Raw genomic sequence first — 111,543 nt, forward strand, 5'->3', positions numbered from 1 at the left:
GAGGAACATTGCAGAGATCGGTGTGCGGGAGCATCCCGCCACAAAGGCACCCATGCCGGCGAACACATAGGTGGTGGGTGCATAGCCGGTGAGTGCTTCCATCCAGCCTCCACAGGCCAGACCGATCGATCCTCCAAGGGTGAGCATCGGCATGAACAGTCCACCCGGAGCGCCTGAGGCCGCTGCCAGACCAGTGCTGAAGAACAGCACCACGAAGCTGGTCATCGCTAGGGAGATATCAGCTGCGCCATCGGCAATCTGATGTTCAAGTTCTGAGGGGTTGTGAAAAGTGTTCGGCAGCGCGGCATACACGCAGCCGAGCACAAGACCGCACAGAGTCATGCGCAGGATCAGTCGGTCTCCGAACCAACGGTTGGCTTGCCGTTGCATTGTCAACACATAACGGCAGTAGAGCTCAGCCAGCAATCCGATCACAGCACCGAGCACGACCAAATAGATGACATCAACGGGTAGGAACCTGATCAGAGGTGTGTATTCCCGCTCCAGCTGGAAACCAAGGGTGCTGCTGAGGCCACCGGCGCTTGATCCCAATCCAAGGAAGCCAATGACATCTGCCCAGGTGTCTGCAGAAAACGTGGTGATGAGGACGAGCAGCAGCACCACCGGCCTTGCCGAATGCAGCAGCTCTTCAATCGCATAGATAAAACCGCCGATCGGTGCGCTGAACACCGCAGCGATACCGGCGCCGCCGCCCGCGGCAACGATCACACGGCGGAAGGCCACAGGTGCCCGCAACCAGCGGGACATCTTCCAGGCTACGGACCCCCCCATTTGGACTGAAGGTCCCTCTGGACCAAGCGGAAATCCGCAACCGATGGCAATGATGCCGGCGACCAGTTTCACCAGTCCAACCCGTAATCCCATCGGCACGGACCGGTGCCGCAGAAAACCCATGATGTGGGTGATACCGGCACCGCCGGCGGCTGGAGCCAGGTTGGTGACCAGCCAGCCGGAGACCAGCCCTCCAAAGGCTCCAAGAGCGGGGAGAACGACCCAGGCCGGTAGGTCTTTGAGGAGGTCGAGTCGCCAATCCCGCAGCAGATTCATTCCGCTTTTGAACAGCAGCCCCGTGATCGCTGCACCCAGGCCCGTGAGAGCAAGGGCCAGAACCACCACCAGCCATTTCCGTTCCAGCAGCTTGCGAATGCTTCGGCTGGAGCCGAGGTGGTGACGACGTTGCTTGGGTTCGCTCAGAGAGGGCACGGTTTCGACTGAATGGCCTTTGGTCAGACTTCGGCGAGGACTTCGGCCTCTTGCTCCTCACTCACCACCCGGCCCTGGTCTTCAAATCCATCGATCTGATCAAAGTTGAGATAGCGATACAGCTCGCTGGAAAGGGGGTCGATTTTCTCGGCGGCGATGGATCGGTAATCCTCTGGTGTGGGGATGCGACCGAGCAGAGCGCAGACCGCGGCCAGTTCCGCACTCCCCAGGTACACCTGGGCACCTTTGCCGAGGCGGTTGTTGAAATTACGGGTGCTGGTGGAAAACACGGTTGTGTCGTCGTCAACTCTGGCCTGATTACCCATGCAAAGGGAACAACCCGGCATCTCCATGCGGGAACCGGCCGCTTCGAAGGTGGAGTAGTACCCCTCATTCTTCAGCGTTTCCTCGTCCATGCGCGTGGGCGGGCAAACCCAGAGGCGTGCTTTGTTGCTGCCAGCTCCTTCAAGCACCTTCGCCGCAGCGCGGTAGTGGCCGATGTTGGTCATGCAAGAGCCGATGAACACCTCCTGGACGGCGTCACCAGCCACCTCGCTGAGCAGCTTCACGTTGTCCGGATCATTGGGACAGGCCACCACAGGTTCGGTGAGTTCATCCAGATTGATCTCTAGAACTTCGGCGTATTCGGCGTCAGCATCAGCGCTCAGCAGCTGGGGTTTGGCCAGCCAGTCCTCCATGCCTTTGATCCGGCGCGCCAGCGTTCCCGCATCGCTGTAGCCCCGGGCGATCATGTTTTTCAGCAACGCCACATTGCTGCGCAGATACTCGCTCACGGTCTCTTCAGAGAGCTTGATCGTGCAACCGGCGCAGGAGCGCTCTGCACTGGCATCGGTGAGTTCAAAGGCCTGCTCTAGTTTCAGGTCGGGGAGACCCTCAATCTCCATGATTCGCCCGTTGAACAGATTTTTCTTGTTGGACTTTTCAACGGTGAGCAGGCCTTTTTGGATGGCCACCCAGGGGATCGCATTCACGACATCGCGGAGGGTGACCCCAGGCTGCAGAGACCCGCTGAAACGCACGAGCACAGACTCCGGCATGTCTAGGGGCATGGCACCGATGGCAGCTGCGAATGCCACCACTCCTGAACCACCCGGGAAGGAAATGCCGAGGGGGAATCGGGTGTGACTGTCGCCGCCCGTGCCGACTGTGTCTGGCAGCAGCATGCGGTTCAGCCAGCTGTGGATGATGCCGTCACCGGGGCGTAAAGCGACACCCCCTCTTTGAGCAAAGAAGTCCGGCAGATCCTTCTGGGTCTGAAGGTCCACTGGTTTCGGGTACGCAGCGGTGTGACAGAAGCTCTGCATCACCAGGTCGGAGGAGAAGCCCAGACAGGCGAGCTCTTTCATCTCATCCCTGGTCATCGGACCGGTGGTGTCCTGGGAGCCGACGGTGGTCATCAGCGGTTCGCAGCTGGTGCCGGGTCGTACCCCCACCAGTCCGCAGGCTTTGCCCACCATTTTTTGGGCAAGTGTGAAACCTTTGCCGGTATCCGCCGGTGCGCTGGGACGGATGAACAGATCCGTCGGATCAAGGCCAAGCTTGGCGCGCACTTTGTCTGTAAGCGCCCTCCCGATCATCAGGGGAATGCGTCCGCCGGCGCGCACCTCATCGCTGATCGTGGTGGGCTTGAGCTCAAACCGGCTCACCATGGCCCCGTCGCGTTCAATCGTTCCGGCGTGGGGGCGAATGGTGATGACATCTCCGGTCTTCAGTTCTGTGACGTCGCATTCGATCGGCAAGGCGCCGGAATCTTCTGCGGTGTTGAAGAAGATCGGGGCGATCTTGCCGCCGAGAATCACGCCGCCAGCTCGCTTGTTGGGGACGAAAGGGATGTCATCGCCGGTGTGCCACAGCACGGAATTGATGGCGCTCTTCCGGGAGCTGCCCGTGCCCACCACATCTCCCACGTAGGCGACTGGATATCCCTTCTGTTTAAGGGCCGCGATAGTTACTAGGCCTTCCGGGTCACGGGTCTCCAGCATCGCCAGAGCGTGGAGAGGAATGTCCGGTCGAGTGGTGGCGTGGGTCGCAGGGGAAAGATCATCGGTATTGGTTTCACCATCCACCTTGAACACCGTCACGGTGATTTCAGTGGCGAGCTCGGGCCGGCAGGTGAACCATTCGGCTGCAGCCCAGCTGTCCACGACCTGTTGGGCAAAGCGGTTGCTTGCTGCCAGGTCCATCACTTCGTTAAAAGCGTCATACACCAGCAGCGTTTTGCTTAGAGCATTTGCAGCACTGCTCGCCAGCTGCTCATCTCCGCTCTGAAGCAGCTCGATCAGTGCGGCCACGTTGTATCCACCCACCATCGTGCCAAGCAGTCGGACAGCGTCCAGAGGCGTCACGAGGGGGCTGATCACCTCACCTTGTGCGACGGCGCTGAGCCATGTTGCTTTGACATAAGCCGCTTCATCCACGCCAGGCGGAATCCTTTCGCTCAGAAGGGTCAGGAGCACATCCTCTTCACCTGCGGGAGGGTTTTGCAGCAAGTCCGTCAGGCTTTTGGTCTGCTCAGGATTGAGTGGCAGTGGGGGAATGCCCTGGGCTTCCCGATCGGCGGCCAGCTCGCGGTAGGCGCTCAGCATTGCGAAGGAGTGCAGGAGGGCAGATGACCATTCTTCACGGAGGAGGTCCTGAACTTTTGTTCAGAGGTGCGTAGCCTTATCAGAACTGTTTGGTGTGGACATGGCCACCACCTCCGATCTTCATGTGGTGGAGACCCGTCCTCTGATTGCGCCGGCTGTTCTGCATGGCGAATTGCCGATCGACGCTGCCGCAATGCGCACTGTTGCTAGCGCGAGGCAACGCATCCAAGCGATTCTTCGTGGTGAGGATCAGCGATTGCTGGTCATCGTCGGTCCTTGCTCTGTGCATGACGTGGAGGCGGCAAGGGATTACGCCCGGCAGCTGGCGCCTTTGCGGGAGGCCTACCGCGATGAACTTGAAGTGGTGATGAGGGTTTACTTCGAGAAGCCTCGGACCACCGTCGGATGGAAGGGCTTGATTAATGACCCTCATCTTGATGGCTCCTACGACATCAACACAGGCTTGCGCAGGGCTCGCAAACTCCTGTTTGATCTGGCCTGTGAAGGGATGCCTGCCGCAACTGAACTTCTCGATCCTGTCGTTCCGCAGTACATCGCCGATCTGATCAGCTGGACGGCGATCGGTGCTCGCACCACCGAGAGCCAAACCCACCGAGAAATGGCTTCTGGGTTGTCGATGCCGATCGGTTACAAAAACAGCACGGACGGAAGCGCCACCATTGCCATCAACGCCATGCAGGCGGCGTCGAAGCCGCATCATTTCCTGGGTATCAATCGTGAGGGTCACGCCTCAATCGTCAGTACCACAGGCAACCCCCATGGCCATCTTGTTCTGCGTGGCGGTAACAGAGGTTCCAACTATCACCTGGAAGCGGTTCACGCTGCAGCGGCTGAACTCAGTCAAGCTGGCCTGAAGGACCGTCTGATGGTTGATTGCAGCCATGCCAATTCCAACAAGGACTTCCGCCGCCAGTCCGATGTGCTGAAAGCCGTTGCAGATCAGCTTCGTGCAGGTTCCGCCTACGTGATGGGAGTGATGATCGAAAGTCATTTGGTTGAAGGTAATCAGAAACTCAATGCGAATTTGTCTCAACTGACCTATGGCCAGAGCATTACTGATGCTTGTATCAGCATCCAAACCACGGCCAAACTTTTAAGCGAGTTAGCCAAGGCTGTTGCTGGGCGAAAGGTCGTGGCTGTTTGAATTCGATGATCAGTTGAACTCTTTGATTTTTTGATTCGTGGGATCGGTTGCTTGAAGTGTTTTTGTTGAAAACGTCCCCTCTGATTTAATTAGTATTTCGTAAATTTTGATTCTTTTGTGATTAATCTTCATTGGCTTAAATTCCTGGAAAATGATTTTATTTGAGGTGCCGATTTCTGAGAAACAGTGTATGTTTTGTCGTTTGAATTTTGATCGTCAAGCGCTTTATTCATGATCGTTAGGTTAGCATCCCTTTAAATGAATTTCATTGATTGATGTCGCGATGGCTTGTCAAGCCATATCGTCTTTTTTTTCTCTAGCAGTCAAATAGACATGTTACTGGGTAAATATGATAGATTTTATAGACATAGTGGTTTTACATGGCTTCCCTGAAATTAGTTGCTATTGCTAAGGACGAAGCCGCCTATTTGCCGGAATGGATTTACCACCATCTAAGAATTGGCTTTGATGAAATTGATGTTTATTTGAATGGTATTACTGATAATAGCTTTAAGGTTATGCGGCGCATTTGCGCTCGACATAGTAACGTAAATTTTTACAATGCAGACTCTTTGGTTGGAATCAGTAATCGGGCGAAGCGTTCTTTTCAACACGTTATTTACCGCTTTGCATGGAAGACTGAACAGTCAAAAAGAAATTTTTCTCACTTAGCTTTTTTGGATATCGATGAATATCTTCTTTCTGAATCTTTTGATCAGAATGTCAAAAAAATGTTCCGTTCGGCAGGGCAGTTTGACGTTCTTTCTAATCTCTGGTATTCAGACTTGCCTGGAAAAGTTGAGCCATTCTCCCGTTTTTTCGTAGACTCTTTGGAGCTTCAGAAGATGTCGGTTGTTAAGTCTGTCGGCCGTTTAAGCTCTAATCTTGGCAGTCCAATGGTTCATAATTTTACTGGAATCAAGCGTAAGCCTCATAAAATTAAATCAGTTCTAAGTAATGGAGCAACAATACAATACTCAGCCCTTGGAAAGCGTCTGAGTGATCATGATGTTGAACGTTGTGCTTCAACGATTGAGCCTTGGTTCGTGTTCCATCGAATTTACCGTAGCCATCTTGAATATTGTGCAAGTTTGATGCGAGGGCGCAAGCATCGTGCCAACGATGCACCAATCAAAGACAATCGGTTTGGTTATGTCCGCCGGCAAGGTTCGCGTCAAGCAATTGGAAAAACTTTTCGTCATCAAATCTCATCTGAGAAGAATAGTCATTATCAACGTGGGTTTGAAAAGTTTCTTGATGAATGTAATCTTGAAAATCAGCTGGAAGTTGGTCGTGAGTCTGTTCGTAAAAAATTTAGAGCTTTGGAAGCTCTTCTCCAGGAGCAACCTGACATTATTGATCGCTACAGCAATGTTTTCAATGGAACAGTGTTTGAAAAGAAGGCGAGTAGTTGATCGCTGTTTGCTGCAAGACTAAACATTAGAGCTGTCATTATTGGAACCGTGAGATTGTCGATTCCATAAACACTCCATTGTTCAAGGAAGGTAACGATAAGACTGACCAGCAAAGCGAACCTGATTGGAAGTACATTTCCTGTGAGATGTGAGACAGTCATCAGGATGAGAAATGTACTCAAGAGCATTGTTGTTGTTCCAGCCAGTGACTTTGTTTGGTCATTAAATCTCCATGTTGGTGATTGGACCCCCTTTCCGATCAAGCCAGCCAAGCCATCTGATATGGCCATCACCAGAGAGCCAGCAATCATTGCCACAGGATCTGGATTCCAGAAAATCAAAATCAAAGTACTGATCGAAGTGCAATAGAAAATTGTTCCGTAAGTTTTTCTGTCTACATCTTCAATCAGCCCAAGCCATTTCCTCTGGTAGTTCAACAGCACCAAGCCTATAGCAAGAAGAGCTGCTGTTAAAGCGATCCAGCGAGGAAGTTGCAGCCAATAGGAGATTGGCAATAGTAGTCCGCAGCCGATATGAATGACTTTGCGTGAAAGTTCATGGGAGTGTTCCCACTTGGATCCGATCCAGCCAGCCAGAGTGATCAAACATCCGAGGTATAGCCCCAGGACCGTCAGAGTGACTGCGACTGGCAAGACGGTTTAAGCAGCTTGCTGCTGGTTGGTCATTGTTCTCAGCTTGAGAATCGCTTTTGACTCCAGTTGGCGAACCCGTTCTCGAGACACATTGATCTGTCGACCAATTTCCGCAAGGGTTAAAGGCTCTTCGCCATCCAGGCCAAACCGCAACCGAAGAATCTTTTGTTCCCGTTCATTCAGTTGAGCCAACCAGCCACCAAGATGTTCTTTTTGGATGCTTCGATCCATTCCTTCCATCGGTTCTTCACCGTTGGGGTCTGGAATCAGTTCTCCAAGGGTGCTTCTGTCTTCATCTCCACGTGCGTGAGCATCAAGTGATGCACAAGGTGCGCTTTGTGAGATGAGATCCTCGAGTTCACGTAGTTCGATGCCCATGGCACTCGCCAGTTCAAGCCGGTTGGGCTGACGCCCGAAACGGTGCGAGAGTTCTCGGGAGATGCGACGCATCTTCGATAGCTTTTCACTGATATGAATAGGCAGTCGAATCGTTCGTGCACTGTTATCAATGGCACGGGTCATGCCCTGACGAATCCACCAATAGGCGTAGGTGGAAAACTTATATCCCATTGCTGGATCAAATTTGTCAACAGCACGCTCCAGCCCAATGGCACCTTCTTGCACGAGATCAAGCAGCTCTAATCCTTGGTTCTGATATTTCTTGGCGACACTTACAACCAGCCGTAAATTGGCAGCCATCATTCTGTCGCGAGCTCTTTTGCCCATCCGTATTTTATGTTTATCTCGAATTGTTAATTCTTCAGCGGGCCCTTGCTGAAGTTCTTTCATCGCTTGAACGTGATGAGCCAACTCAATTTCTTCAGCCGGAGTTAGCAGCGGAACGCGACCAATACTGCTGAGGTAATATCCAATTGAGTCGGTTGCAAGCCTGCCGTTTTGGCGCGAAGTTGAGCGCCGTGCCGTTGAAGGCAGAGCAGGTTGCTTCCGACCGCCTTTAGCGGCTGAGCCGGAAGACTCCAGAGGGATCCCCATCACCCTGGTCTCCTGAATGAATTTGGGCTGAACTTAGCACCGCATTTGCTGAACAACTGTTGCGAATCCGAAGATTTTCAGGAGTCGAACAGGGTGGAGTTTTCTTCAAGAAGATTTTGATATTTGCTCTGCGTGGGGAAGAGATACGCGCTACACGTTTCCGTATCAGTCAATACATGAAAACACCTTGGATCCCTCCCCCTTTGGCTAAGTGGCAGGGATGCCCTTCCGCCATAGGTCAATCAGTTCAACCTGGGAGTTGCATTCCTGTTCGCCTTTCTTTGGATGGCGTCGAACGAAGCTACCGTCGCTTTGCATGTCCCACGCGCCTCGATTGTCTCTCATATAGAGATCGAGCAAGCGCTCGAGCTTCTTGCGTAGTGCCGGTTCTTCAACCGGTGAAACTGCTTCGACCCTCCGATCGAGGTTGCGGGGCATCCAGTCGGCGCTGCCAATGTAGGCTTCAGGTGTGCCTCCATTGGCGAACCAAAATACTCTTGAGTGCTCTAGAAACTGACCAATAATGCTCGTCACTCTTATGTTTTCGCTAAGGCCTTTTTTACCTGGATAAAGGCTGCACATCCCACGGATAATTAAGTCGATCTTGACGCCTGCCTGGGAAGCCTCGTAAAGCAGGGCGATGATCTCAGGGTCCACCAATGAGTTCATCTTGGCTTTGATTTGGCCTTGCCGTCCTTGCTGAGCGTGCTCAATTTCGCGTCGAATCAGCGCTTCTGTGCCCTTTCTCAACGTTACAGGCGCGACGAGAAGGCGCCTGAAGCTTTGTTGTTTGGAAAAGCCAGTCAGATAATTGAAGAGCTCAACAAGATCTTGTCCAAGTTCTGGTCGGCTCGAGAGCAACCCGATATCGGTGTAAAGTTTTGATGTTTTGGAATTGTAGTTTCCAGTCCCAATGTGTACGTAGCTTTTTAGTTTGGAGCTTTCTTTTCGTACAACGAGGACAATTTTTGTATGTGTTTTCAGTCCAAGAACCCCATAGATCACATGAACACCAGCTCGTTCTAGGTGACGAGCCCATTGAATATTATTGTCCTCATCAAAACGTGCTTTCAGCTCCACGAGTGCCATCACCTGCTTTCCGTTCTCGGCAGCACGAATCAGCGCCTCAATAATCGGTGAATCTTTGGATGTTCGATAAAGAGTCATCTTGATCGCGATCGCTTTTGGATCATCAGCAGCCTGATTGATGAATTCTTCTACTGATGTTGAGAACAACTCATAGGGATGGTGAAGAAGAATGTCTTGTTCGCGAATGACTGAAAAGATTGTTTCGAATTCTTCTTGTTTGACAGATCCTTCTTCGATCAGGTGTTGTTGTGTGCGGGCCAATGCCGCAGGCGTTTGTCCGCTGTGCGATTTGCTTTTCAGTTTCGGAAGGGGCAGGCCCGCCAGCCAGAACAAATCATCCAAACCCAGTGGGCCGTTGATGCGGTAAACATCCTCTTCTTCAACGGTCATGCCCGTCATCAACATTTCGACCACGTTTTCTGGCATATCTTTTGGAACTTCGAGTCGAACCACTTCGCCGCCCACGCGTCGTTTTCTTAATCCCTGCTCGAGTGCCAGCATCAGATCGTCGGCTTCAAGATCACGTAGTTCCAGATCTGCGTCGCGGGTGACACGGAAGAAGTAATGCCCTTCAACCGTCATGCCAGGAAATAGTGAGTCGAGGTTGTAGGCAATCGACTGCTCCAGAGGAATCGCGGTATGGATTGGTGCCGGATTTTTGTCACTGAGATCTTCCGGGATCGCGATGAATCGCGGTAGATTTTTTTGAGGTACTTTGACGCGTGCGAACTGCCGTTGTCCTGTGTCTGGATCGTGGATCACGGCTGCAACATTCAGGCTCAGATTGCTTACAAAAGGAAAAGGATGGGCTGGATCCACTGCCAAGGGTGTGAGAACTGGAAAGATCGATGTCGTGAAGTAAGCGTCGATCCATTCCTTTTGTCGGGAGTTCAGCTGTTCGTAGTCAAGAAGTTGAACGCCGTGATTTAGAAGGCTTTCTTTGAGAGTCCTTCCGTAATGGTCTTGTTGTTTTTCCAGGAGCGGAATCAATTCTTCCCGAATGTTGAGCAGTTGTTCAAAAGGTGTTTTTCCGTCTTCACTCGACGCGGTGATCCCTGCTTCCACCTGGGATTTCAAGGATGCAACCCGCACCATGAAAAATTCATCGAGATTGTTGCTGAAAATGGCGCTGAATTTGGCCTGATCCAACAACGGAGTGCGCTCATCGAGCGCCTGGGCGAGGACCCGTTCGTTAAAGGCGATCCAACTCAGTTCGCGATTGATGTATTGATCCGGGCTTGTGACGTCAGCGCTCATGGCTTCAGCTGAAGGCGTTGCGGCGTCTTATGAAACGTAGCAACTGCCACTAAGCCCGTGATGCAGTCCTGGCGACAAGGCCCATGACAATCACCAGGATCAGGGCTGCTCCTATGAAGGGGCTTGTTGGATCAATGCTGTCGTAAGCGAGACCAGCCAGTGGTGGTCCAAGAAAACTTCCCAGGCTTTGCAATGCCTGAAGGTTGCCGAGAGCAGTTCCTTGGCCTCGATTGCCAAGACGTCTCGAAACTAGGCTGCGGAGGTTGGGTGTGACCAAGCCGGTTCCCAAGGCGAGCAGGCTCACGGAGATGAGCACACTGCCAACCCGGTCGGATGCACCGATGCCTGGGATCAGTAGGCAACCGACCATGACCAGCCCCAGGCCGAGCATCGTCAGCCGCCATTCGCCGAACCGTTTGACCAGTGGGCCTATTAGCCCTCCCTGAACCACGGTGGCCACGATGCCCACAACCAGGAAAGCGGATGTTGCGAGCTCAGGTCCCCAGCCGAATCGCTGTTTGAAATAGAGCACCAAGATGGCTGTGAAGCCGTTGAAGGCGAGGAAGAACAGAAAGAAACCCGCGGCGAGTTGGCCAATGCTGCCGTCAGCGATCACCGTTCCGATCCGCGCGAAAGGGTTGAGTTCGCGGCTGATTGAACTGCCGCTGCGTGCCTGAAGTGGATGGGTTTCCGGCAGCAGGCACACAACCACAAGCAGATTGATGATGGCGAAGCCTGTGGCCACCCAGACCGGCAGGTCGATCGAGAAGGTCGCCAGCCAGCCACCAATGCCAGGGCCAAGAATGAAGCCGACGCCGAAGGCCACTCCGATCAACCCGAACGCTCGTGCCCGTTGCTCCGGGGGGCTGATGTCAGCCAGCACGGCTGCTGCAGTAGCGGCGGTTCCGCCACTGATTCCGTCGATGATGCGCGCCGTGAACAGCAGCACCAAAGGCAGAACGGCTCCGTTCGGCCAGGGCAAACTCATCGTGAGTGCGAACAGACCGAGCCCCAGCACCGACCCGCTCACACAGATGGCGATCACAGGTCGGCGCCCATGACGATCGCTCAGGGCTCCGATCAGTGGAGTGACCAGAAACTGGGCCAGGGCATAACTGCCCGCCAGGAGCCCAAGCGTTCGACCATCTGGTGCGAACTGCGCCAGAAGGAATGGCAGCAGTGGGAAGACAATGCTTTCGCTCAGCCGATCGTTCAGCAGCGTTAGAAAGGCGCTCAGCAGAGTGGGGAACCGGAAGCGCTGCAAAGCGGGGCGAGTATCGATCGATCACACACTCCCACAGGCTCTGGTCATGGTCCTGCGTCCGATTCGTTCCAGCGACCATCCCCTCTTACGGGAGATCTATGCCGACGCGGTTGAAAGCCAGGCAGGGGTGCTTTACACCCCAGAGCAGGTGAGAGCTTGGGCGGCACTGGCTTGGTTGCCGGGGGTTCTCGATCGCTCGTTTCATGAGGGACGTGGCTGGATCAGCGGTCGGGACGAGGCGTTTGCCATTCGTTATCCAAAGGCTCGTCTGGCGCTGCTGTACTGCCGCGGATGTGCCGCTCGTCAGGGCCATGGATCCATTCTCCTGGAACAGATCGAGCGGGATGCCAGAGATCACGGTATTGAGCGTCTCTCAACGGAGGCCAGTGCCATGAGTCGCCCTTTGCTGATAGGTAGGGGCTGGCAATTGATCGCCCCGGAGACCATTGAAATCGCTGGGGTGAGCTTTGTGCGTTATCGAATGGAGAAGGTGCTGCGCCAGCTGCGGAGTTGATCCAGCACGGCACGGGCTGCTCCGCTTTGGATCAAGGATTCCGCAGAGTTGATTCCGGATGCCAAATCGCTGGCCTGCCCGCTGAGCCAGAGGTACGCCCCTGCGTTCCAGCGGGTGGCACTGCAGAGAGGCCCTTTGTTGTCCAACGCATTTTCAGCTTGTTCGGTCCAAGTCTCCAGATTTGTCCATTCCACATCCTTTTCGTGGCAGCCATGGTCTCGAGGGTGAAGGATCTTCCGTTCGGGGATGCCATCGGTCACGGTTGCTGTGATGCAGGCTCGTCCGATCGGAAGATCTGTACCGCCTTCCAGCCCTTTGACGGTGACCAGATTGGTTTCACCTGCCTGATGCAGGGCATCCCAGGCTCGACTCTCTGTAGGGGGATGGACAAAGCCACTCACCAGCAGATGCTCACCTTGATGAGCAGTCCAGAGGAGCTCCAGGCTGGCAACTGGTGGACGTTTTCCTAGGTCTTCCCGGTAACTGATCAGGCTTTCCGCGAGCGGAAAATGCTCGGGTTGGTGCAACAAAGCAAAACCATGGGCCTCGAAGCCCTTTTGAACGTCTTCGATCGCTACTCCTGACAGATCGAGGCCAAGGGTCTTGAAGAGTTCCTGAGCTGTGACTCCGTATTTGATCGGCATACGGGAGCCACCTTGCAGGACCACCGGTTGCCCTGCTGCGAGAAGAACGAGCGCGGTGAGGGGATAGATGGGTGCTGTGCGTGTTCGGCCGTCAAACGGCATGCCAAAACACACTGGAGGAGTGGCACCTGCCGCAGATTTCAGAACCGGACCCAAGTCGCGGTATGTGTCGAGCATCCCGGCGAGCTCCTGGGGTTCTGGCCGCCGGATGCGATGGGCAATCAGGAAGGCTCCGATTTGAGCAGGAGTGGCCTCTTCGTGAAGGATGAGCTCAAGAGCATCAGCGGCTTCTAGCCGTGACAAACCCCGGCTGGTGTGTTCGCCACTGCCAACCTTGCGGAGATGCTGTTTGAAGCGCTCCTTCCCTGTTGGCGGGCTGAGAGTCACGGCGACCTGAGTCACTTAGGCGGATGTTCAGCAGCAAGCGGTACTGCTGAGTAACAATTTTTACACCTTAATTTAACTGTTAGCGCAGACGTCCAGACCCTTCAGGGTTCCGTGACGGGGATGGTGAGGATGATGCCGTCCTTCGGCGTAGTAGAGACGTTCTCGGAGTAGTGAATTATCTGGACGCCAGCTGCACAAGACACGAGCCATCAAAGTCATAAATTTTTGTAGCATCGATTGCATTTTTGTGCATTAATTGTTTTTCACTTATTTCAGCATTTGTGGTAGTTGCGTGCAGTTGCAACTGCTGCTGAAAAACGACGCGTAAGCAGTGAATTTCGTAGCTGTTGCTTCAATTTGTTCCCCTGGATTGCGAGAGCTTCGAATTACTGCTTTAAAAGGCAGTTTTTCACCAACCAGCTAAAACACCAAACATCATGAATGTTACGGCAACTCTTATGGCAGCAAAGAAAGCCAAAGGTATGAGTTTCGCTGACTTAGAATCAGCGCTTGGGCTTGACGAGGTTTGGATTGCCTCTTTGTTTTACGGTCAGGCCACGGCATCAAAAGAGGAGGCTGATAAACTTGCTGAATTGCTATCTCTTGAACCAGATGTAACTGCAGCAATTCAAGAATTTCCCACTAAGGGAAGTTTGGATCCTGTCATTCCGACTGACCCGCTTATCTATCGCTTTTATGAGATCATGCAGGTTTACGGGATGCCAATGAAAGATGTAATTCAAGAAAAGTTCGGAGATGGCATTATGAGCGCAATTGACTTTACCTTGGACGTTGAAAAAGTTGAGGATCCCAAAGGGGATCGAGTTTCGATCACGATGTGTGGCAAGTTCTTACCCTATAAAAAGTGGTAATTAATTTCTTATGTAATAGGAGTTGACGATTAGATGTTTGATCTGGGGGGAACCCCAGATTTTTAATTTCGAAATTGTTGTCCTAGTTGTTTCAATGCTTGCTCGCGACGTTCACCTTCAGGCAAGCTTTTGCTTAATTCTAAAAGACATTTTTGGCTTGTTGGCGTAGCTATGCAGCCCAATGCCAGTAAAGCAGCTTTAGCGAGAGCATCTGAACCGTGTAGGCTAATTGCTGTCAAGCGTTCTGAGATGATAGATCCATCTCGGCGTTGTAAGAGTCTGACTGCAGCAATCGCCACTGCATCTCGAAAATCTGCGAGCGGTTCTTCACAGAGTTGCAGCAATTGGCTATCGCTCAAGAGATGGGCACGGAAGGTGAGCATTTGGAGTCCTGCAAGTCTTCTCTTGTGGGACGGATGGACCAGACTTTCTTCCACAATTGATTGGGGGACATCAGCTCCCCAGCAGCCAAGTGCTTCAAGAGCTGTAAGGACAATAGTTTCATCCTTTGCTTTCAGTTGGCTTAAAAGCCAATCACGCGCATTTGGTTGATGGCAAAGGCCTGCTGATAATATAAGTTCCTGTTTAGGACCATGTTGATCAATTAGTTTTTTGATGTGAGGCCATCCTAGTTCTGCAAGCATTCCTAGCTTTTCACAAACCGCAAGCCTCAAATCAATAGAAAGGCTGGGAGAGTAAATCTCTCCCAGCCAAAATGGGTCTAATGGTTTACGCCTTGATTGTGACAAACTCTCCCACAGGGAAGCTTCTTCAGGAGGCTTCAAAATGCTGCCTCAGCGAGCACCAAGTTCTGCAGCGAGTTCGCGCTCAAGTTTTTCATCATGTTCTGGAGGAAGTACATTCTCCATTTTGGTGCGATGTGTACTGTAAAACAGCATACCAATGAAGACCATCCCACCGATGATGTTTCCAATTGTAACTGGGAAAAAGTTCCAGAAGATGCATTTCCAGAAGGGCACTCCAGAACCAAGCAGGGGTCCTGCTGTATGCAGAAACTGATTGACAACAATGTGTTCCATGCCCATCGATTGGAAAGCCGTGATTGGCAGCCAACAAGCAAGAATTTTCCCTGGGACACTTTTACTGACCAACGCCATTGTCACTCCAAGGCATACAAGCCAGTTAGCGATCACACCGCGAACAATGGCAAGAAAGAAGCCAAGCCCTGCAAGATTTTCGTATTTGACAATGACATTGGCTTTGTTTAAAGCAATGATTTTTGCAGCTACCTGTTGCCACATACCTCCTCCATCAGCTGCTGAAGCAGGATCCACTGTTCCACCACTTGTAAGGCTGATGGCCATTAAGCCCGCTGCAACAGCAGTGCCAATCCAATTGCCGAACCATACCCAAGCCCAGTTTCTCCACGTCGCTTTCCAAGTGGTCTTGCCCGCCCATGTCGCCATCGGTAGAAGTGCAAAGTTACCGGTGACCAGCTCCATGCCAAACAGCACGATGCTTGCGAAGCCGAAGGGGAAGAGGAAAGAACCAAGCCAAGGGTTTTTGCTGGTGAGACCTACTGTCAGAGCAAGAATGACAGCAAGGCCAAGGATTGCCCCTGAATAAAAACCTCGCAGTAGTAAGTCTTTGACGCTGACAGTAGCTTTCTTGCCACCGGCACCAATCATGCCATCGACAAGTTCATTGGGAAGAACGTAATCCATCGGTTGTATTGGAAATGTTGAAGTAAAGGACGGAATCAGGTCGGAGCCTCAGCTTCGAGTGTTAAAAACGGATCAGCCCGACCTCTGGGGCTCAAGTAGTTGACAGTGGGAGAAAAAGCACTTTGGTGAATAGCCATCACAAAGGAATGTGGTTGGTCGGGTTTTGTAGATCCGTGGCTTCAAAACGAAGCGCCACGAATTCAAAATTTTTACGTGTAATTTAATTGCTTATATGATTCATGAATCGAGAGAAGAAGTCAGTACCACCTTCATTTCCTAAGCTTGGTTTCGATTTTATTTTGGCATCAAATTTTTCAAGAAGTAAACCCTTAAGAACTGAATGGATGTCTTCGGCAGGAATTGCTTTGTGAAGAAGGGATCCCATCATTGGATTTGATCCTTGCGAGCCTCCAATAGTGATCTTATAACCTTCACCCATAACACCTTCACTGTTTTTAGCCTTTGTACCAGTTAAACCAATTGACCCCATATCTGCTTGTCCACAATTGTTTGGACAACCAGTCCAATGAATTTTCACATGTTTTGGCAACTCAAGCTCGGAGTCAAGTTTTTCAGCAACTAAAAGCGCCTGATCTTTAGTATTGGTGAGAGCAAATCCACAGTATGTGTTGCCTGTGCAAGAAACAGTCCCCGCTGATATTGCTTGGGGATGAAGTGGAAAACGTTTGAGGAGTGGATCAACTTTAAAAGATTCTAGTTTTTGTTCGGGTATTCCTACAATGATAGCATTCTGTTCTTCTGTCAATCTTACTTCACCGGAACCATAATGTAAGCTTGCTGTTGCTAGATCTTGCAGATCTTCAGCTTTAAGTCGACCGACTGGTACGTGAAGGCCTGCAAAAAATTGACCTTCTTGTTTTTGAGGATGAATTCCATAATGTGAACGAGGCTGATCGTCGAAAATTGATCCTGGATCAGGAGTAAGAGGGCCGAAGCGCTCTTCAACCATTGACCTAAAACTTTCAAGGCCTATGTTGTCCAAATATAATCTAAACCTTCCCTTAGGACGTTTATCTCGTTCACCATTATCGCGCCAAATCTTGATAACTACTTCAGTGATTTCGCAGATTTGGTTTGGTTTAACCCAAGCATTTAGTGGGATGGCATAGGCGTTCAATTGAGAGGATAGAACTCCTGCAATCCAAACACTGAACCCCATTACACCATCCAATTCAACAGGGTGGAAAATAATATCATTATGCAGTAAAAAATTATCTTTGGCGCCGGCAACAGCGGTATTCCATTTCCTGGGTAAATTAGAAAATTCTGGATTGCCCTCGCAATTGTTAGTTAGAAAATTCTGTAGCTCGGTTGTATATGGGCGGGTGTCTATTATTTCATGGGGATCAATTCCTGCGAGGGGATTGCCTGTGACATTACGAGGATTGTCAAAACCTGACTGTATTGTACTTAAACCAGCCTCTTTAAGTCGTTTAAGAATTTCAGGTAGATCACCTAATAAGACACCCCTTAGTTGTAAATTTTGTCGAGTAGTAATGTCACAGCTTCCGTTATCACCATAACGTTCAACTATCGATGCAATTACTCGAAGTTGCATCGATGTGACCACCCCATTTGGAATTCTCAGGCGGAGCATAAACTTCCCAGGTGTTTTTGGGCGCCAAAACATTCCGTACCATTTAAGGCGTAGCTGTAAATCTGTTTCATCAACTTCTTCCCAGCCGATTTCAGCAAATTTTTCAATCTCACTACCAACAAGCAAGCCGTCTTTGGCAGCTTTGTTTTTTTCTATTTTATTGAGTTTTTTGCCTTCTAAGTAAGGTCTTGATGAAGCGCTGGTAGTCATGTGAAGATTGAGGAAATATTTATTTGATTGCTCAGCAACGAATAAGCAATCAAAATAATGTGGACTAACAGCGTTTCAAAAAAGAAGGAACGCTGTCTTCTTTTTACAGGTCATGACAACTTTTTATTGGTAGCAAAAAGAACAGTTTTCGAAATTGCTCTCAGCCCGGGCTGGCGTTGCCGTTTTTGTTGTCGCTGCTACATCTTGTGTGCGAGACGAACGCCTAAAAGTCACTTTCAGTGAGTCAATATTGGCGTCCAATCTCGCCAACCATGCGCACGGCGCCTTGTCGGATCATTTGCCAAACCCGCTTCATTGCAGCAAAGTCTCGGTCCAGCTCGCTTTGGAAACGGGGCTCGCGAGATCTGGCCGACTTGCTCTCCAGTCGATGACGACGGGAATAACGGCGATGAGGCATGAGTCGTTTAGACGACAGAATTCAACTATGAGATCAGCTGCGACGGCCTCTGATCCGTGGCCATTGTTACGGAAACAGGTCTCCCATCAGGGTTGTCGTGCTCTTCGTCTTGTTGTTCATGGTCGTCCAGGGGGCATCGTTCCGGACTGCCTGCTTGACGTTGCCGAGACGCTTGCGCTGATTCGTGCGTCGCCTGTTCAGCTGGATGCTCTCACCTCCGGTTCCGATTTTTCCTCTCCATTGCAGTCCTCCTGGCTGATTCCACTGTTTCTGCTGCCCGGATCCCATGTTCGTCATGACATCCCTTCGATCCGCCGAACAATCCGCAGTCGTGGGGAAGACGTGACCTCACTGCCTTTTCTCGGTGCATGGCCCCTCTGGTGGGACCTTGTCGGAAAGGATCTGAGACTCCAGCCAAAGTCTGGTTGCGTCACTCTCCTGCACCATCCTCTGCGGCCAGGCCTAGCCAACCGCTTCCTTGATTCCCTATCTCAGCGCTTGGGATTCCCGGTGATGGCCTTTGATTGCTGGTCAGAGCGTCGTTACACCGATGAATTCAGGCCCTATCCACTGGCCTTGGCACCCAATCGGATGACTGATGCTCTGCAAGCGTCCGACGACAGCCCAACCTTGCTTGAACGGCCTCTCCTCCGCCAGGGCCTAATCGATCTGCTAGCCGCACTGCCGTGACCGACGTCAAGACCGGAACCGTTTATCTCGTGGGAGCAGGGCCTGGCGATCCAGAATTGCTCACCGTCAAAGCTCAGCGCCTTTTGAACAGGTGCGATGCGCTGGTGTACGACTCCCTGGTCCCGAAAGAGGTTCTCAATCTCGTTTCCGAGGGATGCGAACGGCATTTTGTCGGTAAACGGCGGGGACATCATTCCGTTCCCCAACCCAGTACGAATTCCGTGCTGGTTGATCTTGCTCAGAAACATGCCTGCATCGTTCGCTTAAAGGGGGGTGACCCTTTCTTGTTTGGTCGTGGTGGTGAAGAAGCCGCCCATCTCGCCCAGCGTGGAATTGACGTGCAAGTGGTTCCTGGTGTGACCTCAGGGATTGCGGCCCCGGCTTATGCAGGTATCCCGGTGACCCACCGCAATGCAGGCTCCTCTGTCACCTTCGTGACCGGTCATGAGGAGATCGACAAGCGTCGCCCTTCGGTGAACTGGCGTTCGCTGGCTACGGCAAGCGATGGGCTTGTGATCTACATGGGTTTGCACAACCTGCCGCGTATTGCAGATGAGCTGATCGCGGGAGGGCTCGCAGCCTGTACGCCTGCAGCTGTGATTCAACAGGGCACCGTTGAGGGTCAGCGATGCCTGAAAGCGCCCTTGGGAAAAATCGCTGAGGAGGCACGCCTGCAAGCGTTCCGGTCCCCTTCGATTGTTGTGGTCGGTGCTGTGATCGAGCAGCAAGTCGAGTCCTGCGCACCGTCTCCGGCAGCGGTCACGATGCCGATTCCGTTTTGATTGGTGATTCGCTCGGCTCTTTGAGGCGTGGTCGTAACTGGGCGAGATTGCATGGTTTTGTTGTGGGGTCCAGTTGGTCCTGAATCAGGCGAGACCAGGCGGTTGTGACCGCATCGAGCGATCCCGGTAAAACGAATAAAAAAGTGCCGTTCGCCACACCAGCAAGGCAGCGGCTTTGCAAAGCGCTCGTGCCGATCGTCTCAAAGGAGAGCACACGGAACAGTTCTCCGAAACCGTCGATTGTTTTGTCAAGCAGGGGTTCCACCGCTTCAGGGGTGCCATCTCGACCTGTCAGACCAGTCCCCCCTGAGCTGATCACCACATCAACGCTTGGATCGGCAATCCAACGGCTCACCTCAGCGCGGATCAGGTAACGGTCATCCGGGCAGATCAACCGCTCATGGAGTTGGTGGCCCGCGCTGAGAAGCTGTTGTTTTAGATGATCGCCGCTTGGGTCGTCGGCCAAGGTCCGGCTGTCAGAGATAGTCAGAAGGGCAATGACGAGAGACACGCTTCCTCTGCATCGGGTTTGGACGCTAGAACCGCAGGGCATGCCACGGTGATTGATGTGCTGCAGGTGCTTCTCTTCGCTTCTTTGAGGGATCGCGCCGGATGGAGTGTCCGTCAAATGCCTTTAACGGCTCGCACAAACACTGCAGGAGAGCTCTGGGCTGAACTGCAGCTTGGCTCTTTGTTGGCAATCAATATTGCGGTAAATCAGCAGCTGGTTGGTCCCGAGCGGGTGCTCTGCAATGGAGACGAAGTGGCATTTCTGCCACCCTTTACCGGTGGTTGAGCGGATGGCTTCAGCGGTGCAGGTTGAGATTCGTCAGCAGCCCTTCTCCCCTTGGGCTGAGCTTGAACAGTGGGGCGGCGATGCTGCTGCTGACGCCGTGTTTCTCGGGCGGGTGCGAGGTCAGACGATGGATGGACGAACCCTGCAGGCGCTGGAACTAGAGCATTACGCAGGTCTCTGCGAGCAATGCATCAAGACGTCAGCTCAGACGTTGTTGTCTGAATACGAGGCTGATGCCGCTCTTGTTCTGCATCGTGTTGGACGACTTCTGCCCGGTGAAGTGATCGTTTTGGTTGCTGTGCATGCTGATCGACGTGGCGCTGCTCTGAATTGCTGTGCCGCACTCCTGGAGGATCTCAAACACGGCGCACCTTTTTGGAAACGGGAGTGGTGCGATGGTCAGGGAACCTGGCTTGCGTCCAATACGCCCCGTTGATCAACGATGGCCGGGTGCTGGAGCTGGTACCCGCGTTGTTTGAGTCTGCGGTTGGAAATGCGTCGATTGCAGCCGCTCTTGTGTGCTTCACCACCCCATCGGATCGGAGCAAGACCTTGTCTGCGCAGGGCGCCGTCCACTAAATCCGCCAGTCGGATCGGCTCGTCATTCACGACGTTGACCACACCGGACCAGCCTTTTTCGATCGACGCCCTGAGTGCCCCTGCCGCGTCAGCCACGTGCACCCAGTTGGTGAAGCGCTGACCATCGCCTGCGCGGTTCTGACCAGCAAGACCACGGAAGCGCTGATCCAGGTCGCGTCCGGGACCATGCAGAGCCGCCAACCGCAGGATGCACACTTGCTTTGATGGCGTTTCCGCCAGGTTTTGAAGCAAGTCTTCGACCTCCAGTAGTACGGCGCTGTGGTCGTCGTGCGCCTGTACTGGGGTTGTTTCATCCACCCAATCGCCAGCCGCGTCGCCGTACACCGAGCAACTGCTTGTGTAGACGATTTGCCCCAGTTTCGGCAGCGCTGGCAGCAGCTGTTTCAGGCAGTTCAAACTGTCGAGGAAGGTTTGCCGGTAGCCACCGGCATCCACCTGGCGATCGCCTTTCGGCCCTAGGCAGAACACTGCCACGTCGGCTTCGCTCAGGGCCTCATACAGCTGCTTGGGGTTCTGCGCACTGCAAATCTGAACTTGTTCCGCCAGGGGCTTCAGTTCTTCCAACCGCCCTTCGCTGGTTGTGGTGAGTGTGAGCTCTGTTGTTGTTCGATGGCTCTGCAGTTCGCAGGCCAGGGCCATGCCGACATAACCGCAACCCACAATCGTCAGTCGCAAAGTGAGTCCTGGCATTTGTGGCAGACCCTAAGCAGGCTGGATGAGAGCCGGCCGTGGCAGTCATGACTGATCAATGGGGTCTCAACCGACGCAATTTCGAGGGGAGCTGGCAGGGCGTTGGATCGTGGTTTGAACGTCAGGGTGTGCAGCCGATTGACTGGGGCATTCCCAGTCGGGTGATTGATCCCACCCGGTATGTGATCAGTTTCAGTGATGCTGACACCGGATTGTGGGATGGATCCGGACTGTTCTTTGCGCCGGGAGGAACGGCCCAATACCCAATCAGTCGATCGACCTACAATGCCGGTGGTGGGTGCTGGCAATTCGAGGGCGCTGGGGGGCAGTCCAGTCGCCGGCTGGATGAGGATCAACCCCGGTTTGGCCATGAGATCAATCTTTTTCAGGGGCGCTCCCGCTCCATGCTGGTGCTGATCTGGATGCGCTCTTCGGATCAGTGGCTGTTGAAACTGGCCGGCGCAGTGGGCTTTCGCTGCCAAGATGCACAAATCCATGAGCCGGAGCGTCCCACGTGCGGGACACCCAACGCCCTTTTGGAACCCTTGCGGGGTTGGTGCGGTAGCAAGCAACGGTTGATCCCAAAAGTTGGGGTCCATGCACAAGCCAGTGTCCCGGAGCTGCTGCAGTTTGATCCGGAGCAACTGCTGATTCATCCCTGTTCTGTGGTGATGCCGGACGGGATGGTGTTTTCCGTGCCCGAGCAGTTGCCCCGGGGAGAGTTCCGTCTGGAGGTGGGTGGATTGCTGGGTCCGGAACTGTTTCAGCAAGTAAGCATTGTGTTTAATGCATCAGGTCAACTCGCGGCTTGGGAACGGCGTCGGTTTCAACCGGATCCGATCTGATGTCTATGGATTGAGGCTTTGGCGCGTGATCGATCAACATCCACCAGAAAATCACATCAATCAGGACTGAGACTCACCAAAAATCTGCAGCATCATCTTCAACAGCCGGATCAATAATCTGTTGTCGAAGAAACTTTTTAGAAGAAACTCATGATGCCAGACAAACTAATTGTCCAGTTCATCGTTGCCTTCGCAAGCGGTCTTGCGGGGGAAGGATTGCTTGCTGTCACCACAATTGTTGCTGGTGACACATTGTTGTTGTCTACGCCATCAGCAGGTGAGGGTTGCAGCATGCTCATCCATGGGAAGGAGAGCACAAGTGCGCCGACTCTTCCTTCTGCTCGGTTGATTGTGTGATTTGACTGCATTGAAATTGTCTGACTGTTTGTCTTGTGGCATAGGGCGCTATTCATATTCATTTGGCAGTAGTTTTGTTTAGGATGTGGTGTTATTTTATTTTACTTTATTTTTGCTGTGGCCTTATTTGCTTCAATAAGTTTTCTGTTGTGTCTTGTAAAAAGTCTTGCCAAAATAGGCTTTGGCGTATGGATCGATTAGGAGTGGTGGGTCTTGGTAAGAGAGACAATGCGATAATGAAAAGCTTAAAGGTCGCCATTCTTCGGTATCCAATTTTCCTGATTTTTATAATTCAATTCTTGTTTTAGTTTGGCACTGATTGTTTTAAATCTTGGTTGATTGCTGCGGCTTGGAGTCTTGGGCGTTCTATGATTTTTGTAAAGATGAATGTCTATCGCAAACATCTCTGGTTGATAAATTGGACTTGCCAATCTAATGATCTCATTTTTTTCTCAGGATTTTATCTTCATTTTTTCATCCATAGAAGCCCTTGAAACGCAGAAGATGGGTTCGTGAGGAGCGAACCTCAGTCCATTTTTTTTGAATTATGGCTTACTCAACAGTTCAAGGCGTTTACCGTTTCGATGCAGATGGTGATTGGTTTACATTTAGTGGGAACATTGATTCCTATGATGGAGGTGGAGCGCTTAAGACTGATGTTTGGTATGCGCCAGAACAACTGGGGCTTGACAGTTGGGACGACCATGATTCAAATGATCTCATCAAATTCAGCTCTGTCAGTAATAATTTTGGATATGGTTATAGTGATTTGATTATAGAAAGTTATCATGATTCGTATTCCGGTCAAACCTTTGATGCTATATATAATAATTATGGAACATCTTTAGACTATTTAAGTGCAGAGCTTAAGGCCGGTGGAATGATTTATGAAGTAGGTCCACAATATAGAACATTTAACTCAATCCCTAGTGGAAATGGTGAAGCTTCCTTGGCGGATACTATCGCCTTTGACTCGCCCTTTGATGAGCTAAGTGGAAATAACGGCACCGGCGGCACTGTTATTAATATTATAAATAACGGAGGTGGTGATATTGCAGTAGGCGATATCATCGTCAATTCTTTAAAAGGAACGATTTCTTCGGATGTACTTTCAGGAATTGCTGGGGATAAGTTTGAAGACGATGTTATTGATGGTCTGGGTGGTGACGACGTCTTAACTGGATATAGAGGTGCGGACCAATTGAATGGCGGAGACGGCAATGATGAGGTGCGTGCTGGAAATGGGAGAGATGTCTTGACAGGGGGTGAGGGTGGAGATGACTTATATGGAGGCTTTGGGCAAAACACCTTTACGGGTGAGCAGGATGGTGCTGAAGACTGGTTGTTCTTGAAGAGCGATCACCTCGCGGTTAATTACCTAAATGGAAAAGCTGGTAATAATGTTGAAAACAAAAAGGCTGATGTAATCGCATCCCTTGATTCATTTGATCAGATCTTTATCCAAGGCGCAAGTGATTCTCAGTTATCGTTTAAATCAACAACCCATACAACCATATCTGGTGAGTCTTTGAGCGGCATTGGAATCTATGCGTCTAATTCTTTAGAAGCTATTTACACAGGCGATAATTTGACAATTAATCAGCTCAGTGAGATGACGATAGGGGTGGCGGCTTAGGTCATTCAGGGTTTGCAGGTTGTTTCGCCCCGCCATTCCTGGGGGCATTGTTTGTTTGAAAACGTGCCTTTTGCGCATGATTCTGAATCTGGATGCACTTCCCTTGTTGACGCTGACTAGAACACAGGTCTGCGGATCAGTTGGGCCCAGAGTTCGCTGCCTTGCGCCAGTGATCCTGCTTCAGCAGGTATTTCCAAAAGCAGATCGGCGTTCTGCAAGGACCCGATCCGTGAGGAGGCCTGGGAGCCTCCGATTTCAGCCAGAAGCTCACCATTCGCATTGCATCGCAGCCGTGCTCGCGCCAGTTCCGGCCGACCCGGCCGGCGTTTCAAGGGAGTCGCCAAGCGCACGCGGAGCCGTGGGAATTGCTCTGGTTCCATCTGCCCTTCGAGCAACTGCAGTGCAGGCCAGAGAAGCTGTAGTGCTGTAACTGCCGCTGCCACTGGATTTCCAGGCAGCCCGAAGAACGGCACATTGCCCTGCAGCGTTCCAAAGGCAAAGGGGCGTCCCGGTTTCAGAAACAACTTCCAAAAGCTGATCTCGCCAATGTCGTCCACCAGGGTTCGGATCCAGTCGCTGTCTCCTGCAGAGACACCACCCGTACTCACCACCACGTCGCAGCGTTCTGCCATTTCCAGCAATGCCTTGTTCAGCAGGGCAGGTTGATCCGCAACCACCTGTTGATCCACGATTGATTGGTTCAGCTTGCTCAGTAGAGCTTCCAGCAAGCTTCCATTGCTTTCCCAGATCGCCCCAGCGGGTCGTTCAGATCCGGCGGGGACCAGTTCATCTCCGCTAATCAACAAACCGATCTGCGGTTTTCGGTAGACCTGCAGCTGATGGATGCCGCAGCTGGCGAGGCGTCCCAGGTCTGCTGTTGTCAGGCGTTGTCCCCGAGCCAACAGGAGTTGTCCAGCGTGACATTCTTCATCGGCAGCTCGGATCCAGCGTTGATCGGAGGGGTCTCCGCGAAGCTGCAAACGCTTTTCATTGGCATCCACCAATTCCTGCGGCAGCACCCAGTTCGACCCGTCCGGGACTGGCGCTCCCGTCAGAATCCGGATCGCTTCGCCGGGGACAAGTGCAGCCGCGAAGGGGGCCCCAGGAGCAGAGCGTCCGCGCAATGTCCAGCTTGACCCAGGTTCCGGCTGGTGATCCTGAGCAAGCGCGTAGCCATCCATGATCGAAGCCCGGAATCCCGGCACATCGCATGGCGCCATTACATCAACGGCGCAGACGCGGTCGAGGCAGGATCGGAGTGGACGTGTTTCAGCAGCAGCAGCGCGCCGTGTCTTGATCGATTCCAGAACCCTGCAGCGTGCCTGGTCCAGTGGCAGGCCTTCTCGGCCGTAGGGCTCAGCGGCTCCAGAAGCCATGGCGTCCACCCTCTTTTTCAAGCAGCCGGATGTCGTCCAAAACCATGGCAGGGTCGATGGCTTTGAGCATGTCGTAAAGCGTCAGAAGGCCAATGGAAACCGCTGTCATCGCTTCCATTTCGACTCCGGTTTGACCGGTCGTCTTGCAGTGGCACTGCAGCCTCAAGCCTGGAAGAGTCTCATCGGGATCGATGGTCACCTCCATGCCACTGAGAGGCAGTGGATGGCACAGGGGGATCAACTCCCACGTGCGTTTGGCTGCCTGAATGGCAGCGATCCGCGCCACAGCCATGACATCACCTTTCGGGGTTTTACCGCGTCGGATCAGGTCAAACGTGGCTGGCTCCATCCGGATTGTTCCCTCTGCCGTCGCCTCTCGGTGCGTTACTGGCCGATCGCCAACATCAACCATGTGGACGTGGCCTGTTGCATTGAGGTGACTCAGTTCATCGCCCATGGAGATCAGTCACCTCATTGAAGACGGGATAGTGCTTCAGCGCTCCCCGAACGTGGACCAGAGCGAGGCTTCCGAGAAGATCACTGGCTTCAAATCCACCCTGGCGGCTGCGGGTCTGACCTGTGACGCAGCATTGGAGGTGTTGAGGTCGCGTTCTCCGAGAGCAGACCAGAGGGTGGCTGGGCTGGCGATCACTGGATCGACACCCGCCGCGGGTGCTGGAGCAGGAATGTTGTAGCTGCGCACCAGTTGCACACCAAGAGAGCCCACGATGAAAGCTCCCAAAAACCCAGCTGCAACGGTGATCGGGCTACGTGCCGCAACGCGGGAGACGCTGGTTGTCATCAACTGAACAGTGACACTGAAATTCAGTATGGGAATGAATCCGTGAGTTCGGAGCGGAAGGGAGAAAAATCTGTATCAGATTTAACGGTCTCTACAACTTCAAGCCATCGCGTCTGGGCAAGCTGAGGAAATTCGGTGACAACCCAACCATGCCCCATTCCTAACACCATCCCTAGCGATATCGCGAAGCGCATTCTTTGAAATTAAAAACGATTTGTCCAAGTCAACTTCTCTTCTCTTGAGCCGTTTCGTTGTCACGATTGACACTATTCAGGCCTTTTCCCATGGAACCCAACTCGCAGGCCAGTCATTGCTTCCGCTTCGAGCAGGATTTCGTTGGGAATTGGCGCTGCATTCCTCTTTGTGTGCGCCGCAAGCTTGATCTGATCGGTCTCAAACTGAAGCTCAGTCACTGGTTGGCTTTCACGCATCCGCAACGTCAGGAGCTGGTCGACTGGCGGGATGATTCTGAAGCTCTTGCGCAGTTGAGGCTCCACATTCAAACCTGTACACGCTTGATGCCGGAGGGCATGGCGAGAGATCTCCCTCCCGCCCAGGGCGAACCCTGGCAATCTGACGACGTTGTGCCGCAGTTGCTAGGAAAGGCAGCCGAGAGGTTTGACGTGGATCTGAGCCTGATCCGCTGGACAACCATCAGTGAATTGGAGCGATTCGCGCTCTGCAAGCTGGCTCGTCCTGGTCATGATCACCACAACCTGGCCGCTGCATTCAGCGAAGTGCTGGGCTGAGCAATCGCTTCAAGGCCTGGCGCTTTCTGCCTGTGTGCTCAATCGGTTTCACAACCGAAACAGCGGGCGCCACGATCACGGCGCAGGCCTTCAACTCGGGCTGCTTGGAGATGGGGCAGGCCTGGTCGTGCATCAAGGTGTTCGCTTCACAGGCCAACTCCTGGGTAAAGCCCCAGTGCATCGGCAGGAAAACGCATCCCTTCCTGATCCGATCGGTCACGTTCGCCCGTGCTGTGAGATGTCCGCGTCGCGAGCTGATGGCAGCCAGTTGACCGTTCACCACCTTCAGATCAAAGGCATCATCAGGGTGGATTTCCAGGAGGGGTTCGGCGTGCATCTTGTTGAGCCTCTCCACTTTTCCTGTGCGCGTCATCGTGTGCCATTGCCCGAGGTAGCGCCCGACAGTGAGCACAAGGGGGTAGGCATCGCAGGGGGGTTCCGCCAGCCCGAGTGGTTGCTCCTTGCAGAAGCGTGCTTTGCCGCTGAGGGTTGGGAAGTGGTGATCGCCATAGAGCCGCTTCGATGCTGTTGTCGGTTCGCTGTTGGTCGGGAAAGGCCATTGCTGAGGACCTTCCCGCTTCAGCAGGTCATGGCTGAGACCGGAAACATCGCACAATCGCCCTTGCGTCAACCGAGTGAATTCCAAGTAGACGTCAGCGGCTGAGCTGTAACTGAACTGTGCTTCAAAGCCGAGTCGACGTCCCACTTCAGCGAACACCTCCCAGTCCGGACGGCTTTGGCCATGGCGCCGCCGATAGGCGGGACAGAAGGTGACCCGGCGTTCGGAGTTGGTCATCGCACCGTCCTTTTCGCTCCATTGGGCAGCCGGCAGAACGAGGTGTGCATAACGGGAGGTTTCGGAATCTGCGTAGGCCTCACTCACCACCACCAGAGGGCAGTTCTGCAATGCGGTTTTGACCCGGTCTAGGTCCGGCATGCTGACCAAGGGATTGGTGGCGGCGACCCACCAGAGATCAAGCTCATGGCGTTCCATCGCCTCCACCTGTTGCCAGGCAGCCAGGCCCGGTGTCGCGGAGATGGAGCCATTTTGAAATCCCCAGATCTGTTCGACCTCGGCCCGGTGCCCGGCGTTGTTCACCAACCGGTACCCCGGTAAGAGGTGGGCAAGACCACCAGCTTCGCGGCCACCCATGGCATTGGGTTGCCCAGTGAGCGAGAAGGGCCCGGAACCTTCCTTTCCGATCTGGCCGGTCAGCAGATGCAGGTTGATTAGGCCACCCACAACGGCCGTGCCTTCACGGCGTTGGTTCACCCCCATGGACCAGAGACTCAGCACGCGTTGCCGGCGGTGGAAGAGGTGCGCCACATCCCGCAGACGTTTTTCGGGGATGTGGCAGAAGCGCGCTACACGCCGTGGTGTCCAGCGGGCGACAACGTCGAACAGAGCATCGAAGTTTTCGGTGTGATCGTCGATGAACGTGGCGTCCTGTCCATTCTCCCGGAGCACAAGGTGTGCGATGCCATGCAGCAGAGCCAGATCGGTGCCAGGCGCAATCGGCAGATGGAGATCGGCGGCTTTGGCGGTGTCGGTGCGGCGTGGGTCTACCACCACGATCGTGACGCTGCTGGGATTGCGTTTTTTGCGTTTGAGCAAGCGCTGGAACAGCACCGGATGGCATTCGGCGGTGTTTGTTCCGACTAAAAACGCCACGCTGCAGTGGTCGATGTCGTCGTAGCAGCACGGTGGACCATCCGAGCCGAGGCTCCGGGTGTAGCCCGCCACTGCGGAACTCATGCAGAGCCGGGAATTGGCATCGAAATTGTTGGTGCCCAGCGCTCCCTTCAGGAGCTTCTGAGCCATGTAGTAGTCCTCTGTGTGGAACTGGCCACTGCCATACATGGCGATCGCATCGGCGTTGCCACGGTTATTCAGGCTCTGTCGAATCTGAGATGTGATGCGCTCCAGGGCGTCGTCCCAGCTGATTGGTTCGAAATCCTGATCGAGCTTGCTCCGATAGAGAGGATGACCGACTCGTCCCATGGCCAGGGTCTCGCCCACCGTTGCGCCTTTGATGCAGACCTGTCCGAGGCTGGAGGGGTGCTGGCGGTCGCCTCGGGCTGTCCACATCGGGGTGCCCTCTGCATCGCGTTTTACGGCTCGGCCCTTTTCTGCTGGTGGAAGGAGCTCAAGGCCGCAGCCAACCCCGCAGTAGGGGCATTGGCTGCGCGTGCTGCGGGGGGGGTCGGTCATGCAAGAAAAAAGCAAGAACAAAAACCCGGGGTTTCAGCCCCGGGTCATTGTGCAGACGCGGACGAAACGAGCCTGCGAAGTGAACAGGCTCAGGCGGTTTCGCCTTCGTGCAGTTCGTCGAAGGACCCCTTGGGCTCCTTGAGGAAGAAGAAGCAGAAGAAGGCCACGATCAAACCGGCCACGCCCAGGATCTGGAAGAAGGCACTGTTGGAGGCTGCGATCACCTCAGGGCTTGGTTCGCCGCCGCCGCCCATCCACATCGGCAGGAGGCTGAAGATCGTGAGGTATGTCACAGCACCGACGTTGCCGTAGGCACCGACCAGACCGGCCACCTGACCGGTCACACGACGCTTGACCAGGGGCACCAGCGCGAAGGTGGCCCCTTCACCGGACTGGACGAAGAAGGAGGCCAGCATGGTGATCACCACGGCCACTGCGATCCCGGTGGTGCCGGTGAAGGTGCCCGGCTTGATCATGCTCATGATCAGGTAGCCAACGCCAAGACCGGCGGTGAGGAAGCCCATGGTGTTTTTGCGGCTGCCGACGCTGTCTGAGATCAGACCTCCGGCAGGACGGGCCACCAGGTTCACGAAAGCGAAGCAGGAGGCCAGAATTCCAGCGGTGGCCTTTGGCAGATCGAAGGTGGTTTCAAAGAAGGTGGGGAGCATCGAGACCACGGCCAGTTCGGAGCCGAAGTTCACGATGTAGGTGAGCTCGAGAATCGCCACTTGGCGGAACTCGTAGCGGTCTTCCTTGGGATAGACCTTTGTGCCCGAGATCAACTCGCGGTTGGTGCGGATGATGCCCCAGGTCTGGAAAGCGAACCAGACGGCGACGGCACCCAGGGCCAGGGGGTAGGTGCTCGGGGTCAGGAAGCCAACCTTTGATAGCCGCCAGCACAGCACGCAGAGGATGGCTGCGAAGGGCACATTCATGCCCAGCAAACCCCAGAAATCGCGCATGGAAGTGACTTCCAGGCCGGCCGTCTTGGCGGGACGCTGATACGTCTTTCCGGGGGGAGTGTCGGTGACGTTGAAGAAGTAGAAGAACCCATAAAGGGCCGAGATGATGCCGGTCAAGGCGATCGCACCGCGCCAGTTCAGAACTGCTCCGGTTGGCAACGTGAAACCACCGGAGAAAGAGAGGAAGCCGGCGAGGGCCACCATGGTGAGGGCTGAGAAAGCGGAGCCGAAGTTGCCCCAACCGCCGTAGATGCCTTCAGCCAGGCCGATTTCCTTGGGTGGGAACCACTCAGCCACCATTCGGATGCCAATCACGAATCCGGCGCCGACGATGGAGAGCAGCAGACGCGCCACCACCAGCTGATTGAAATCTTGTGCAGAAGCGAACAGCAGACAGGGAATGGCTGAGAAGACCAGGATCGAGGAATAGGTGATCCGCGGCCCGAATTTGTCCAGAAGCATCCCGATCAGCACGCGGGCCGGGATGGTGAGGGCCACATTGCAGATGGCCACGGTGCGGATCTGACCGACAGTCAAACCGAGGTCCGCTTTCACGGTGGTGGCCAGTGGAGCCAGGTTGAACCAGACGACGAACGTCAGGAAAAAGGCAATCCAGGTGAGATGAAGAGTTCGATATCTCCCCTGGAAAGACCAGAGGTCGCCAAGCATGAAAAGAGAGAAAAATGGGCCTCGAACTTCAAAAAAGCAGCATTCGAGGTTTGGTTAGACGGCTCAATAAATCCGTCCATTGAGGCTTAATTAAACAAGTCAGCTGGGCATCAATTCGTGTGATTCGCTACGAAAAGCCCTTTTTTGGTTCGAAATGAACAATTAATTGTCCACTTTTTGTGGTGGATATTTTCGAAGCGTCAAGCATGTATCAATTTTTACTTTTTTGGATTTGAAAGAATTGGATCAATTCATTGATTCAACTTTGAGTCAGTTCATGACCCTTCGCGCCTGCATTCTCTGTGGAGGTCAGAGTCGGCGGATGGGTTCGGACAAAGCGCAGTTGGTGCATCCAAGTGGCGGCGTTTGGTTGACCGCTCTTGTTGATCAATTGCTCTCCCTGTCGTTGCCGGTCATGGTTCTGAGTGGTCATCCAGCCCATGGTCGACTTGTCGCTGGGCGGTTGGACGTGTCTTTCGTGAGGGAAAACAGACCCTGGCAGGGGCCGTTGCAGGCTTTTGCCAGGGTCTTGGCGGCGGGCCCCGGACAGCCCTTGCTTGTGCTTCCGGTGGATATGCCCTTTTTGAATGCTGCAGTGCTTCAGCGGTTTCTGGACGCCTGGGCGACCGATGTCAGCTGTGCTGCGGTCGCACACGATGGAACACGGTGCCAACCCTTGCTGGGCATTTACCCTTCAGGGGAGCCTTATCAGCCGGCCTTGCTTGCACAGCTCGATCGAGGGGATCGACGATGGCAGCACTGGTTGGACAGTGTGCCGCATCGTTTGGTCTCCCTTCCCGCTCCGGCCTTATTGAATGCCAATTGCCCGGAGGATTTGGCGGAGTTGGATCGATGACGACGCTTTCTCCTCTCTCGGATCGGTTGGATCGCTCTTTAGGCGTTCTGCGCCTGTCATTGACGGCACGATGCAACTTGGCATGCACGTATTGCTGCCCGACGAACGCTGAAAGCGATGCTCGTCTCACGTTGTCGGCCCAGTTGGCTGTGATACGGGGAGCTTGTGAACTGGGCGCTCGCTCTTTGCGCCTCACCGGTGGAGAACCGTTGCTCAGTGATCGACTGGAGCCTTTGCTCCAAGCGGTTGCCTGCGGTCGGGCCGATCCACAGGATCCTCTGAGCCGCCTTCGGGACGTGGCATTGACCAGCAATGGGATGTTGCTTTCACAGGCACGTGCCGGGCAGCTTCGGCGTCTGGGTTTGGATCGGATCACCATCAGTCTCGATGGAGTCCATGCTGAGCGGGTCGGTCAGATGGCTGGGCGGCCGGGATCAGGAGCGCGGGTGTTCGAACAGGTGTTGTCCGGATTGAACAGTGCGCGGGCCGCCGGCTTTGATCCCCTGCAGGGTCAGCTCAAGCTCAACAGCGTGATCCAGAGAGACGTTAACGATGACCAGGTGGTCCCCCTTGCTGCTTTGGCCCGTGAGCTCGGGGTTGAACTGCGATTGATCGAATATATGGATGTTGGCCAGCGCAATGGCTGGGGGGTGGCGCAGGTGATGCCTGCCGCTGAAATGCTGCGTCTCATCGGGAACCATTGGCCGCTTGAACCGCTCCCCCGCGCTGCCGGCAGCACATCGTCTCGTTGGCGGTACCGCGATCAGAGGGGTGTGGTGGGTGTGATCGCTTCGATTACCAAACCGTTCTGTGGGGATTGCAATCGTTTGCGGGTCACAGCGGATGGCATGGCTTACACCTGCTTGTTCGCCAGTCAGGGGACGGACCTTCGCGTTTGGTTGATGCCAGCAGTTGATCAGATTGGTTTACGGGAAGCGCTGCAAGATCTGTGGCGGCACCGCAGCGACCGTTACAGCGAGGAAAGGGGTCAAGCCAATGGCCATCGAGGCTCCCGCCCTGAAATGGCTTACTTGGGTGGGTAGGAGGGTCGGCTCCATGGCTCAGCGCAGACTCACCTGTCCGCTGGCGATGTCGAAGTAGTTGCTCACAATGTTCAGGCGACTGCTCCTGTGGGCCAGGGCCATGAGTTCGCTGCGCTGCGTCAGCTGGCTGCTTGTCTGGCGAGCGTTTGCCTGAATCGACTCCATCAGGTTGTGCTCGGGTGTGAGGGTGTCTCGGATCGGCTCCACCAATTGTTTAAGCAGAGGCGAGAGGGGGGCATGACGCCGAGCCGCTTGGATGGCCCCACAGGAGCTGTGACCCATCACCATGATCAGTGGGCAGCCCAGGATGGAAACGCTGTATTCCATCGAGGCGATCGCCTCATCGAAGGCGGTATTGCCAGCACTGCGGATGACGAAAAGATTGTTGGGTGCCGCATCGAAGATCCATTCAGGGGCGACGTGGGAGTCGGCACAGGTCAGGATCGTGGCCCAGGGGGCCTGGCCTCAACTGATCACTTCGGCTGACAAAAAGCAGTTCTCCCGCCAGAGGTTGGCCATGGCTGCAGCGCTCTGCTCTTGTTTCGGCCCGGTTCTGGTTCTGCCAGGCTCCCATCAAGCGTTCATCGCCCGTTTGGAGAGCCAAGAGTGGGTCGATGGGACGACACGATCGGGTCGTTTCCGTGCTGTCGGACAGCACCGATCTGGCATTGCCCGTTAGGCCAAGCAAGGTGAGGCTTGTTCCCAGAACAAACGACCGTCGATCCATGGCCATGGGCCGTGCGTTTGTGATCCTGAGCAGCAACAACCGTAGTCAGACCGCTTGGATGTGCCGCTTTGGTGAACTGTTCACATGGATCGGATAATTTCATCAAAGGGTTGCAACGACAACCGTGGAATCTGCTCAACACTTTTAGACCGAGCCGAAGTTCAGTCCACGGGCTCGAAATCGATGTTCGAACGTTTGCCATGCAGGCGTTTCCGCGACACTCCCTCTGTTCGTTTCTTCGACATCACAGTCGAAGCCTCGAATGCCAGGGACCTTGTTGTTCACACTGGTCCTGCAATCAGTCCTCCCAACGATGAACGAACGGGAGCATGGCAATTTTATCTGCACCCACATCAAGAGGATAATTTGCTCGCTGCCAGTGGGGGCCGCACTTTTTTTCTCGTCAACATCAATTGGAAAGATCCTGTGCATGTTGTAAGGCTTGAGAGTGGTGGGGATATTCTCAGAATTCCACCTGGTACTTTTCACCGCTCGATTTCAGATTCTCAAGGCTCAGTTGTGATCAACCAGGCCAAACGGCAGCCTCTCATCTCATTGGAGAATGAATTCCGGGTTTATAACAGTGCTCGCATTCCCGCATTGAAATCCGCCATTGCTGTCTGGACTGAAGCGTCTCAGGCCGTTGCTCAGGTTGTTGCTCCGGCCTCGCTGCTTCAGGCTGCCTGATCAGCGTTGGCTCAACCTTCACGCTGGTTGACCTGAATCAGCGTGCTCCCAGGGCTGGGTGTTTTGTTTTCGATTTCGGCTTCGATCGTCCAGGTCATTTGGCTCTTTGTTCCACGGGGGCCTGAAAATGTTCCGCTTACCGCAGCCGTGAGCTCAGGAGTCGCTGAGCTCGCCAGCACTACATATCGATCGCAAACTTCTCCACCGGCGCTCGGGTCGAAACCACGCCAGCCTGCTTCTGGTAGATAAATCTCCGTCCAGGCATGGAGTTCGTAGCGCTCAGGAGCTGGATCCGATAGCTGGTATCCACTGACAAATCGCGCCGGCAGGCCAACGCAGCGGCAACAGGCCACCATCAACATGCTCAGATCACGACAGGAGCCAATCCGTTCCCGCAAGGTTCGGCCGGCTGGCCAGGCAGGACCAAGGTGACGTTGGGTGTATTTCACTCGATCCTGAATCAGCTCAATCAGCTGCCTTAGAAAAGACAAAGCCATCTGGTTGCAGCCCATCAGCGCATCTTGAGCGAGGTCGACAACAGAGGGTTCGTGTTGGCCATTCGGCAGCCATCCGCCTAGGGCACCCTGAACATCAGGGTTCAGTCCGTTCTGCGGGAAGGGCAGAGTCGGTTCCTCTCCGCTGAAGCAACTCCGCAGAGCGGGAGCGGGGCGGGTTTCCACACAACTGCGGGCTTCAAAACTCAGACGGTCGGTGGTTCCTAGAAAGTTCAGCCGTTGGATTTCATCTCCACTGGCCGCCAGCAATTCCTGCTGCTGGCTTGGCTCGGGTGAGATGGAAAGCTGATGTTCCAGCAGCTTTTGGAAGCCCAGACCACGGGGCTTGAGGCACAATCGATGCGCTCCCAGGCTCACCGGTGCGTCATAGACATACGTCAGGCGGTGAATGATGAGAGTGCGCATGCGGGATTGTTGGGCGTGGTTCCGAAGTCGGTCGTTGTGAAATAACGCTTGTGAATAAGGTTGTGAAGTCGATTGAGATCCTTTTGAAGTTGATCAATGGCTTCATGCAAGCCCCTTTCAATGAGTACATCGATCCGCACATAACTCCATCGCGCTAACAACTGCCCGCGCAGACATTCGAGATCATCGGGTGGGCCCTGAACGGGTTGTTGTTTAATTTGTTGCAGGGTGTCGTTGATCCCCTGCAGGCAATAACGAACGGAACGCGGAAAATTCGGATCCAGCAAGAGAAAACGAGCCACTGTGCTGGGATGGATCGCCTGTTGGTTGTTTTGGCGATACATCTGGTAAGCACCCGCGCTGCGCAGCAGGGCAATCCACTGGAGTTCATCCAGGACTCCACCCACCTCTTCCTGACTCGGGAGGAGCAGAAAATACTTCACATCGAGAATCCGTGATGTCTTGTCGGCTCGCTCAATCAGTCGCCCCAGCAAGCTGAACAGCCAATTCAGGTCTCGGCTGAGCGTCACATCGGTAATGCCATAGAAGATCTGACAACCACGTCGAATTGTCCGCAGCTGTTCCTGGTCCGGTTCGCTCCAGATCGCCTCTCCGTCCTGAAGGCTCCAGTGCAGATCGTTGATCTGTTCCCACATCTCCGTGGTCATCACATCACGGATCTGGCGAGCATTCTCCCGGGCACTCGCAACACAGCTCACAATGCTGTTGGGGTTGGATCGGTCCAGCAGGAGGAAGCGGATGACGTCCTTGGGAAGTCCGGATGGATAGCTCTGATCAAACCGTTGTCGATCACCGGTGACCTCCACCAGAGTGATCCAAGGTTCTGCACTGCCAGGGGGGCAGTCGAGGGCCATGGCTTCGCTCACTTCAAGAAAGCGCGAGATGTTTTCAGCTCGCTCGAGATACCGGTTGATCCAGTACAGGGAATCGGCAACACGGCTCAGCACAAGACTGCTCCGGACAGCGGGGCCGGCTTCCCCTGGTCGCTGACGACCCAGGTGTCCTTGCAGCCGCCACCCTGAGATGAATTCACTACCAGGGACCCCCGTTTCAGAGCGACACGGGTCAGTCCTCCGGGACTGACCCAGTCTCTGGCACCCCGCAACACGTAGGGCCGAAGATCCACATGGCATGGGTACAGCTCTCCATCGCTGAGTGCTGGCACCGTGGAGAGCTGCAGGGTGGGTTGCGCGATGAAATTGCGGGGGTTGTCGCGGATTTTCGTATCGAAGCTGGCGATTTCGGAGCGGCTCGCCTGGGGGCCGATGAGCATCCCGTAGCCGCCCGCCTCGGCGACGGATTTAACGACCAACTGCTCGAGGTTCTCCAGCACGAATTGACGGTCATCCTCCCGTGAGCACAGATAGGTCGGAACGTTTTCGATGATCGGTTCTTCGCTGAGGTAATAGCGGATCATCGAAGGCACGTGGGCGTAGATCAACTTGTCGTCTGCCACCCCAGTTCCAGGGGCATTGGCAATGGCAACCCGTCCTTTCACCAAGACATTGACCAGCCCTGGGACGCCGAGCATCGAGTCGTTTCGAAACACCAGGGGATCGAGGAAATCGTCATCGATGCGTCGGTAAATCACATCCACCGACCTCAGCCCGTTGGTGCTGCGCATCCAGACACGGCCCTCCTCACAGATCAGGTCCCGTCCTTCCACAAGGGGGATTCCCATCTGCTGAGCGAGGTAACTGTGCTCGAAGTAGGCACTGTTGAAGACGCCGGGAGTCAGCAGCACCACCTGTGGCTGGTCGGACCAGGGGGCCAGGTCCTGAAGCGTGCGCAGCAGATGGGATGGGTAATCGTCGATGGGCTGCACAGTGCGTCCGGCGAACAGCGTCGGGAACAGCCGTTTCATCACTCGCCTGTTCTCGAGGAAGTAGGCCACCCCTGACGGACAGCGCAGGTTGTCCTCAAGCACGCGCCAGGTGCCCTGCCCATCACGGATCAGGTCCAGGCCGGAGATGTGGCACCAACGGTTTAGAGGAAGCTGAATGCCTTGCATCTGTGGTCTCCACCCCTGCGAACTCTCCACGTCTTCCCGCGGGACGACACCGTCGTTGATGATCTTCTGATCGGCGTAAATGTCCGCTAAGAAGCAATCAATGGCTTCAAGCCGTTGAATCAAGCCCCGCTCGAGATTGGACCAATCGCTTTGACTGATCAAGCGCGGTAATGGGTCAAAAGGCAAAATCCGTTCACCACCGTTCACGCCGGAGTCGTTGAGGCGAAACGTTGCTCCAAGCCGGCGCAGCAGGTTGCTGGCCGACGCATGACTGCGGTTCAATTCAGCTAGACCCATCTGTCCGAGTGAGGACAGCAATGGAGCCAAGTTGTCGCGGGGTGAAGTTGGTTCTGTAGAGAAATATTCGTCGTAACCGGTTGATGGTTTGTAGTCAGTGAACACCTGACAACCTCAGTTGAGGTGCATGTAAAAACTCAGCCAGTTGCTTCCGAGTTGTTGTTGCTACGGAATGCGGCATCGTGACCCGTGCCCATCCGTTGAATAGTGATCTTTGGTTGTCTGGGCTACGGAACTTGGGTTGGCGAGTTCAACGCATCCAGGCAGTTCGTCAGCAGTTTTTGGCCCTGTCGGATGGTTCTCTCTCCGAAAGCGGTCCAGTCACTCTTCAGTTGAACGGCTCCTTGTGGCCCGAGAGCACTGACGACATACGCATGATCTTCGGAAATCCATCGCTCCAGGGTCGGGCCGCTGATTTCAAGGTGGCATTGCAGGCCGATGGCATGCCGCCCGACGCGGAACACCTGCTCGGCGCAATGCAATGAGGATCCCAGCAATCGGGCATCTTTCGGCAGACGGATGCGATCGCCGTGCCAGTGCAGCACTGTTGTACTTGGGTGGAGGCCCTCCAGAAGAGGTTCGTCGTTGGGGTTGACAACCCAATGGATGGCGCCGAAGCCTAGTTCTTTCAGCGGGTGTGGCGGATGACCCGCCTCCAGCGGCTCGACCGATCCGCCTGCAGCCACGGCCAGCATCTGGGCACCGAGGCAGATGCCGATTACGGGCTTCTTCTGTCGGTGCCAAGTGGTGAGCCATTCGAGTTCGAGCTTGAGCCAGCCCAGTTCGGCTTGGTTGCGCTCATTGACCCCCATTGACCCTCCCAGCACCAAGGCGATCGTGTTTGGGCAATCCCTTGGTTGGGGTAGGGGGTCACCCCTGTCTGGCCGGAGCGTTTGAATCGCCATGCCTCTCTGCCGGGCGAGGGTCTCGATCTGGTCGGGCCCCTCGCGATCCATGTGCTGGATGACCAGCAGGGTTGTGTTCAAAGCAGGAGGTATCGCTGGGCCAGGGGCAGCACTTCGGCGGGTTCGCAGGTCAGCAGCTCTCCGTCTGCGAACACTTCATAGGTCTGCGGGTCAACGCTCACGTTGGGCAAGGCTGAATTGAGTTTCAGAGCACTTTTACCCACGTTGCGTGTGTCTTTCACCGCAAGACATGTGCGTTCAAGCCCCAATTGGGCCTTGATGTCGGCGTCCATGGCCGCGGCGCTCACGAAGGTGAGGCAGCTTGGGGCGAGCGCTTTACCGAAGGCGCCAAACATCGGCCGTCCGTGCACGGGGCCGGGGGTGGGAATTGACGCGTTGGCATCACCCATCTGCGCCCACACGATTGAGCCACCCTTCAGCACCAATTCCGGACGGATGCCAAAGAAACCGGGTTTCCAAAGCACCAGATCGGCCAGTTTCCCGGTTTCAATCGATCCGACTTCGCTGCTGATGCCGTGGGCCAGCGCCGGATTGATCGTCACCTTGGCGATGTAGCGCTTCAGGCGGTGGTTGTCGTTGCGGCTTGAGTCTTCTGGCAGAGCACCCCTTTGCACCTTCATCTTGTGGGCTGTTTGGAAGGTGCGGGTGATCACTTCACCCACCCGTCCCATGGCCTGGGAGTCACTGGCGATGATCGAGAAGGCGCCAAGGTCGTGAAGGATGTCTTCGGCGGCGATCGTTTCGCGACGGATCCGAGATTCAGCAAACGCCACGTCCTCGGGAATCTTTGGATCGAGGTGGTGGCACACCATCAGCATGTCGAGGTGCTCCTCGAGCGTGTTGCGGGTGTAAGGCCGGGTGGGGTTGGTGCTGCTCGGCAGCACGTTGGCTTCGCCGCAGATCTTGATGATGTCTGGCGCATGGCCGCCGCCGGCACCTTCGGTGTGGAACGTGTGGATCGTGCGCCCCTTGATCGCGGCGATGGTGTCTTCAACGAAGCCGGCTTCGTTAAGGGTGTCGGTGTGAATGCACACCTGCACATCCAGGCGATCGGCGACCGAAAGGCAGGCATCGATGGCAGCAGGTGTGGTGCCCCAGTCTTCGTGGAGCTTGAGGCCGCAGGCCCCTGCACGCACCTGCTCTTCGAGAGCTTCGGGAGTGCTGGCGTTGCCTTTGCCGAAGAAGCCCAGGTTCACCGGCAGGCCCTCAGCGGCCTGAAGCATGCGAGCGATGTGGAAAGCGCCGGGGGTGCAGGTGGTGGCATTGGTGCCGGTGGCTGGGCCGGTTCCCCCACCCATCAGGGTGGTGACACCACTGGCCAGAGCCGTTTCGATTTGCTGAGGGCAGATGAAGTGAATATGGGTGTCGATGCCGCCGGCCGTCAGGATGTGGCCCTCGCCAGCAATCGCCTCGGTTCCAGGCCCAACAACAATCGTTACCCCTTCTTGGGTATCGGGGTTTCCGGCTTTGCCGATGCCCACGATGCGGCCGTCCCTTAGGCCCACATCCGCTTTCACAATTCCCCACCAGTCAAGGATGAGGGCGTTGGTGATCACGGTGTCGACGGCTCCAGCGGTGCGAGGGGCCTGGGACTGACCCATGCCGTCGCGGATCACCTTGCCGCCTCCGAATTTCACTTCATCTCCATAGACGGTGAAATCCTTCTCAACCTCAAGGACCAATTCGGTGTCAGCGAGACGGACGCGATCGCCTGTTGTGGGGCCGTATGTCTCGGCGTAGGCCTGGCGGGAGATGCGATAGGGCATGGGTCAGGCGTCGAGGGGTCCGTTGATCTGGCCGTTAAAGCCGACCACCCGACGGGTGCCGGCGAAGGGAATCAGGTTCACGTCCCGGCTGTCACCGGGTTCAAAGCGGATGGCGGTGCCGGCGGGAATGTCCAGACGCTGGCCGCGGGCGCTGACCCGATCGAACTGGAGGGCTCCGTTGGCTTCCGCGAAGTGGAAATGGGACCCCACCTGGATCGGTCTGTCGCCGCTGTTGGCAACGGTGATGGTGGTGACGGGGCGATTGGAATTGAGTTCCAACTCACCTGGCTCAGGAAGCAGTTCGCCGGGAATCAGGGGTGCCATCAGTGCTTCTTCAGCGAATTGGGTCGTGAAGGGTGACGAGCTTCGTGCCGTCAGGGAAAACCGCTTCGATTTGCACCTCGTTTACGAGCTCGGGCACGCCTTCCATGACCTGATCTCTTTGCAGCCAGGTGGTTCCCTCCTGCATGAGCTCGGCCACGCTTTTGCCATCGCGGGCACCTTCGAGAACAAGAAAACTGAGCCATGCCACCGCTTCGGGGTGATTCAGCTGCAACCCGCGATTGAGTCGGCGTTCCGCAAGCAGTGCTGCGGTCACGATCAAGAGCTTGTCTTTTTCCTGGGGACTGAGGTGCATCGATAACTATGAACAATCACACTTTGCCTTGAGCAGAACCCAAAAGCAGTTCTTTGTGAACGAATGCCACTTCGCCAGCGAATGCTGGACAGTAAAGAATTGACATGAATAAATTTAGCTGTTCGGTTGTGAAGGGATATTTTTGTTGCGGCTCAGAGATCAATCTTAAGTTCTTTTTCTCGCTTGGCTGGGCTGCTTACACTTTTGTAGTAAGCGATGATCTCTTTGAAGCAGATGATCTTTGGCTGAAGGGCGGTAGATCAATTGTTTTAATTCTTTTGGATTTTTCATGGTCCCCAGATGTTCGCCATAGAGAGCATCTGCTTCGGGTATCCACTCCATCTCACAAGCTTCGATCAACTTGCTGAAGAGACATTGTTCCCAGGACATGGCTTACTTTCTAGTTGAGACCACTTTAGCAGGTTTTGTAGCAACAACTACAAATTTAATGCGGTTCGGGTCGTGTTGGGTAAGTCAGCCATTTTGTCTTAGTTGTGGACACCCCATTGATCGAAAACCCTGTTCAAGCCTTCGTTTCAGCGCTCCACCGCAAGAGATTGCTGACGCTAGGGTCGACGTCAATGATTTGCCGGTGAGACGTTAAAGCTAATCAACACTGTATTAATCCTTTTAATACTCAAGAATGGCATTGATGCTCTTAATCGTATGGCAATAGTTTTGTAGCAAATCACACTCCTCCAGTTGATCTTTGAAAACTAAAAGTGAAGAAGTGTTTTTTATTCTATGAACACCAATTTTTTCTTTTCTAGTAGCAACAAGAATACTTTTAGAAAAATTGCTTTTGCTGCTGCTGCCGGTCTCATGGGCACGACGCTTATTGCATGTAGTGGCAGCAGTAAAAAATCTGATTCAGCTAGTTCTGATAGCTCACCAAGTGAAGATGCTTCAATGTGTTCCAAAATACACATTGGTACCCAGGATCAGGTTATTAATACAGCCGTCGGAGGAGCTGTCGTTCGTGAGCTAAAGATCTTTGAAGATAATCTCCCTAAAGATGGAAAATATAAAGATTTAAATTATCAAGTCGAATGGTCTAGTTATACATCTGGACCACCGATCACCAACAAAATGATGGCGGGTCAGATCCAGATTGGACTCATGGGTGATTTTCCAGCGGTGATCAACCTCATCAAGGGTCGAGAAGGCTCTGGAGACACCAAAACTGTGTTTATAGGAACTCTCGCCTACAGCCCCAACGGTGCTGGAAATGCGGTTGTTGTTCCCATCGACAGCAAGGTCACTAATCTTTCTGAGTTAAAAGGTGGCACTGTTTCTGTTCCATTTGGTTCAGCTGCGCATGGGATGGTGCTGAAAGCTTTGAAAGACGAAGGTATCGATACTGAAAAAGATCTGACATTGATCAGCCAGGCTCCGGAGGTCGGAGGGTCCAGTCTTCAGAAAAATCAAATCGATGGCCACGCAGACTTTGTTCCTTTTGGAGAACTCTTTCCGTACCGAGGCTTTGCCAAAAAGATTTTTGATGGAGCGCAAACTGGAGTTCCAACTCTTCATGGAATCACTGTTCGCGAAGATTTCGCAAAATCATGTCCTGAAGTCGTAACTGCTTTTATGCAGTCAGTTCTTGAGGCAAATCAGAAATTCACTGACAGTCCTGAAGGTATTTCAGCTCAAATTGAAGAATGGTCTGGAATTGACAAGGAGGTTGTCTACATGTTCTTAGGACCATCCGGCTTGCAATATCTTTCTCCAGAAATTGAAGAAGTACAGCTGCAGGCTCTTGAGAACAGCATTGCAACCCTTATGAGTCTTGGAAAAATTGAAAATAAGGAGATTAAGCCCTCTGACGTTAGAGGTTGGATTGATGCTACATATCTCGAAAAGGCCGCATCCAATTTAAATACATCTGTTCCTGATCAGATCAAGAAAGGAAAAGAATATTTAATCACCGGAGATGATGCTCTTGATGGTAGTGCGATCACTAACCCAAAAAATGCTGGACAGATTTGGATCGAGGGAGAAGACAAGGTCAGCAACTACTCGAGTCCAGTTACGATGGTCAAAGCATTAAAGAAATTTAAATCCGAAGGAAAAGAACCGAGTGCACTTTTTGTTCATGATATGAACAAAGGTTGGAAGTTATTTGCCAACACCGCTTATTTTGTTGACACTAATGGAGAGGTAACAGCTTTTTTGTTGAAATCAGATGCTGACAAATATGCAAAAACAAGTGGTGGAAAAGTAATTGATTTTGAATCGTTGCAGTCCATGGGTTAATGATTCTAAATTGATACATCACATCCTAATTCCCACCTTATCTGTGCGTTGATTTTATGGCTGCATCGCCTTCTTCCAAAACAATGATCGATCAGGCTGGGGATTCGGGACACAATCGACGGGTTATGGCCCGTCGATTGTGGAACAAGCAAATTCAGTCATTGGTTAGGCGAATCGCTTCTTTGGTATTTTTCCTAATCATTTGGCAAATTTGTAGCTCATTAAAAGTTAACTTCTTTATCAATTTTCAATTCATCCCTGCGCCTACTTCGGTCTTTTCTGCATTTGTTACCTTCCTAAAATCTTCTCCTTGGATTCATTTTCAATCAAGTATTGCAAGAGTATTAGGAGGTTTTATTGCAGGTTCAATTTTCGGTATTCTTGGGGGCTTGCTGATCGGCTCTTCACATCTTATTGAAGAACTTTTTGCAACACCTTTGGAACTGTTGAGACCTATTCCAGCCGTTGCTTGGATTCCAATGGCAATTCTAATGTTTCCAGATGCGGAAATTGGCATGTTTTATATCACATTTGTTGGGGCTTTTTATCCAATTCTCGTTAGCACTCAAAAGGCTGTCGAATCCTCACTTTCTGATCTATTGATGATACGTGTGGGCCAATGTCTTGGGGCTTCTTATTTTCAGTTATTTAGAGATATTATAATACCATCTTCCTTGCCAGGCATTAGTGCAGGTTTAGTTATCGGTATGGGCAATGCTTGGTTTTGTCTGGTGACAGCTGAAATACTTGCTGGTAAATACGGAATTGGCTACAAAACATGGGAGTCTTATGTTATATCGGAATATCCTCCTATTGTCATGGGAATGTTTTTAATTGGTCTTCTTGGTGCACTTTCATCACAATTAATCCTTACAGTCACCAATCGTCTGATGCCTTGGCGTCAAATTTCAAAAGGTTCGCTTTGATGGTTAATTCTTCTTTTTTGCGTATCGATCAAGTTACCAAATCCTTTGGTGAACCTGGAAGCGAAAAGTGTGTGTTATCTAATGTCAATCTTGATGTGAGTCCTAAGGAGTTTGTCTGCCTTCTTGGTCCATCTGGATGTGGCAAGTCAACGTTGTTGAATACCATTGCTGGCTTTACGAAGCCAAACTCCGGTCGAATTACAATTAACGATCAGATCGTTAAGAAGCCAGGTCCAGACCGAGGGTTTGTCTTTCAAAAGAATTCCTTGCTTCCATGGATGACCTTGGAGCAAAATGTTGGTTATGGCTTGAAGATTAAGGGATTTCCAAAAAGTGAAATTCGGGAAAAAGTTGATCACTTCCTTGATTTGGTTGGATTATCAAGTCATCGTCTTTCTTATCCTCATCAACTCTCAGGTGGCATGCAACAGAGAGGAAGTATTGTTCGTGCATTGATTACTAATCCAGAACTCCTTCTCATGGATGAACCATTTGGGGCTGTTGATGCCCAAACAAGGATTATTTTGCAAGAAATGTTGTTGCGTATCTGGGCAAAAGTTGGTATTACTGTTGTTTTTGTAACGCATGATATCGACGAGGCTGTTCTTCTTGCTGATAGAATTGTGGTGATGGGTGTTAACCCTGGTCATATTAAAGAGATATTTGATGTTTCTTTGAGGCGGCCACGAACTTCCGAATCGACATTTCTAGACGAATTTCGAGATATAAAAATGCAAGTTTTGCGTAGTATTCGCGAAGAAACAGACAAACTAATGCTTACAATTTGAGTAATTAATGATTTTTCTTTTGGCGTTTGCACTTAATTTTCTTTTGCAAATTGTTTTGAATAATATTGTTCCCCAGGGTTTCTTGATTACTTCTATATTTTTACAGCCTGTATTTCTTTCGCTGTTGGCCGGTGTATTTTTGCGCCAGAGATTTCGTTGCTGTCGTTATTCTTGGATCCGACAAGCTGAATATTTGTCTTCAAAATTCTTGTCACTTGCCCTTATTCTTTTGGGTGCCAAATTTGTTGTGGCAGATTTTCTAATCATTTCTCCAAAAACAATAATATTTCTTGTCGTTAGTATATTAGCAACTTGTATTTGTAGCAGTTTCGTTAGTAAAATTCTTGGTATCCGTCATCATATGATGTTATGGCTTATTGCAGGAAATTGTATATGTGGCCCGACAGCAATTTCCTTCGCTGCTCAGGTATTCCATGGTGAGAAAAATGACATCGCTAAAGCTATTTGGATTAATACGTTAATAGGTTTTATTCTTATGCTTTTGTTACCTATTTTAGGGCTAGCATTTGATTTGGATACAAGCACTTTTGGTGTTTGGGTTGGTGCATCTCTTCAGTCCACAGCACAGGTCGTAACGAGTGCAGCAATGTATTCTTCTGATTCATCAGAATTGGCGTTAATGATTAAATCTATAAGAATTTTGTTTCTAGTACCTCTGATTTCTTTTCTTTTCCTTTTCTTTCGCCATTCTCCTATAAAAAAATCAGGTCCAGATTATTTACCTTCTAATCAGAGTCTCAATGTTTTTGAAATAAGAAAGATGATTCCAAAGTTTATGGTGGGTTTCGCGATTCTTGCATTTACATTTTTCATGATTGATACTATTGCATTTACATTCAATTTGAGTAAGGATTGGATAGGTCACATAGCTTTATTACGTAGATCTGTTGCTAATCTTTCAAATATTTTTTTGGCAATGGCCATGTTTGGTATCGGGTTTTTGTGTAATTTTGAATTTAAGAGGGAGGATTTAAAAGTAATTTTATTTGCTTTTTGCTCGGCTATTCAGCTGGTAATATTTGCATATCTTGTAGCGCTTATCTAAGCATTCCTAAATCTCTCATTGCTTTATTTAGAAAGTCTTTTTCAATTTCTGGCATGATCGATGTTTGTTTTTGATCTGCTTTGGTTGATGTATCAATAAAGATATTATTTGTATATTCTTTGATCCAATCTTCTCTGATTGTCATATCAGGGATATAGTGACAATCCTTACCGTTGCGTTTACCCAAAATACTGTGAACAAAGGATTCGCTGACCCCTGTCCATCGGCTTAAGTGTTGGAGAGGTGAGGAAGTGCTGCGGAACCAGTAATTAGAACATAACATCGCCTTCAGAAAACAAATGACAGCATATGGATTCTGAGTGGCAAAGCTTTTTCTAACAACAACAGCATAAAAGGAGAAGGGTGTAGATACTTCATCAGTAATTTTTTGATAGTGGTTATCTTCTTCAAGAAAATGGTCAAATGGTGTAAAACATGCCATTCCAACTGCTCTCTTCGCTTGAGGTCTAATATCACTCTCTTTATGTTCAAGATTAAGATTGACCAATTGGGTGTTATCAAGAATCTTACGCTTATTAAGATTATATAACAAGCTGCCGTGGGCAGTTGAAAGAAAGGGAACAGCTATTGCTTGATTTTTGAAACTCTCTAATTGTTTAAAACCTGTATTTTTTCGAGCGAACAGATTAGAGCCACTCCCATATGGGTTAATACTTACAAAACTAACAACAACAATGTCTTGAGTTGATCCCTTAAAAATATTATTTGCCATATGACTTATTGCATAATCACCGATGATGGCTATGTCTAATTGCCCATCTTTGATGGCACTTAAAATAGGTGCTGCTGATTTGTAATCGTTCCATTTGACGGAGAAGTTTTTCTCGCTGTCTTCATCGATATCATTCAAAAAAGATTCGTACAACCCTAGTTTTTGCACTGCACGACCAGAAACAACCGTTTGTATTGTTCGAATCTGGATGCCGACGTTGATTGTTGTTTCCAGTTTTTCAGAGGATTTGTAGGGATAGATTTGATCTTTAGTTAAAGCCTTGCATGCATTTTTGTTGAGGATAGGTGCGACAATATTTTGCTGAGCGGATGTATCGTGCGCGAGCAATTTGGTGATCAATTCGATAAAATTTTCATCACTATTCTTGTTTATTGCCAAGTAAATGCCATAAGGTGTTGACAATTCATTTATTCTTGTTTGATTGCAAATTAAATGCTCTGTTTGGCTGCATAGTCGAATACCTATATCACCTGAATTCTCTACGACTTGTGGCATGATGCTCTCTGAGATATGCGACCTATTCTTAAAATCATTGACTTCTAATCCTAGGGGTTTGATGCGTTTTTGTAGAAGATTAAAACTATCTGAATTTATCTCTGGCAACCAGATTTTTTCGTTAATAAGGCTTGAAAGATCAACAGAGTCGCCATTAATTGATGGGCTACGTTTTCTTAAGAGCATAAATTCTTCCGTATTTAATGTATGACTTTCGATGGCATCTTGATTGATGGAATTTGATATTACCCCCAGGGAGTATTTATTTTTTGCCACATGTTGAACAATATCTTGCTGGTTTTCGCATTGAGCTGTAGCAATAGTTTTGGACCCTTTAAATAACGCTTCTACTTGACCAAGTAACTGAGTAACTGAAAAAAAGTATAAATTTTTCTCATGGTAAATTGTGATTTTGCTGAGCTCTTGAGTATGTAAATTTTGAAAATACGACTCAAGTGAATCAATATCATTAACAATGGTGGAAAGTTTTGAATGGGTAAACTCGCCAGCTTCAGTGAGTTTTAACTTGTTAGACTGTCTGTCAATCAAAGCAGCTTTAAGGTGCTTTTCAAGTGCTTTAACTTTCAGACTGATCGAGGGTTGACTGAGATGAAGACTTTTTGCTGCTTTCGTAAAACTACCTGTTTCAGCAACTGCCAAGAAAGCCTTGATTTGAGAGAGATCCATGTGATTGAATCACTCATACTTGTTTAATAATACACATCCGAAGACATCGGACTGTAGTGACGGTCACAAAAATTTCTACTGCCTTACATGGCAAAAGGGTATCTTTTGGTTTTTGGTGCTTCATAGGTCGGCAGATGTAACTGAAGAGTGGCGCTTCGTTGGGGCGTGTCTGATGCTATTAAAAATATCAATAGCATTATTCATGTTTGCAATCTGCTCGTCTGGTATCATCTGATTGAATCGAATATGATTGGAGGGTCTTAATTTGGCGCATGGAAACTGTCAGAACCTCTGTTGATTTTCTTGTTGTTGGCGGTGGTACTGCAGGCTGTATGGCAGCTGTAAAGGCGAAACAAAAAAATCCAAACGCAAACGTCTTGGTACTCGAAAAAGCAAATATTAGGCGTAGCGGGGCAATCGCAATGGGAATGGATGGTGTGAATACTGCAGTGATACCAGGAAATTCAACACCAGAACAGTATGTTAAAGAGATTACAATTGCCAATGATGGGATTCTTGATCAAAAATGTGTTTTAAAGACGGGACAACTTGGTTTCAGTGTAATTCAAGAACTCGAAGAGTGGGGAGTTAAATTCCAGAAAGATAATTTAGGCAATTACGATTTAAAGCAGGTTCATCGTGTTGGTAAGTACGTATTGCCAATGCCTGAGGGAAAAGATTTGAAAAAAATTCTGTCGAGACAGGTTAAGCGGCACCGCGTCAAGGTGATCAATCGTGTTATGGCAACTCGGGTTTTGGTGAAAGACGGACGAGCCATCGGTGTACTTGGCCTTGATGTTCGTTCTGGTGATTTTCATGTGATTCAGGCTAAGGCTGTGTTGCTTTGCACAGGAGCCTGCGGGCGTCTTGGTTTACCTGCTTCAGGTTACCTGTATGGAACATATGAAAATCCAACGAACGCCGGCGATGGTTATTCAATGGCGTACCACGCCGGAGCAAAACTCTCGAATATTGAATGTTTTCAAATTAATCCCTTGATCAAGGATTACAACGGACCTGCTTGTGCGTACGTTGCCAGTCCATTTGGTGCCTATACCGCTAATGCTGAAGGTAATCGCTTTATTAGCTGTGATTATTGGAGTGGTCAGATGATGTTAGAGATGTGGAAAGAGTTAAATTCAGGGTCTGGCCCAGTCCATTTGAAAATGTATCATTTAGACGAATCTACAATTTCTGAGATTGAGTCAATTTTATTTGCCAATGAAAGACCCAGTCGCGAACGTTTTCATGCAGGCCGATCTGAAAACTATCGCAATGATGGCGTTGAGATGAGCATTTCCGAAATTGGTCTGTGCAGTGGACACTCAGCTTCTGGTGTCCAGGTTGACGAAAATATGCAAACGACAATCTCAGGTTTGTATGCGGCTGGTGATATGGCTAATGTGCCACATAATTACATGATTGGTGCTTTCGTGTCAGGTCGTGTTGCTGCTGAACATGCTAGCCAGTCAATCATGGACCTTGATTATATTGAGCCCGACCAAGATGTTCTTGAGGCTGAAAAGCAGCGCATCTTGTCACCCTTAAAGAATCCAAATGGAGTCCCACATACTCAGATGGAATATAAATTACGGCGCTTTGTGAATGACTACTTGCAGCCGCCGAAATCTCCAGCAAATATGGAAATAGGACTTAAGAAATTCGTCGAATATAATGATGTGCTCTCCGAACTTGGGGCTCGTGACCCTCATGAATTAATGCGTTGTATGGAGATCCATTTCATTCGTGATTGTGCTGAAATGGCAGCGAGAGCTTCTCTGTTTAGAAAAGAGAGCCGTTGGGGACTTTATCATTATCGTCTTGATTACCCCAATCGTAATGATGATGAGTGGTTGTGTAATACCATCGTAGAAAAATCGAATGATGGTGAAATGTCTCTAGCCAAGCAACCTCTTAACCCTTACATCATTGACGTCAATATTTCTGAGGAGAAATATAGCGTTGCTGTTACTGCCTAATTCATTTACTTCCCATTCCGTCATGTCTCTAGCCCAAAGTCGTGTTGATGTTCCGGTCGTTGTTGATGAATCAAAATGTCTTGAAAAATGTACTGCTTGTATTGAGGTTTGTCCCCTTGATGTGTTGGCCAAAAATCCTGAAACAGGTAAGGCCTACATGAAATATGATGAGTGTTGGTTCTGCCTTCCTTGTGAGAAGGAGTGTCCTACAGGTGCTGTCACCGTTCAAATTCCCTTCCTTCTCAGATGACGTCTTCAGTTATTCCTCAAGATTTACAATCTCAATTTGATGATTTAGATGATGAGTTGATTACCCCGGTAGAACTTTTATTTTCTGAGTCTTTAGAAGATAGATTGGTTGGTGTTGTCAACCTGCAACACCTTTGCGATGAGCAAACAGTTCCATTTTTAATCACCGCTCTTGGCGATACGTCTCAAAAGGTTATTCTGACGGCTGTTACTTCACTCTGGGAAATTGCGAGTCAACTTGCCGTTGAGCCGCTCATGGCTTGCTTAAGTTCTTCATACTCATCTAAAGTAAGAGCTGAGGCTCTCATGGCTTTGAAGGAGTTGGTCAATCAAGATCATCTCTTGGTTCTTCTGGATAAATTGTCTATCGATGACGATTTGCTCCAAAATTCGATCCTTGTTCTTCTCAGAAAAATTCATGATATCCAAGCGCTACCATACATTGCTCCTTTTCTCGAATCTAAGTTTGAGCACCTTCGTTTGGCATCAATTGTCACCCTGAGATATCTCAATCAACTTACTCATTTCCCACCCGCCCTGGCTTTGGCATCAGATCCAAGTATTGAAGTTCGCAAAGAAGCAATGCTTACATTTGCTCATTTGGACGAGCCTGAAGTACTTGCGGTACTACTACAATCCTTGCTTGAGGATTCCTCATGGGAGGTCCGTCGAAATGCAGCCCAAGCACTTGAGCGAAAGTCTGATCCCTCATCTGCTGGTGCATTATCTTCTGCCATTTCGGATCAACATTGGCAGGTTCGTAAGTTCTCTTTGCGGGCTCTCAATCCCCTTGTTGCTGAGCAGTTTGCTCCTAAAATCATCCCTCTTCTTTGTGACGACTATTCCGATGTTCGTAAGGAAGCTGCTTTGGCTCTTGGCGGTGTAAATTCTGAGCAAGCAAAAGTGGCGCTTCAACAATCCTTGTCGGATGCTGATATTGAAGTGCGCATTGCGTCTGAAAAGTCTTTATCGCGTCAAAAACTTTAAAGTTTCTCTGCAAGACTGTGAAACTTGGTTAACATTGTTTATGGATGCACCATCATTACAAGAGCAGTCACGTCTCCAGGAAATTCGTGAATCTCTTGAAAATGTTTTACTTCGGGGTCGAGGTTTAAATGTTTTGGAGGCATGTCTTGCTAGGAATATAAGAGTCATTGGTGACGATATTTACCTTCGCTTATTTCATGGATCAGATCAACAATACTTGATTGATTCTGTTCGTGAATCATTGAATTCATTGTCTTGGCCTAAACGAATTGTTGTTGATCCTCGATCCATACCAGGTGTTAAGAGGACCATAGCAATCGGCAGTGGCAAGGGTGGCGTTGGTAAAACATCAGTGACTGTGGCTCTTGCTAAATCGCTTCGGAATCATGGTTATTCGGTGGGAATTTTAGATGCTGATGTTTATGGGCCAAATATTTCAACAGTGTTGGGTGCCGAGCAATTAACAGTTCACACATCTGAGGGGCCTGAGGGCTCACAATTCTTACCTCCAATCGTTGATGAAATACAAGTTATGTCTGTAGGTTTTCTCGCCTCTAAAGATCAGTCGTTGGCTTGGAGAGGTCCAATCTTAACGAGACTTTTGAAGCAATTTATGTACGATGTCCGCTGGGAAAACCTTGATTTCCTTTTGATCGACTTGCCTCCTGGCACAGGCGACCCTCAGATCACTGTGCTTCAGGAAAGTCCCGTTGTGTCGGTTCTTCTGGTTGGTATCCCTGGTGCATCTTCTTACTCTGATTTAACAAGAACAATTGCAATGTACCGTCAATTTGGTCTGCCAATTATGGGTTATGTTGAAAACTTTTCTTCTGTTACTTGTCCAAAATGTGGCACTTCGTTTTCATTTCTCTTGGACCAGTGTGATATGTATGGCCAAAAATCTTTGAATTATGAAATTAATTTATTGACCCAACTTCCCGTAACACCCGATTTGTTGACCAATCGTGACGACTCAATTATTACCAGCCTTGAGTCGATCCATCCATCTGCTTTTCAGCAGTTGGCTGATAACGTTTCTTCTTTATTGTAGTTAGATGATATAACAACGGATTATTTGTGCTTTGCTGATGGCCAATCTTCTTTATTCACGACTGTTGATTCTTCTTAGCTAAAATACATATTGCACGTACGATGGATTCGAAATTTGATTGCGATTGATTTGTAGTACCTCACTGCGGCTGGAAAAATTACTTGTCCTTGTTGTCCATATTTACTTGTAGATCTAACCGCATTTATGTAAATCGCCCTTGCCGTTTCGTTATTCTTCTAAATATGAATTATCTGTTATTGCATATTGAAAATCTTAATTGAAACCTGTGAGCATTAAATTGCTAAATGGCGATCGGTATTGGTTCATACCGTCTGATTGCGTGACCGTTGTGTTTGATACGAAAAAGATCGAGCTTCGTTTGTAGCTTTTGACTGTTGAACATATTTTGGATGTTGACAGCGTCGCCTGAAATTCGTACAAATGTTCTTAACAGGATATCTGAAGATAGATGGATTACCTTGGCGACCCAACTGATTAAAACTGGTCAACCGCGGTCGTGTGACCCGCTTGACCCGGATTTGCCGCCTGGGGAAGAAGAAGCTATTGCAATGCTCGTAGCTGGAAAATTGGAGGCAATGGGCATGTCTGTTCAGACCTATGAAAGCATGCCACACAGGCCCAATGTCGTCGGTGTTTTAAAGGGGAGCGGCGATGGTCCAGTACTGATGATGAATGATCATATGGATACCTACCCCGTAGTTGAACCTCACAAATGGGATAAAACGAACTTTGATCCCTTCAAAGCAACCCGTCATGGTGATTTGTTGTACGCGAGAGGTTCTTCGGATACGCGTGGAAACATGGCTTCAGCATTGATCGCTGCCCAAGCATTAGTTGAGGAAGGTGTGAAGCTGAAGGGTGATCTGATGTATTGCTTATGTGTTGATGAGGAGCGTGATGGAACTCATGGTTCTATTTACTTAACTGAGACAATTGGTATCAAAGCTGACTACTCTATTACTGCTGAGCCAACTGCATGGGAAAACTCACAGTCAGGCGAATGGGGTATGAATCTCTCAGTGGCTAATGGAGGTCATTGTTTGGTTGAAATTACAATTGTTGGCCAAAAGGCACATATTTGGCGACCAGATACAAGTAATAACGCGATTGTTGAGGCATCCAAACTTGTCCCATTGCTTGAAGCAATGTCTTTTACCCATACACCGACAAATTTTATGGGTCATACCCCACCATGTACAACAATTGTGCGTATCAGGGGTGGGTTGCCTGGAGAAATGCAATTTTCTCCTGATGAATGCAAGATCACTCTTGCTGTCGTAGGCATTGTTCCAGGTATGACGATGCAATCTATTATTTCTGATCTTGAGTCTGTGACTTCAAAGATGTTTGACGGCAGAGAGGATATCACCTACAGCGTTAAACAAGTACCAGATTCGTTGTTTGTAGAGGCGACGGAGCCTGTACCGATGGACGAAGAACCGTGTCGATCTATATGTAAAGCCTATGCCACGTTGATGGATGGAGCTCAACCAATACCAAATCGAAAAAATGCTTTTAACGATACGATTCGCTTCCGCCAGGCCGGGATTAATGCAGTGACTTTTGGTCCTGGTGAAGATGGTTGGGCCCCTGACAATGAAAGTATTTCTATTACAAAGGCAGTTATGGCAGCACGAATGTATGCATTAACAATTATGGATATTCTGGAGGTTGACAATGATGTTGAGTGATTTAAAAATTTCTCATTCATTCAGGCTGTTTCGAAAACCACTGCGATTGTTCAGGACGTTCTCTTTCGATAGATATTTCTATGCCTCTATTTCTACAGTTCTTGTTCTATTTTTACTTTGGATATTTTTAACTTCGACAGGGATTGCTGACGAGTTGTTCTTGCCTGGTCCTGTCAAGGTATGGGAATCCTTTCTATCAGTTCTTACTGAAGGTTATCAAGGTAGCACCTTGGTTGTGCATGTGTATACAAGTTTGCTGAGGATACTAATTTCATTCATGCTTGCGTGCATTGTAGGTATCCCCTTAGGAATATTGATGGGAGCGTCGAAGTTTGCGCGTGCACTTCTAAATCCTCTCATTGAATTCTACCGCCCTTTACCACCTCTTGGCCTTTATACCTTATTGGTCATGTGGCTCGGAATTGGTGAGGAATCCAAACTCTCTTTGCTCTTTTTGGCAGGTTTGCCAGGTGTGATTATTGCCACTATTCAGGCTGTGCAAGATATTGATGAATCCTATCTACGAGTTGCACGTGGTTTAGGTGCTTCCAAAAGAACGATCCTTCTCAACGTTTATTTGCCTGCTGCTGGTCCGACAATTCTTGCTGGTATGAGGATTTCCCTCGGTTTTGTTTACACTGTTCTGGTTGCAGCGGAGATTGTCGCAGCTACCGCTGGTATTGGTTGGATGATTTGGGATGCCTCAAAATTCCTTTTGTCCGACGTCGTGATTATGGGGTTAATCGTATTGGGGCTGACAGGTATAGCCCTTGATTTATTCATGCGTATGTTGGGAAAATTATTAATGCCATGGACTCGAAAATCTAGATTTGGAACATCTTAAATTAGGTTGTTTCATTTCTAACTACACATCTATTCACCAATCATGTTTTTGTTTTCTTTCAAAAAATTCTTTGCGTTATCTACAGGCTTTGCTTTGGCTTTTGGTGGCCTCGCTTCGTCTGTTTCAGCTGCCCCGAAACCTAAAAACATTACTGTTGGTTATCTCAACTTAGTTAATGCCCAACTGGTCACTAAGAATCTTGGTCTCATCCAAAAATATATGCCAGGTGTTAAAATTAAATATATTAAGGTTGGCGGTGGAGGTGATATGTTGAGAGCTATTGCTGCAAAACAAGTTGATTTTGGTGGCTTAGGCAATCCACCTACGGCTATTGGTGTTACTAAGGGTCTTCCAATTCAGGGAACTATGGTGCTAAATATGCTCGGTGCTGTTGAGGCTATGGTCGTGCGTAAAAGTGCAAATATTAAAACTTGGAATGACCTAAAAGGGAAAACGATTGCCGCCCCATTCGGTTCCACAACGCATTATTTACTGTTGAAAGCACTGTCGGACGCAGGAATTAAGCCTTCATCAATGAAGATTCTTGATTTACGTCCTGCCGACATCGCAGCTGCATGGGCCCGTGGTGATATTGATGCCGCGTGGTATTGGGAGCCCAATCTTGATAAGGCAGTGAAGGATGGTGGTGAAATCTTTATCACATCTGGCGATATGGAGAAGAAAGGGTACCCAACCTGGGACGTTGGTGTTGTTATGAATTCTTTTGCTAAAAAATATCCTGACTATGTTGTCAGGTTTGTTAAGGCTGAATGTGAAGGCATTGATTATTGGATTAACAATCCTATTAAGACTGCTAAGATTATTGCAAAAGAGCTGTCCTTGTCATTACCTGATGCGACCCGTATGATGAAAGGTACCGAAATGGTTCCCTGCAAAACTCAGCTGACCTCTCGATACATTGGTAAGTCTGGTCGTATTGGCGGATTCGCTGATACTCTTGTTGAAACATCTAAGTTTCTTGTATCACAGAAACGTCTTCCCAAGCAGTTGACGCGTAAGAACTACGAAGCCTTTATCAATCCTGTTTGGCTTGAAAAAGCTGTCAAGTGATTCTTATTTAAATCTTATTTCTGGCTGAGGCAATCACATTTGTTGAGTTGCCTCACTTTTTCTACCTATGTCCATCCTTCTCTGTAACAATTTTTCTCTATCGATTACTTCTCTACGGGAATATTATTGCTCTGTTGGATCCTCTCCAGTTGATGTTATAAACCAAGTTTACAAGCGTATTCAACTGGATGGCAGGGACGACGTTTGGATTAACCTCCGTCCTCTAGAGGATTCTCTCCAGATTGCAGAGCATCTAATGGGAAAGCCAAGAGATAATTTCTCTTTGTTTGGCGTGCCATTTTCAGTGAAAGACAATATTGATGTTGATGGATTACATACAACTGCTGCATGTCCAACATTTTCTTATCGACCGTCTGTTTCTGCGAATGTGGTGAGGCGTCTAGAACACGCTGGTGCTATTTGCATTGGTAAAACCAATTTAGATCAATTTGCTACTGGCTTAAACGGCACTCGCTCACCCTATGGCCCTTGTCGTTCAGCATTTAATCTTGATTATGCGTCTGGCGGCTCTAGTTCAGGATCTGCAGTGTCTGTAGCTTTGCATCAAGTAAGTTTTTCCATTGGTACAGATACTGGCGGCTCCGGACGAATTCCTGCGAGTCTCAATAATATTTTTGGCTTGAAGCCTACGGTTGGATCACTAAGCTCTCACGGTCTGGTTCCCTGTTGTCCGAGTCTTGATTGTCCATCTGTTTTTTCTTTGTCAGTTGATGATGCACTTGAAGTGGCTCAAACTATGTATGCATCTGATCCTTCCGATCCTACATTGAGGCTATCTGCCGAAGCCCCACTTTTTAGTCTGCCATCCTTATCGTCTGATCTTTGTGTTCTTGTTCCACAGCCCGAACAACTTGAGTTCTTTGATAACGCTGACGGCCACAACCTTTATATCAGAGCAGTCGATTATGTTCGAGACCTCGGTTTTAAGGTTGAGTTTTTCGATTTCGCTCCGTTTGTCGAAGCTGGAAATTTCTTGTTCGATGGTCCATGGCTTGCCGATCGTTACGCGTCTATTGGAGCCTTCCTTGAGGATCATCCTCTTGATGTTCTTGATACAACCTATGGCATTGTCCAAAAGGGTTCACTGGTGACAGGAGAGCAGGTGTTTAAGGCTCAGGAACGTGTCCAGCAGATCAAGGCCAAGATCCGATTGCTTGCTAAAGAAGGTCAATTGTTTTTGTTCCCAACAGTCGCGCCTCTGTGTACTGTTAGTCAAATTCAGGCTAATCCAGTAGAGCTTAACAACCAGTTTGGTTATTACTCGTACTTTGCCAATGTACTTGATCTTTGCGCTTTCTCATTTCCATTCGCGTTTTACCCGAATGGTATGCCATTCGGCCTAACAGTGATGGCACCAGCTTTTAATGATGGTGTTGTCGCATATTTCGCGAAGGCATTTACTGATTCTTTGAATTCAGTATTTGGAAAATCACGTTTCTCACTCTCTTGATTGATCATGTCCGCATCCGCGCCACAGCCCTTAGTCACACAAGGACGGGTCTCAATCGATAATTTATCCGTTTCTTTTAGTAGTCGTGGTCAAGATATTCTTGCTATACAGGACGTCAATATATCTATCTGCCCTGGCGAATTTGTTTGTTTGCTAGGTCCTTCTGGGTGTGGTAAATCGACATTACTCAATTGTGTGGCGGGATTTGTTAAGCCGACTTTGGGATCAATTTCAGTTGACGATGAAGCCATTACAGGCCCCGGCCCTGATCGTGGAATGGTTTTTCAGCAGCATTCGCTTTATCCCTGGAAAACCGTTCTTCAAAATATTGCATTTGGGCCCGAGGTTACTGGTCGAGGCAAAGGCTCTCCTAAGAGTACCGCTCAGACCTTTTTGAAAATGGTTGGTCTCAGTAAGTACGCAGAGTATTATCCCCATGAGTTATCGGGTGGAATGCAACAAAGGGTTGGTATTGCACGTGCTCTCGCTAATTATCCCAAACTTCTGTTGATGGATGAACCCTTTGGAGCTTTAGATTCGCAAACACGTTTGATGATGCAAGAGAATCTATTGAGGTTATGGAGGGACTTGTCGATCACTGTCTTGTTTGTTACTCATGACGTCGATGAGGCAGTATTTTTATCAGATCGTGTTCTTGTAATGGGATCCAATCCAGGTAGGATTGTTCGAGATCTACCAGTCAATTTGTCTCGTCCACGTGATACCGATACGACGGTGAGTCGTGAGTTTGTCGAGTTGAGAAAGACGTGTTTGGACTTGATAAGACTTGAGTCATTAAAGGCTTTTCATGAACACAACTGATTGACGAGGCACTTTGATATTCGCCCCCTTGTTTAATGTTTTCTTAGTCTTTCTGTTTTGATGATTAGTTATTTCAATACTTGGCTGTTCGATTGAATTTATCAATTTATTTTTGTATCGGATGCTACCTAATAATTGGATAATGAATCAACCGCTACCTTTACTTGGTTCTTTTTTGTGTCATATTTTACACGGGCCATGCCCATTTCCTGTGTGAGGAACCTCATGAAACTCTTCCAGCAGCTGCTGGTGGCGCCTGCCGCTCTCGGCCTTCTGGCTCCTGTGGCGGCCAACGCCGCTGACCTGAACATCAACGGCGTGTCGGACTACGCGTCCGACGAAGACATTGAGCAGGTCACCAGCATCACCCAGTTTTCTGACGTCTACCCGACCGACTGGGCTTACCAGGCACTGGCCAACCTGATCGAGCGTTACGGCTGCGTCGCCGGCTATCCCAACGGCAGCTTCAGCGGCAACCGGGCGATGACCCGTTACGAGGCTGCCGCTCTGCTGAACTCCTGCCTCGACAGCGTCACTGAATTAACTGACGATCTTGCTCGTCTGATCAAGGAATTCGAGCGTGAGCTGTCGATCATCCGCGGCCGCGTTGACGGTCTGGAAGCCCGCGTCGGCGAACTGGAATCGTCTCAGTTCTCCACTACGACCAAATTAAAGGGGCGTACATCATGGTTCCTTGGTGCTGTAAGGGCCAAGGGTGATGCAGGCAAACTACGTAAGGAATATAATGCTGATTACGGTGCAACGGTTTTCAGTTATGACCTTGCTCTTGCCCTGAAGACATCCTTTACCGGCAAAGATTTACTGTTCACTCGCTTGCGTTCTGGTAACTCTGCCAACGCATTTGGTGGGGCTGGTTTTCCCATCACCAGTCTCGATTATCCAACCAATACAGCTACTGAAGTCCGACTCGGTCGACTGTATTACCGCTTCCCTGTTGGCTCCAATTTCACGGTTGTTGCAGGTCCGCGGATGAGAAACACCGAGAATCTTGGCTACAAGCCGTCTGCATATACGGCCGGTGGTCATCCCCAACTTGACCTCTTTTCGGGACGTCTTGGTGTTCCAATGGTGTGGAACAAAGCCACCGGCGGTGGTTTTGGTGTTACTTATAAATCGACATCCGATAAAGGCGACCCCTATTTGACTGTAGCTGCCAACTATGTTGCTGCTTCTGCTAACAATGGCGACCCGAATAGCGGTGGCTTTATGACCGATAATGCCAAGGGCAGTATCACAACGCAGATTGCCTACGGCAATAAGAAATGGGGTGTAGCTGCTGGATACCGCTACGGGCAATGTGACGTTTCCTATGGAAGGGGCACTGAGTTCGCAAGGAGGAACGCCTTCAGTCAGGCATGTCAATACAGCGAAGCTACCGGCGATTTTGATGCGGCTGGTAATGCGATCATGACGGATAAACGCTCCAATGCTGACAGCAACAGCTGGGCCCTTAATGCATTCTGGAGACCGAGTGAATCTGGATTTGTCCCCTCCATTAGCGCTTCGGTTGGTCAGTCATATCTTGGCGGTAATTACAATTACAACACCGTTGATACATTTGCATCATGGATGGTCGGCCTTCAGTGGAGTGATGTTTTCCTGATGGGTAATGACATGGGCTTTGCCATTGGCCAGCCGATGTTTGCTGCCGCGATGGACAAAGGAACTCCTGATGATGGCAATTACGCGATGGAGCTCTGGTATGAATTCCAGGTCACGGATAACATTTCGATCGCACCTGGCGTTTATTGGCTCAGCCGCCCAATGGGTGAATTAACTCCTGACGACAAGAGTCTCGGGATCTTTGGTGGTGTCATTCAGACCAAGTTCTTGTTCTGATTTACTTAAACCAGTCTTGGCCCTTCCTTGGAAGGACGCAAAGACGCCACACCTCTGCATCTGGATGGCTCGTTTTCGAGCCATCTTTTATTTTGAGTGCCATTCTTTTTTGTTTGGCTGTCACGCGTTTCTTTTTTTTACTCTTGTTGAACGCATTTAGTGCAGGAGGAATGCTTGTTTTTGTTGTTTGTGCAGCTCAGTTGTTATTGAGCCTGTTTTGTTTTTGCACTCCGCCGTCGCTTTTCTTCAACATGGCTGCTGCTGATTGAGCTGGTCCGCGTTTTTCGTCTGAACAGTATTGAAATTCTTTTTTGTCTGGCGCTCTTCTATTGATTGTCAACGCTTTCAGAGTGGTTCCTAGATTTGAGTGGATCTTCCTGTATGGGCCAAACCCTTGGAATGCTTGGCTTGCTCAGGCTTCGATATCTTCTCGTCCGTGCCCACAACCGAGTGAACCAGAAGCGCGCATCGCGACTTGAGTGGCCGACATACCGAGCAACAAGTCCCTGGTTTAAGGAGCTGCATCGCATTAATCCCTCAAGGTCTGCGCGGTCGCGTCTTGCTTCGTTCAGTAGATCTTTTGAGGCCTCCGCTGTGATCGGTGTCGGCGCGGCCCAGACGAACGAACCAAACACTGGAGCACGGCCCAGGCCGTGATGATCCGTCAGGCTTTCTCCGCCAAGTTCGATCCGATCCACCAGCTCCCACTGCGGGTGGTCAGACCCTGTGCGTTGTATGCACATTTTTGTCCTCCACTGCCCTCGGTTCAGTGTCTCTTCCGCAGCGGTGCGTCCGAGTCGCACGATTTCTACGCCCAAAAAGGAGGCATTGTTCGGGAGATGCACGTCTAGGTTCTGTTCGAACAAGGCGTCGGCGTAAAGCACCAGTTCTTGGGGTAGCCATTCCAGGTCGCTGTGTTCAGCAAGCTTTGCCCTCACCGTCTGCCTGGCCCAGGTCCCATCTGGGTCAAGCCTGCTACGTCCAATGGACCCGTAAACCTTTTGTGCTGCAACGCTTGTCATCAAGCTGCGACTGTTGCTTTCCAGTTTCAAATCAATGCTGAGCTGATCTCCTCCCACCAGTCCACCGGCGGTGTGTAGTAGTGGCAGCTCACAACGGTTGTCGTTTCCGGATTGGGCCCGCAACACCTTGAAGGGTGCGCTGCTTCCCCCTTGGTGTCGGGTTCGTCCCAGCCGATCGACGCTGAACTGCAGCTTGCAGTGGCCGTGCCAGGGCTCGAGGCGTTGCATAACCGTACGTTCGGCTGGCACCTCCGCCAGCTCCGTATTCTTTGATACCAAAATAGTGTCTCTGTCTGGGCAGGCTTTCGGTCAATCCGGTGATGGCGGCAGTGGGTCAGTCAGTCAGTCAAGGGGTGATCGTGGTGGTGGAGCGGCTCGAAGCGCGAGTGGATTTACCTCAGTTGCCCCTGCCGCTTACAGCTCAGGAACGCACCGTCATGCGCGGTCGGCGGCGCACCTCCTGTGGGCGAGATGTGCTGCTGCAATTGCCTAGGCATGGTGTTCTGCACCCCGGCGATCAGCTTGTTGATGCATTGCGCTCTTGTCTGGTTGTTGTCGAGGCAGCACCCGAAGCGCTTTTGCGGGTGCAGGGGTTTTCAACGCTTTCGTTACTGCAGGCGGCTTATCACCTTGGGAATCGCCATGTTGCTTTGGAATTGCATGAGCAGGAGCTTTTCCTCCTCGATGATTCCGTTCTCGCCGGCATGCTTGAAACTCGGGGACTGCAGGTGAGCCGATGCCAGCGCCCATTCGCCCCTGAAGGCGGTGCGTATGCCAGGCATTCTCACCCGTGACATCCCTGTCGCTGCTTCAGTTGGTCAGTCCGGCCTTGCCGGTTGGTGCGTTCAGCTATTCAGAGGGTCTGGAGGTACTGATCCAGGCGGGGACGATTGATCAGGAGTCCGCGCTCAGGTCCTGGTTGGAGGCTGAATTGCAGCGGGGCAGTCTTCGTTTCGAGGCTGCGGCCCTCCGGCCCTTGGCCGCAGAGCTTTCCGCCTGGTGTAAGGGGGACCTCACGGCCAAGAATCGTTTGCTGTCGCTGGATGGTTGGTTGCTGGCCACGAGGGAAGCCGCCGAATTGCGAGCTCAGCAGCGTCAGATGGGGCAGTCATTGCTGCTCCTGTTGGCTGATATGGGACACACTTTGCCGGAACAGTTGCCCTTGGGTTGGCCAGCAGCCTGGGCGGCGTCGGCGCTGGCATTGCAGGTGCCACAGGCGGACATGGTGCAGGGCTATCTCTACAGCTGGGTTGCCAATCAGCTCAGTGCTGCAGTGCGTCTGTTGCCGCTGGGTCCTTCACGCGCGCAAGTGACATTGCAGAGTTTGCTCCCGTTGATTACCGCTCAGGCTGAGGTTCTGCACACTGTTGATCCGAGGCAACTCTGGAGTGGTGGTATCGGAGCCGGAATGGCACAGCTCGCCCATGCTGAGTTGTATTCCCGCCTGTTTCGAAGCTGATGAGCAGCAAGCTGCGTCTTGGAGTGGCAGGTCCTGTGGGCTCAGGAAAAACAGCACTTGTTCAGGCACTCTGCTTGCAGCTCCGGCATCGGCTGGAGTTGGCCGTCGTCACAAACGACATTTACACCCAGGAGGATGCCCAGTTCCTGACCCGAGCCGGTGCATTGGAGCCGCAGCGCATTCGTGGCGTGGAAACAGGGGGCTGCCCGCATACGGCGATCCGGGAAGATTGTTCGATCAATCGGGCTGCGGTGGCAGAGCTCGAGGCGCAGTTTCCTGATCTGGATCTAGTGCTTGTGGAGAGTGGCGGTGACAATTTGGCTGCCAGCTTCAGCCCGGAACTCGTCGATCTCTGCATCTATGTGATTGATGTGGCTGCCGGCGACAAAATTCCTCGGAAGGGTGGCCCCGGTATCACGCGTTCAGATCTGCTGGTGATCAACAAGATCGATCTGGCGCCTTTGGTGGGGGCAGATCTTGCGGTCATGGATCGGGACACCCGAGCGATGCGAGGTGAACGTCCCTGGTGCTTTACTAATCTTCACACTGGCGAAGGGCTCGAAACAGTCATTCATTTCTTGTTTCAACAGTTACCAAATTGCGTCAACAAATGAGAGCAATTCTCGGAATGTTACCAGTGATACAAAACAGCCGATTCGCGGTCCATACGTTCGGATGTATCGCCTTTTGGCGTCCCCCAACCGTGTGTATTCATTTTCATGACTTCTAAACTCACGAAGCGTTTGCTTGCCGCGTTTGCTGCAACAGCGGTCGGAGCGACGATCACTGCCTGCGGTGGCGGCGGTGGTGGTGGTGGTGACACCGCTTCTGGTGGAGGTGGAGGCGGAGGCGGCAGCGATTTTGATGGAGAAATCAAAGTCGGCATCCTCCACTCCTTGAGTGGAACCATGGCAATTTCCGAAACGACTCTTAAGGAAGTCGAGGAATTGGCCATTAAAGAAATCAATGAGGCCGGCGGAGTCAAAGTTGACGGGAAGAGCTACAAGATTGTTTACACCTCTGAAGATGGTGCATCTGATTGGCCAACCTTCGCAGAGAAATCCCAGAAACTGATCGACGCTGACAAAGTTGCTGTCGTCTTTGGTGGCTGGACGTCTGCAAGCCGGAAGGCCATGCTTCCCGTTTACGAAGCTAAGGATCACTTCCTCTTCTACCCGATTCAGTACGAAGGTCAGGAGTGTTCCAAGAACATCTTCTACACCGGTGCCGTTCCCAACCAGCAAGCTGAACCTGCAGTGGATTGGCTGTTTGAGCAATTTGCTGACAAGTACGGCAAGAAGGTCTATCTCGTGGGTTCTGATTACGTCTACCCACGGACGGCCAACACCATTATCAAAGAACAGGTCAAGAGCCTGGGTGGTGAGACTGTAGGGGAGGATTACATTCCTCTGGGTAACACCGAGGTGGCTCCGATCATTGCCAAGATCAAGAAGGAATTCCCCGATGGTGGAATCATCATCAACACTTTGAATGGTGATTCCAACGTTGCTCTGTTCAAGCAGTTCAAGGCTGCTGGAATTACTCCTGATAAGTACCCGATCATGTCCTTCTCCATTGCTGAGGAGGAGATCCGTCAAATCGGACCTGAGTATGTCGGTGGTACTTATGCAGCATGGAACTACTTCATGTCTCTCGGCACTGAAGCGTCCAACACCTTCAATTCTGCTTTCCTCGCTGAGTACGGTGAAGATCGGGTGACCAATGACCCGATGGAGTCGGCTTACAACATGGTCTACCTCTGGAAGGCTGCCGTTGAAAAGGCCGGTACTTATGAGGATCTTGATGCTGTTCGTGATGCCCTAATCGGTATCAAACTCGACGCTCCCCAAGGTCCAATTGAGATGTACCCCAATCACCACATCTCCCAGACCGTTCGCATCGGTGAAGCGAAAGACGATGGACAGTTTGAGATCCTTTGGGACAGCAAAACTCCTGTTCCACCGATCACATGGAACCAGTACGTTCCTGAGACAAAAGGCTACAAGTGTGATTGGACACTTGATCGCGATGATGCTGGAAAGTTCAAGATGTAATCGTTACGTCTGAAATGATTTCACCGGTGGGCCACAATTATTTGTAGGCCCACTTTTTTTATCCTATGCACAAATGGAATTAATTTTTTCTCAGCTTCTTGATGGACTTAGTATTGGGTCCGTCCTTCTTTTGGCGGCCACTGGCCTCGCCATCGTTTTTGGCTTAATGGGCGTGATTAATCTCGCCCACGGTGAATTAATGATGATTGGCGCATATGTTACGTACGTAACTCAAAACTTGTTTCGTCCTATGGGTGAAGGTATTTTTGAGTTGTATTTTCTTTTTGCCCTTGTATTTGCATTTTTTATTACAGGTATCGTTGGGGTGATTCTTGAGAGAACTCTCATTCGACAACTCTATGGACGTCCGTTGGAAACATTGCTTGCTACATGGGGTGTGAGCCTTGTTTTGATTCAATTTATTCGCAGTGTCTCAACCAGCATGACAATTGGCATTGTTGTTGCCGTTGTGTTGGGATTCTTGGCTCAGAGATTCGCACCAAAAAAATTAAAGCAGGCTTCCTTCTACCCGTACTTGTCAGGGTTGGCATGGTTGGTGTCAGCTGTAATCGGTTTTCTTGCGATCACTGCTCTCTCTGGCTCAAAATTTCTATCAAAGCCTTGGTTTGGTCCACGAAACATTGACGTGACAGCACCGAAATGGCTTCAGGGAAGTTGGGGATCGATTGCTGGTATCGAACTACCTGGAATTCGGATATTTATCATCCTATTGTCTGCTTTATTGCTTGCCTTTGTGGCTTGGTTCCTCACAAAGAGTGTTTGGGGACTGCGTATTCGTTCCGTGACTCAGAATCGTCAGATGAGTAATTGCCTTGGTATTCCTACAGACAACGTGGATAGCATTACTTTTGGGATCGGCTCGGGACTGGCTGGAGTGGCTGGGGCCGCGATCACCTTGCTTGGTTCTGTGGGTCCAAATCTTGGTGCTGCTTATATTGTTTCCTGTTTCATGGTGATTGTGCTTGGTGGTGTTGGCAACCTTGTTGGAACGGTCATCGCTTCCATGATGCTTGGCATTATTCAGTCGATCATTGGATCTGGTGCCATCCTTATTGCTTTTCCCGAAATACCAAACCCATCGAGGGCGGTCATTGAATTTTTCGCAACAACAAGTATGTCATATGTTTTGATCTTTATCTTCATCATTGGATTTCTTCAATTTAAGCCCACAGGAATGTTCCCTCAAAAGGGTCGTTCAGTTGAATCCTGATTTATCACCCCACCTGATTTACCCATGAAACTCTTCAAAAAGCTAATTCCTTGGCTCCTCCTCGCCTTTGCTTTTTTTGTCCTACCAGCCATACTTTCTCAGTTCCGTCTTAATCTCTTTGGCCGTTATTTTTCCCTTGCTATTGTTGCTCTTGGAATCGATTTGATCTGGGGGTATACAGGCCTTCTCAGTTTGGGTCAAGGAATCTTTTTTGCACTAGGTGGTTATGCGATTGGGATGCACCTATTATTGGTTACCCAAAATGACTTTACAACCGGCGCAAATGGTTTGCCTAAGTTTTTTGAAAATTATGGTGTTGATAATCTTCCATTTTTCTGGCAACCCTTTTGGTCCTTCCCGTGGACATTGATTGCCATATGGCTGATTCCAGCAATCGTGGCTGGTTTGGTTGGTTATCTTATCTTCAGGAATAGGATTAAGGGAGTTTATTTCTCGATTATTACGCAGGCTTCGCTAATGGTTTTTTACCATTTTTTCAATGGCCAACAGAAACTCGTTAATGGAACAAATGGTTTGAAAACGAGTACGACTGAAATTTTTGGAATGGTCGTTGGTTCCGATGATGCCCAAATTGTGTTTTATCGTATCACTCTGATTCTTCTACCATTTGCTTACCTACTCTGCAAATTTTTAACAAGTGGTCGTTTTGGAGATGCTCTGATTGGTATTCGTGATGATGAGGCAAGGTTGCGATTCACTGGCTTCAACCCTGTACCTTTCAAAGTGATTGTCTACCTCGTTGCTGGTGGCCTTGCAGGTATATCAGGAGCTCTTTATACCATTCAGTCTGGAATTGTTTCACCGCAATATATGGCAATTCCGATGTCAATTGAGATGGTGATTTGGGTTGCAGTTGGTGGTCGTGGCACGTTGATAGGGCCTATTATTGGTGCTGTTCTTGTGAATTATCTGAGGAGTCTGGTGAGTGAAGCATTGCCTGAGGCATGGCTCTTTGTTCAGGGCGGCTTATTTATTTTTGTTGTTGTACTCATGCCTGACGGTATTTATGGATGGTTTAAAAATGGCGGTTTTATGTCCATGCTTGCAGCATTTGGCCTTGCTAAGAAGTCTGCTACGTATCCAAAAGTTGATATGGATGAAGGATATGCAGCTGAATCATGATGTTTTTAAGACAAGGACTTTACTCCATCCCCTCCAACTTATTTCTCTCTAAATCATGACAACACCTATTCTTGAATTGAATGATGTTAGTGTTGATTTCGATGGTTTCTTTGCACTGACAGACCTCTCACTCTCTTTATCGCATGGTGAGTTGAGATCAATCATCGGACCCAACGGCGCAGGAAAGACGACGTTTCTTGATGTGATTACTGGCAAGGTTCGGCCTACCAAAGGAAGCGTGTCGTTAAGAGGAGCAAGTATTGTCGGTCTATCTGAGCAAAAGATTTCTCTTTTAGGAGTTGGTCGCAAATTTCAAACCCCTCGTGTGTTTGAAAATCTAACGGTCACGAGAAATCTAGAGTTGGCAGCATCGCCGACGAAAGAACCTTTTAGCTTGATGTTTAAGAAACTTGGGCCGACCGCTAAGGATGAAGTTCATCGTTTGATGGACTACGTGGGTTTAGCACCGTTTGCCAAAGTTCTTGCTGGTTCCTTATCTCATGGTCAGAAGCAATGGCTAGCCATATCAATGTTAGTGGCTCAGTCTCCCGATATTATTCTTCTTGATGAGCCGGTAGCTGGATTGACTGATGAAGAAACCAATCGGACAGCGGAGTTGATTAAATCTCTTGCAGGAGAGCATACCGTTGTTGTGATCGAGCACGATATGGAATTTATTCGAGATCTGGGTGCTCCTGTTACCGTTTTGCACCAAGGCAAATTGCTAACTGAGGGTACGTTGGATGAAGTGAAATCTGACCCTAAGGTGATTGAGGTTTATCTTGGTCAGGCCGATTAGAGACATTCTTATTTTTGCGCCCCTTCCCTACTTTTCATCATGGTTCAAGCAACTGCACCAGCCTCCACCAAAACAATCCTGCGTGCTTCGGGATTGAATGTTTATTACGGTGAAAGTCACATTCTCAGAAACGTTGATCTGCAGATACCTGAAGGAGAGATGATCTGCCTGATCGGGCGTAATGGAGTTGGAAAAACTACATTCTTGAAGACCATTATTGGTCTGCTTGAACAGCGCTCTGGCAACATCGAATATGATGGAAAGCAATTGACCTCTCAGGCACCGTACAAGCGTGCCCGTGCTGGAATTGGTTATGTGTCTCAAGGGAGGGATATTATTCCCCGCATAACCGTGCGAGAAAACCTTCAGATTGGTATGGAGTCCCTCCCCGGTGGGATGGGAAAAAACCGTCATATCGATCCGCTTGTTTTTGAGTTATTCCCAATTCTTGAGCAGTTTCTTAACCGACGCGGTGGCGATCTAAGCGGCGGCCAGCAACAACAGTTGGCCATCGCAAGAGCTCTTTTGGGTAAGCCAAAATTGTTGCTTCTTGATGAGCCAACGGAAGGAATTCAGCCTTCTATTATTTTGGATATCGAACGAGCTGTGAAGCGTATTATTCAAGAAACCGGGATTAGTGTTTTACTCGTGGAACAGCACTTGCATTTTGTGAAACAGTCTAGTTTCTACTATGCTATGCAACGAGGAGGAATTGTTTCGAGTGGCCCAACGTCTCAATTGTCAGATGATATTATTGAAGAATTCTTGACAGTTTGACGTCTATTCGTTGCATATTTATTCTCAATGGGGTTGTTGACCGTCAGGTTAGCAGCCCCTATTCAGCATCCAGGGTCTTGAATCACTTTGACGCAATCGTGGACGCTTAGACTCCACATTTTCACGGCGAACTATTTTTGGTTCATCTGACTCCTTTTTTAACCGAAGCGATGACGACAATGTCATGGGCGGTGAAAAGATACGCTTGCCTTGGCAACCACATTCCGGACAATTCGTATCTGTCGAGCGATTGTCAATGCTTCTCCAGACTTCATAGGTCTTACATTGACCCGATTGACATTCGAATTCGTAGATTGGCATGAACTAAATAAAAGATTAGAAGAGGCCGAGCGATGAACGCTCAGCCATTGTGAATGGTTTACAAAGACGGCAGGATGACGATGATCAACTCTTCTTGCTTAATCATCAACAGGGCAATATGTCTTTGTCGAAAATCGACGTGGGTAGTGCAAGGGTACAGCAAGCATTAGGAATATCGACAATTCCGCTGATGCGTCCTTCGATTGGAGCACAGCTGAGCAGAAGATAGGCTTGTTCACCTGTATAGCCAAACTTTTTCAGATACTCAATCGCATTCAAACATGCACGCCGGTAAGCAATGTGTACATCCATGTAATATTGTTTGCCTTCAAATTCGTCCACGGAAATACCCTCAAAGACCAAATAGTCGGCGTAATGAGGTTCAACAGGGCTTGTTTTGAACATCGGATTGACCATCCCGTATTTTGCCATCCCCCCTTTAATGACGTCAACATGGAGATCAAGATAGCCAGACATCTCAATGGCCCCACAGAAGGAGATTTCTCCATCTCCTTGAGAAAAATGGATGTCTCCCATGGAAAGTTTTGCACCTTCCACATAAACAGGGAAATAAATCCTTGTGCCTTTGGTTAGGTTTTTGATATCGCAATTTCCGCCGTGCTCCCGAGGCGGTACCGTCCTTGCGGCTTCATTGGCAATTTTGCTGAAATCAGCTTCAGGAACTGTCCCTAAAATGGCACTATTCGGGTTCGGCAAGGCTGCCAATACAGGCTCACTTCCTGACAAACCTGCCCCGTATGTGCGTCGGTCTGGTGCTGTCTTGACCAATTCCGTTTCTCTTCGATTCCATTCGTTTAATAACTCCATTGATGGTGCGCAGCCAATCAAGCCGGGGTGGGTAATGCCCGCAAACCGCACCCCAGGGATGTGGCGGGACGATGTAAAAACTCCCTCAAGGTCCCAGATTGCTTTTGCAGCTTTTGGAAAATGATCTGTTAGAAACCCTCCACCATTTTCTTGTGCAAAAATCCCTGTAAAACCCCATTCATCTCCCTGAAGTGCGCCGACCTCAAGAATGTCTACAACAAGAATATCTCCCGGTTGCGCACCATTGACCCAAATAGGCCCACTTAAGACATGTACAACTTCTAGATTGACATCAGCAATATCCTGTGGGTTGTCATCATTTTTAATTTGACCATCAGTCCAATCTTTGCATTCAATCCTAAACACATCACCAGGATTGACAGATGCAACTGCGGGTATATCGGGGTGCCACCGATTATGACCCGGCATCTCTTGTTGATCCATTGGTTTGGTTAGATCAACTTTGAAGAGGGTTTCTGGCATTACATTGAAAAGGTTCCAATTCCATTGAAGTCATAAAAAAACAGCCAAAAAGTGGCTGTTATTACAAAAAATGCAAAAAGATTTATTACTAGCTTTATTTTGGACTTGATTGATACTGCGTCAAAAGCGTATTTAGGCTACAAAGTAATAAGAATGATAATCATTCTTATTTGGCCGGCGCTTCTGAGTAAAGAAGCGCCGGCCGTGACCTGATTACGCAGTTGTGGCAGCCGGCTCCTTCTCGGTTACGTCACTCTTAGGCATGGGTCCAAGCTTCACACCTTCGGGATAGTATTTCCAACCATCGCGAATGCGCACTTTTTCGTCCCAAGGGAGTTTGTATTCACCATTGGCTAGGTCTTTGACCCAGGTGAGGTAGTTTTCCTTCTCCCCGCCTGGTTTGCCAACATAAGCGCGACATCCCAGGTTGAAGATGTTGTTTTCAAGTGCCCAATTTTCTCGTGCTTTATCAACGAGTCGGGGGAACAGCTCTGCAGTGACGATTTCCCAAGGATTCCTGTGACCTTGTTGAATCACATTTCCGTCATAGTTGCAGACAGTTCCTTCTCCGAAGTAATAGAAGACCCCGTCATAGCCGGCAAGATTAACCGAGATGGTGTACATCAGGTTCTGCCAGGCATTGGTCCTGTTGGTCCAGATCCACTGGTCGTTGACCTGAGTTGAATACCCGGAAATACGGATGTAAACGTTGCATCCCTTGTAGGCCGCTTCCCTTGCCAGCTCTGGGAACATGCCGTCATGGCAGATGCAAACGGCAAGTTTGGAACCCTTGGGTCCATCACAAACTGGCATTCCATAGTTGCCGGGTGACCATGGCTCAATCGGTACCCAGGGCTGCAACTTGCGATAGTGAAGTGCTATCTCACCATCTGAGTTGATGATAATTGCTGAGTTGAATGGAGGCAGGCTAGGATCATCGTTTTGCTCCATTAAAGAGAACACACCCCAGACGTCGTTCTCTTTGCATGCTGCACGGAAACGGTCGATTTCCGGAGAATCAAGTCTCAGAAGCATTTCATCGTACGTCCAGATTGAGGTATTCAACCCTTGGGTTGAATACTCTGGCATCACAATCAGATCGGCTTCTGGATAACCAGCTTTTGTTGTTGCAACTGCTTTGCAGATTTGATCAACCTGCGTCTGGATATCTGCTGGTCCTGTGATCACGGGTACTGGGTACTGAATCATTGCTACGAGCAGTGATTCGTCCCACGAGCTGACGCTACCAGTGCTGGCCATGGCTTGGGAATGAGAACCATTTCCAGCATCTGCGCTTTGGTTGCCCAATGGTGTGTCGATTACGACCATTGCTTGGTCAGGCCCTGTTCAAATGCCTGAAATCAATCAGACATTGGTGCCGATTGATACAGGTCTATTTGTCCTGAAAGTCACCTTTTCTGCAGAGATTTTCCGATAAGCGTTTTGCCCAGTCCGGAGCCTTCTCTCCACCCTTGTCCATGTGCTTTCCATCGAAAAAGCTGAGAAGTTGCCAATCTGTATCTCCTCCTTTTTCGCCGGGTTGTTCGTCTGTCTCCAGCCAGCGTCCGTAGATGTTGTCGTATTGAGGCCAGTTGGGTAGATCAGGCATGCTGCACACCGCGTTGATTTCTGCTCTGCGGTTCGGTTCTCCCTGTGTGATGACAGCGACGCCCCCGTCAAACAACCCATTGGGTTCGCCAGGCTTGAACGTTTGAGTGAGCTCAATGCGCGTGTTTCCGTTGCGAACGAGCAGATCACCTTCTTCGGCTTCATAGCTCCTCACTTCCTCAAGCGATGGACCGCAGCCTTGGATTGTTAGGCAGCCCAAGGCAAAGACGAGCAGTGCTGATTGGCTGGTGGTGTGCATGATTGGAAGCCCTGATTTGGCGGCGCATGATCCCCTCACCACTGTGCCTTCGTGCTGAACATTAAAAAAAGTTGCTACATGGTTGTTTCGTAGCCTCTTGAACGTCTCCATCGGCTTTTGATTGCAAAGATATGTCTGTAGCAACAGCTACTAAATGTTCATCCTCTTCCAGGGCGCAGTTTTTCGGGCCATGGATCGGGGGTCTGGCTGCATCGATCACCATGTCCGATCAGATTCAGGAGAGGGAGGCTGGAGTGCGATCAACGCTTCAAAATCCTCAGAAAAAATCAGCCAATCAGCTGCTTTACCGCCCCGCCTCTATCGGCCAGGCGGCCAAGCCAATTATTCGCTCCTCCAAAACTGCGGCGCTGTTGCAGTTAGAGCACCACGACGACATCACAAGCACTTTCGTTGGCCAAGGTCTCTCTGGTTCGCGTCGTCGAACTGTTCAGCCTGGAGGCTTTATTCGGTCTCGGATGACAGCTGAACTGCTCAGAATTCAACCCGGCGCCCCTGCGTCTTGAGGGTGGCCACGCTCCATCTCAGATGATCCCTGGATGCGTTGGGCTCATCATCGCCAGTGCTTAGTGCTACTGCTTCAGGATGCTTTGGGCGGGATGGTGGACTGTGGGCAGTTTTTTGCTGTTGTTCAGCCCAGTTGAGGCCTGAGCTTCCTTTGGGGAATTAATGGCGTAGTCAGATACATCGGCCCGTAGATGCAGCATTTGTCCTTGAAGGGACATTTGCCAGATTTCAAGACGGGCATCGATCGGAGCTTCAAACCAAAAGCTTTCTGTGGGCATAACAACCTTCTCCCGATAAAATTCGTTCGGCCCGATACATTTAAGGACAATCATCCGATCTGTATTGTTCTGATACAAGCATTCGTTCATTGATTTTACTGAAATGGTGTTAGCAATTTGACTGATCGTTGAAACTGTTTTTGTCAGGAAGACAACAAATCCTTTTCTCTTAATATTTGAATTTGTTTGGTGGGTTGTATTGCAGTGGCTGTAACAAGATGAACCTTCTTCTGTTCAGCTGGCTCGGTTGTCCAGGCGTTTTTGGTTGATTTCCGATGTCCGGTCAACGTGCTGCGCTTTTTTTAGCGACTCGCTCAGAAGATCTCGACTGAGAATTAAACAGCCCACGCCCATCAAGGCGAGTGCGGTTCCGAGATTGCTGTTGGACGATGCAGCAACAGCATCAGCAAGATTCTGATGTTCCTCCCAGCTGTAGTGCATTAAAAACAACAGATCCCTACATCATTTCTAAAGGACCTTTGACTGGGTTATGACCTTCAGGACTGATACGCAAGATTTCGAAATCTTATTTCGGTTTACATTGGCTGACATTGATGCCAATGCGTTGCAATTGAGACTCTTCTTTTCTCTTTGTTGAGCGATAAATTGATCAAATTCCGGAGCTGCTATGGGTGAAGGTATCTCGATGACAATGGCCCAGCAATTCGAGATGGAGAAAATCAATCGGATCATTGATTCCACTGCTGATCCAGAACAGCTTCAATCAATCGCAAAGCAGTTACTACAAGCATGGCACTCTCAGAAAGCTGCAACTGAGTGGATAATTCGCCAGGAAATGGAAGGTTTTGGTCTTTAAAAATTGACGATATACTGGTAATTTAGTAAAAATAAATAGCTCAAGATGCTTGTGCAGAGCACGGATCCTCTTTTAAATCACAACAAATATCATGGTTTCCATAGATTGAAACTGAGCCATTGATGGAATCAAACGGCAAGATCGGCAGGCTCTGGCTGAGTAAGGAAGCTGGGGTAGGTCGGGCGTTTCATCATGGTGGTCCGCACGCTTCTCTGGCGATCAGCCGCGCCGGCTTCGACAAGATCAGATTGCAACCTTGGATTGCAGCTTCTTAGTCGCGACCAGCTTGGTAATTGATGTGCGATCGGTGTGTTTTGGAACCGGATTAGACCTGGCCTGAGCAGCCCAGAGAAATTCTGTACAGCCAGTTCTTCTCCATGGCGATCGTAGGGAAGACGATTGATTGAAGAATCCAGGCCAAATTGACGAACTCTGTCTTCACCAATACGCCGGTACAGAACCTCAAGGGTTTGAAGGTGATCCATCGAGACCACGCACCCTTCATGCTCCATCAAGCCGCGTAGGACTGTGCAGAAAATCTCTCCTGCCATCCGTTGAAGCCCTTCGGTCGGCGCTTGTCCAAGCTCTTTATGTTTGTGATCAAACAGGCCAAGGTCGACTTGGGCGATGCGACTGGAAGCCACATGTCTGTAGACCTCAGAAAGCAGGCCAACCTCCAGACCCCAATCCGAAGGGATCCGCAGGTTCATGGCCAGATCCGTGCTGAATGCAAATTCGCCAGCTAGCGGATAGCGGAAGGATTGCAGATACCGCAGATACGGCAGGGGGCCGAATACCTGTTCCAGGCTGGCCAGCAAGGGACCGACGAATAAGCGAGTGGCCCGCCCTTGAAGGGCCTGGGTTTCAAGTGATAGTCGGCTATAGAACGCCTTGACGTAGGCCATCCCGTGGGAGGGATCCAGCAAAGGCCGCAACATCCGCTCTGGATAGGACAACCCGAAGGTTCTGATGTCTGCATCGAAGAGCCCGACAACTTCGGCGTCGCTGCAGGCAACCCCGAGACCTTGCCAGACAGCCCAACCCTTGCCCGGCGGGCCTGTGACATCCAGTCCGAGATCCTTAACCGACACCAAAAGCTCTTGGATTGCCGGTCCATTGGTCCAGTGGACTTTGACGGGGAAAGGCATGCCGCGGAAGAACTCCTCAGCGGCAAGAACATCCTCAGCACGCTCTGCAGAAAGAGCGATCACAAGGCTCGTCAGCCCATCCAGTTCAGCCAGAGCCTCTCTGATCACCCCAAGCGCTGGCCGGCTGAATTCCTCCATCAAGCAGGGAATCAGGATCGACGTTCGTTTATGCGTCAGCTCCTTGCGAAAGGCGCGGCTATCAAGATTGCCGAGGCTGTAGTCGTGAACCGTGGTGATCAGACCTTGCTGAAAATCCATGCGGTGTTCAAAGCGACAACAGAATGGTGAGACGTGCTGCATACCTGTTGAAATTCAGCAGGTAAGGCTTGATGCAAGACCCCCAAGAGGGAGACCTGCAAAAGCTGTTGAGCAATCTCTACAGCAATGATTTTCCAGGGGATTGCCAAACGCTGTCGTCGCAATTGCTGCAATCTCTCGAGTGGCAGTCAGCGAATTGCGATAGGGGGTCTGTGCCGGTGCTCTGGAGTGGAACCGATGCTGTTCTGATCACCTATGCGGATACGGTTGACGATGGCGATCAGCCAGGTCTCCAAAGCTTGAGACGCCTTGTGAATGCCCACCTCGGTGCCTTCGCCTCGGTGATTCATGTGCTTCCTTTTTTGAAATCGACCAGTGATGGCGGTTTCGCCGTTTCCAGTTATGAGCACCTGGACGAGCGGCATGGCGATTGGTCGGATCTCGCGTCACTGGCGTCAGGTCGGCGACTGATGGCGGATCTTGTGTTGAATCACGTTTCGGCATCTCATCCTTGGGTGCGTCAGTTTCTGAATGGTGAGGAGCCAGGGGGTTCCTGCATTCTTGAAGCAGCACCCGACCCCTGCTGGGATGACGTTGTGCGTCCCCGCAGTTCCGCCTTGTTCACTCCCTTGGGAGGAATTGAGGGGAGAAGGATGGTGTGGACCACCTTTGGACCTGATCAGGTGGACCTCAACTGGCGCAGTCCTGAGGTGCTGATCGGGTTCACGAGGCTCCTGAACCAGATGTGTTCAAACGGGGTGCGCTGGATCCGTCTCGATGCTGTTGGGTTTGTTTGGAAGGAGCCCAACACCACCTGCATTCACAGGCCCGAAGCCCATCGTTTGGTTGAAATTCTGCGCGTGCTTCTCCAGGAGACATGGGCAGATGGTGTGGTCGTCACGGAAACCAATGTGCCGGAGCAGGAAAATCTCTCCTACCTCCGCAACGGACAGGAAGCGCACCTGGCTTACAACTTTCCCCTGCCTCCGCTGCTGCTGGAGGCAACGGTGAGTGGCCGAGCAGATCTTCTCAATGCCTGGTTGAGTCGCTGGCCTTCCCTGCCCGATCGCACGGGTTTGCTCAATTTTTCGGCTTGCCACGACGGCGTCGGCCTTCGTCCCTTGGAGGGGCTCATGCCAGATCGTCGCTTGCTTCAGCTTCTGATCGGCTGTGAACAGCGTGGCGGTTTGATCAGTCATCGCCGCCTCAGCAATGGAGATGATGTCCCTTATGAAATCAACATCAGCTGGTGGAGTGCGATGGCTGATGGCGGGATTGATCCCTCTCACTATCAGCTGGAACGTTTTCTGCTGACACAGTTGCTCGTGATGGTGCTGCCGGGGGTGCCGGCGTTTTATCTGCCGGCGCTTCTGGCAACCCCCAATGACGTTTCCCGCTTTCGGCGCACAGGCCAGCGGCGTGATCTGAACAGGCCCCAGTTCCGCACCGAGACCCTCGAGCGGCGTTTGCAGGACCCTGAGAGCAATGCCACCCGCGTGCTTCAGTCTTTGCGCCATGCGATGACGATCCGCGGGACCATGGCTTCTCTTCATCCCGATGCAGACCTACGCGTGATCAGCAGCAATCGATCCGATCTGGTGGTTCTGGAGCGTTCAGATCAAGGACAGTCTCTCTTCGCCGTGCACAACATGACCCCCACGCGTCTGAATCTGCCGCTTGGAAACCTTGGCGTGACGCCCGACGGGTGTCGTTGGTTCGATTGCCTGAATGGATTTGAGCTTCAGGCTGCTCAACGCCAACTTCAGCTCGAGCCCTACGATGTTGTCTGGTTGGTTCAGCGATGACCAACCAAGCGCCGATTTGGTGGGTGGTCACGGACCTCGACGGCACCCTGATGGACCATCGCTACGACTGGTCGCCGGCGGAGTCGACGATTCGATGGTTGCAATCGCTTGGAGTCCCAGTGATTCCTTGCACCAGCAAGACAGCTGAGGAGGTTCGTTCTTTCCGACGGGACGTGGATCTCCACGATCCTTTCATTGTCGAGAACGGTGGTGCGGTTCACGGTGAAACGTCGATGGGTGAGGAATGGCAACTCAGCCTTGGCCCTGGTTGGCGGGAGCTCCGCCCGCAGCTCAAAAGGCTGGAGCGGGATCTGGGTGAGCCGCTGCGCGCCCTCGACGACCTCAGCGATCAGGAGGGAGATGCTTTGCTTGGCCTGCGTGGTGAGTCTCTTCGCCTGGCGCAAGGACGCAGCTGCAGTGTGCCTTTTGTGGCTCCTTCTCCTCCGTCACGCGCTCGGTTGGTTGCCCTTGCTCAGGCCAGGGGGCTCACGATTGTTCAGGGGAACCGCCTGTCGCATCTGCTTGGGGGAGGGATCAGCAAAGGGAATGCTCTGCAAGCCTTGAAAAATCACCAGGGCATGCCCGACGCGCGGGTGCTGGCTCTGGGCGATTCTCCCAACGATCTCCCATTGCTCGAGGTTGCAGACCTGGCTGTCGTTGTGCCTGGCGCGGACGGTCCTCACCCAGCACTCCAGCCTGGTCTGTCAGTCGGCAAGTTTGAACGCGCACGAGCCCCCCATGGAACGGGCTGGGCGGAAGCGGTGCGCCGCTTTCTGGAGCCTCGGCTGCAGCGGTTGCTATGACCGCTGAAGCTCACGGTTGAATGCTCACAGTTGAATGGTAACGGTGCTCTGTAAACCTCCATTTAGGGGCCAACCGTCAAGCTCTGTTTGGGTCAGAGCAGGGAGTGCCAGAGGGTTTCGGCCTCGCTGCACGGCACCAGGGAGAGGCCATCGCAACGTTGGATTGGGCGGCAGCCCAAACTGTTGATCAGCAGAGCCTGGTCTCCAAATTGCAAGGCGTTGCCCAGCCAGTGCTCCGCGCTCTTGCCGAGTTTTAAAGCCTTGCCGCGCATGATTCCCGGGAGGCAACCGCTGTTCAGCGGAGGGGTCAGCCAGGCTCCCTGGCGATGGACAAGCAGATTGGCTGCAGTTCCGCAGCAGAGATCTCCCTTGGTGTTGAGTAGAAGCGCATCATCTGCGTTGGCGACTCTGGCTTCGCTGCGGGCCTGGATCGCCTGCGCATAGCCAAAATGCTTGCACTGGCTCAGCAGGCTGTCGGCATTGCGGCGTTCATGTCGACTGATGATCACGTCGATCGGCATGAACGTCGGCGTCCAGGGCAGGAGTGTGAACCAAAAGCGGGGCTTAATCTCAGTGGGAGCGTCAAGTCCCCGGGTCTGGCTCGACCCTCGGCTCCAGTTCAGTCGGAGTGCTCCATCACCTTGGTTCAGATTCGCCCGTTCCACAGCCTCTGCGATCAAGGCTTCGAGCTGGGATTGCGCCGGTGGGTTGCGCATCCCCAACTGTCCAGCACTGATGCACCAGCGAGCCAGATGTTCGTTGAGCAGCTGTGGGCAGCCATCCCGGATCAGCACGGTCTCGAACAGTCCATCTCCCAGCTGCAGTCCCCGGTCGCTGAGGGGTAAGTGCAGGCTGTCGGGTTCACCCCAGATTCCCTCGCTCCAGGCGATTCCGGTGATCATGATCGGCCTGACTCACCGCTTGGACACCAGGACGTGCGGCCTGACGATTCCCGCCTGATTCGGGCGCGGTGCTGGTTTGGGCTTTGGGCTTTCCTCATGCCAAAGCGTCCAGAAGTGGTTGCAGTTTCCAGCCAAGTTCTTCCGCTTCACTCTCCGGATCGGAATCTGCCACGATGCCGCAGCCGGCATGGGCTCTGAGCCGGTCGCCTTGGCGCAACAGAGAACGGATCAGGATGTTGCTGTCAAAACTATGGTCCCAATCCACCCGGATCAGGGAGCCGCAGTAGGGGCCTCGGCTGGTTGGTTCCAGTTCCTGTAAGCGTTGACATGCCCTCAGCTTCGGGGCCCCGGTGATCGATCCTCCTGGCCAGCATGCTTCGAGCAGATCAACCCAGCTGAAGCCACCACGAAGTTGTCCCTGCACTACAGATGTGAGGTGGTGCACGGCTGCATAGGTTTCCAGCCCGAGCAGTTGGGGGACCTCGATCGATCCAGGTTCACAGACGCGGCCCAGGTCGTTTCGGAGCAGATCCACAATCATGATGTTCTCAGCGCGATCTTTCGAACTGCAGATCAGTTCTGCCGCCAAGGCCGCGTCATTCAAAGGGTCCTGATCACGCGGGCGGGTTCCTTTGATTGGCCGGGTTTCAACCCGACCGTTTCCACTCACGCGCAGGAATCGCTCCGGGGAAGCGGAGAACACCGCCTCTGCCTCCGCGCCCTCGCTGCCGATCAGCAATCCGGCGAATGGAGCCGGGCAGTGACGACGCAGGCATTGGAACAACGCAAGCTCTGAACATTGTTCTGGCCATGCCGTGCTGCAGCTGGCTGTGAGATTGGCTTGGAAGAGATCCCCCGAGGCAATCAGGTCCTGGATGGACCGGACGCCGTCGGCGAAGGCAGAGCGGTTGGTGTGCCAGTGCCATCGCTCCGTTGGAATGCGCAATGTTGGCGCGTCGGCCGTGGGGGTGTCCCCGATGCCTTCAAGCCAGTCCTGCATTTGCTTCAGTCGTTTTTGATCCTCTCCTTCAATCCACAGCTCTCGCTCGATCAGATCAAACCGCAGGATTGGGTCATGCCTGGCGATCCACAGGCTGGCCATTCCATCGGGTGTCCAAGGATTCCCCGGTTCAGTCCAGGCGGCGGCTTCATATCCCAGCCATCCACACCAATGGCCTGGCCCAAGCTCCCGCAGCATGGAAAAGGGGTTGGTGGCTTGAGGACTGCCTGGGGCACCGCGACAGCAGTGCTGTTCGATTGGATCAGCGGCAAGGGTCGCCCACCGGCCCAATGCGCTGCCATCACCATCCAGCCAGATCAGGCCGGCTTCGCCCCATCGCCCGGCCATGTGGTGGGCCAGGACTTCAGGAGGTCGCCAGGGAACTGGGATCCTCTCCCGTAGTTTCAGCTGCACAGGTCTGGCCGTCCGGCATCCCGCAGCGCGGCATCGCGGATGCGGCAGCTGTCGCAGACGCCACATGGGTGTTCACCGCCGCTGTAACAGCTCCAGGTTTCTGCAATCGGGACGCCCAGTTGGAGCGCTTCTTCAACAATGCGGGTTTTGCTCCAAGTGACCAGTGGAGCCCAGAGTTGGGTGCCGTGCCCTTCGCGGCCAGCTTTGCTGGATAAACCTGCCAGGGCTTGAAAGGCGTTGAGATAGTCGGGGCGGCAATCCGGGTAACCGGAGTAATCCACAGCGTTGACCCCCAAAACGAGGCGTTCTGCCCCGCGGGCCTCAGCGAGGCTCAGGCCGATGGCGATAAAGACAGTGTTGCGGCCGGGAACGTAGGTCGATGGAATGGCTCCAGCCTTGACTCCGTCGGAAGGAATGCTCTGACTGGGATCCGTCAGAGATGATCCCCCCCAGGCGGAAAGATTGACTTCGATGCAGTGGTGATCCTCTAACCCCAGTTGGTGTGCAATGCGTTCGGCAGCCTGCAGCTCGCGACGGTGGCGTTGCCCGTAATCGAAAGACAGGCCGATGACGCGATTGCCATCTTTAAGGGCCAAAGCGGCCGCGGTTGCAGAGTCAAGGCCGCCTGAGAGCAGGGCGATGGAGAGGGAGTCGCTCATGAAGTCATCGTCTGCTTCGTTCGTGCCTGAAGCAGGGCGTTCTGAATCGGCGAAATGACTCATCAATTGAGTCTGCTGATGAGCTTAGGGATGGCTGGCTGTCGCTTGATGGGTTTGGCCTGGCATCTGGGTCGTATCGGAGTGCTTATTTTTTTATGACGTTTGATATTTTTTTGGCGAATGAAAAAGTTTTGAGCCGTTTTACCCAGTTCTGTGAAGCACTTTTCATGAACTTTGGTTAAACCGCCGTGTCAGGCTTTCCAGAGCTTTACCAGTCTTCATGTTGTCGCTTCAGATTTCTTTTAGATTTCTGATTGAGCTAATCACTGGGACGGCGGTGCTGCTGATGGCTAAAAATTTCAAGGAGGCCTCCCTCCTAGCGGGAACATTTTTATTGGGCCTTTCGGCCGTTGAGGCCATGCTTCATTTCATGGGCGGTGGCTAGATGTTTTGTCGGGTTCCTCGTGCCCTTCAGTTCATCACGTCTCCCCATAGTCGTAAATGGCTGGCATCTAGGTCTGGTTGGCCTTTGAGCTTGGCGATGAGTCCCCCATCTCCGCCGAGTCCTTGCTCGCTGCCATTGGCGTCATAAAACAATTCCCCCTTGGCTTGAAAATAAATTATGTTGGCATCTGTTCGGCTCAATTTTTTGAGTTGTTTTTTTGATTCAATGTTCTTTAGATAAACATCTTTGAGTTCTGCAAATCTGCCGCCGTCACCAAGGCCTGGTGATGCCGCATTCATGTCGTGCACCAGTTGGTTTGTGATGGCATCGTGAATCACCGTGGTCTCGTTTTCTTCTAAAACCTTGAAGTCTTGCTTAGACGCGGCCGTGGCAAAGTTCACTATTTCCAAGTTGTTTGGGACTTGTGTTACCACCGAAATCACATCACCAGCATCACCGTTGAAGTCCATGATCTGGTCAGCGGTTCTCGGTGTGAAACGTTGACTGTCAGGGATCAAAAAGAGATCAGATCCCGATGCGCCTCGCAGGCGGTCACGGCCCTCCCCGAAGACAAGAACATCATTGTCTGATGTTCCGACCACGTGCTCGCTTGCTCGACTCTCGCCTTGTAGGAATTGTGAGAAGCTTCCCTTCGTCCAATCGGAGTCGTTCGGCGCTGGTTCAGGCTCAGGGGCTGCCAGGGCAAGCCGATTTAGAGCATTTACCCCATCTTCCTTGTTAGGCGCATGGGTGTGTTGATGTTCATGTATGGGATCGCTTTCTAGTCCCCAGAGATGAACCAATGCCTGTCGATCACTCGTGGAGAATGTGTCATTCCATCCTTCTGGGCCGACGTTGTAGGACATCACTGTGTCCTTTGTCGTCCATTGCTGATCGTTACCACTTCCGCCAGGATGCGAGAGGCCAAAGGCATGGCCGAGTTCATGAATAATGGTGTTGGCGTCGAAATCACTCAGGCTTTGTGAAGCGCTTGTGTTTTTCCATAGAGTTGACCAGCCCTTGTCATCAGGGATCACTTGCCCAACAGTGTTTTGTCCCCATCCGCTGTGGTTGAGCACAGAGTAAATACGAATCTCAGCTGTATCTGGATCCTCCGTCCTGGTTAGATCAAGTTCAATCAGGGAATCCAGTTGATGAAGGGTATTGTTGATGAATTGCTCGCTCTCTGGGCGATGCTCCAGTGTTGATGTGTGATGGCCTCCAAGTATTAATGATGATTCTGAGTCGTGGATGTAGTACTGAATGCTGTTGTCAGCGTCGATCTGCGAATGTGTGTGGGCATGCAGTGCCGGGTCCAGCAGATCGTCATGATGCAATGCCACTGCACAAGGAAAAGCACTGCTTCAGTTTTTTCCGTTTTGCGGCTTGATTGATGGAGGTGAGATTGGTATTTACTGAGAGTTTTCTGAACCCGTGAGTTCATGGAGGGCGCAATAGTCCACTCCGTCCAGTGCTGAACCCTCTGCCTTGCACAGCAGGGTTGCCAGGCCCGACAAGCCCTCTGGGTTGAGTTCTGCTGCTGTGGCTTCCTCGAGGAACAGCAGCAGGTCTTTGCGTAGAAGAGCGGTGCTGAAATTTGGGTTGTCGTAGTGGGAGTCGAGCATTCGTTCCAGCTTTTTGTCGAAGGTCGGGGCATAAAGCGCAGAGGGTCGCAGAATGTCCATAAAAGTCTCCACTGGTACGTCTGCTTGCTGGATCAGTCGCAGCGACAGGGAAAAGGCATGGGTCAGGCTTGCAATCAATTGGTTCAAGCCAAGTTTGCAGGCGGCTCCACTGCCCACAGGCCCCACCAGTTGCGGTCGTTCGGACAGATGACGCAACAGTGGTTGATGCCGCTCGAAAAGACTGGGCTCTCCCCCCGCCATCAGCAGCAATGTTCCCGCGAAAGCCTGCGGTCTGCTCCCTAGAACAGGCGATTCCAGCAGTTGTCCTCCCTGCTGCTTGGTTTGTTCGGCGAGTTGGCGAATCTCAACGATCCCCATGGTGCCCATGGGGATGAGGCAATGATGGGCCAGGTCTCCCAGCGCGGCGACGCTGCGGGCAGTTGTTGGTCCATCCCGCAGAACGGTGATGATGACATCGCTGGTCTGTGGGACAGACGCAAGATCCTCCACGTGCTGCGCACCTGCATCCAGAAGGGATCGACAACGTAATGGCGTGCGGTTCCAAACATGCAGCGTGATCCCTTGCTGAAGCAGTCGCAGACCGATGGCTTCGCCGAGCAGGCCGGTCCCGATCAGGGCGACGGAAGCGTGAGGTGAGGTCAATGTTGTGCTTCGCGCGAATTGCCGTCAAATTATTCGAATGAGTTGATGGCAAACAGCGATCGGCTTGGATGTTGCCTGGTCGTTATGTTTTTCTTGGTTTTTCTTGATTGAAGAGAGGCTGCAGGCCGTTGTTTGAACCTTCTACAAGGCCTTATGTGAGTAGGTGATGACGCTTGATGTTCAGCGGATTTCGAGCCATTTGTGTGTCTGAAGGCTCAAGCGCCAGTTCTGGTGCTGCTGCACGTAATCAATGGCCAACCGCATGCCTTGTTCACTCCCCCATCCTGGTTGCAGCAGCAGAATTGTTCCCTCCTGGGTGAGATGTGCCATTCTTTCCGCAAAGCTCAAGTCTGAGGGATTGTGCACAACAACCTTGAGTTCATTGCATCGCTGGAGAATGTCGTTCTGAGGTGGTTTGTGGGCCTTGGGTGAGAGCGTGATCCACTCGAAATGTCCACTCAATGAGCCCACGCCGCTAGTTTCAAGATGCTTCGGGAGGGCGCTATCGGACAGGGCATCCGTCAGCGTGTCGAGATTGTGCTGCAGCGGTTCGCCACCTGTGATAACGGTGAAACAGGCGCCTTCTCGCGCCGCTTTTTCTGCGTCCAGCGCTAGTTGCTGAGCCCGTCGTTCTGGGTGGACGCTCTGGGACCAGGAGTGTTTCGTATCGCACCATGGACAGCCGACATCACAGCCGGCGAGCCGGATGAAGAACGCACTTCGGCCGGTGTGGTGACCTTCTCCTTGCAGAGAATGGAAGGTTTCCACAACGGAATACAGTCCGAGCCTGGATTGACGCGTTTTGATGGGCAGTCGTTCAATAGATGATGTGACTTAAGTATAAATCAAGACTCAGGCAATTCGATTGCTGGAGTGTTGCGCTGCGGGGCTCGTCGGGATCGATTCGTGATCGCTGATGCTTTTCGCGATGGCTGATGCCGCTATGCGTTAGATCTGTTGACGGCCAACATGGAAAGGCCTGCGCTTGTTTGATTGTTCAACTTCTTGTTTGAATTATTTTGGGTTATCTGTCTTCTTTTGTTAGGGGATTGTTGGTCGATTGCCTCACTGCGACTTGGGATTCTTCTGTTTCATTTTGCAGTGTTGGGCTGAGTTTTTCGAGTTTTATTCAAGTAAAAATTGCTGCTTGATCAAGTGTTCCGCCAATGGCTGCACATGCGTTGCTGTTTCGATGGGGCGACCTCTTTTTTGAAGGCACAAGGTTGATGCGTCATCTTTTTAATGGTGATTCAAAGTTGCTTTGGATGGATTGTTCTTGATTGGCTGTTGTGGCACAGCTTGTCCCGGTCGTTTGTGTGGATGTCTGCTGGTATGAACATTCAGTTTTTGGCGCGAATCGCCTCGCTGGGTGAGGAGGGCAGCCTCTGTTGTGCTGCTTCGATCAAGCCGCGAAACAACGGGTGTGGTCGACCGGGTCTGGAGAGGAATTCAGGGTGGTACTGGCACGCGGTGAAGAAAGGATGATTCTTGAGTTCAATGAGTTCAACCAAACGTCCGTCCGGAGAGGTTCCGCTCACTTCATACCCCGATTCAAGAAACAGATTGCGGTACGCATTGTTGAACTCATAACGGTGTCGATGGCGTTCATAGACCACCTCGTCGCCGTATAAGCGTTGAGCAAGGGTTCCGGGAGCGATGCGGCACGGGTACACCCCGAGCCGCATCGTGCCACCGAGATCCACAACATCTTGTTGTTCGGGCAGCAGGTGGATCACCGGGTGGGGTGTTCCCGCATCGAGTTCAGCGCTGGTGGCTTCGGTGAGTCCTGCTTGGTTCCTGGCCCACTCGATTACAGCGGTCTGCATGCCAAGGCAGAGACCGAGGAATGGCACCCGCTGCTCTCGGGCCCAGCGAATCGCTGCGATTTTGCCGTCTACACCCCGGTTGCCGAATCCGCCGGGGACAACCACGGCGTCCATGCCATTGAGCAGGGGTTCGGCGCCATCGGTTTCGATCTGCTCAGCACAGACCCAACGGAGGTCGAGAGACGCATCCTGGGTTAGGCAGGCGTGGCGGAGGGCTTCCACCACGGAGAGGTAGGCATCGTTGAGTTGAATGTATTTCCCGACCAAAGCCACTTTCACTGCTGGGCCTGGATTGCGAAGTTTGTGCACCAAATGAGCCCATTCGCTCATGTCGCTGTCGTGGTCTGTGAGGTCGAGCACATCAAGCACCTCGCGGCATAACCCCTCCTCCTCCAGGGTCAGCGGCACGGCGTAGATGCTGTCTGCATCGAGGGATGGAATCACAGCCCGTGTCGGTACGCCGCAGAAACCACCGATCTTCCGCTTCATCTCCTCGCTGATCGTCCGGTCGCTTCGACAGACCAGCAGATCGGGCTGGATGCCGATGGAGCGCAGCTCTTTCACCGAATGCTGGGTTGGCTTGGTCTTGAGTTCGCCCGAGGTCCCGATGAACGGCAGCAACGTGACATGCACGTAGGCGAGATCACGACGGCCGACATCGCCTCGGAATTCTCGGATCGCTTCGAGAAAGGGGAGGGACTCGATGTCTCCGACCGTTCCACCGATCTCTGTGATCACAACATCAGCATTGCTATTCGCCGCTACGCGATGAATGCGATCACGGATTTCGCCTGTGATGTGTGGGATTACCTGCACCGTTCCGCCGTTGTAATCGCCCCTGCGTTCCTTGTTGATAACAGCCTGATAGATCGATCCAGTGGTCACGCTGTTCAATCGCGACATCGCTGTGTCGGTGAAGCGTTCGTAATGGCCAAGATCCAGATCGGTCTCTGCACCGTCTTCGGTGACGAAAACCTCTCCATGCTGAATCGGGCTCATGGTGCCCGGATCCACATTGAGGTAAGGATCCAATTTCAGGATCGATACGTTGTATCCACGGGATTTCAGCAGGCGACCCAGGCTTGCGGCCACAATCCCCTTGCCGATGCTGGAGACCACTCCACCGGTGATGAAGACGAATTTGGCCATGACGCCCCGGGTGATTCTTCAAATTACCTGGCGTCAGTCGGATGGGAAGCCAGGCCTGAGTCAGAGCGCCTGGTTTGCGATCACTGGTCCAGAAGGCTCCTCAGCATCCATGCAGTTTTTTCATGAATCTGCATGCGCTGAGTCAGCAAGTCGGCGCTTGGTTGATCGTTGGCCTCATCAACTACGGCAAACACCTGGCGTGCCGTCCGGGCGACAGCCTCATGACCGTCCACCAGTTCCTGGACCATTTCGAGGGCCGCTGGTTTCAGGCTGCTGGCGTCCTGAAGCGAGGCCAGTTCCTGGAGCCTTCGACCGAACGGGGCAGGATGCCCGAGAGCCCGAATCCGCTCGGCTACTTCATCCAGAGCGTTCCAAAGCTCCGTGTACTGGTCCATGAACATCAGGTGGAGCGTGTTGAACATCGGACCGGTCACGTTCCAGTGGAATCCGTGGGTCTTGCTGTACAGCACATAGGTGTCAGCCAACACCTTTGAGAGCCCTTCTGCGATCTGCTGACGCTGCTGGTCACTGATTCCGATGTCCATGCCGGTGCTGGCTGATCCGCTGGGTAGAGACCCTAATGGAGATGGTTCTCTTAAGAATCCAGTCCTTGGATGTAGTCACGCACCTTGCTGCGCCGTTGGGGTTGACGCAGTTTTAGAAGGGCCCGGGTTTCGATTTGGCGCACACGTTCCCGCGAGAGTTTGAGTTCCTCTCCGATCTGGGCCAGCGTCTGAGGAATGTCGTCCTCGAGACCGAAGCGTCGACGCAACACGGCCGCTTCGCGACTGGTGAGTTCATCGAGGAGATGCTCGAGGTCGTTATGGAGCTCGTGATGGGTCAGGGTTTGCTCAGGTGTGGCCTTGCCGTCTTCGATGAGATCGCCCAATTGCGTGTCCTGATCGCGGCCAACACGGGTGTCGAGCGAGACCGAACGGGGTACACGGGCCAGGGTCTGACGCACCGTCTCTTCGCTTAATCCAAGTTCCCTTGCGAGATCCGCGATGGATGCGATGCGCCCCTCATTGCTGGCGATCTCCTGCTGCACCCGTTTGATTCGGTTGAGCTTCTCGGTGACATGCACCGGCAGGCGAATCGTGCGGCTTTGGGTGGCGATGGCTCGGGTGATCCCTTGCCTGATCCACCAGTAGGCGTAGGTACTGAACCGGAATCCCCTCGTTGGGTCGAATTTTTCTACAGCGCGTTCCAAGCCCAAGGTCCCTTCCTGGACCAGATCGAGCAATTCCATGCCGCGCTGTTGGTATTTCTTGGCGACCGCCACGACCAGGCGCAGATTGGCCTGGATCATGTGGTCCTTAGCCCGTCGCCCGTTCCTCAGAGCAATCTTCAGCTCTTTTGGTTCAAGATCAGCCTGTGTCGCCCAGGCGGCATAGCCGGCGTCAATGTGGGTCTGTAGTTCCGCCTGACTCAGACCTGCCGCACGAGCCCATTCTTGTTTCGTGGGCCAGTGGCTGTGCTGATTGGCCTCTCTGCGTTGGAGCTCCTCTAGTCGGTGCAGCTCACCGATCGCTGGGTCGCCGCTTGCCAGGTCGCGCTGTTGTTCAAGCAGGCGTTCACGCCGTTGGACCAGGCGCGCCAGGGTCACCTCCTCCTCATTGGTAAGCAGATCCACCCGACCGATGTCCTGCAGATACAACCGAAGCAGATCGGTTGTGCTGCTGCGGCGTTCTCGGGTCTCCCCTGTCCGTCGGGGTTGGCGGGACAAGATCGGAATGCAAGGGACTCCTTCAGGGTTCCCAAGCTTGCCGATGAGTGTGCAAAAAGCTCTGAATCCTTTCGGGATCTGTTCAGCCTTCGCTGTCATCACTGGGGTCAACCCAGGTGCTGGTCACGTGCAATTCGTCCAATTGCTTGTCGGCCACTCCGCCAGGGGCGTTGGTCATCAGGCAGCGAGCTTGCTGGGTTTTTGGGAAGGCAATCGTGTCGCGGATCGATTCCTCGCCGGCCAGCAACATCACCATTCGGTCCAAGCCGAAGGCCAGACCACCGTGGGGAGGTGCGCCCACATCGAGGGCATCCATCAAGAAGCCGAACTGCTCTTGGGCTTGCTCCAGGGGCAAACCGACGGTTTGCAGCACCTGACGTTGCAGAGCTGAGTCGTGGATACGCAGGGAGCCGCCACCGAGCTCTAGGCCATTGAGAACGAGGTCGTAGGCCTGGGCCCGAGCGCCCGGGAGGGTGTCGGCCCACTGGGAGGCATCACTGCCCAGATCCTCGACGTTGGGGGCGCAGAAGGGGTGGTGCAGGGCTTCGTAGCGGTTCTCGTCGCTGTTGAACTCGAACATCGGGAAGTCAACCACCCAGAGGAAGTTCCACGGATCGTTGTCACGATCAGGCTTAACCATGCCCAGCTCCTTGGCAAGGTACTGGCGCACCCGGTCGAGGGCTTTGTTCACGCTGGCGGTGTCGCCAGCGCCGAACAGCAGCAGCGTGCCGGGTTCCGCGCCGGTGCGGCTGAGCAGCTCCTCTTTCTGGTCCTCGCTGAGGTTGTCCTTGATGGCACCGATCGTGTCGATCTCGCCGCCATCGCGCACTCGGATGAAGGCCAGGCCACCGGCACCGGCCGCCTGTGCTTCGCTGAACACGTCGCCGCCGGGCTTGATCCGCACGTTGGAGAGGGCGTCATTGCCGCCAGGGACGGCGATGCACTTGACCGAGCCGCCGGATTTCACGGCACCGCTGAACACTTTGAAGCCCATGTCCTGAACGATGTCGCTCACGTTGGTGAGCTCCATGCCGTAACGGGTGTCGGGTCGGTCGGTGCCGTAGCGCTCCATGGCGTCTTGCCAGGTCATGCGTGGGAACGGCCGCGGCAGTTCGATGCCCTTCACCGCTTTCCAGATGGCGCAGATCAGCGATTCATTGATCTCCAGGATCTGCTCCTGATCCATGAAGCTCATCTCGATGTCCAACTGGGTGAATTCCGGTTGGCGGTCTGCCCGCAGGTCTTCGTCGCGGAAACAGCGGGCCACCTGGTAGTAGCGCTCGATGCCGCCCACCATCAGCAGCTGCTTGAACAGCTGGGGGGACTGGGGCAGGGCAAACCAGTCGCCACCGCAAACCCTGCTGGGCAGCACGTAGTCGCGGGCCCCTTCCGGGGTGGAGCGGGTCAGCACCGGGGTCTCCACCTCGATGAAGCCTTCGTTTTCCAGGAAGCGACGGGCTGCCTGGATGGTCTGGGCCCGCAGCCGTAGGTTGTCGTTCATGCGCTTGCGGCGCAGATCCAGGTAGCGGTGGCGCAGCCGCAGCTCTTCGCGGGTGTTCTCCTCGTCGTGCACCGACACAGGAAAGGGCAGGTTGCCTTTCACGCTGTTCAGCACGGTGATGCCGCTGGCCAGCACTTCCACAGCCCCCGTGGCCAGTTTGTTGTTCAGGGATTCGGCAGGGCGGGCTCGAACTTTCCCCGCGACCTGCAGCACGGTTTCGCTGCGCAGATGCTCGGCGACGGCGAAGGCTTCGGCTCCCAGATCCGGGTCAACGGTGATTTGCACCGTGCCGCTGCGGTCCCGCAGGTCGATAAAAATCACTCCACCGTGATCACGGCGTCGATCCACCCAGCCGCACAGTTGCACCTGCTGATTGATGTTCTGTTCGCGCAGGTCGCCGCAACCGTTGCTGCGCATGGGATGTTTCAACTAGTGAGAGGCGAGTTTCCCATAGCCCCGGCCGATGTCACGGCCGCCGGTAGAAGGGTCGCCGAACCACGGTGGCGGGTTGGGTCTTGCCCCTGATCGCAACTCCCAACTCGGTGCCGAGCTTGGCAAGGGACGGAGGAACGTATGCAAGGGCGATCGGTTCTTCGAGAGTGGGTGACCAGGTTCCGCTCGTTACAACACCCACGGTCTCCCCTTCATAGAGAACGGGGTAGTTGTGGCGTGCGATGGCGCGGTCCTTGAGCTTCAGCCCCACCAGCCGTTTCGCTGGGCCCGCTGCCGCTGCTTGCTCCAGGGTTTGTCGGCCGACAAAATCCGCAGGCATTTCCAGGTGCACCAACCAGCCCAGGCCGGCTTCAAAGGGGTTGGTGCCGGCGTCCATGTCCTGGCCATAGAGATGCATGGCTGCCTCCAGCCGCAGCGTGTCCCGAGCCCCGAGCCCGCATGGTGTCACTCCGTTCCGCAGCAGGTCGCCCCACAGCTGCCGGCCGTCTTCGGCATTGAGCAACAGCTCGACACCGTCTTCTCCGGTGTAGCCGGTGCGGGCGGTGAAGACGGGTTCATGCAGTCCAGAGATCGACAGCATGCGATGGCCGAAGCGGGGAAGGCCGCTGAGGTCTTCCCCGCTGAGCTGCTCCAGCAGGGGGATGGCCTCGGGGCCCTGCAGTGCCAGCAGCACGCCATTGGCTTTGACGTCGGTCACCTCCAGACCGGCCGGCGTCATGCGCTCGCGAATCCAAGCGGTGTCGCTGTCGGCGCAGGCGGCGTTGATCACCAGCACAACGGCGCCTCGTTCGGAATCGATCGCACCGCAGTCGTAAACGATCAGGTCATCGCGGATGCCACCGTCTTGATTGAGCAGGACGGTGTAACAGGCTTCCCCGGGGCCGATGCGGTGGAGATCACTGGGTACGAGCTGCTGGAGCGCATCCTTCGGCTTCGGCCCGTCCAACCTCAAGACACCCATATGGGAAATGTCGAACATCCCCATTCGTTCGCGGACGGCTTTGTGCTCCTGGATCAGTCCGCCGAACTGCACAGGCATCTGCCAACCGGCGAAGGGCACCATGCGCCCTCCGCTTTGGAGGCACAGGTCGTGGAGCGGTGATCGCTTGCCTGGCATCGGTGATCGCTGATGAGGCGCAATCTTATGGAGCTCTTCAGCTGATGGAAGGGATTCCGCAGATCTTCAGCCAACAATGGTTTCTAGAGGAAGTGGTCTCTAGCCTGTGCGCCAATAGCCGGAAACCGTTGGCTAGCAGGCTTTGCTGCCGAACTTGTCAGCACTGTTCCGATCGTCAAACAGGATCGGGATGGTGTCTTCTAAGGCATCTTGATGTGCACGTCGAGGTCGCCGATCTGGTTGTTTGTCATCACTGGACGGCTCGGGCCCCGCAGCTTCCTGCCCTGGATCGAGAGTTCGCTGCTGAGGAAGACTGTCAACTCGAGTTAGATCGTTCTCTGGCCTGAGGTGCATCGTCGCCACAACTCCGTTGGACGGTCGTGAACAACGTTGAATCTTCGAGGTGATGTGCAAGTTGACTCTCTATCTTCAAAATCTGGATTTCGGGCTTCTTCGATCAAAGCAACGCCCATCGCACTGATCGGAGATGATCCAGCCGTCGACCGCTTGACGGTTCCAACCGGAACTGAAATCTTTCGGCGTGGGGAAGCTGTACGGGCAATCCACGTGGTTCAGCAGGGTTTTGTCGAATTGAGTTCCGGACCTCGGAACCGTCTGCGCTATGGACCAGGGGAACTCTTTTTCTATGAAGACCTTGTGGATTCAGTGGAAGTCCACAGTCGTGATGCCAAAGCATTGACGCCCCTCGCTTTATTGCGGCTGGACAGAGTGAACTTTCTAACGTTGATCCATCGTCACCCAACGCTGGTGCTTGACCTTCTGGAGCGTCAGCACGCCCGTTTGCGTGAGCAGCGCATTGATGCCTGTCACTTCTATTGATCCCCTCCAAGCAAAAGCAGCAGGCTGCGCGTCACTTTGGCGGCCAGAACTGAGCTGACCCCGCTCGTGTCCAGTTGGGGAGCCAACTCGACGACATCGGCAGCCACCAACTGGTGATCGACCAAAACATCAATCACGGCAGCGAAATCGGCCCAGAGGAACCCTCCTGGTTCGGGTGTGCCTGTGCCTGGAAGAACTGCGGGATCGAACCAATCCAGATCAACGGTCAGGTAGATCGGACGCCCGTTCAACGGAGCGAGTGCATCACGCAAACCGGCAACGTCGCGAATCAGCCGACCACTGCTGTGGAGTTCCTTGAATTCTGCTCGAGTCCCGCTCCGGATCGACAACTGCAGCAGCGCCTGACTTGGCAGCACCTCAAGGCATCGACGCATCGCGCAGGCATGGCTGTGACGCGAGCCCAACCAGCTTTCGCGCAGATCCGCATGGGCATCCAGTTGAACCAGAACAAGATCCGGGTGATGTTGCGCCACTGCCGCCACGGCTCCGGAACTGATCGAGTGCTCTCCGCCGAGCATCAGGGGACTCAGGCCAAGGCTCAGCACGGCGTCTGTGGCCTGTTGCACGGCCTTGATCACCGGTTCCGGGGCTCCGAAGCCAATGTCTACAGCCCCGAGATCGGTGAAGGCCAGATCTTCGAGATCGCGATCCAACTGCGGGCAATAGGTTTCGATGCCCTGGCTCACCTCACGGATCGCGGCAGGTCCGAAGCGTGTTCCGGGGCGGAAGGAGGTGGTTCCGTCGTACGGCACACCGAAGAGACCAACACGGCAATCCATGGGATCCCTGCTGGATCCCATGAAGATCGTTCCCTCCTGATCAAAAGGCACCATCATGGGTTCAAGTCACGTTCGATGAATGCTGGAACGGCCAGGAAGGCCCCCTGCTGCCAGCGTTCACTCCAGACTTCACAATCCGAGGCGATGCGTGAGACGCGTTTCGCTTTGGGGGATCGGTACCTCGGGCCATCAACGGCTGCGAAGGTCCAGCTCCACCAACCGCTGGGATACATCGGCACCCAGCCATACATGGGATCCGCATGGCCAAAAACCTCACGAATCAGGCGCACCATGGCGAGATGGACTGCGCGGAAGGCTTCGGGTGACTCGCTCTGGGTGGCGAAGACCCCACCGCGTCGCAAGATGCGACGGCAGTGCTGGAAGAAGCGTCGATTAAACAGGCCTTCTGCAGGTCCTGCTGGGTCAGAACCATCCACCAAAACCACGTCGTAGCTGGCATCTGGTGCTTCTGCTGCCCAGGCGATGCCATCGCCCACCGTGAGCTGGAAGCGCGGATCAGTCCAGGCTGCTCCACCGATCCCGGGCAGATGTTCTTTGCAGAGCTCCACCACACGTCCGTCGATCTCCACCATGTCGAGATGCTGGACCTCCGAATGCCGCAGGCATTCACGGGCGGTACCGCCATCACCACCACCGATCACAAGGATGCGCTCGATTGCATGGGCGCTGCAGAGAGCCGGATGGACGAGGGCTTCGTGATACGGCCGTTCCTGGGCTTCGGCAGTCATCCAGCACCCGTCGAGTAGAAGCCCATTGCCGTAGCGCTCGCTGTGAATCACGGTGACGTGCTGGAAAGCGGTGGACTCCTCCACCAGCAGCTCGCCTCTAAGGCCGTAACGCACCCCTTGATGCGGTTCGTCAATCCAGCTCATGGCGATGTCCAGGTGAGATGGACCAGCTAAGGCCGCCGTTGATCTCCGACGAAAATCAATGCCACATAGGACTACATCTGGGGACAGATGCATTGCTAAGCACTAAATCTGGTGTCAAGATGGTTTCGGTTTCGTTGCCTTCACTCCTCAAGGTGACGAAACCTGTTTTCTCGAATCACCAGTCCAGCCTGTGGGTCATGTGTTTCATGTCCTTGGCAGGCGGCTTGACAACAGCATCACTCCGATCCCTTTGCACGTGCTATGGGCAACAATATTTTTGCCTGATGGCGTTCTTTTCAAAATTGGTGATTGTCTTAACGGCTTATAAGTGATCCAATTAATTTAAACAGAAACGGTTTTTTCATTGTTCGTTTCCCTGAGTAACTGCCGATCACGCCACTTGAGATGGTTCTTGGTGTCAATCGGCTGCGTTGCGATTCAGTCCTGTGGCCCCGACCAGGGGGCACGTCTATCGGGTGCAGGCGATCAATCTGAGGAGGGGCAGGAGATTGCTTTTACGACAGAGCCAGGACGGAATCAGAAAACATTGAATCAGGGGATGAATGTATTTGCTGATTACTTAACCAAAACGACGGGCGTCCGGTTTCGATATGAACCGGCAATTAGTTATTTGCATGCTTATCAGCTCTTTAAGGCTGGGAAGATTGACATGATTCGCGTCGGAATTTATGGTGGCTATAAGGTTTTGAAACGGAATCCAGGGGCCAAGACTCTTGCGATCCAGAAACCTTCTTATGTTTCGGTGTTGATTGGCAATAAAAAGTTGAGGAGCAAATCCCAGCAAGGAAGTGCTGATCCAGGCCTTCGAGCGATTAAAGGGGAAAGAGTTGGCTTTGGAAGTTTATATTCGGGCTCAACATTGATGCATCCATTGTTGGATATGAGGCGGCAATCCGTCTTTTTGGCGGATACTGAGGAATGTGCACATATTACCAACCAATATGATTTGCCTGCAATGGTGGCCGACGGCCAGCTTGATTATGCTTTTATCAAGGGGAATTCTGTGTCCTTGCTGGGGCGCGTCAAAGAAAAAGATCTTTCCCGAGTTTATGTCGCTTGGCAAAGCCCAGAGGTGAAGCGAAACAATTACTTTATTGTTTCGAAGCGTCTCCAGGATCTTGATCAACAACGTCTTGAGGAAGGTCTTCAAAAGGCAATCATTGATTTGAACCCACAAGATGTTGATCAAAAAAAGGTGTTAGATGGTTTGAGCAAAGGAGCATTGGGTTTTGAAGTTCCCAACGATGAATTCCCGGCGCCTATTAATCAGGATATTGATGAGTTGATTGCTGAGTATGGAGAGGAGCCATCCTGCGAAACATGATGCTGTTTATTTGGTCTGATGGTTTCTATCGCTTGCCGATACGCTGATTAGAGTCGCTCCCAGCACGAGAAGACCACCAAGAATCATGCCACTGTTCAATTGCTCACCAAGTAGAAGATATGCCCAGACGGCACTGAACAAGACCTGAACGTAATTGATGGCAGTGGCGCGAGCAGCGGGGATCGATCCAAGTCCTTCCGTCAGCCAGATCTGGCCAAGTTGCGTTAATCCTCCAACGCACACCAGCAAAAGCCATTGTGTTGGCTCTGGCCAAATGCCATCACGGATTACAAAAGGCAGCATGAAAAGAATAGAAATGGCCTGGAAATAGAGAACGATCACAACTTTGTGATCGTTCTTGGATGCTTTTCTGACGGTTACAAATGACACTGCCGCCATGAAGGCTCCGAAGACGGCGATGGCCACTGGCCAGGGTGTGAGACTGGATGCGCCGGATGACAACCAGTCCGGCCTCGCGACGAGAGTGATCCCAAGCCACCCAAGGCTGATGGCAGCCATGATGCTTTTTTTTAGTGGTTCGCCCAGCCAAAGCCATGCCGTCAGGGCTGTGAATGTCGGATAGGTGTAACGAAGAACGGTCGCTGCGGCGAGGGGCAAATTGGCGATGCTTTCAAAGAAGCAGAACAAGGCCAGGATCCCAGTTCCGCCACGCAAGAGCAGTAGGAACCGATTGTTCCCCCAGGGGGAGATTCCCAGGCGACGGAGAGTCACTCCGCAGAGGATGAGGCTGATCAGTGCTCTGATCAGGATGGTTTCCTGGGTTGGAATGCCACTGATTGAGAGCTGTTTGACGCACGCCGTCATCAAGCTGAAGGCTAGACAGCTCAGAATCAGACTCTTCGCTCCAGGACTGATCGGGAACCAGGATTGCGTCGCCTCGAGCTGCTGGGTCACGCTGTGGGGTGGAGCGCTTCAAGTGACTGACACCTAAGCAGATCTTTGTGAACAACGCTCTTTTTGGTGTGGACTTACGTAACTTGTCTCGGTGTTGATTGAGGTGATCCCAGGATCGGTGGTTCATCACCCTCTGGCTGCAGATGATATTCAGTGTGATCGTCTCGCAGCATGAAAGAAGGGCGCTAATATTCTAATGAAGACGGCTTGTCGATTTTATGAACGGCCAGGATGTGGCCGATCAAGTTGCGGCGATCTGCATTGCGCTATGATTTCAAAAGCGATTCAGAACAAGATGATATGTGGAGTACCATTTTGAGATAGATTGCCTTAATGGAGCATGATCTATGGATCAATGACAAGTTGACCATCCCTGGCAAGGAATTGTCATGGACGTTTTGCCGTTCCTCCGGTTCTGGAGGGCAGAATGTCAATAAAGTTGAGACCGCTGTTGAATTGTCCTGGAGCTTGGATGATTCAACCGTGATCGGCCCCTTTCGAAAACGTTGTCTGTCCGAGCTTTATCGATCTCGAATTGCGAATGGTTCATTACGAGTTTCGGTCTCTGAGCAACGGTCTCAATTTCACAACAGGCAAATTGCGCTGAAACGTCTGGCTGCATTGATTCGTGAGGCATTCCTGCCTGCTCCGCCGACCCGGAAAGCAACAAAACCGACACGTCGCTCTCAACGCAGGCGGGTGGAGACGAAAAAGCAGCGTGGTGCTGTTAAGCAACGTCGTCAATCGCGTCCTGCAATCGACGATTGAGAGAGGCCGTCTCAGAAACAATATGGATGATCGTTGGATTAATTGGTCATTTATTCTTCTGAGTATGAGGTTGTGAGAGATCTATGCATTGCAATCTTCGATTCACATGGTCAGCTGCTTGGAAGATTGTTTTCCGCTTTGATATCGGCCTTGGCCTGTTTCCAGAGTTGTTCAAGTTCATCGATGTTGCGTCCTTGAAGATTGCCGGATAGGGCTGCTTCTACGCGGGAGAATCGATCCAGGAAGCGCTGATTGGTCCCCGAAAGTCCCTCCTCTGGGTCGATACCGATCCATCGGGCCACATTCACAAGGGTGAACAGAACGTCCCCTAGTTCATCTTGGGCATGCGTCGTGTCACCTCTGGACACGGCCTCTTTGAGTTCGTCGAGCTCTTCGCTCACCTTGTCCCAGACGCCAGCGAAGTTCTCCCATTCGAATCCAGCTTTTGCTGCCTGCTTGGAAATGCACATGGCGCCGGCCAGAGCGGGTGAGCTTCGGATTTTTATGGCAAGCCTGTCACTCAATGGGCTGTTGGAGTTTTCCAGTGCGCTGGCCTGTTCCGCCGCCTTGATTTGCTCCCAGCTCTTGCGGACGGATGCACTGTCTTTGGCGTCGTCGTCGCCGAAGACATGGGGGTGGCGGCGAATCAGCTTGGTGCGGATGGCATCCGCCACATCCGCGAGGTTGAACCGTTGCTCTTCGCTGCCGATCTGTGCATGTAGCAGCACCTGCAGAAGTAAGTCGCCGAGCTCTTCCTTCAGATGGTTGTCGTCTCCATGACGAATCGCGTCTGCGACTTCATGGGCTTCTTCGAGGACGTAAGGAACCAGGGACCGATGGCTCTGTTCGAGGTCCCAGGGACAGCCGTCATTTGGATCCCTCAGTTGAGCCACAACATCGATCAGCTGCTCGAGAGCCTCGGTTGAAGTGCTGGCCATGGCTGCTGCAGTGGGTGCGCCCACCATCTCATCTCGACGCAACGGGTGTGAAATGGAAGAAAGGTCATCCAAATTTCGACCATATACAGAATTTTGTGGCAATGTTTTGGGGACAGCGGGGTGAAAGATCCAATGTCAAAAGCACGTGATCTAGTTAATGGTCATTTATTTCCTGTTCTTGCTTTGGTCTCAACGGGAACGTTAATTGGAATCTTTTTGCAACTTGATGCGGCACTCAGTAATGATGCACAGCGTTCTCAGCAGGCAAAAAACTTCAACGATTGTGTGAGCACGATGATGTCTCTGAAGAAGGATGAGGCCCCAAAGACGCTCGAACGTGGCGTCAAAGCAATGGCTGTGCGCTACTGCAATGGCGGGTGATTCTGTTTTGTTCGAAAGGGTTGCATCAAGCAATTCATGTCATTTGTAGGTTGCTTGAAAGGTTCGCTACATTTTCTGGTGTGGTGTGGAAGAAGTTCAACCCCGTTAATGCGATGTCGCTGGGATTCAGTGAGTCGTTAAAGACAGTGTTGGGCTCAGAGGTGTTTATTTCTAGTACAAGCTTGTTCTCTCTGGAGCGATCATCGAACCATTGATGACCTGATGTGTTCATTTGCCTCCAACCACTTGACTGGGTTGATTCAACGTCAAGGATTGTCCTGCCTTTGCTTGTTCCAATGAGCTCGTCGTGAGGTAATATTATTCCTTCTTTTGCAAGGCAATCTTGTGGGATTATCTTATTTTTGCGGTCAAGTTGTTCGGTTTTAAATCGCTTTTTTGATGCTTTTTTCTGCTGTCTGGGTGGTGAGAAATCGACTCTTTGGCTGTCTGAGCAAGGCGTAATCGTGTCTTTCTTCCCTGGTAATGAGTTGTATATAAATGATACAAAGTTTTCAGGGCAGATTAAATTTTTATCCCATTCTCGGTCAAAGTTTTGAGTTGGTTTTTGGGTATTGATTTCCTGTAGGCTATAACCTAGCTGCTTGAGTTTCTCAACCTCTGCTGTCACTGTACGCAACATGTGGCGGTATTGAATCAAGTCCTCTCGATTTGGGCCTTCAATAGTTCCATCGGCTTTTTTTTCGAGATTGCCATGGCCTGGGATGATTAACGTGTCGTCTCCTGCAAGTCGAATCATTGTTGTGATCGCCTTGATCAGGCCGCGAATTGTTCCACTCCTAAGGTCAATTAAAGGATAGCCGCCCGTCATATAAGTATCGCCTGTGAAGAGAAGATTGAGTTTGGGTACCCAAATGGCTAAATCTCCATTTGTATGCCCTGCAGGAAGGTGTATCAGTCGTACGACGATGTCGTCAACAAACAAGCTCATTTCATCTCTAAAGGTAATATCAGGTAGGCCAGTAGGATCAAAGTCTTTCAGTGCCACCATCTGTTTCCTGGCGTTGGCGTGGGCGATGATGTTGGCCCCGGCATCGCTGAAAATGGAATTTCCGAGGATGTGATCATGATGGCCGTGGGTATTGATCAGATAAAATGAATTCTTGGTGTTTTTGATCTCATTGTTGATATTCCGATTGTTGTGCGGCGGGCAGCCGCTGTCGATCGCAATAGTATGGTCGGCATTGCCATGTTTTTTGGTGCGTTTATCCGCGGTTTTAGATTGTATTTTCTCGAGTAAAGTGATATTTCCGGCGTGAAATTCCTTTGAATTTCTGATTGTCAGCTTCCATGATTGAATGGTCGCTCTAAAAGTATTGTCCCACTTGCGATCGTTATCTTTGAGAAAACCGCACAATCCAATTATCGGGCTGGGTGATTGACCTCTCCCCTTGCTGTTATGACTGCTGGTGTTGTCGTGGTAGTGGTGATGTCCGTGATTACCCGCCATTCGTGACGCAATTCATGGCTTCACGAATTTGTCGATCTTGATGAAGAGATGCTGTGTCGTTGAACACGCTTGTCTCGCGTGCAAAGTTTGTTTGATGACCTATTGCGGCGATGTGACCATTCCACAGGCCAGGGATCTCCGTCGAGGACGAGGTGCAACCAGGTGCTGCTCTCCAGCGCCAAAGCGATGGTGATGATTTGTCGAGGGTGATTGTTCATCCATTGCTGTGCAATCTCGGTTACGACCGTCAAGTTGAGAGATGGCACCAGGAAGATCACCAGGATCAGCCAACCCAGCAGATTTACCAGGCGAACTGTCGTACCGATCAGCGGACCGTGGGACCAGATGGATCGATGGCGGATCAGACGCCGATAGGGCCACCAGATTAAACCCAGCCGTCCCCATCGATGCAGTGCTTTGGAGCGGGTGTCGAGATCAGGGGAAAGCCATAGGCCACCAAACAGAAAGGCTATTGCCGCAGTGATCCCGTCCGTCCAACCCCAGATCAAGCCCACTGCGGCTCCCAGCGGCAGGCTCCAAAACCAGGTGGCGCGATCGTGTTGTCGGCCGGATGCCAAGTCGAGCTCGTTGACGCACTAGGGTTAGGTTGCCGCGTTCTGGCAAAATTGACCTGATTGGGCGATTAGCTCAGCGGTAGAGCACCTGCCTTACAAGCAGGCTGTCCACAGTTCGATCCTGTGATCGCCCATCAAGATTCCTCTCTCCGTCATCTGACGAGACACGTCCCAATCGGGATATGGCTCTCTGCTTCCGAAGTTGATCTCATACTTAAAGCCAGCAGGATGATAAAAGCTTGACTCTCATTGTCAGTTGAACCCTGCGGTACTTGCTTCTTCTGATGTTGCGGCGCAACAGGGTTCTGTAGAGCTGATCCTTCTCTCCAAGACATCCCTCACGCCATTCCAGGCTTACTGGTGCTGTTGGTTCGTTGCCCACAACGCTTCGAGTCCTTGAGCTGAGTTGGCCAGGGATTCCCAACTTTTTTCAGATTGATTCATCTGGCAATGCTCATCTCAGTTTGGCTACTTTCCACTCTCGGGTCGTGGAAAAAAAAAGCCTTTGCCACAGTTGTTGGTGGCTGTGACCAACCTCACAGATAGAGTCAACTCAGGTCATCGAGTGGTGCAGTGATTCCGGAGATGGTGTGTGCATCGGCGGGGAAGACCCCAACGACAAAAGCCATACCCTGAATCACTATGTATCCCTCTTTTTCTTTCAATCCGGAATCAAAGCAGTTCAAGCCCAGCGAAAAACTCAAAAAGATTTATGATGCATCCAAGATTGATCTTAGCGACTTACAACCCAAGCTTTGATAGGACCCCAAGAATCCACCCAAGTTGATCTGGAAAGACTTTAATTTGATCGAGCCGAGTGAAAATACAGATGAAGATGGAGAGATTAATGGTACAAGCTATAATGATTATATTCCTGGGACGAATGGCGATGAGACGATTAACGGTTTCCATGGAAGTGATCTGATTTATGGTGGTGATGGAGATGATCATCTTTACGGCTATTGCCTAAGAAACCGACCAACCGAAGGAGTTGACTCCGTGTATGGCGGTCGAGGGGATGACACAATCAGGGCAGATTATGCATACGGAGAAGAGGGAGACGACTCCCTTTATGCACCACACTTCGGAGGAGCCTATCTAGACGGTGGTATTGGTGATGATCGTTTAAACGGCGGTCAAGAAAGAGATACGTTGTTGTGAGGGGCTGGTCATGATTATCTCAAGGGTGCCAGTGACTCGGACACAATGACAGGGGGACGAGGCGTTGATCATTTCGTTGTTGGTCAAAGCAATGACCATCTTTATGGAATCAGCAGGGATCTGATGACAGACTTTGAAAATCTTTGTGACAGAATTTAGTTTGAAGTCGTATCTTATCGCAATCTATCATATCAAGATTTAGATTTTGCTTTTAATGCAGCAGGCAGTCTTGTTGTTTCGAAAGATGTTGAGTTTATGGATGATGATCAGCGACGACGTGTTTCCGGTGTCCTGGCAGAAATACAGGGTTTGAATTCCAGCGTAGGTCTTGAACAACAGGACAGGTCGTGCGGTTCCTGATCAATTCCTTGCAGAATCAATGCAATCACCAGCCCCGTCAGGAATGGCGGAGGTTTTTATTGCCCAGTCGTCATGCAGTGCTTTTTTGTGTATCGGAGTGGTTCACTCAATTAGGTGATATAGATCAATGAATTAGGATCTTCAAGATTAATTTTGTATCGCATTTTTTGTTCAGATCAACCTATTGGTGGGAGCAGCTGCCAGCTCCACTGGATCAACCAGGCAATGAATGCTGAGTTGAGTATGAAAATGAACTGTTCGTTCAGCCTTGGCCATTGGCGTTTGTCTTGCCCGCTGAAATTCTCCTCATCTGTTTGCCGGCTTAAGGCAAGGTGGGCTCCCCAATTGAGGACAAGCCAGGCAGATAACCATTCAAGGAGGAAATATTGGTCAAGTCCATACATTTTGTGATGTTTAGCACTTTGATTTTAATTTTTTACCAGCCCTAAAGCCGTTTGGCAATATCTATTTAACCTTAATTAGGGATAATCCTCTTTAATGCACTTCTAAACGCAATTGATTGCGGTTAACCAGTGCCCACACCCCACCCCAAATAGAGGGGATCTGGAAGCAAAGTTACCCGAATGGGTAAAGCACTCTGACAGTGACTATGGGTTATATGCATATCGGATCGATGCTCTCCACATCCCCTATCTGTCGAGTGTAACCACTCATTTCAATCGCTTTTGTTGTCGTTATTGGCACCTACAGAGCGTATGGCCAAGATCTTGGGCTTTACAGGTTATGTTGGCAACGCGGAAGCCCTGATGTCCTATGGCACTAGAGCTGAAAGCTATACAAAACCCATTACGGTGAACCGGAAAGCGAATCATCGGGCCAAGCAGGTGGCATTGCTGTGTTGCTATCGATCTCCCCTCAAAAAATACACACTTACTAGCTCTGCCCACTGTGGGTTTTTTATTTCATGGCTTCCATTAATTTAAGGTGCTGCAAGGTGCAGTAATGATGCCTCATTTTAGGGGGCTCCAACCAGATCTGCACTCGCGTTAAAGCGTTAGTCGATGGCAATCTTGATACACTATTTCAGCTGTAGCTGGCTAATAAAACCCAGGCAAACCCTTTGTTCTGTAGCACTGTACTTAAGTGTATGGACTGCATGACTCAAGAAAGACTGATCAACAATGCAATCGATCAAGCAAAGAAGGTGATGCTTGTACCCTCCTTATATGTAAATCGTCAATGTCTCGCTACCAATACAGTTTGGCCCAGTTTGTCTTGCCTCCGTGCTGTGTGTCGAGATATGATTAATAGGCGCGTTTATGGCAAGGTTTTTCACCTATTTAATTTGGGGGCTCTTCTGGCACTCTCTACGGCGAGTTCGGGAGGGTTTCCCCGACGTGCTTTGGACTCTGTCACTGTTTTGCCTTCTGGAGAACATCCTGCTTGAATCACGATGGCAGCGCGTTTGTTACCCCTTTGAGATTTTGATGGCTAGTCAGAATGTTCCTGAACCACCACGCGCGCTCACGTATACGGAGATGATGAATGAAGGGCGTCAGTACATTGACGACGGCCGTGACGCTCAGGAGTTGTCTCTGCAGGCCAGGATTGAAGAGCTAGAACGCAGGGTGCAGCATCTTGAAAACGTGATCCGCCGTCAAATACGGCTTGGCCGAATGAAGGATTGAGGGCATAATTTTGTCTTGGTAGTGAGCTTTATCTTTTGTTTCATCCTTTGTTTCTAAGAGATGCATTTGATTGGCCATATCTTCAGCTTTTATGTCGTCATTTTTGTTTTTGTCCAGCGCGATCGTGATACCGTTCGTCAATGCAGTTGAATTTTTATCGCTCACCGATCTCCTCAGAATGGCTATGCCATGAGTTCGTTGGATGAATGTCTTGCCTGAGGGGTTTAATTTTAAATCGCGCGAGTATACTTTCATTTGCTTCTGTTTTGCCTTGAAGTCGTTGTTGATTAAAAGTGCTGGTGCCATCGGTGCGTCTCTCTATTTGCTCCTGACCCCTGTTTTGGCGGCTCCAAAGCCGATTTTGGAAGAGCTCCTCAGCGTTAATCAGACGCTTGGCGGACGGCACGTTAAATATCCAGCGGGCAAACCGGAAATGAGATTTTTTCGGGCGACGCTGCCCGCTGGCGCGAAATTTCCCCTGCACGTTCACCCTTCACCTGTCATTGTTTATGTTCAGGAAGGAACGTTGACCAATGTTCGCCTTGTTGATGGGCAAGAACTCAGGGATGTGATTCCCGCTGGCGGAGGTTTTCTTGAAGGCTCTCCAGATGAACCCCATTACGTCGTTAATCAAGGGGTAGAACCGGTTGTTTTATTGGTGACCTTTGCCTCTGTGGAAGGGTTGCCAAATCTGACGCGGATTAAACAGTGATCTGTCCGTTAAGGAGTGCGGTGTGAGGAAGGTCTTCAAGTTCACGGCTCCTCAACGCAGTTTGTCCCATCTTCTATGTGAGTAATCTGCCAAGTGTTGATGACATATTTTCTTTGTCGCAATGCATATGTTACGCAATCGGGAAGATAATTCTCGCCAAATTGGCTCATTGTTTTTTTGATTTGACTCATAAGATAGTGTCGACTGCCTCTTTTGTTGTAATGTCGCGATCATGCCTCGTCATGATTTAATTTTGAATATCAACATGAATGCGCTCCCTGCACTGGTAGGCATATCAAGCATTGTTTGGGTTTCGATTGGAATCCTTTCCCATGCTGATTGGGTTCTTCGGATTTTCAGGAAAGAATCAGAAATCATTGCTCAGCAGCAGGCGACAATTGAGAAATATGGTTATGGAGCAATCTCACGACCTCGTAGATTGACTCAGAAAAATCTCTTTGTCTTTGGTTATTGGGGGAAAGATAGCGTTTCTTCTCAAGAAGGTAGTGCTGAAAATGTTCAGAGTAGTCCGGCAATATTTACACTGGCTAATGTGAATTTGGTCGCATTTACGTCTATTACCGTTTTGGTTGTCCTGAGCAAGGGTCTGTTCCGAGGTTTAGGGATGTTTTGACGTTTTTGGTTGACTGCAATCCCCTTGATTTATATTGTATTATTTTTAGTGACTTCTTGTTAGATACACACTTTGCTTGATACTTTAAAACCAATATTCGTTCTGTTTGTCTTCAGGAACGAACCATGCCTTAATTTGTCGTCTTTCCGCAATCACAACTGCAAATCACAACTTGATTGGCCATCGTGAAGTTGTTTGAGAAGTCTTGCTGCTAATGCGCGGGAGATGCGGCGTTGAACTAGGAGATCGCAGATCCAGTCGAATAAAGGCGGCATCGTGCTGTTTTGAGCAAGGCGTTGCTCCAACGTTTGAAGCTCTTCTGTGCGTCTGCACCCCCTCAAGGCGTCGATCAGTGTGTCTTCGACCGGTTGATGAGTCGCCAGCCTCTGCGTTGTGTTCACGAAATGGATCGCATCCTTTCTCTTGTCATGGCATCCCTGCCCGCTTGTTGTCACTATCGGATCACATGTCCCGGCAACCGAGGGCTGAGCTTGAGCCGTGCAGATCCCCCATCGGCGACGGGCTTTGATGCGGTCGCGCTTTTCGCCGCTGCCCGCATTCCCAGTCATCGCTCATCGTCTTGCTTGGCTTGCTGCTGGCTTGCCAGATTGGTTTTGGATGTGTCCCAATTCTCTCTATGCCGTCAGCCCGTACAAGATGTGTCTTTGGTCTGGGCTTGATCACCAACCTGGATAGCCTTCTGAGCCAAGATGCGACCTGAAACACCTGGCGTGCAGAGAATTGCAAGCACAATGCCTCAATCTATTGGTGATTAGCTTTTGATGAATGGACGCTAAGCCATTGTAATGACTAGCGATTCTGCCATTGCTTTATTTATTTAACAGAAGGATCCTCGTCTGCTCGAAAAATGTCATGTGATTAATTGATCTGTTTTGTGGCGGTTCGTGAGGATCACGACACCGTTCTTTTTGGGGCTGGATTTCATCCCAGCCTTCCTTCCTGGTGGGCCATGAGATTGGGTCCGCACGAGCCACAATCACTTCTAGTGATCAACAGCTGTTCAGCTGCCAAGCAGCGCGGTCATGGTGCATGAGGGCTGATCCATGCCTCGTGAGGTCTCCTGGTGTGGCAGGACCGCTCAGCTTTGGTTGGGATCGATGGCCTTGCTTTCGGAATGCTCGCGGGATTTTGGCTGCGGTTGGGTCTTAGTCTGCTGTGGCTGGCCGGATGCCAGGGTCGCCTCGAGGCGTTGGAGCTGGGCTTCCCTGATCGCTGCTGTCTTGTCCATCAGTTGAAGGGTTTCGCGATGGCCGTTGAGCCCCTTTCGGCGACGCCAGCGGTTTGCCGGTGAAATGTAAAGGTGTTGAACAGTAACCCCAAGACTTTTGTTTGCCCTTGCTGACAACCGCATGAGTCCTGGTCGGCCTTCCGCGTCAGCCGCTGCGGCTAAACGCGTGCAGAATCCTGGTGGCAAGAGGTTGTCGTCTGCCTAAATCGGCGGCTCAAGCGGCCGAAGACTTCGTTGCGAGTCGATCAAGAACCGGGTCTTTGCGCGTTTCTGGCGTCAAATTTGTGCGCCGATCGGATCACGGATGTATCGCCGCTGTGGTGAGGCAGGCGAAATGTTGGGCGGTTGTGACGCTCGGCAGTGGTGCACAGCGGTTGTGGATTCAGCCCGTTGTTTGGCCCTGCCTCGATCCCCTCCATCGCTTCATGCCTGCGTGGTCATTCCTCATGGGCTCCTACGTTTGCAAGGAACTCTTTGAGGTCTTTTGGTGTGCTGTCGCGTCGCGCAGCAGCCTTAATGCCCATGAAAAGTCAACGCATCTCTCTGCCGCTTTTTATTGAGCCTCGCTCAGTATGTGGTTTTTGTGCTGATTTCGTTCATCCTTTGGTGTGAGTTTCCCTGGACTGATTGGCTGCCTGATTTTGTAAAACTTGTATCCTAATGATGGGGTATTGTTGTAGCTTGTCGTTGAAGAGCGGTCCTTGGTGTAATTGAATTTATTGCATAGTGATTAGGGTCGTTCGGGGCTTGTTTTTGGTTGTGTATTGTTGTAAAGATTCCGAGTTTTATGGGAGCAATGTTTGTTTTTCCTGTTGATCTGTTTGGCTTGAATTGGCCCAATCAGGCCTGCTTAAAAATGTCTGCTAGGGACGTCGTTTGGATGATGCAGTGTTGGATTCATTGTGTGGAGTTACCTCAGCTGTAAATCCTCCGGTATTCAGTGGGGGTGTATTTCATGCCTGTGATTCGTTCGCTGCAGGTTGTGGTTGTTGCAGGGAGATCGGAACTGCAATCTGGGATTTGAGACTCTTGATAGGCGTGAAGGCACAACATGCTGACTGGAAGTGCTGTTGATGCCAGCACCGAGAGAATGGCAAGACTTTTGATCGGCATGACTTCGGAGGTGTTTGCTCTGTGCAAAGCCTCGTTCCAGCAGGTTTGTATGCGTTTGATCCTGGTCAAGCCGTCCTGTGATTCTCCGCACAGTGCATACTCAGACGCGATCTGAACGACAGGGCCAGAGCAAGATGCTGCCTCTGTTCCTTGTAACGGAATCAGGTTTGGCTGAGGGAGTAACGCTCACCAGGTTGTGAGTCGATCCAACGGGTGCCTTCTGGTAGCCGTTGGCCCGATTCCGCGATCGATCCCTGCATTTGCAGGATGCCACTTAAGGCCCCTTCGAATCGGACGTCTCCACCAGAGGTGCTGGCCAGCACAGTGCGGGGTTGGAAACGCTCCACCAGTTGCGGCAGGACGCTTTTCCCTTTGACGAAGGAGCCAAAGATGGGCAAGCCAAGATCCACCATCGGAGTGATCACAGCATCCAGTTGTTGTCTGGGGATTGTGGGATCGAGAAATCCATGGGGTTCCAGGTAGAGCGTTCCGCTGCTGTGTTCGAGCAGATATCCGTTCTCAACCGCCGGCACTGGAGCTCCTGCGGTGGCCTGAATGCGCAACCCTTGCTGGTTCACGCTTTCTCCCGGTTTGAGGCTGGTGACGGATTCAAATCCCAGATCACGAACAACCCGGCTCGCCGCCTTGGATCCCACCACCGGAAGAGTCCTCGACAACAGCTTCAGCGTGTCCGGGTGAGCGTGATCGGCCAGGCCCTGGGTGAGGAGAAGCAGGTCGAGTTGTTCAGGAACGGGTTGTGGTGCTCCCAACGTTCCCTCCAGCAGCCACGGGCCAGGAGGGAAGCTGAGCGATCCTTCAAGCCATGGGTCCACCAGAACTCTCAGGCCTGCGAAGTCGAGCAACCAGCCATTGGCGCCCAGATACGTTGCCGCGAGAGTCATGAGAGAGATTCTTGGCGCTGCCGGCAGCTGTCGCAGAGCCCAAAGAACTCGAGCGTGTGAAACAGGAGGTTGAAGTCGCCGCAGGCCTCAGCCGGGATGGTTACGTCGTGAATTGGGCAATGTTTCAGCGGTCGCGTCTGACCACAGTCCACACATGTGATGTGATGGCGATCCCTCTCCACAGGCGCGTAGAGGGCTTCTCCACTAGGGAGATGGCGGCAGCGGACCAATCCACGTTGTTGCATGCGGCGCAGGTTCCGATACACCGTGGCAAGCCCCATTTCGATCGGTCCTCCCTCAAGGCTTCGATGCAGCTGTTGACCGCTCATTTCATCGGTCTGGCTCTGCAGAACCTTCAGAAGGTGTTCTTGACGGCTGTTCATCGATGGAGAGGCCAGGGGCATGGCGTCAGAACGTCACCAACCAGCGACCGGCGCAGGCCAGCCCAACCATCATGCTGCCCAGCAGCCATGTTTTGCGGTTCGGTTCCAGCATCCGACGCCCCAGGATGATCGCTCCAACTGCACCGATCAGCACGGTTGTGGTTTGGCAGAAGCCGATCACGTGCGGTTCCGCACTCCAGTGCGGCCATCCAGCTGGCAGCACCATTCCTGCTTCGCGCATGCTCAGAGGCAGATGACGTGCCAGAAGTACAGCCCAGAGCATCGGTAAGCCTGCATACAGCCAACATCTGTTCAGCCATAAGCCGGCCGCCATGGGGAGAGCCAAGGCGAGGAGCGCGAAACTGAGGCGCGGCAGCAGCGGTCCTCCGTGCATCGTGACCGGCGCTCGCGGCAACCAACCGAGAAGCTTGTCCCAGTGATGAAGACTGATGCCGCCTGCCAGAACGAGGATCAGACCCTCTCCCTCGGCGGGCCCACCCTTGAAACAGGCGTAACTGTTGCAGCTGCCGCTGCAGGTGCCGACCTCAGCTCGCAATTCCAAGATTGTCAATTTGGCGAAGAGGCCGTTCATCCCTCCAACAGGACAGAGGTACCTGCACCAGAAGCGCTTTTCAAACAGCAGTGAGCTGATCACAGCACCACAGGCGACTCACCAGTGGCAGGCTCAGAGGATCAAGGCCACCACCAGGCTCAGAACAGCTTGAGGATGCTGGTTTGGGCCAAGGTTTGCGGGCCAAGCCAAAGGTCGAGATTGACGGCGATGAACAGCCAGCTGACAAGGCCGAACAGAAGGCCGTTCCAGAGCCGTGGTGATCGCATCGGGTAACGCAAGGCTGGCCGCCAGCGCCAAAGATCAAACCGGTGGCGAGTGGTTTTGTTGTCGAGCCAGAACATCTCCTCAGGCAACGCTTCAGGCAGGGAGGTCTGCTGCCGCTGGCGAACCTGTCGCAGGGCCCGTTTCATCAGATCGTCCAGTTTCCGCAGATTGTTCGCGAAGTCGTGGTTCTGCAGGCGCCGCACGACGGATTCGGGTAACTGTGGTGGGCGCGTCCAGCCCATGCTGGAACTCTTCAGCAGCAGCAAATAGCCCAACCAAGCTCCCAGATCGGAACGGCGCACCCGTAGCGGTGGTACGCGGATTTGCAGTGTGAACCGGACCAAATCCGGTTGCGTGGTTTCACTTGAACACAGCATGCGTCCGCTGAACCCGGGGGATTGACCTCTTGCCATCACGATCAATTCCACGCGCAGGGGGGCTTCAATCCGATCGATCCCCTTGTTCAGGACTGTGTTCTCACCAAGCGAGTTCAGGAGTCGATTCGCGTTGCGATGTTTGAGATCTTCGGCGTCGAGGCTGATCAGCAGCTATCGCCTCTGGTTGGAGCCGTAATGGATCAAGGCTGCGCGGTTGTCTTTTTCCAGTCCCGGTTCGCAGCTGATCAGCACTGGACAGCGGCCTGGATCTACGGCTGCCGCATGAATCTCCTGCCGCAATCGCTTGGCATAACGGCTGTCTCCCGCCACTCCCCGCCGGACTTGACCCACCATATGGGGAGCCAAAGGCACCAGCTGGGCTTCGCGATCAGTCACGTGCTGCGCTGGTGTTGATCAGCGCTTCACTCATTGTCCAAAGCCGCTGGCGCTGGTCGGGGTCGAGGGCCGCTCCGGCCACCCGACAGCGTCCGGGAGCGCCGCGCATGCCTCCCAACTGTCCAGGGCCGTAGTGCTCACCCCCTGATGCAGTGGGCGCTGTGGCGGCATGCAACTGGGGCAGTGCCCCCATCGCTGCACTTTGGAACAAGGGTTGCATTAATTGATAGACGATCGCTTCCGTACGACTGCCACCGCTCAGCACGGCCGTCGGCTGCAGATTGGTCTGCGCCATCCCCGGATGTGCGGCCAGAGAGCGCACGGAACTCTCATCGGCAACAAGACGTGCGTTCAGTTCGAGCGCGAACATCACGTTGGCCAGTTTGCTTTGGCTGTAAGCGCCATAGCGGTTGTAGGACTCTTGCCAATTGGGATCGTCCCAGCGGATTTGGCCGAAGTACTGCACCCCTGAGGTCACCGTCACGACCCTGGCCCCACGCTGGGCTTCGAGAAGTGGTAGCAACTGGGTGGTGAGGGCCATGTGCCCCAGATGATTAACGGCGAATTGCAGTTCATGGCCCTGGGCGCTGGTCTGCCGCGGTGGTGCCATAACCCCGGCGTTGTTGATCAGCAGATCCAATTGGCCGTAACGGGATTTCACCGTTTCAGCTGCTGTTGCAACGCTGTTGAGATCCGCAAGATCCAGATCCAGAAGATCCAGGTCGTTCAGCCCCTCCTTGATCAGACCCATCCGGGCTGATTCGGCTTTGCGCCGGGAACGGCACGCCATCAGCACCGTGGCACCCCGCTGGGCCAGAGCTCGAACGGTTTCAAGCCCAAGACCAATGTTGGCACCAGTTACGAGCGCAATCCGACCGTCTTGGGACGGGATGTCTTCAGCTCTCCATCCCATGGCGCATCATTCTTCAGGGAAGAGCAGTTCCGCGAGTTCGTCGGCATCGACGTCATACACCCTCGCCAGGCTGGTTTCGATGGCGCTCGTCACTTCACCGGGAAGGAAACGCATTGAATTCAGAGCATCTTCGGCGATGTCGTCCGTGAGAAGTTGCTCCTCACTGTCGAGTTTCTCGTCGTTGATCACCGCCATCACCCAGTTCTGGTAGGCATATACGAGATCCGAGAACTCGAGTTCGGGATCATTCAGATCCAGGGCCATCGGATGCGTCCATTTCTCCTTCACCACAGTTTGCCTTGTGGATTGTCAGCAAGCAGTGGGTTGGCGACAGTGAAAAGAGGTTGGTCTTGCCTTACGTCGCCCCATGCAGTCCCTAGATGAACGCATGCAACGCGTTGTGGCGCGTCGCCAGGAGCTTGCGCTCCGTTGGGATGCACTGCGCAATAACGACCTGCTGCAGTTGTTGGTAGTGACCCTGCCAGGTCTGTTGCGGGCGGAGCGATGCGGGTTGTTTGTTCTTGATCCAGATGCGGATGAGCTGTGGCTGGAGGCGGGAACAGGGGTGATGCAGCGTCAGATCTGCGCTGATCTCGATGGTTCGATGGTTGGTGAATGCGTCCGCATGGGGACTTGCGTCAATCGCTCAGGCCTGGAGCAGTTGCAGGGGGCTCACCAGCAGGCGGGTGAGGAGCTTTCTTATTCCGTCTCCACTGCGATGACCGTGCCCATCCATGGTGTCGACG

Annotated in this window: 118 protein-coding genes, 1 tRNA gene and 1 pseudogene (2 of these 120 cut by a window edge); 55 read left to right on the forward strand and 65 right to left on the reverse strand. The window is 51.8% G+C overall.

Features of this window, described 5'->3' with window-relative positions; genetic code table 11:
• On the reverse strand, positions 1-1,224 hold the 5' portion of the coding sequence (locus SIB64_RS01970; protein WP_413441663.1) for a ClC family H(+)/Cl(-) exchange transporter. The gene continues 213 nt to the left of window position 1, outside the view; the window shows 1,224 of its 1,437 coding nt (coding positions 1-1,224); its start codon is at positions 1,222-1,224; the stop codon falls past the left edge of the window.
• 23 nt (positions 1,225-1,247) lie between these two features.
• Positions 1,248-3,830 carry a bifunctional aconitate hydratase 2/2-methylisocitrate dehydratase gene (gene acnB / locus SIB64_RS01975; RefSeq protein WP_413441664.1) on the reverse strand — a complete coding sequence of 861 codons (2,583 nt, stop codon included), beginning with the start codon at positions 3,828-3,830 and terminating at the stop codon, positions 1,248-1,250.
• Between the two features lie 100 nt (positions 3,831-3,930).
• On the opposite strand from acnB, the gene SIB64_RS01980 reads away from it, so the two are divergent.
• Positions 3,931-4,995 (forward strand): 3-deoxy-7-phosphoheptulonate synthase, encoded by a 1,065-nt coding sequence (locus tag SIB64_RS01980; RefSeq protein WP_413441665.1) that lies wholly within the window; start codon positions 3,931-3,933, stop codon positions 4,993-4,995.
• 380 nt (positions 4,996-5,375) lie between these two features.
• Positions 5,376-6,410: a glycosyltransferase family 2 protein gene (locus SIB64_RS01985; RefSeq protein WP_413441666.1), complete on the forward strand. Its 1,035-nt coding sequence runs from the start codon at positions 5,376-5,378 to the stop codon at positions 6,408-6,410.
• On the opposite strand, the gene SIB64_RS01990 is transcribed toward SIB64_RS01985, so the two are convergent.
• From SIB64_RS01990 to SIB64_RS02005, 4 genes are all read right to left on the reverse strand, one after another.
• Positions 6,359-7,015, reverse strand: coding sequence for a diacylglycerol/polyprenol kinase family protein (locus SIB64_RS01990; protein ID WP_413441667.1), 657 nt, complete (start codon positions 7,013-7,015; stop codon positions 6,359-6,361). The two genes, SIB64_RS01985 and SIB64_RS01990, sit on opposite strands and share 52 nt — an antisense overlap.
• A gap of 54 nt (positions 7,016-7,069) precedes the next feature.
• Positions 7,070-8,056 carry an RpoD/SigA family RNA polymerase sigma factor gene (locus SIB64_RS01995; protein ID WP_413441668.1) on the reverse strand — a complete coding sequence of 329 codons (987 nt, stop codon included), beginning with the start codon at positions 8,054-8,056 and terminating at the stop codon, positions 7,070-7,072.
• A gap of 207 nt (positions 8,057-8,263) precedes the next feature.
• Complete coding sequence (ppk1, locus tag SIB64_RS02000) at positions 8,264-10,402, reverse strand: polyphosphate kinase 1 (protein WP_413441669.1); 2,139 nt, start codon at positions 10,400-10,402, stop codon at positions 8,264-8,266.
• A 49-nt stretch (positions 10,403-10,451) separates the two neighbouring features.
• The gene (locus tag SIB64_RS02005) at positions 10,452-11,666 is read right to left on the reverse strand and encodes an MFS transporter (RefSeq protein WP_413441670.1); all 1,215 of its coding nucleotides are present in this window, start codon (positions 11,664-11,666) and stop codon (positions 10,452-10,454) included.
• A 46-nt stretch (positions 11,667-11,712) separates the two neighbouring features.
• Here SIB64_RS02005 and SIB64_RS02010 point away from each other — a divergent pair, with 46 nt between their 5' ends.
• On the forward strand, positions 11,713-12,180 hold the full coding sequence (locus SIB64_RS02010; RefSeq protein ID WP_413442827.1) for an N-acetyltransferase family protein: 468 nt from the start codon (positions 11,713-11,715) through the stop codon (positions 12,178-12,180).
• Here the strand turns inward: SIB64_RS02010 and SIB64_RS02015 are convergent.
• Both SIB64_RS02015 and SIB64_RS02020 read right to left on the reverse strand, forming a co-directional pair.
• A complete protein-coding gene (locus SIB64_RS02015; protein WP_413441671.1) occupies positions 12,141-13,226 on the reverse strand; it encodes an anthranilate phosphoribosyltransferase family protein in 1,086 nt (361 codons plus the stop codon). The genes SIB64_RS02010 and SIB64_RS02015 overlap by 40 nt on opposite strands.
• A gap of 57 nt (positions 13,227-13,283) precedes the next feature.
• Positions 13,284-13,421, reverse strand: coding sequence for a cyanate hydratase (locus tag SIB64_RS02020; RefSeq protein ID WP_413441672.1), 138 nt, complete (start codon positions 13,419-13,421; stop codon positions 13,284-13,286).
• A 227-nt stretch (positions 13,422-13,648) separates the two neighbouring features.
• Here SIB64_RS02020 and cynS point away from each other — a divergent pair, with 227 nt between their 5' ends.
• Positions 13,649-14,083 (forward strand): cyanase, encoded by a 435-nt coding sequence (gene cynS / locus SIB64_RS02025; protein ID WP_413441673.1) that lies wholly within the window; start codon positions 13,649-13,651, stop codon positions 14,081-14,083.
• Between the two features lie 62 nt (positions 14,084-14,145).
• Here the strand turns inward: cynS and SIB64_RS02030 are convergent, their stop codons facing one another.
• From SIB64_RS02030 to SIB64_RS02040, 3 genes are all read right to left on the reverse strand, one after another.
• Positions 14,146-14,868 (reverse strand): HEAT repeat domain-containing protein, encoded by a 723-nt coding sequence (locus SIB64_RS02030; RefSeq protein ID WP_413441674.1) that lies wholly within the window; start codon positions 14,866-14,868, stop codon positions 14,146-14,148.
• A 9-nt stretch (positions 14,869-14,877) separates the two neighbouring features.
• The gene (locus tag SIB64_RS02035) at positions 14,878-15,768 is read right to left on the reverse strand and encodes a formate/nitrite transporter family protein (RefSeq protein WP_413441675.1); all 891 of its coding nucleotides are present in this window, start codon (positions 15,766-15,768) and stop codon (positions 14,878-14,880) included.
• Between the two features lie 220 nt (positions 15,769-15,988).
• The gene (locus SIB64_RS02040) at positions 15,989-17,596 is read right to left on the reverse strand and encodes a ferredoxin--nitrite reductase (RefSeq protein WP_413441676.1); all 1,608 of its coding nucleotides are present in this window, start codon (positions 17,594-17,596) and stop codon (positions 15,989-15,991) included.
• A 445-nt stretch (positions 17,597-18,041) separates the two neighbouring features.
• Between SIB64_RS02040 and SIB64_RS02045 the strand changes: the two genes are divergently transcribed.
• A complete protein-coding gene (locus SIB64_RS02045; RefSeq protein WP_413441677.1) occupies positions 18,042-18,704 on the forward strand; it encodes a DNA mismatch repair protein MutS in 663 nt (220 codons plus the stop codon).
• On the forward strand, positions 18,701-19,486 hold the full coding sequence (gene cobA, locus SIB64_RS02050; RefSeq protein ID WP_413441678.1) for a uroporphyrinogen-III C-methyltransferase: 786 nt from the start codon (positions 18,701-18,703) through the stop codon (positions 19,484-19,486). Before SIB64_RS02045 ends, cobA begins: the two co-directional genes overlap by 4 nt.
• Here cobA and moaB read toward each other — a convergent pair.
• A complete protein-coding gene (moaB, locus tag SIB64_RS02055) occupies positions 19,464-19,997 on the reverse strand; it encodes a molybdenum cofactor biosynthesis protein B (protein WP_413441679.1) in 534 nt (177 codons plus the stop codon). The two genes, cobA and moaB, sit on opposite strands and share 23 nt — an antisense overlap.
• An 18-nt stretch (positions 19,998-20,015) precedes the next feature.
• Here moaB and SIB64_RS02060 point away from each other — a divergent pair, with 18 nt between their 5' ends.
• Both SIB64_RS02060 and SIB64_RS02065 read left to right on the forward strand, forming a co-directional pair.
• Entirely contained in the window at positions 20,016-20,282 is a 267-nt protein-coding gene (locus tag SIB64_RS02060) for a MoaD/ThiS family protein (protein WP_413441680.1), read from the forward strand.
• Positions 20,283-20,286: 4 nt separating this feature from the next.
• Positions 20,287-20,718 (forward strand): molybdenum cofactor biosynthesis protein MoaE, encoded by a 432-nt coding sequence (locus SIB64_RS02065; RefSeq protein ID WP_413441681.1) that lies wholly within the window; start codon positions 20,287-20,289, stop codon positions 20,716-20,718.
• On the opposite strand, the gene SIB64_RS02070 is transcribed toward SIB64_RS02065, so the two are convergent.
• A complete protein-coding gene (locus SIB64_RS02070) occupies positions 20,682-21,572 on the reverse strand; it encodes an NAD-dependent epimerase/dehydratase family protein (protein ID WP_413441682.1) in 891 nt (296 codons plus the stop codon). The genes SIB64_RS02065 and SIB64_RS02070 overlap by 37 nt on opposite strands.
• 47 nt (positions 21,573-21,619) lie before the next feature.
• Between SIB64_RS02070 and SIB64_RS02075 the strand changes: the two genes are divergently transcribed.
• The 3 genes from SIB64_RS02075 to SIB64_RS02085 all read left to right on the forward strand — a co-directional run bounded on the left by SIB64_RS02075 (position 21,620) and on the right by SIB64_RS02085 (position 24,410).
• The gene (locus tag SIB64_RS02075; RefSeq protein WP_413442828.1) at positions 21,620-22,417 is read left to right on the forward strand and encodes a hypothetical protein; all 798 of its coding nucleotides are present in this window, start codon (positions 21,620-21,622) and stop codon (positions 22,415-22,417) included.
• Between the two features lie 150 nt (positions 22,418-22,567).
• Positions 22,568-22,774, forward strand: a complete 207-nt coding sequence (locus SIB64_RS02080; protein ID WP_413441683.1) for a hypothetical protein — start codon at positions 22,568-22,570, stop codon at positions 22,772-22,774.
• A gap of 547 nt (positions 22,775-23,321) precedes the next feature.
• Positions 23,322-24,410 (forward strand): calcium-binding protein, encoded by a 1,089-nt coding sequence (locus tag SIB64_RS02085; protein ID WP_413441684.1) that lies wholly within the window; start codon positions 23,322-23,324, stop codon positions 24,408-24,410.
• A 116-nt stretch (positions 24,411-24,526) separates the two neighbouring features.
• On the opposite strand, the gene SIB64_RS02090 is transcribed toward SIB64_RS02085, so the two are convergent.
• From SIB64_RS02090 to SIB64_RS02100, 3 genes are read right to left on the reverse strand one after another with little or no spacing between them, the layout of a single operon-like run.
• Positions 24,527-25,786 (reverse strand): molybdopterin molybdotransferase MoeA, encoded by a 1,260-nt coding sequence (locus tag SIB64_RS02090; RefSeq protein ID WP_413441685.1) that lies wholly within the window; start codon positions 25,784-25,786, stop codon positions 24,527-24,529.
• On the reverse strand, positions 25,767-26,243 hold the full coding sequence (gene moaC / locus SIB64_RS02095) for a cyclic pyranopterin monophosphate synthase MoaC (protein ID WP_413441686.1): 477 nt from the start codon (positions 26,241-26,243) through the stop codon (positions 25,767-25,769). Before moaC ends, SIB64_RS02090 begins: the two co-directional genes overlap by 20 nt.
• 36 nt (positions 26,244-26,279) lie before the next feature.
• The gene (locus SIB64_RS02100) at positions 26,280-26,588 is read right to left on the reverse strand and encodes a hypothetical protein (protein WP_413441687.1); all 309 of its coding nucleotides are present in this window, start codon (positions 26,586-26,588) and stop codon (positions 26,280-26,282) included.
• A 284-nt stretch (positions 26,589-26,872) separates the two neighbouring features.
• Here SIB64_RS02100 and SIB64_RS02105 point away from each other — a divergent pair, with 284 nt between their 5' ends.
• The gene (locus SIB64_RS02105) at positions 26,873-27,337 is read left to right on the forward strand and encodes a nitrate reductase associated protein (protein ID WP_413441688.1); all 465 of its coding nucleotides are present in this window, start codon (positions 26,873-26,875) and stop codon (positions 27,335-27,337) included.
• Here the strand turns inward: SIB64_RS02105 and SIB64_RS02110 are convergent.
• Both SIB64_RS02110 and SIB64_RS02115 read right to left on the reverse strand, forming a co-directional pair.
• A complete protein-coding gene (locus tag SIB64_RS02110) occupies positions 27,318-29,549 on the reverse strand; it encodes a molybdopterin oxidoreductase family protein (protein WP_413441689.1) in 2,232 nt (743 codons plus the stop codon). The two genes, SIB64_RS02105 and SIB64_RS02110, sit on opposite strands and share 20 nt — an antisense overlap.
• An 89-nt stretch (positions 29,550-29,638) precedes the next feature.
• Positions 29,639-31,180, reverse strand: a complete 1,542-nt coding sequence (locus SIB64_RS02115) for a NarK family nitrate/nitrite MFS transporter (RefSeq protein WP_413441690.1) — start codon at positions 31,178-31,180, stop codon at positions 29,639-29,641.
• A 277-nt stretch (positions 31,181-31,457) separates the two neighbouring features.
• Here SIB64_RS02115 and SIB64_RS02120 point away from each other — a divergent pair, with 277 nt between their 5' ends.
• Complete coding sequence (locus tag SIB64_RS02120) at positions 31,458-32,036, forward strand: molybdenum cofactor guanylyltransferase (protein WP_413441691.1); 579 nt, start codon at positions 31,458-31,460, stop codon at positions 32,034-32,036.
• Positions 32,033-33,079, forward strand: a complete 1,047-nt coding sequence (locus SIB64_RS02125) for a GTP 3',8-cyclase MoaA (protein WP_413441692.1) — start codon at positions 32,033-32,035, stop codon at positions 33,077-33,079. The genes SIB64_RS02120 and SIB64_RS02125 overlap by 4 nt, the downstream gene beginning before the upstream one ends.
• Positions 33,080-33,097: 18 nt before the next feature.
• Here SIB64_RS02125 and SIB64_RS02130 read toward each other — a convergent pair whose 3' ends face one another.
• Positions 33,098-33,523 (reverse strand): carbonic anhydrase, encoded by a 426-nt coding sequence (locus tag SIB64_RS02130; protein WP_413442829.1) that lies wholly within the window; start codon positions 33,521-33,523, stop codon positions 33,098-33,100.
• The gene (locus tag SIB64_RS02135) at positions 33,489-33,842 is read right to left on the reverse strand and encodes a hypothetical protein (protein WP_413441693.1); all 354 of its coding nucleotides are present in this window, start codon (positions 33,840-33,842) and stop codon (positions 33,489-33,491) included. Before SIB64_RS02135 ends, SIB64_RS02130 begins: the two co-directional genes overlap by 35 nt.
• 147 nt (positions 33,843-33,989) lie before the next feature.
• Here SIB64_RS02135 and SIB64_RS02140 point away from each other — a divergent pair, with 147 nt between their 5' ends.
• Entirely contained in the window at positions 33,990-34,493 is a 504-nt protein-coding gene (locus SIB64_RS02140) for a redox protein (protein WP_413441694.1), read from the forward strand.
• An 11-nt stretch (positions 34,494-34,504) separates the two neighbouring features.
• On the opposite strand, the gene SIB64_RS02145 is transcribed toward SIB64_RS02140, so the two are convergent.
• The 8 genes from SIB64_RS02145 to SIB64_RS02180 form a co-directional block, all read right to left on the reverse strand.
• On the reverse strand, positions 34,505-35,413 hold the full coding sequence (locus SIB64_RS02145) for a transglutaminase family protein (RefSeq protein WP_413441695.1): 909 nt from the start codon (positions 35,411-35,413) through the stop codon (positions 34,505-34,507).
• The gene (locus SIB64_RS02150; RefSeq protein ID WP_413441696.1) at positions 35,386-36,381 is read right to left on the reverse strand and encodes an alpha-E domain-containing protein; all 996 of its coding nucleotides are present in this window, start codon (positions 36,379-36,381) and stop codon (positions 35,386-35,388) included. The genes SIB64_RS02145 and SIB64_RS02150 overlap by 28 nt, the downstream gene beginning before the upstream one ends.
• Positions 36,375-37,847, reverse strand: a complete 1,473-nt coding sequence (locus SIB64_RS02155) for a circularly permuted type 2 ATP-grasp protein (protein WP_413441697.1) — start codon at positions 37,845-37,847, stop codon at positions 36,375-36,377. Before SIB64_RS02155 ends, SIB64_RS02150 begins: the two co-directional genes overlap by 7 nt.
• Before the next feature lie 122 nt (positions 37,848-37,969).
• A complete protein-coding gene (locus SIB64_RS02160; RefSeq protein WP_413441698.1) occupies positions 37,970-38,728 on the reverse strand; it encodes a type 1 glutamine amidotransferase in 759 nt (252 codons plus the stop codon).
• Entirely contained in the window at positions 38,725-40,434 is a 1,710-nt protein-coding gene (ureC, locus tag SIB64_RS02165) for an urease subunit alpha (RefSeq protein WP_413441699.1), read from the reverse strand. Before ureC ends, SIB64_RS02160 begins: the two co-directional genes overlap by 4 nt.
• Positions 40,435-40,437: 3 nt before the next feature.
• Positions 40,438-40,758, reverse strand: coding sequence for an urease subunit beta (locus SIB64_RS02170; protein WP_413441700.1), 321 nt, complete (start codon positions 40,756-40,758; stop codon positions 40,438-40,440).
• Positions 40,759-40,768: 10 nt separating this feature from the next.
• On the reverse strand, positions 40,769-41,071 hold the full coding sequence (locus SIB64_RS02175; RefSeq protein ID WP_413441701.1) for an urease subunit gamma: 303 nt from the start codon (positions 41,069-41,071) through the stop codon (positions 40,769-40,771).
• Between the two features lie 165 nt (positions 41,072-41,236).
• A complete protein-coding gene (locus SIB64_RS02180; protein WP_413441702.1) occupies positions 41,237-41,413 on the reverse strand; it encodes a hypothetical protein in 177 nt (58 codons plus the stop codon).
• A gap of 402 nt (positions 41,414-41,815) precedes the next feature.
• On the opposite strand from SIB64_RS02180, the gene SIB64_RS02185 reads away from it, so the two are divergent.
• From SIB64_RS02185 to SIB64_RS02200, 4 genes are read left to right on the forward strand one after another with little or no spacing between them, the layout of a single operon-like run.
• Positions 41,816-43,327, forward strand: a complete 1,512-nt coding sequence (locus SIB64_RS02185; protein WP_413441703.1) for an ABC transporter substrate-binding protein — start codon at positions 41,816-41,818, stop codon at positions 43,325-43,327.
• Between the two features lie 56 nt (positions 43,328-43,383).
• Complete coding sequence (locus tag SIB64_RS02190) at positions 43,384-44,253, forward strand: ABC transporter permease (RefSeq protein ID WP_413441704.1); 870 nt, start codon at positions 43,384-43,386, stop codon at positions 44,251-44,253.
• Positions 44,253-45,041, forward strand: a complete 789-nt coding sequence (locus SIB64_RS02195; protein WP_413441705.1) for an ABC transporter ATP-binding protein — start codon at positions 44,253-44,255, stop codon at positions 45,039-45,041. The genes SIB64_RS02190 and SIB64_RS02195 overlap by 1 nt, the downstream gene beginning before the upstream one ends.
• 7 nt (positions 45,042-45,048) lie before the next feature.
• Positions 45,049-46,107 (forward strand): YeiH family protein, encoded by a 1,059-nt coding sequence (locus SIB64_RS02200; protein ID WP_413441706.1) that lies wholly within the window; start codon positions 45,049-45,051, stop codon positions 46,105-46,107.
• Here the strand turns inward: SIB64_RS02200 and SIB64_RS02205 are convergent.
• Positions 46,100-48,043: a LysR family transcriptional regulator gene (locus SIB64_RS02205; RefSeq protein WP_413441707.1), complete on the reverse strand. Its 1,944-nt coding sequence runs from the start codon at positions 48,041-48,043 to the stop codon at positions 46,100-46,102. The genes SIB64_RS02200 and SIB64_RS02205 overlap by 8 nt on opposite strands.
• Before the next feature lie 272 nt (positions 48,044-48,315).
• On the opposite strand from SIB64_RS02205, the gene SIB64_RS02210 reads away from it, so the two are divergent.
• From SIB64_RS02210 to SIB64_RS02255, 10 genes are all read left to right on the forward strand, one after another.
• Positions 48,316-50,022 carry a fumarate reductase/succinate dehydrogenase flavoprotein subunit gene (locus SIB64_RS02210; RefSeq protein WP_413441708.1) on the forward strand — a complete coding sequence of 569 codons (1,707 nt, stop codon included), beginning with the start codon at positions 48,316-48,318 and terminating at the stop codon, positions 50,020-50,022.
• 22 nt (positions 50,023-50,044) lie between these two features.
• Positions 50,045-50,272 (forward strand): ferredoxin family protein, encoded by a 228-nt coding sequence (locus SIB64_RS02215; protein WP_413441709.1) that lies wholly within the window; start codon positions 50,045-50,047, stop codon positions 50,270-50,272.
• Entirely contained in the window at positions 50,269-51,258 is a 990-nt protein-coding gene (locus SIB64_RS02220; protein ID WP_413441710.1) for a HEAT repeat domain-containing protein, read from the forward strand. The genes SIB64_RS02215 and SIB64_RS02220 overlap by 4 nt, the downstream gene beginning before the upstream one ends.
• A complete protein-coding gene (locus tag SIB64_RS02225) occupies positions 51,221-52,309 on the forward strand; it encodes a P-loop NTPase (RefSeq protein ID WP_413441711.1) in 1,089 nt (362 codons plus the stop codon). Before SIB64_RS02220 ends, SIB64_RS02225 begins: the two co-directional genes overlap by 38 nt.
• A 479-nt stretch (positions 52,310-52,788) precedes the next feature.
• Entirely contained in the window at positions 52,789-54,021 is a 1,233-nt protein-coding gene (locus tag SIB64_RS02230; RefSeq protein WP_413441712.1) for a M20 family metallopeptidase, read from the forward strand.
• Positions 54,008-54,865 carry an ABC transporter permease gene (locus SIB64_RS02235; RefSeq protein ID WP_413441713.1) on the forward strand — a complete coding sequence of 286 codons (858 nt, stop codon included), beginning with the start codon at positions 54,008-54,010 and terminating at the stop codon, positions 54,863-54,865. Before SIB64_RS02230 ends, SIB64_RS02235 begins: the two co-directional genes overlap by 14 nt.
• A 42-nt stretch (positions 54,866-54,907) precedes the next feature.
• Positions 54,908-55,936 carry an ABC transporter substrate-binding protein gene (locus tag SIB64_RS02240; RefSeq protein ID WP_413441714.1) on the forward strand — a complete coding sequence of 343 codons (1,029 nt, stop codon included), beginning with the start codon at positions 54,908-54,910 and terminating at the stop codon, positions 55,934-55,936.
• 67 nt (positions 55,937-56,003) lie between these two features.
• Positions 56,004-57,407 (forward strand): allophanate hydrolase, encoded by a 1,404-nt coding sequence (locus tag SIB64_RS02245; protein WP_413441715.1) that lies wholly within the window; start codon positions 56,004-56,006, stop codon positions 57,405-57,407.
• A gap of 6 nt (positions 57,408-57,413) precedes the next feature.
• Positions 57,414-58,229: an ABC transporter ATP-binding protein gene (locus SIB64_RS02250; RefSeq protein ID WP_413441716.1), complete on the forward strand. Its 816-nt coding sequence runs from the start codon at positions 57,414-57,416 to the stop codon at positions 58,227-58,229.
• Positions 58,230-58,454: 225 nt separating this feature from the next.
• Positions 58,455-60,089 carry an iron uptake porin gene (locus SIB64_RS02255; RefSeq protein ID WP_413441717.1) on the forward strand — a complete coding sequence of 545 codons (1,635 nt, stop codon included), beginning with the start codon at positions 58,455-58,457 and terminating at the stop codon, positions 60,087-60,089.
• Positions 60,090-60,415: 326 nt separating this feature from the next.
• Here the strand turns inward: SIB64_RS02255 and SIB64_RS02260 are convergent, their stop codons facing one another.
• Positions 60,416-61,339 (reverse strand): urease accessory protein UreD, encoded by a 924-nt coding sequence (locus SIB64_RS02260; RefSeq protein WP_413442830.1) that lies wholly within the window; start codon positions 61,337-61,339, stop codon positions 60,416-60,418.
• Positions 61,340-61,431: 92 nt separating this feature from the next.
• Here SIB64_RS02260 and ureE point away from each other — a divergent pair, with 92 nt between their 5' ends.
• The 8 genes from ureE (at position 61,432) to urtE (ending at position 68,574) form a co-directional block, all read left to right on the forward strand.
• Positions 61,432-61,905, forward strand: a complete 474-nt coding sequence (gene ureE, locus SIB64_RS02265; RefSeq protein ID WP_413442831.1) for an urease accessory protein UreE — start codon at positions 61,432-61,434, stop codon at positions 61,903-61,905.
• Positions 61,902-62,570 (forward strand): urease accessory protein UreF, encoded by a 669-nt coding sequence (locus SIB64_RS02270; RefSeq protein ID WP_413441718.1) that lies wholly within the window; start codon positions 61,902-61,904, stop codon positions 62,568-62,570. Before ureE ends, SIB64_RS02270 begins: the two co-directional genes overlap by 4 nt.
• A complete protein-coding gene (ureG, locus tag SIB64_RS02275; RefSeq protein WP_413441719.1) occupies positions 62,570-63,184 on the forward strand; it encodes an urease accessory protein UreG in 615 nt (204 codons plus the stop codon). The genes SIB64_RS02270 and ureG overlap by 1 nt, the downstream gene beginning before the upstream one ends.
• 105 nt (positions 63,185-63,289) lie before the next feature.
• On the forward strand, positions 63,290-64,624 hold the full coding sequence (urtA, locus tag SIB64_RS02280; protein WP_413441720.1) for an urea ABC transporter substrate-binding protein: 1,335 nt from the start codon (positions 63,290-63,292) through the stop codon (positions 64,622-64,624).
• Positions 64,625-64,697: 73 nt separating this feature from the next.
• The gene (gene urtB / locus SIB64_RS02285; protein WP_413441721.1) at positions 64,698-65,855 is read left to right on the forward strand and encodes an urea ABC transporter permease subunit UrtB; all 1,158 of its coding nucleotides are present in this window, start codon (positions 64,698-64,700) and stop codon (positions 65,853-65,855) included.
• A 24-nt stretch (positions 65,856-65,879) separates the two neighbouring features.
• Positions 65,880-66,998, forward strand: coding sequence for an urea ABC transporter permease subunit UrtC (gene urtC / locus SIB64_RS02290; protein WP_413441722.1), 1,119 nt, complete (start codon positions 65,880-65,882; stop codon positions 66,996-66,998).
• A gap of 55 nt (positions 66,999-67,053) precedes the next feature.
• Entirely contained in the window at positions 67,054-67,797 is a 744-nt protein-coding gene (gene urtD / locus SIB64_RS02295; protein ID WP_413441723.1) for an urea ABC transporter ATP-binding protein UrtD, read from the forward strand.
• A gap of 39 nt (positions 67,798-67,836) precedes the next feature.
• Positions 67,837-68,574 carry an urea ABC transporter ATP-binding subunit UrtE gene (gene urtE / locus SIB64_RS02300; RefSeq protein ID WP_413441724.1) on the forward strand — a complete coding sequence of 246 codons (738 nt, stop codon included), beginning with the start codon at positions 67,837-67,839 and terminating at the stop codon, positions 68,572-68,574.
• A 48-nt stretch (positions 68,575-68,622) separates the two neighbouring features.
• Here urtE and SIB64_RS02305 read toward each other — a convergent pair whose 3' ends face one another.
• The 5 genes from SIB64_RS02305 to SIB64_RS02325 all read right to left on the reverse strand — a co-directional run bounded on the left by SIB64_RS02305 (position 68,623) and on the right by SIB64_RS02325 (position 72,296).
• Positions 68,623-68,895, reverse strand: a complete 273-nt coding sequence (locus SIB64_RS02305; protein ID WP_413441725.1) for an FmdB family zinc ribbon protein — start codon at positions 68,893-68,895, stop codon at positions 68,623-68,625.
• 105 nt (positions 68,896-69,000) lie between these two features.
• Positions 69,001-70,206, reverse strand: coding sequence for a formamidase (gene fmdA, locus SIB64_RS02310; RefSeq protein ID WP_413441726.1), 1,206 nt, complete (start codon positions 70,204-70,206; stop codon positions 69,001-69,003).
• 213 nt (positions 70,207-70,419) lie between these two features.
• Positions 70,420-71,466 (reverse strand): formamidase, encoded by a 1,047-nt coding sequence (locus SIB64_RS02315; protein WP_413441727.1) that lies wholly within the window; start codon positions 71,464-71,466, stop codon positions 70,420-70,422.
• Between the two features lie 133 nt (positions 71,467-71,599).
• Positions 71,600-72,073 carry a hypothetical protein gene (locus SIB64_RS02320; RefSeq protein WP_413441728.1) on the reverse strand — a complete coding sequence of 158 codons (474 nt, stop codon included), beginning with the start codon at positions 72,071-72,073 and terminating at the stop codon, positions 71,600-71,602.
• Positions 72,074-72,134: 61 nt separating this feature from the next.
• Positions 72,135-72,296 (reverse strand): hypothetical protein, encoded by a 162-nt coding sequence (locus tag SIB64_RS02325; RefSeq protein ID WP_413441729.1) that lies wholly within the window; start codon positions 72,294-72,296, stop codon positions 72,135-72,137.
• Between SIB64_RS02325 and SIB64_RS02330 the strand changes: the two genes are divergently transcribed.
• A complete protein-coding gene (locus SIB64_RS02330) occupies positions 72,295-72,597 on the forward strand; it encodes a hypothetical protein (RefSeq protein ID WP_413441730.1) in 303 nt (100 codons plus the stop codon). The two genes, SIB64_RS02325 and SIB64_RS02330, sit on opposite strands and share 2 nt — an antisense overlap.
• 66 nt (positions 72,598-72,663) lie before the next feature.
• Here SIB64_RS02330 and SIB64_RS02335 read toward each other — a convergent pair whose 3' ends face one another.
• Together SIB64_RS02335 and SIB64_RS02340 are read right to left on the reverse strand one after the other, a co-directional pair.
• Positions 72,664-72,966, reverse strand: a complete 303-nt coding sequence (locus tag SIB64_RS02335) for a DUF1830 domain-containing protein (RefSeq protein WP_413441731.1) — start codon at positions 72,964-72,966, stop codon at positions 72,664-72,666.
• A gap of 144 nt (positions 72,967-73,110) precedes the next feature.
• Positions 73,111-73,317, reverse strand: a complete 207-nt coding sequence (locus SIB64_RS02340; RefSeq protein ID WP_413441732.1) for a hypothetical protein — start codon at positions 73,315-73,317, stop codon at positions 73,111-73,113.
• Positions 73,318-73,504: 187 nt separating this feature from the next.
• On the opposite strand from SIB64_RS02340, the gene SIB64_RS02345 reads away from it, so the two are divergent.
• Positions 73,505-73,693 (forward strand): hypothetical protein, encoded by a 189-nt coding sequence (locus SIB64_RS02345; RefSeq protein WP_413441733.1) that lies wholly within the window; start codon positions 73,505-73,507, stop codon positions 73,691-73,693.
• A 128-nt stretch (positions 73,694-73,821) separates the two neighbouring features.
• Here SIB64_RS02345 and SIB64_RS02350 read toward each other — a convergent pair whose 3' ends face one another.
• The gene (locus tag SIB64_RS02350; RefSeq protein WP_413441734.1) at positions 73,822-75,099 is read right to left on the reverse strand and encodes a glycosyl transferase; all 1,278 of its coding nucleotides are present in this window, start codon (positions 75,097-75,099) and stop codon (positions 73,822-73,824) included.
• A gap of 71 nt (positions 75,100-75,170) precedes the next feature.
• Here SIB64_RS02350 and SIB64_RS02355 point away from each other — a divergent pair, with 71 nt between their 5' ends.
• Together SIB64_RS02355 and SIB64_RS02360 are read left to right on the forward strand one after the other, a co-directional pair.
• Positions 75,171-76,904, forward strand: coding sequence for an alpha-amylase family glycosyl hydrolase (locus SIB64_RS02355; protein ID WP_413441735.1), 1,734 nt, complete (start codon positions 75,171-75,173; stop codon positions 76,902-76,904).
• Positions 76,901-77,707 (forward strand): HAD-IIB family hydrolase, encoded by an 807-nt coding sequence (locus SIB64_RS02360; protein WP_413441736.1) that lies wholly within the window; start codon positions 76,901-76,903, stop codon positions 77,705-77,707. The genes SIB64_RS02355 and SIB64_RS02360 overlap by 4 nt, the downstream gene beginning before the upstream one ends.
• A gap of 92 nt (positions 77,708-77,799) precedes the next feature.
• Here SIB64_RS02360 and SIB64_RS02365 read toward each other — a convergent pair whose 3' ends face one another.
• The 12 genes from SIB64_RS02365 to SIB64_RS02420 form a co-directional block, all read right to left on the reverse strand.
• Positions 77,800-78,609: an aminotransferase class IV gene (locus SIB64_RS02365; RefSeq protein WP_413441737.1), complete on the reverse strand. Its 810-nt coding sequence runs from the start codon at positions 78,607-78,609 to the stop codon at positions 77,800-77,802.
• A gap of 94 nt (positions 78,610-78,703) precedes the next feature.
• A complete protein-coding gene (locus tag SIB64_RS02370; RefSeq protein WP_413442832.1) occupies positions 78,704-79,957 on the reverse strand; it encodes an anthranilate synthase component I family protein in 1,254 nt (417 codons plus the stop codon).
• Between the two features lie 56 nt (positions 79,958-80,013).
• A complete protein-coding gene (gene queC, locus SIB64_RS02375) occupies positions 80,014-80,682 on the reverse strand; it encodes a 7-cyano-7-deazaguanine synthase QueC (protein ID WP_413442833.1) in 669 nt (222 codons plus the stop codon).
• Positions 80,683-81,153: 471 nt separating this feature from the next.
• Positions 81,154-82,470 carry a zinc-dependent metalloprotease family protein gene (locus SIB64_RS02380; protein WP_413441738.1) on the reverse strand — a complete coding sequence of 439 codons (1,317 nt, stop codon included), beginning with the start codon at positions 82,468-82,470 and terminating at the stop codon, positions 81,154-81,156.
• A gap of 69 nt (positions 82,471-82,539) precedes the next feature.
• Positions 82,540-83,415 carry an NAD(P)-dependent oxidoreductase gene (locus tag SIB64_RS02385; protein ID WP_413441739.1) on the reverse strand — a complete coding sequence of 292 codons (876 nt, stop codon included), beginning with the start codon at positions 83,413-83,415 and terminating at the stop codon, positions 82,540-82,542.
• A 180-nt stretch (positions 83,416-83,595) separates the two neighbouring features.
• Positions 83,596-84,183, reverse strand: coding sequence for a 7-carboxy-7-deazaguanine synthase QueE (locus tag SIB64_RS02390; protein WP_413441740.1), 588 nt, complete (start codon positions 84,181-84,183; stop codon positions 83,596-83,598).
• Positions 84,184-84,755: 572 nt separating this feature from the next.
• Positions 84,756-86,390, reverse strand: coding sequence for a CTP synthase (locus tag SIB64_RS02395; RefSeq protein WP_413441741.1), 1,635 nt, complete (start codon positions 86,388-86,390; stop codon positions 84,756-84,758).
• Positions 86,391-86,470: 80 nt separating this feature from the next.
• Entirely contained in the window at positions 86,471-86,935 is a 465-nt protein-coding gene (locus tag SIB64_RS02400; protein WP_413441742.1) for a Dps family protein, read from the reverse strand.
• 50 nt (positions 86,936-86,985) lie between these two features.
• The gene (locus SIB64_RS02405; RefSeq protein ID WP_413442834.1) at positions 86,986-88,116 is read right to left on the reverse strand and encodes an RpoD/SigA family RNA polymerase sigma factor; all 1,131 of its coding nucleotides are present in this window, start codon (positions 88,114-88,116) and stop codon (positions 86,986-86,988) included.
• A gap of 82 nt (positions 88,117-88,198) precedes the next feature.
• Entirely contained in the window at positions 88,199-90,034 is a 1,836-nt protein-coding gene (gene aspS / locus SIB64_RS02410) for an aspartate--tRNA ligase (protein WP_413441743.1), read from the reverse strand.
• 49 nt (positions 90,035-90,083) lie between these two features.
• Positions 90,084-91,187: a glycine cleavage system aminomethyltransferase GcvT gene (gene gcvT, locus SIB64_RS02415; RefSeq protein WP_413441744.1), complete on the reverse strand. Its 1,104-nt coding sequence runs from the start codon at positions 91,185-91,187 to the stop codon at positions 90,084-90,086.
• A gap of 132 nt (positions 91,188-91,319) precedes the next feature.
• Positions 91,320-91,550, reverse strand: coding sequence for a hypothetical protein (locus SIB64_RS02420; RefSeq protein WP_413441745.1), 231 nt, complete (start codon positions 91,548-91,550; stop codon positions 91,320-91,322).
• Between the two features lie 45 nt (positions 91,551-91,595).
• Between SIB64_RS02420 and SIB64_RS02425 the strand changes: the two genes are divergently transcribed.
• Positions 91,596-92,027 carry a cyclic nucleotide-binding domain-containing protein gene (locus SIB64_RS02425; protein ID WP_413441746.1) on the forward strand — a complete coding sequence of 144 codons (432 nt, stop codon included), beginning with the start codon at positions 91,596-91,598 and terminating at the stop codon, positions 92,025-92,027.
• Here the strand turns inward: SIB64_RS02425 and speB are convergent.
• Both speB and speE read right to left on the reverse strand, forming a co-directional pair.
• Entirely contained in the window at positions 92,021-92,881 is an 861-nt protein-coding gene (speB, locus tag SIB64_RS02430; protein ID WP_413442835.1) for an agmatinase, read from the reverse strand. The two genes, SIB64_RS02425 and speB, sit on opposite strands and share 7 nt — an antisense overlap.
• On the reverse strand, positions 92,881-93,720 hold the full coding sequence (gene speE / locus SIB64_RS02435; protein ID WP_413441747.1) for a polyamine aminopropyltransferase: 840 nt from the start codon (positions 93,718-93,720) through the stop codon (positions 92,881-92,883). The genes speB and speE overlap by 1 nt, the downstream gene beginning before the upstream one ends.
• Positions 93,721-94,135: 415 nt before the next feature.
• On the opposite strand from speE, the gene SIB64_RS02440 reads away from it, so the two are divergent.
• Positions 94,136-95,065, forward strand: coding sequence for a PhnD/SsuA/transferrin family substrate-binding protein (locus tag SIB64_RS02440; protein WP_413442836.1), 930 nt, complete (start codon positions 94,136-94,138; stop codon positions 95,063-95,065).
• A gap of 6 nt (positions 95,066-95,071) precedes the next feature.
• On the opposite strand, the gene SIB64_RS02445 is transcribed toward SIB64_RS02440, so the two are convergent.
• Positions 95,072-95,980 (reverse strand): DMT family transporter, encoded by a 909-nt coding sequence (locus tag SIB64_RS02445; protein WP_413441748.1) that lies wholly within the window; start codon positions 95,978-95,980, stop codon positions 95,072-95,074.
• A gap of 333 nt (positions 95,981-96,313) precedes the next feature.
• On the opposite strand from SIB64_RS02445, the gene arfB reads away from it, so the two are divergent.
• Positions 96,314-96,748: an alternative ribosome rescue aminoacyl-tRNA hydrolase ArfB gene (gene arfB, locus SIB64_RS02450; RefSeq protein WP_413441749.1), complete on the forward strand. Its 435-nt coding sequence runs from the start codon at positions 96,314-96,316 to the stop codon at positions 96,746-96,748.
• A gap of 110 nt (positions 96,749-96,858) precedes the next feature.
• Here arfB and mazG read toward each other — a convergent pair whose 3' ends face one another.
• Positions 96,859-97,686: a nucleoside triphosphate pyrophosphohydrolase gene (mazG, locus tag SIB64_RS02455; protein ID WP_413442837.1), complete on the reverse strand. Its 828-nt coding sequence runs from the start codon at positions 97,684-97,686 to the stop codon at positions 96,859-96,861.
• Positions 97,687-97,818: 132 nt separating this feature from the next.
• On the opposite strand from mazG, the gene SIB64_RS02460 reads away from it, so the two are divergent.
• On the forward strand, positions 97,819-98,067 hold the full coding sequence (locus SIB64_RS02460) for a hypothetical protein (protein WP_413441750.1): 249 nt from the start codon (positions 97,819-97,821) through the stop codon (positions 98,065-98,067).
• 34 nt (positions 98,068-98,101) lie between these two features.
• On the opposite strand, the gene SIB64_RS02465 is transcribed toward SIB64_RS02460, so the two are convergent.
• Positions 98,102-99,535, reverse strand: coding sequence for an MBL fold metallo-hydrolase (locus SIB64_RS02465; RefSeq protein WP_413441751.1), 1,434 nt, complete (start codon positions 99,533-99,535; stop codon positions 98,102-98,104).
• A 20-nt stretch (positions 99,536-99,555) separates the two neighbouring features.
• Positions 99,556-100,113: a metal-binding protein gene (locus tag SIB64_RS02470; RefSeq protein WP_413441752.1), complete on the reverse strand. Its 558-nt coding sequence runs from the start codon at positions 100,111-100,113 to the stop codon at positions 99,556-99,558.
• Between the two features lie 59 nt (positions 100,114-100,172).
• Between SIB64_RS02470 and SIB64_RS02475 the strand changes: the two genes are divergently transcribed.
• Positions 100,173-100,244 (forward strand) — tRNA-Val (locus SIB64_RS02475).
• A 414-nt stretch (positions 100,245-100,658) separates the two neighbouring features.
• Here the strand turns inward: SIB64_RS02475 and SIB64_RS02480 are convergent.
• Positions 100,659-100,814, reverse strand: coding sequence for a hypothetical protein (locus SIB64_RS02480; RefSeq protein ID WP_413441753.1), 156 nt, complete (start codon positions 100,812-100,814; stop codon positions 100,659-100,661).
• 79 nt (positions 100,815-100,893) lie between these two features.
• On the opposite strand from SIB64_RS02480, the gene SIB64_RS02485 reads away from it, so the two are divergent.
• The 5 genes and pseudogenes from SIB64_RS02485 (at position 100,894) to SIB64_RS02505 (ending at position 104,626) form a co-directional block, all read left to right on the forward strand.
• Positions 100,894-101,271, forward strand: coding sequence for a calcium-binding protein (locus tag SIB64_RS02485; protein WP_413441754.1), 378 nt, complete (start codon positions 100,894-100,896; stop codon positions 101,269-101,271).
• A gap of 6 nt (positions 101,272-101,277) precedes the next feature.
• Positions 101,278-101,430: pseudogene (locus SIB64_RS02490) on the forward strand (hypothetical protein); the annotation flags it as partial.
• A gap of 1,649 nt (positions 101,431-103,079) precedes the next feature.
• Positions 103,080-103,280, forward strand: coding sequence for a hypothetical protein (locus tag SIB64_RS02495; RefSeq protein ID WP_413441755.1), 201 nt, complete (start codon positions 103,080-103,082; stop codon positions 103,278-103,280).
• Between the two features lie 202 nt (positions 103,281-103,482).
• Entirely contained in the window at positions 103,483-103,992 is a 510-nt protein-coding gene (locus tag SIB64_RS02500; RefSeq protein ID WP_413441756.1) for a cupin domain-containing protein, read from the forward strand.
• A gap of 232 nt (positions 103,993-104,224) precedes the next feature.
• The gene (locus tag SIB64_RS02505) at positions 104,225-104,626 is read left to right on the forward strand and encodes a hypothetical protein (RefSeq protein ID WP_413441757.1); all 402 of its coding nucleotides are present in this window, start codon (positions 104,225-104,227) and stop codon (positions 104,624-104,626) included.
• Positions 104,627-104,778: 152 nt separating this feature from the next.
• On the opposite strand, the gene SIB64_RS02510 is transcribed toward SIB64_RS02505, so the two are convergent.
• Positions 104,779-105,195 carry a hypothetical protein gene (locus SIB64_RS02510; protein ID WP_413441758.1) on the reverse strand — a complete coding sequence of 139 codons (417 nt, stop codon included), beginning with the start codon at positions 105,193-105,195 and terminating at the stop codon, positions 104,779-104,781.
• A 515-nt stretch (positions 105,196-105,710) separates the two neighbouring features.
• On the opposite strand from SIB64_RS02510, the gene SIB64_RS02515 reads away from it, so the two are divergent.
• The gene (locus tag SIB64_RS02515; RefSeq protein ID WP_413441759.1) at positions 105,711-105,938 is read left to right on the forward strand and encodes a hypothetical protein; all 228 of its coding nucleotides are present in this window, start codon (positions 105,711-105,713) and stop codon (positions 105,936-105,938) included.
• A 221-nt stretch (positions 105,939-106,159) separates the two neighbouring features.
• On the forward strand, positions 106,160-106,435 hold the full coding sequence (locus SIB64_RS02520) for a hypothetical protein (RefSeq protein ID WP_413441760.1): 276 nt from the start codon (positions 106,160-106,162) through the stop codon (positions 106,433-106,435).
• A gap of 355 nt (positions 106,436-106,790) precedes the next feature.
• Here SIB64_RS02520 and SIB64_RS02525 read toward each other — a convergent pair whose 3' ends face one another.
• The 5 genes from SIB64_RS02525 to SIB64_RS02545 all read right to left on the reverse strand — a co-directional run bounded on the left by SIB64_RS02525 (position 106,791) and on the right by SIB64_RS02545 (position 109,488).
• A complete protein-coding gene (locus SIB64_RS02525) occupies positions 106,791-106,988 on the reverse strand; it encodes a hypothetical protein (RefSeq protein ID WP_413441761.1) in 198 nt (65 codons plus the stop codon).
• Between the two features lie 161 nt (positions 106,989-107,149).
• Positions 107,150-107,890, reverse strand: coding sequence for an MBL fold metallo-hydrolase (locus SIB64_RS02530; protein ID WP_413441762.1), 741 nt, complete (start codon positions 107,888-107,890; stop codon positions 107,150-107,152).
• Complete coding sequence (locus SIB64_RS02535) at positions 107,887-108,294, reverse strand: Fur family transcriptional regulator (protein WP_413441763.1); 408 nt, start codon at positions 108,292-108,294, stop codon at positions 107,887-107,889. The genes SIB64_RS02530 and SIB64_RS02535 overlap by 4 nt, the downstream gene beginning before the upstream one ends.
• 4 nt (positions 108,295-108,298) lie before the next feature.
• Entirely contained in the window at positions 108,299-108,928 is a 630-nt protein-coding gene (locus SIB64_RS02540) for a 4Fe-4S binding protein (RefSeq protein ID WP_413441764.1), read from the reverse strand.
• Positions 108,929-108,984: 56 nt separating this feature from the next.
• Complete coding sequence (locus SIB64_RS02545) at positions 108,985-109,488, reverse strand: hypothetical protein (protein WP_413441765.1); 504 nt, start codon at positions 109,486-109,488, stop codon at positions 108,985-108,987.
• Between the two features lie 21 nt (positions 109,489-109,509).
• Between SIB64_RS02545 and SIB64_RS02550 the strand changes: the two genes are divergently transcribed.
• Complete coding sequence (locus tag SIB64_RS02550; RefSeq protein WP_413441766.1) at positions 109,510-109,902, forward strand: hypothetical protein; 393 nt, start codon at positions 109,510-109,512, stop codon at positions 109,900-109,902.
• Here SIB64_RS02550 and SIB64_RS02555 read toward each other — a convergent pair.
• Positions 109,877-110,797 (reverse strand): oxidoreductase, encoded by a 921-nt coding sequence (locus SIB64_RS02555; protein WP_413441767.1) that lies wholly within the window; start codon positions 110,795-110,797, stop codon positions 109,877-109,879. The genes SIB64_RS02550 and SIB64_RS02555 overlap by 26 nt on opposite strands.
• Positions 110,798-110,803: 6 nt before the next feature.
• The gene (locus SIB64_RS02560) at positions 110,804-111,061 is read right to left on the reverse strand and encodes a hypothetical protein (protein ID WP_413442838.1); all 258 of its coding nucleotides are present in this window, start codon (positions 111,059-111,061) and stop codon (positions 110,804-110,806) included.
• A gap of 103 nt (positions 111,062-111,164) precedes the next feature.
• Here SIB64_RS02560 and SIB64_RS02565 point away from each other — a divergent pair, with 103 nt between their 5' ends.
• Positions 111,165-111,543, forward strand: the 5' end (the start) of a protein-coding gene (locus tag SIB64_RS02565; protein ID WP_413441768.1) for a sulfotransferase domain-containing protein. The gene runs 1,175 nt beyond the window's last position; 379 of the gene's 1,554 nt are visible here — the first part of the coding sequence; it begins with the start codon at positions 111,165-111,167; its stop codon lies off the right edge, out of view.

It is taken from the genome of Synechococcus sp. MIT S1220, assembly GCF_047303025.1.
GTDB lineage: Bacteria > Cyanobacteriota > Cyanobacteriia > PCC-6307 > Cyanobiaceae > Parasynechococcus.

Bases quoted from the DNA above. Each gene is read 5' to 3' on its own strand.
- SIB64_RS02145 (WP_413441695.1), bottom strand. From the start codon at position 35,413: ATGCGCACTCTCATCATTCACCGCCTGACGTATGTCTATGACGCACCG.
- ureE (WP_413442831.1), top strand. From the start codon at position 61,432: ATGGCGGCAGTGGGTCAGTCAGTCAGTCAAGGGGTGATCGTGGTGGTG.
- SIB64_RS02090 (WP_413441685.1), bottom strand. From the start codon at position 25,786: ATGGCTTCTGGAGCCGCTGAGCCCTACGGCCGAGAAGGCCTGCCACTG.
- SIB64_RS02320 (WP_413441728.1), bottom strand. From the start codon at position 72,073: ATGCACACCACCAGCCAATCAGCACTGCTCGTCTTTGCCTTGGGCTGC.
- SIB64_RS02020 (WP_413441672.1), bottom strand. From the start codon at position 13,421: ATGGCTCGTGTCTTGTGCAGCTGGCGTCCAGATAATTCACTACTCCGA.
- urtA (WP_413441720.1), top strand. From the start codon at position 63,290: ATGACTTCTAAACTCACGAAGCGTTTGCTTGCCGCGTTTGCTGCAACA.
- SIB64_RS02205 (WP_413441707.1), bottom strand. From the start codon at position 48,043: ATGGATCTCTCTCAAATCAAGGCTTTCTTGGCAGTTGCTGAAACAGGT.
- SIB64_RS02120 (WP_413441691.1), top strand. From the start codon at position 31,458: ATGACCCTTCGCGCCTGCATTCTCTGTGGAGGTCAGAGTCGGCGGATG.
- SIB64_RS02545 (WP_413441765.1), bottom strand. From the start codon at position 109,488: ATGCTGTGTTCAAGTGAAACCACGCAACCGGATTTGGTCCGGTTCACA.
- SIB64_RS02195 (WP_413441705.1), top strand. From the start codon at position 44,253: ATGGTTAATTCTTCTTTTTTGCGTATCGATCAAGTTACCAAATCCTTT.
- aspS (WP_413441743.1), bottom strand. From the start codon at position 90,034: ATGCGCAGCAACGGTTGCGGCGACCTGCGCGAACAGAACATCAATCAG.
- SIB64_RS02010 (WP_413442827.1), top strand. From the start codon at position 11,713: ATGGTCCTGCGTCCGATTCGTTCCAGCGACCATCCCCTCTTACGGGAG.
- speB (WP_413442835.1), bottom strand. From the start codon at position 92,881: ATGGTGCCTTTTGATCAGGAGGGAACGATCTTCATGGGATCCAGCAGG.
- SIB64_RS02075 (WP_413442828.1), top strand. From the start codon at position 21,620: ATGACTGATCAATGGGGTCTCAACCGACGCAATTTCGAGGGGAGCTGG.
- SIB64_RS01980 (WP_413441665.1), top strand. From the start codon at position 3,931: ATGGCCACCACCTCCGATCTTCATGTGGTGGAGACCCGTCCTCTGATT.
- SIB64_RS02040 (WP_413441676.1), bottom strand. From the start codon at position 17,596: ATGACTACCAGCGCTTCATCAAGACCTTACTTAGAAGGCAAAAAACTC.
- SIB64_RS02365 (WP_413441737.1), bottom strand. From the start codon at position 78,609: ATGATCACCGGAATCGCCTGGAGCGAGGGAATCTGGGGTGAACCCGAC.
- SIB64_RS02325 (WP_413441729.1), bottom strand. From the start codon at position 72,296: ATGGTGATCGATGCAGCCAGACCCCCGATCCATGGCCCGAAAAACTGC.
- acnB (WP_413441664.1), bottom strand. From the start codon at position 3,830: ATGCTGAGCGCCTACCGCGAGCTGGCCGCCGATCGGGAAGCCCAGGGC.
- SIB64_RS01995 (WP_413441668.1), bottom strand. From the start codon at position 8,056: ATGGGGATCCCTCTGGAGTCTTCCGGCTCAGCCGCTAAAGGCGGTCGG.
- SIB64_RS02080 (WP_413441683.1), top strand. From the start codon at position 22,568: ATGATGCCAGACAAACTAATTGTCCAGTTCATCGTTGCCTTCGCAAGC.
- SIB64_RS02355 (WP_413441735.1), top strand. From the start codon at position 75,171: ATGCAAGACCCCCAAGAGGGAGACCTGCAAAAGCTGTTGAGCAATCTC.
- SIB64_RS02240 (WP_413441714.1), top strand. From the start codon at position 54,908: ATGTTTTTGTTTTCTTTCAAAAAATTCTTTGCGTTATCTACAGGCTTT.
- SIB64_RS02510 (WP_413441758.1), bottom strand. From the start codon at position 105,195: ATGACTGGGAATGCGGGCAGCGGCGAAAAGCGCGACCGCATCAAAGCC.
- moaC (WP_413441686.1), bottom strand. From the start codon at position 26,243: ATGGGCGATGAACTGAGTCACCTCAATGCAACAGGCCACGTCCACATG.
- SIB64_RS02085 (WP_413441684.1), top strand. From the start codon at position 23,322: ATGGCTTACTCAACAGTTCAAGGCGTTTACCGTTTCGATGCAGATGGT.
- SIB64_RS02215 (WP_413441709.1), top strand. From the start codon at position 50,045: ATGTCTCTAGCCCAAAGTCGTGTTGATGTTCCGGTCGTTGTTGATGAA.
- SIB64_RS02105 (WP_413441688.1), top strand. From the start codon at position 26,873: ATGGAACCCAACTCGCAGGCCAGTCATTGCTTCCGCTTCGAGCAGGAT.
- ureG (WP_413441719.1), top strand. From the start codon at position 62,570: ATGAGCAGCAAGCTGCGTCTTGGAGTGGCAGGTCCTGTGGGCTCAGGA.
- SIB64_RS02180 (WP_413441702.1), bottom strand. From the start codon at position 41,413: ATGGAGTGGATACCCGAAGCAGATGCTCTCTATGGCGAACATCTGGGG.
- SIB64_RS02465 (WP_413441751.1), bottom strand. From the start codon at position 99,535: ATGGCGGGTAATCACGGACATCACCACTACCACGACAACACCAGCAGT.
- ureC (WP_413441699.1), bottom strand. From the start codon at position 40,434: ATGCCCTATCGCATCTCCCGCCAGGCCTACGCCGAGACATACGGCCCC.
- speE (WP_413441747.1), bottom strand. From the start codon at position 93,720: ATGAGCTGGATTGACGAACCGCATCAAGGGGTGCGTTACGGCCTTAGA.
- ppk1 (WP_413441669.1), bottom strand. From the start codon at position 10,402: ATGAGCGCTGACGTCACAAGCCCGGATCAATACATCAATCGCGAACTG.
- SIB64_RS02175 (WP_413441701.1), bottom strand. From the start codon at position 41,071: ATGCACCTCAGTCCCCAGGAAAAAGACAAGCTCTTGATCGTGACCGCA.
- SIB64_RS02190 (WP_413441704.1), top strand. From the start codon at position 43,384: ATGGCTGCATCGCCTTCTTCCAAAACAATGATCGATCAGGCTGGGGAT.
- SIB64_RS02305 (WP_413441725.1), bottom strand. From the start codon at position 68,895: ATGCCAATCTACGAATTCGAATGTCAATCGGGTCAATGTAAGACCTAT.
- SIB64_RS02185 (WP_413441703.1), top strand. From the start codon at position 41,816: ATGAACACCAATTTTTTCTTTTCTAGTAGCAACAAGAATACTTTTAGA.
- SIB64_RS02560 (WP_413442838.1), bottom strand. From the start codon at position 111,061: ATGGCCCTGGATCTGAATGATCCCGAACTCGAGTTCTCGGATCTCGTA.
- SIB64_RS02505 (WP_413441757.1), top strand. From the start codon at position 104,225: ATGCCTCGTCATGATTTAATTTTGAATATCAACATGAATGCGCTCCCT.
- SIB64_RS02255 (WP_413441717.1), top strand. From the start codon at position 58,455: ATGAAACTCTTCCAGCAGCTGCTGGTGGCGCCTGCCGCTCTCGGCCTT.
- SIB64_RS02495 (WP_413441755.1), top strand. From the start codon at position 103,080: ATGGCTAGTCAGAATGTTCCTGAACCACCACGCGCGCTCACGTATACG.
- SIB64_RS02530 (WP_413441762.1), bottom strand. From the start codon at position 107,890: ATGACTCTCGCGGCAACGTATCTGGGCGCCAATGGCTGGTTGCTCGAC.
- SIB64_RS02330 (WP_413441730.1), top strand. From the start codon at position 72,295: ATGTCCGATCAGATTCAGGAGAGGGAGGCTGGAGTGCGATCAACGCTT.
- SIB64_RS02115 (WP_413441690.1), bottom strand. From the start codon at position 31,180: ATGCTTGGCGACCTCTGGTCTTTCCAGGGGAGATATCGAACTCTTCAT.
- SIB64_RS02360 (WP_413441736.1), top strand. From the start codon at position 76,901: ATGACCAACCAAGCGCCGATTTGGTGGGTGGTCACGGACCTCGACGGC.
- SIB64_RS01985 (WP_413441666.1), top strand. From the start codon at position 5,376: ATGGCTTCCCTGAAATTAGTTGCTATTGCTAAGGACGAAGCCGCCTAT.
- SIB64_RS02400 (WP_413441742.1), bottom strand. From the start codon at position 86,935: ATGGACATCGGAATCAGTGACCAGCAGCGTCAGCAGATCGCAGAAGGG.
- urtB (WP_413441721.1), top strand. From the start codon at position 64,698: ATGGAATTAATTTTTTCTCAGCTTCTTGATGGACTTAGTATTGGGTCC.
- SIB64_RS02045 (WP_413441677.1), top strand. From the start codon at position 18,042: ATGAGATCAGCTGCGACGGCCTCTGATCCGTGGCCATTGTTACGGAAA.
- SIB64_RS02395 (WP_413441741.1), bottom strand. From the start codon at position 86,390: ATGGCCAAATTCGTCTTCATCACCGGTGGAGTGGTCTCCAGCATCGGC.
- SIB64_RS02535 (WP_413441763.1), bottom strand. From the start codon at position 108,294: ATGCCCCTGGCCTCTCCATCGATGAACAGCCGTCAAGAACACCTTCTG.
- SIB64_RS02110 (WP_413441689.1), bottom strand. From the start codon at position 29,549: ATGACCGACCCCCCCCGCAGCACGCGCAGCCAATGCCCCTACTGCGGG.
- SIB64_RS02170 (WP_413441700.1), bottom strand. From the start codon at position 40,758: ATGGCACCCCTGATTCCCGGCGAACTGCTTCCTGAGCCAGGTGAGTTG.
- SIB64_RS02555 (WP_413441767.1), bottom strand. From the start codon at position 110,797: ATGGGATGGAGAGCTGAAGACATCCCGTCCCAAGACGGTCGGATTGCG.
- urtC (WP_413441722.1), top strand. From the start codon at position 65,880: ATGAAACTCTTCAAAAAGCTAATTCCTTGGCTCCTCCTCGCCTTTGCT.
- SIB64_RS02070 (WP_413441682.1), bottom strand. From the start codon at position 21,572: ATGCCAGGACTCACTTTGCGACTGACGATTGTGGGTTGCGGTTATGTC.
- SIB64_RS02345 (WP_413441733.1), top strand. From the start codon at position 73,505: ATGGGTGAAGGTATCTCGATGACAATGGCCCAGCAATTCGAGATGGAG.
- SIB64_RS02200 (WP_413441706.1), top strand. From the start codon at position 45,049: ATGATTTTTCTTTTGGCGTTTGCACTTAATTTTCTTTTGCAAATTGTT.
- SIB64_RS02340 (WP_413441732.1), bottom strand. From the start codon at position 73,317: ATGCACTACAGCTGGGAGGAACATCAGAATCTTGCTGATGCTGTTGCT.
- SIB64_RS02220 (WP_413441710.1), top strand. From the start codon at position 50,269: ATGACGTCTTCAGTTATTCCTCAAGATTTACAATCTCAATTTGATGAT.
- arfB (WP_413441749.1), top strand. From the start codon at position 96,314: ATGGAGCATGATCTATGGATCAATGACAAGTTGACCATCCCTGGCAAG.
- SIB64_RS02525 (WP_413441761.1), bottom strand. From the start codon at position 106,988: ATGCCGATCAAAAGTCTTGCCATTCTCTCGGTGCTGGCATCAACAGCA.
- SIB64_RS02100 (WP_413441687.1), bottom strand. From the start codon at position 26,588: ATGACAACCAGCGTCTCCCGCGTTGCGGCACGTAGCCCGATCACCGTT.
- gcvT (WP_413441744.1), bottom strand. From the start codon at position 91,187: ATGCCAGGCAAGCGATCACCGCTCCACGACCTGTGCCTCCAAAGCGGA.
- SIB64_RS02315 (WP_413441727.1), bottom strand. From the start codon at position 71,466: ATGGCCAGCACTGGTAGCGTCAGCTCGTGGGACGAATCACTGCTCGTA.
- SIB64_RS02350 (WP_413441734.1), bottom strand. From the start codon at position 75,099: ATGGATTTTCAGCAAGGTCTGATCACCACGGTTCACGACTACAGCCTC.
- SIB64_RS02140 (WP_413441694.1), top strand. From the start codon at position 33,990: ATGTTCGAACGTTTGCCATGCAGGCGTTTCCGCGACACTCCCTCTGTT.
- SIB64_RS02260 (WP_413442830.1), bottom strand. From the start codon at position 61,339: ATGCAACGCCTCGAGCCCTGGCACGGCCACTGCAAGCTGCAGTTCAGC.
- SIB64_RS02335 (WP_413441731.1), bottom strand. From the start codon at position 72,966: ATGAACGAATGCTTGTATCAGAACAATACAGATCGGATGATTGTCCTT.
- SIB64_RS02065 (WP_413441681.1), top strand. From the start codon at position 20,287: ATGGCTTCAGCGGTGCAGGTTGAGATTCGTCAGCAGCCCTTCTCCCCT.
- SIB64_RS02460 (WP_413441750.1), top strand. From the start codon at position 97,819: ATGTCAAAAGCACGTGATCTAGTTAATGGTCATTTATTTCCTGTTCTT.
- SIB64_RS02250 (WP_413441716.1), top strand. From the start codon at position 57,414: ATGTCCGCATCCGCGCCACAGCCCTTAGTCACACAAGGACGGGTCTCA.
- mazG (WP_413442837.1), bottom strand. From the start codon at position 97,686: ATGGCCAGCACTTCAACCGAGGCTCTCGAGCAGCTGATCGATGTTGTG.
- cynS (WP_413441673.1), top strand. From the start codon at position 13,649: ATGAATGTTACGGCAACTCTTATGGCAGCAAAGAAAGCCAAAGGTATG.
- queC (WP_413442833.1), bottom strand. From the start codon at position 80,682: ATGAGCGACTCCCTCTCCATCGCCCTGCTCTCAGGCGGCCTTGACTCT.
- SIB64_RS02245 (WP_413441715.1), top strand. From the start codon at position 56,004: ATGTCCATCCTTCTCTGTAACAATTTTTCTCTATCGATTACTTCTCTA.
- urtD (WP_413441723.1), top strand. From the start codon at position 67,054: ATGACAACACCTATTCTTGAATTGAATGATGTTAGTGTTGATTTCGAT.
- SIB64_RS02125 (WP_413441692.1), top strand. From the start codon at position 32,033: ATGACGACGCTTTCTCCTCTCTCGGATCGGTTGGATCGCTCTTTAGGC.
- urtE (WP_413441724.1), top strand. From the start codon at position 67,837: ATGGTTCAAGCAACTGCACCAGCCTCCACCAAAACAATCCTGCGTGCT.
- SIB64_RS02235 (WP_413441713.1), top strand. From the start codon at position 54,008: ATGATGTTGAGTGATTTAAAAATTTCTCATTCATTCAGGCTGTTTCGA.
- SIB64_RS02500 (WP_413441756.1), top strand. From the start codon at position 103,483: ATGAATGTCTTGCCTGAGGGGTTTAATTTTAAATCGCGCGAGTATACT.
- SIB64_RS02035 (WP_413441675.1), bottom strand. From the start codon at position 15,768: ATGGATTACGTTCTTCCCAATGAACTTGTCGATGGCATGATTGGTGCC.
- SIB64_RS02370 (WP_413442832.1), bottom strand. From the start codon at position 79,957: ATGGCCGGGCGATGGGGCGAAGCCGGCCTGATCTGGCTGGATGGTGAT.
- SIB64_RS02210 (WP_413441708.1), top strand. From the start codon at position 48,316: ATGGAAACTGTCAGAACCTCTGTTGATTTTCTTGTTGTTGGCGGTGGT.
- fmdA (WP_413441726.1), bottom strand. From the start codon at position 70,206: ATGCCAGAAACCCTCTTCAAAGTTGATCTAACCAAACCAATGGATCAA.